The following is a 113805-nucleotide window of genomic DNA, read 5'->3' as shown; positions in this document are numbered from 1 at the left end:
TGAAAGGGACCGTGATCGTAGCGCCGTTGACCGTCACGCGAACCGACCACTCTTTCGTCCTCACGATTTCAACGGCATGTTGCTCATGGGGAGCCATGCATTCCTCCCAGAATGGTACGTTGGAGAAGGGGGAGGATAGTGTCGCAAAACTCGTTCGCATGCAAATAATCCGACACCGCAAGGTCGAAATGTCAAAATAGCGCACAGTTGCCGCCGCGGCTCGGGCGCGTTTTTCAGGCGGTTAAGCAGGCAGGCCGACCTACTTCGGTGTTTGCAAGTCGAACCGCCACGACAGACGACCCCAAACCGGATGCTCGAACTCAACGCCAGCTCGTTTAGGGGATCGGCGACAGCCAAGGCGCCTGCCATATCCCCGCTCGGTGCCCATCCGCGAACGACACTCGTGAACGACGGTTCGGAACGGTTGGCCCTGTCGGGGGTTACCTCAGTCCAACCGGAGAGGAGCCTCCAAAAATGGACCACACCAATCACGTACGGCTTTCGAGTTCTGAACTGCGCGCAGACGTTGTTGAGGGAGCCACCATCTACGGTCGCGACGATGAGGAAATCAGTTCAGTCGACCACATCCATGGAACGGGCGAGCATGCGCAGGTCGTCTTCGATGTTGGTGGGTTCCTCGGCATAGGCTCAAAGCGCGTGGCCTTATATGCAACTCAGCTCGATTTTATGCGGGACGAAGACGGCACCGTGCATGCTATCACACAAATGACGACCGAGCAGTTGAAGGCCCTGCCAGAGCATTTTGATTAAAGTCAGCTTCGGTGATCTCGACCGTCAGATATTGTCATGGGTGAAGGTCGATCCGAGTGCGAGCTCGCTTGCAGCGTCGGCGAAAACATCGACCTGATCGTCAAATTTTCCATTCGGAAACGAACAGACCTCATCGAGGGATGTTTCGTTCCAGCGGCCGCGCAAGAGCTTCACCTGGGCGGGTCAGGTTTGCCCGTGTCCTTGTCGCCTGAGACCGGAAGGACCTTCACGTCATGGCCGGCGCGTGTTTCACTTTCGTCTGCTTTGCCAGCCGAACCAGGGTCCTGCAGCATGGCGATCGTGACTTCGTGCGTCATGCGTCATGACGTTCTGGAAACGCGACCACGATTTCAAAGTCGCTGCTGTGGAACAGGCCGCCGGACATGACGCCAGCCGGTGCTGATACCGGCCGGAACGATGTGGTCAGATAGCCCCTCGAGGCGAGACCGGACAGCCCTACTCCGGCCCTCGGAAGCGGTCGTGAGTCAGAGTCGGGGCAGTGTCGTTGTTAGATGGCCGGTATTTCTGCAGCTGGCGGATGATTATTTGCGAGCGCAGGTCTGCACCTGCATCTATTGGCGCGCCTAAACGTTGCCGTCGAGGAAGATGTGACGGACTGCAGTGATGTCGAACAACAAAGCCGAAGATTTCAACGAAAACCAAATACAACTGGAGCGACGGGCTGGACAAGCAGACAAAGAGGGCCGCGGACGCAATGCCGAACGGCCATCGCAAATTTCCGGCCGCGGCTGGAGGGATGTACTGTGGCGGGTGTTCGCTGAGGTAATGGAGGACCGCGTCATGTTGATCGCGGCCGGAGCCACGTTCTACCTGCTTCTTGCTCTGTTTCCAGCGCTTGCCGCCTTCGTGTCCATTTACGGCTTCGTCGCCGATCCTCAGACGGTCGCCGAGCACATTTCATTCCTTGGCGGCATACTGCCTTCGGGCGGTTTGGATCTTATCAGATCGCAACTTAACTCATTGGCCGCTCAGAACACTAGCACGCTCAGCTTTGGGTTTATCTTCGGTCTCGCGGTCGCACTGTGGAGCGCCAACAGCGGCATCAAGACGCTGTTTGAAGCAATGAACATCGCTTACGAGGAGACTGAAAAGCGCGGCTTTATCCATCTGAATCTCCTGGCCTTGGGATTCACCCTTGGCGCCATCCTCATTGGCATCGGCCTTATCATCTCGGTCGGGATCGTACCCGCAATGCTTGCGCTGGTGAACCTCGGCGGCTGGACGGAAACCCTTGTGCGGATCTTGCGGTGGCCGGTTTTGCTGATCATGGTCGGAATCGGAATTACGCTGATCTACCGCTACGGCCCTAGCCGCGAAAAGGCAAAGTGGCGATGGGCCACATGGGGGGCATTCCTCTCGGCTGTGGTTTGGATCGCAGTCTCGGTGGGTTTCTCTTTTTATCTTGAGAACTTCGCTAACTACAACGCGACCTACGGAGCCCTGGGGGCGGTCATCGGCTTGATGATGTGGACCTGGATTTCCGTGATCATCCTGATTGTAGGTGCGGAGCTGAATGCTGAGATGGAGCATCAGACAGTCAAGGACACCACCACAGGTGCGCAGCAACCGATGGGGGCGCGAGGTGCCACGGTCGCGGACACGCTGGGCGGATCGGCCGATGCCGCCAACAAACAGTCACGTTTGGACGAGCGCAAAACCTAGCGCCTTACTGTGCATCTGCTGCAACTTCGCTTGGCGCCAATGACGGTCTTAGATGGCCGTCACCTTACAGGCCTATCGAGCATATATGAGGTTGTCTTGTATCTTCCCATCACGGGAAAGGCAAAGCAGGGTTCAGATGCTGCTCCCTCCTACTGAGGGCGCGCCCACGGAGCGACCGAGCGGCTTCGTCACCGCCGAGCTATACCACTCAGCGGGGCACGACCCGGACGCGACCGCCTTGTATCTAGGTCGTAGGTGCGTAGGTGTGACACGCTTTGCCATTGAACGTGAATCGACAACTCAGATGCTACGTGAGCGCCTGTCACCCGCCGGAACGTTGGGCTGAGTTCTTCAAGACTGTTGCCGCGCCTACCGTGCCCCTGTGCGATTGGGGAATCGGCGCTGGCCTTCCAAAGGCCGCTTCCAGACCTCGCGTCCGAAGTCAGTTACGGGGAGCTTTAAGCGCACGTGCGAGGAGCCGGGCATCATTTAGCTGGATTACGCACGTCTCGAACGCATTGGTCGGGCCGCGCCAGCGCAGCTCTTCGACATTCTCAAAAAGCCGAGCGTCCGTACGCAGCGTGGCGAGATTCTTGAACAAAAGTGCGAGCTCTCTACGCCGGCCGAGGGCTTCAGGCGGAAAGCTTTCAAGAGGGCCATAGCGGCCAAGCAGCCGGGCGGCCGACACCAGGCCGATGCCCTCGAGACCCGGGTAGCCATCCGCGGCATCACCGACGAGCGCTAGGAAATCTGGAATCAGGGCCGGCTCAACTCCGAACTTCTCGCGTACGCCGGTGGCATCGCGAATTTTCTGGGTCCTTCGGTCTACCTGGACCACATGGTCACCTCGCACGCACTGCGCGAGATCCTTGTCCGGCGTCCAGATGCATACCTTCTGCACGCGCTCATCGGCAGCCGCGCTCCGTGCCGCGGATGCCAGCGCGTCGTCGGCTTCTAGGTCGATCATCGGCCAGACCGCCACTCCCATGGCCGCCAGGGCTTTCTCAAGAGGATGGAACTGCGCGAGCAATGCCGGCTCGATGCCATCCCCGGTCTTGTAGCCGGGCCAGAGCTGATTTCTGAACGACTCGATTACATGATCTGTCGCTACCCCAATGTGTGTGGCGCCATTCTCGATCATCTCCAGCAGTGTGTTCAGCACGCCAACGACGGCGCCAAACGGCCTGTCTTGGCCGTTGTTGAACCGGCGTTGGCCATAGAAGTGGCGAAACAACTCGTATGTGCCGTCTACTAAATGAACGATCATCTCAATCCTTGAGGAAGCGCCAGGCCGTGCCCGTACGCCCGCCTCAAGCCATGTCTCTTATCGCAGCAGCTTACCTTCAAGTCACAGGTGCGCGCACTACTATATGGTAGCCCGCTGCGACAGCCCTTTGACAACAACAACGATCTGCGCGTGGCGCTGAACACGTCCTCGACCGAGAAGCGCTCGTCAAGACTGTCCTTGGAAGCTACGGCAAGGTCGGCAATGACACGCCGGCAAATGCAGCCCAATCCTTTGTTTGCGCCGACATTGAGCAGCGTGTCTAGGATCCGGACAAGGCCGCATTCCATTACCGGAATCAGCACATGGCGCATTCGCAACCGGCCTTTACGAGCAGCCCTCCCCTCGGCGGCGGCGAGTCGATGTAGGTGACGCGCTCTCGCAATTTGAACCCCTGACACGCTTCGCTGGCCGTCGTTATGCGGCGTCCGCATTCTTCGTCTTGAGCAGCCGGCAGCGCTCGACCGCAGTGCGCTTCCACATGGCGTGGTCAAAGCCGGGCGAGCAGCCCATGCCAAGGAAATGCTTCCGCTGCGTCGACAAAGGGATTGTTTCCCAGTGGATACCGTAGCCGTCGCTGATGATGGCCGCAGCGGCGCAGGCCAGCCCCTCGCGCTGCAAGGCGATCGGGTTAGCAGTTTGCTCGTCGCTGGGGGCGTAAGCGTCTGGCGGTCTTCCTGAATGAGACCACGTTTTGAATGAGACCACGTTGGCCATCGGCTGCTCGATCGACACAAAGTCGGGCCTGTTGCCCTTGATCATGGCGCGAAGCTGGCAACCGAGCGATCCCCTGCTCCTCGGCGTTCTCGCCGATGGCTTTGATCAGCCCAGTCTTGATCGAGAGCGATGAGCCGGGCTCATACCAAGCGCATGCGATGTCGAGGCCGAGGATTAACATTCTCACCCCTCGGCAATGCCGGCAGGAATGCCCCAAGGGCATGCAGTCGCAAGGAGCTTCTCACCGAATGTTCGCGCACCGGGTCAATCGTGACGCGAAATGTGGTGTTCGCCCGTAGGGTCGTAGGGACACCGCGAAAGGAAACCAGAACATGACCAGCGAACGAGACGTCGGCACGTTCGAAAAGCCCGTGACCCTGTTGCTGTCCTCGGGCAAAGTCAGTGTTTCGAGCACCCGCGAGGCCGCCGAAATGCTGCTGTATGATTGGCCCATTGGAGAGACGGGGCGCCGCATCCAGGCACGAATGGCCTGCATGAAGGTGCTCGGCGGTGGAAGCGCCCCGGAGGTAGCCCGCGCGGCATTTCTGACCGCCGCCAAGGAAGCGAAAATCGAGAACGCCTGACATCTGCTACTCTGCCGCCGCAGCAAATGCCGGCCGGTCATAGCCATTGTCGAGATGCTTGGCCGCAGTTTCGAACGCGTCCATCGCGAAGTCTGGAAAGCGGCGCTGATATTTGGCGATCAGCTTCGGATCGAAGGTTCCGGCACGGTGCGCGGGATAGTCAGCGTCATCTTCGATGTGCCCGTCAGCACCCATTTCCGCGAATGGCCATTGCGGCGATTGGCGTTGCCGTCGGCCTGCTCCTCATCGAGGTGCTCGTCCAGTTCGGCGTTCAGAATCCGCTCCGAAAGCGCCTTCTTCAGATCGTCGAGCAGCCCGTCTCTGGCGAAAACCTCATTCGGATCGCGACCCGCAAGCAGTTGGTCCAGAAGTTCCTTCTCAATAGCCATGTGATGATTCTCTCCTTTCCATTATCATGGCCTCGCGCACAGAATTCCTGACAGTCCCAGTGCCTCGCGGGCCTCTGGACTCGATTTCATCCGAGCTTGCAGCGACAGCAGAGAGCTGACCATCGCGAGGTTGTTCTTAGTGCGATGCGACAATTCTTGCAGGAGCAGATCCTTCGCGCGTTCCGCTTCCGCCGCTCTCTGATAGGCCGTACGTAGCCCTTCGCTAATGACGGCCAGCCCCAATGCCACCACGACGAAGATAACCATTGGCAGCACCAATCCCGCGGGCAGTAGAAAGGTACCAGCTGGTTTCACCTCAAAATATAGCAGAACCGTGCCCAGCACGGCGGAGTAAGCCCTGAACCTCGATCAAACAGTCCCGACGCCAGGAACATAGCGGGAAACATCACGAAGAAGCCCAGAACTCCGGCGCTTTCATGGATACCCTGCAGGGCGAGAAAACAGATCGCGGTAGCGCGCCAGGCATTTCTAAACGCTGCCGAGCTACGCGAAATAGAAGTTTCCCTGCCTGGTGGTCTCCAGGCATATGATACCGATGGCGCAGAACAACAAGCCGGGAAGGCCTAACCGATTGGCCGCAGGATGAACGTCTCCCTGGCAGCGGATAGCGGCTTCCACTGCATATTCGATCTTGCTGGAGAATAATTCGCCACTCCCGCCGAGCGACGGGGCCGGGTGAAGAGAACACTGCCCTCGCGACTTGGTGTCCACGATAGCTGCGCATCCGCTTGAAAGCTCTCAGTCGGTTCACGCCCAAATAATCACCGATTCGGCCGTCAGCTTTGAATGGCTCCATGACATGCATCTGGCCGCGCAAGCGCTTCGGCGCGGTGAGCCTTATCTAACGCGCCGAGCCTTTGAACCGATGCATAGAACCATCGATAGTCGCCCGAACACAAGTCGAACAAGCGGAGAAAGGCCGGCACCCGATCGTCGCGGGTTCGGGCGGATCGACGTTTGGGTGAGTTGCGCCGCAATACTCCTTCTCGCCCCCCAGGGCGTCTGGGGCGTGTTTGCAGCCACCTGCTCAAAGCCGCGACGTGAGCCAGCCTCCAGCCTGCTATGTTGGACGGCAATCGTTCAGCTTGCTGCCGCCGACCGCTTGAAAACGATGGTCACCTTCGTCCCTTTGTTGGCGCTGGACTCGACAGCTAACTGCGCCTTGGCGTTCTCGGCCAGCGATCGCGCGATCAGCGCTCCGAGCTTGCCTGGCTTGGGCCACATCTCGCCTTCCGGCAGGCCGATTCCGTCGTCCGCCACCGTAACCCGGCAGCCATCGCCATCGACGACACTGTGCAGCATTATCGTGCCGCCGTCGCGGCCCCGGAACGCATGCTTAAGCGAATTGGTCAGCAATTCGTTTACGACCAGTCCCGCCGGCATGGCGACGTTTATTGACACCGGATATGTATCCACCTTCATATCCAGCCGGATCCCCTCGACCGCATGCGAGCTCATGACCGCGGACGCGATCTGGCTGAGATACACACCAAGGTCGACCTCCTCCTTCGGCTCGTCGGCCGTTAGCGTCTGGTAGAGGATCGCCAATGCGTCGACGCGACCGGCGAGCCGCTCAAACCGTCTCCGGTCGGCCTCGGTCGCGTTGCGGCTTTCCAGCCGGATCAGTGCGGTGATCATCTGCAGGTTGTTCTTCACCCTGTGCTGCAGTTCGCGAAGCAGTGTGTCTTTCTCGCTGACACGCTCCTCGGCCGAGCGCTGATCTCCCGCCTCGCCGTGAGCCGATACGTCGACCAGAGCCACCAGTCGGAAACAGACCTTGCCGTTGTCGTCCTCTATCTCGTTGGAATAAACGTCGACGATCGCCGGCTTATCCTCGCTGCGCTCCAGCCTGAAGGTGCCGACCAGATCGGTTCCCTCGACCACGGCCTCGGCTAGCGGCCTGTCCTTTTGCTGATTGAGGCCTGTGCCTAGAAGGGCCGCCCAGTTTTCTCGGGTGAGCCTGGCGGCCGTCAGGCCTGACAGTTTCTCGAATTCCGGATTGGCGTAGACCACGCGCTCTTCACCGGCAAGGTCCGAAACGGCTATGGCGATCGGCACCTGGTCAAGGAATTTCTTGAACTGTTCGCTTTCGAGTGCTGTTGCAAGGTCAGGTGTATCAAGCAGCTGCTCGACCGCCTCAGCCTTCTCTGAATCCGATGTCATTTGCGCGCCTGTTCTGTGCGGATGATATCAACAATGCAGCGCGCCTGCCATCGCCAAAACTGGCGCTGCATCTCACGTTTCGCATCATGCACCTGACAACAAGTCTAGCCTTGTGCGCAGGGCCGAAAGAGAGCGGCAAGCGCCGGCTGCGTCTACGACGAGAACTGCAGCGCTACCGGGATCAATTGAAATGGGTTGAGGCTTCGCGTCGATGACAAGCGGCGCATTTTTATCCTCCCACCAGCATGAGGCGTTGCTCTTTGCGCCCCTGGGTTATCATGATCCACGACTACATCGCGTCGACAACAGGGGGAGCAACGGCCCTGCTTAGGCGGCCCAGGAAAAGCGCGCGACGGAAGAGCTTCGCTGCAGGTTTTTTTTTATTGAGAACTACCGGCGGCGTGCGACCAGAATGAGCCTTAAGTTCCAACCAAGGGAACTGTGACTGTCGTAGCGTAATTCATCGGATACCGGTCGAAATATGGGAACTCGATGACGAAAGCATACCTGGCCGTGAGATGTGCCATTCGAAAGCTGCCGCTGGGGGCGTCGATTGCTATTGTTACGTCTACGTCTTTCAATCCCAAAGTCAGCAATTTTGCCGTGGCTATGGCTTATATCTCGGCCTGCCTCAGCGAGTTCTTCATCTGCAGCGCACGCGCGGACGTTTCCAGCGTATACCGAACACTGGACATGGCATTCAAGGCCCAGCCGAATGCGAAGACGCCGATCAAGACCATTATCAGAACAGGGGCGATCAGCGCGAACTCCAACGCAGCTCCGCCTGATGCTCCCCGTATGAAGGCCCTCGCTTAAGGATTTCACTCCATTTGATATGCGCGCTCTTTGGCCCCGACGGGCACAAGTCCGGCGGCCGCGCTCGGCCAACTGCTCGGCATTGAGCGCGAGCTTGGCAAGCCCCGCATTCGCCTCTTAATTCGACCCCGAATGATCCGCGAGCTATGGAAACGGGTGCATGAGCATGCCGGGCCGTCGCCAAAGTGCACGAAGCGCCCAGCCACTCAATGGATCAAGCCGGGACTGATTGGCCGCGTAAGCACTGCGCGGCGACGAGGGTCTACGCAACGCCTCGCGGCTGGACTTTTGGGATCAGATTGGGGTGACAGCGCCGTGCCGCACATAACGTTGGGCGAAGCCGCTAGGCTTACCGCAAAGCAGAGTTGAGTTGTCGCAGCGCGCCTCGGGCGGCCGATAGCCTGTGCTTTTCGAAGATTGCTAGCTTCTGCTGATAAGTGATCCGCACCTTGGCGTTGCACCCGTGGCATCTGAAGTGCGCAATCGTTCTTAGTGCAGAGCCTTTCCTTACCGCCGGATGCGAGCAATTCGGACAATTGAATGTGAGCGCAACATTAGACAAGTCTTTGGCTAAACCGGCAATAGACGGCTTCTTGGCCACGCCTGCATCTCCAGCATTCGAACCCTCGAACGAGCAAGGGCTCCGGCCCGGAACATTTGCAGCAAACGTACACATTCAATTGACCCCGATTTTAATCCTCGTCATGAAGTCGGCGCCATCCGTTGCGCTCGTTCTAGCGGCCCAGCGGCTTGCGGTGAGGGTAGACCGCTGGGCCTGACCAGCGAGCCTTTGGGAGTGCTCGCTTGACTGTAAGTATATGAGCTAGATCTAATGTAATGATACATGCGAATGAAGTACGTGGCGGCAATTCCGCTGTGTAGAAGCTGTAAGGCGCCCCGGAATGGTCGATGCGTCTGGCACCGCACGCCAGCACCGGCCGGCTAGAGTTCATTGAGCCTTGATGCCGACCCTGATCGAGAAGCCGCCCCACGGCGATGCTTGGATTCAGGAGGTGGAGTTCGACGGCTACGGGGCCGGCGTCGACCAGAAGCTTGGAAACCGTGCTGATCGACACGTCGGCAACGCGGAACCTTTGCTAGATATTACCTGAGCATGTCCTAGAATGCCACATACCTGAGCAACATGATCGCCCATTGCTGTGCGTCTGTGTTCGGTGTTTTATACTTAAGGGTGAATTTCGGCAGATCTGGCATTTTATCGATGGCAAACACCGCCAATCCACTTGATCAGAGTTCCGACGAGCATCGGCGCGAGCGCCGCCCACGTGTGCTAAAGGGCGGGACGATCATCACCGGGATCCAGAATTCCGAGATCAGCTGCACCTTGCGCAATCAGCATGAGGGGGGCGCCGAGCTGAAGGTCGCGCCCGAAGCTCGGGTTCCCGATCGCTTCTTGCTCTACGTGTCGGTCGATGGAGTTGCCTATAGATCGGAAGTTCGTTGGCGTCGCAACGACCGCATCGGCGTCAAATTCACCGGCACCGAGCCCAAACCGAAACTTCACTACGGTTGACCCACGGCAAGACGAACCTTTTCTGACACTCGCCATGAATTTTCAGCACAAGTCGCCCGGCCATTCTCTCCGAGGATAACCCGGACAGGGACGTGAACTACACAGCGCCCTTGACTGCCAAGACGGTCACCCACCCCTGCCCTGGACACCCGTGTTGGAAACGATAGCGGGCGCTACTGTGACGAACAGGATATAAGGCTCTCTGGCAGCAAGCTGGTTGAGGAAAGTCCCACCGTCATGAAGCCTATGAACGAAGAGCACCTGGCCATCCTACGCAGGCACATGGTCGAGATGATTGCAATCCATACCGACCTTGCAAGCGAAGAACTCGGCAAGGCGGCGCTCGATGAACGGGTGATGGCAGCGATGCGGCGATTGCCGCGGCATCTCTTCGTGCCAGCTTCGGTTGCACCTTACGCCTACCAGGACATGCCGCTGCCGATCGGCTTCGATAAAACCGTCTCGCAACCGTTCATCGTCGCCCTCATGATCGATCTTCTTGCTCCCCAACAGCACGAGGCGGTGCTCGAGATCGGCACCGGCCTGGGCTACCAAACCGCAATCCTCGCGGGACTCGCCGGGCAAGTTTGGAGCGTAGAAATCATCGAGGAATTCGCAAGCCGTGCGGAGGCTCTCCTGCATGACCTCGGCTTGTCCAATGTCGGCATTCGTGTCGGAGACGGGTCTCGCGGCTGGCCCGAGCACGCCCCATTCGACAAAATCCTGGTCACGGCGGCGGCTGAGCAGACACCGCCGGCTTTTCTGACGCAACTCAAGCCGGGGGGACGGCTGGTACTGCCTTTGGGATCTAAAGAAGCACAGTTTCTGACTGTCATCGACAAGGATGCGGCAGGGCAGCTCGAGACCCGGAAACTCATTCCGGTTCGGTTCAGCCGGCTCGAGACCGCCTAGTGATGTGCGACAACCGGCGCGCCGCGCTTTTCCGACCCTCAATCAGATGCCAGCCTTCGCGTTTCTTTCGTCCTTGATGAACGGGAAAAACAACCCGTCGCAGATTTTCCAAACACAAGGCAGCTTGTCTTCTGGGCTCTGCGATCCTTCTTGGCCCTCACAACTTGAGCTGATCATCCTCCCCAGCCGCCTCCCCCGCCGCCGCTCCCGCCGCTCCCACCGCTCCCGCCGCTCCCGCCCGAAGGAGGAATGAACACAGGCGCAGGAACAGGCTCCTCCTCAACCGGTATGATCACTTTCTTGGCGGCCCTCCTGGGAGCAGGCTTGACGACCTTTGACGGAGCAACCCTGCGGACGACCTTTGGCGGGGGAACTCTGCGAAGAACCTTTGGCGCGGGCGTGGCGACCAGCGGCGTCGGTTCAACCCTAGGGACCAGGGAGGTGCAACCCATGAGGCCCACCATGATGCCGGATAACGCTGTTCCAAGTATTGCCTGTTTCAATACTCTGCCTGCCATTGCCTCCTCCTCAGTCAAAACAAGTCCCGACGCGGATTGGCTTCTTCCCAAGCCCGTCTGGCCGCGTTAACCAGTTGCGTGTCCAGTGAACCCGACCGGGGAAAATTCGATTTCAGTTCCTGGCGCAGCTGCTTCAAGGCCGCTGTTTTTGGCTTCGGACCGAACTTTGCCAGCGCTCTTTGGGCGTCCGGCAGTTCCTTGCGCACATCGAGCGCAGCCGCAAACGCAAGGAAACGCACGACATGACCCTGATCGGCCTTGTCGCCTTTTTGCATTTCGAGAGCCGCGCGATCGTAAGCTGCGAACGGGTCACCCCGTGCGATCCCGATTTCGAACAATCGCTGCGCTTCCGCGAGGCTCCGTTCCACACCGACACCGTCCCGATACATGCGTGCGAGGCTGCCGGGCGCATAGGGCTGGCCGAGATCGATTGCCTGCTGAAACAGCGCCAGCGCCGTCTTCGGATCCTTCTCAACGCCCTGCCCAGACAAGTAATTGCGGCCGAGCAGGTTCATAGAATACATATCCTGCCGCTGGACGCCGGCCTGCAGGAACGCAACGGCGCGGGCTTGGTCAGCGGTCACGCCGTTGCGGCCCTCGGTGAAGATCGCGGCCAGATCGTTCATTGCATAGGTATGGCCCATCGCCGCTGCCTTGAGCAGCAGGTCCAAGCCCTTGGCCGTGTCGGGCTTGACGCCATACCCATTGAACAAGGCGCGACCCCACGACGTCATGCCGTAGGGATCCCCCTTGTCGGACGCAGCGGCGTAAAGCGCGTTGGCCTGTGCGCGGTCGACGGCCATTCCGGTTCCGGTCGCATACATGTAGCCTAGCTCGAACACGGCACGTACGTGTCCCTTCTTGGCGGCTTGCTCGATGGCTGTCCTGCCCTCATCGACCTTGCCTGCCGCAAGGAGCGCGCGCCCAAGTTCATAGCGGAAGCGCGCAACGTCGGGATAAGCCTTCACGGCGGTCTCGCAAAGCTCTACCGCGCTGGCGCCAATTTCGTTCGGGAGCAGGCCGGGGACGACGCCTTGCAGGTCCAGAGGTTCGCCGGCAGCCGTATCGCAAGGATCGACTATTGGCGAGAGTTTCATCGTGGCTGGCTTTGATGAGCTGCTGTCCGCCCGAATCTCGAAGCCGACCTCGACCGTGGCTTCGGCGCCGATCTGTGGCTCGTAGCGCAGTCGATCGACCTCTGCGGCCATCAGGCTCGACTGGGGCGACAGGGTTCGATCGGGCAGCGAGAGCGTTCCCGTTGTCGGATATTTCGAAACTTTCAGCGTGACAGCGGGATCTTCGGTCGGGAAGTCAAGCTTCAGGAAGACCGGACCGACGCCCATGGGAACATCGATGTCGCGGTTTTCGATCGCTTCTGCCGCACCGGTGATATGAATGCCACGCTGCAATACCTTCTGCTTCTGCTCGGCCTCGAGCGAGGCCATGATCTGTTTACCCTGTGGGCCTTTGCCGCTCTTGACCCGAAACACCAGAATGCCCTGGGTTTGACCGCCCCAATTGTCATGCGTGGCATAGGCCAGCATATCCACCTCTTCCTGCGCAGCGACACCCTTGGGAACGTCCATCTGCAAGCGCGGGAGGTCCTTGCCCTGAATCGGCACGCCCACCCTGACGGGGTTGCCGTCCAGCATCAGGCGCCCCAGGGCAGGCGGTCTTTCAATGCTCAGGGTGATCGTGCCGCCGTCGATGTCTACCGGTTCGGGCAGACCCAAGCCGACGGGTCCAACACCCGACAGCACGACCTTCTCCAGCACCGGCGGCAGTGCGGGGCGACTGCTGCGGCGCATCAGCACGACTTCGTCAATCAGTGATGAGTTCTCCCAGGGAACTTGGAGGCCGTTTGTAGCTTCCACCACATCGCGGCGTACCGCCGCCATTACGGTGCGGATTTCCTGGTTAGGCGCTAGCGCGCGACGGGAAAACGCCGCCGAAAACGGGCTGAGTTCGCCGGCCCCGTCATACGCCGCCGCCCCGGGTTCGGTGGCAAATGCAATCAGCGTGTTCAGCGAGCTTTTGACCTGGGCGAGCCCGGCGTTACCGGTGGCAATGAGCTGGTCTCTCAGCCAGTAGTTCTTGCGCGGAAACGGATTGTTGCGGCAGGCATCGAGGATGATCACCTGGATCTTCGATTTCGAACGCAATTGTCCCAGCACATCGTTGAGCTTGATGGCCTGGACCTCGATGTCCGCCGCCTCCTTCAAGGAGGCATCGACCGGGATCAGGAAATTTTCGCCGCCGATCTGAAAACCGTGACCGGAATAGTAGACGACCGCAAGGTCGGCGCCGTCAACGGCGGCAAGATAATTGCGGAACTGTTCTTCGAATTGCAGCTTCGTCAGATCGCTTGCGACGAAGACCTCGAATCCTGCCAGTCGAAATGTTTTCGACACGTCCTCGGCATCCTTGACCGGGTTCTTGAGCGCGGGGAATTGTCGGTAGTCCGAATTGCCGATGACAAAAGCGACCCTTCGGTCGGCGCAAGCGTGAAAAGTCGTGAAGCTCGCAAGGAGGAAGGCTGCGACGATTGCGCAAAGTCGGAGCATGGCAACCCCATAAACGCTGTTACCTCGCGACCACAAGAACACCGCATGGGGTAGCCAGGTCCGTTAGAGAGCATGCAATCTGCCGGGACAAAAAAGGGAGAAAAGCCGTCGCGGCAGCGGGCATATTTCTCACTTGATCAAGTGCTAAATTACATCAGAGCCCGCATATCTGCAACGTCTGTCAGACGGCGCCGGCTATCCGATCACTGGTCCGCCTCGTCTGGTTCTGGGGATTTACCATTCTCGATTAGGCCTGATCTCGGTATCAGCCCCTCCTGTCGGGTAGATTGCAGGTCCAAAGTGGGCCGTTTCCACGGCCGGGTCCGGAGTTTCTACGCTGATGCACACGCCTGCTTCCATACCGCTGGGCGATGACAGCTTCGAAGATGTTCTGAGGGCAGAAACATGTCGAATCGTCAATCACCAGCGGCTGGAAACAGCGAGGTTCGGGGTAACACAATGCGGCTGCGCGGCCTGTTGGCTGCGGCCGGTGCTACGACTGCCATGGCGTTCGGATTTGGTAGCCTCGCGCTGACATCCGTTTTTATCAGGCCGCTTGAGGCGGAGTTTGGCTGGTCGCGAGCCGATATTAGCCTTGCCTACACGCTGTCAAGCGTCGGCATGGCCTTGGGCGGGCTGTTCTGGGGCCGGTTGTCCGATCGCCTGAATACCAGAAACCTGCTGTTCATCGGCTCGGCAGGTATGGTGATAGCGCTTGCCGCGATGTCCTTCGCAACTTCGCTCTGGCAGATCTATGCCGCCAATTTCGCGCTGGGCGGGCTCGGCTTTGCCTGTCTTTATGCGCCGGTACTTGCGGTAACCGGGCTCTGGTTCGACCGCCGCCGGGGCCTCGCCGTGGGGACCGTCACAGCAGGAGGAGCCCTAGGTCAAGGCATACTGCCGTACGCCGCGAATGCCTTGATTGATGGCGTCGGCTGGCGCTTCGCATATGCGGTGATGGCGGCGGCGACAATGGCTGCGCTGGCGATCCTTCTGCCTGCGGTTCAAAGGCCGCCCCTCGGCGACGTTCTTCCCGTCCCCGTGCGTTTTTCAACAGAGCCAGCTTTCCAAGGTGGCCGGATTTCTCCCGTGGCGCTCCTGTCTGCGGCAGCCTTTCTCTGCTGCGCTTGCATGGGGGTCCCGCTGATGCACCTCACGAGCTTCGTCACGGCCGTGTGCGGATCTTCGGATGTCGGATCGCTCAGCCTGTTGATCGCGATGCTGTTCGGCGCCGCCGGGCGGATCGCATTCGGGCTCCTCGCCGACCGGGCAGGCAACCTTGCTGCCTATGCACTGGCATCTTTCATTCAGACGGCATGCGTTGCGATTTTTCCCGCGCTAGACCAGCAGCTGAGCCTCTTGGTGCTGTCGGCAGTCTTCGGTTTTGGTTTTGCTGGAAACATGACCTGCCTGATCCTCTGCGTACGCCAGTTTGTGCCAGCCGAACGCTTTGGCCAGTCACTCGGCACTGTCATGCTGATCGCCTGGGTAGGCATGGGCATGGCCGGCTATTTCGGCGGCTTCGTCTATGACCACTTCGGCAGCTATAGGCCCGCTTTCCTAATTGCATCTGCCGCGGGCGCAGCCAATCTGGCCGTGCTGGCTGTATTGGCGTCGTTCGGTGCGAGAGCGCTGGCCCCATGCGGCGGCGGACTTCCAGATCCTGCAGTGGGCCACTGATTCAAGCGTTGGAATCGCTGAATTCCACGTTGGGTCAAACGCTGCAAACCTCGGCTTTCCTGCCAATTTCAGAGATCAAAGGGACGGAATGCCGCCGTCGCTAAACAAGGACCAACTGAGATGAGCCCAATCCACGACAGCATTCTCGACACGATCGGTGACACGCCGGTCGTGCGCCTTTCGCGCATAAACAACGGCGCCGCCTCGCTCTATGCCAAGATCGAAGCGTTCAATCCTGGCGGATCGGTCAAGGACCGTTTTGCCGCCGCCGTCATCCAACAAGCGGAGCGTTCTGGATTACTTCGACCTGGCCAGACCGTGATCGAGGCGACGAGTGGCAACACAGGCATTGGGCTCGCCATGGTTTGCGCCACGAAAGGCTATCCTCTTGTTATCGTCATGCCGGAAAACGCCAGCCTCGAACGCCGCAAGCTCATGCGTTTCTTCGGTGCCAAGGTCGTGTTGACACCTGCCGTCGAGCGTGGCAGCGGCATGCTGGCCAAGGCGATCGAGCTGGCCGAAACGCACGGCTGGTTCCTCTGCCGGCAATTCGAGACGCCCGTCAACGCCGATATTCATGCCCGCACGACAGCGCTCGAAATTCTCGCGGCTTTTCAGGACCGTCCACTCGATTACTGGGTCACCGGCACAGGGACCGGCGGAACTCTTGCCGGTGTGGCGCGAGTGCTCAAGCGCGAGCGGCCGCAAACGCGAATCATCGTGTGCGAGCCCGATAATTCGGCACTGCTGTCTAGCGGCATTCCCCAAAGCTTTGACGACCACGGACTGCCGACACGAGCGCACACCCGCTTCCGGCCACACCCGATGCAGGGGTGGAGCCCAGATTTCATTCCGCAAATTGTAGGCAATGCCATGGCCGACAACCTTGTGGACGAGATCCTGCCCGTTTCAGGTGCCAGCGCCCTAGAAGTCGCACGCCGGCTTGCGAAGGAAGAAGGAATATTGGCGGGCATCTCCGGCGGAGCAACCTTGAGCGGGGCACTGGAAATCGCTCGGCGCGCCGGCCCGGACCAGAGCGTGCTCTGCATGTTGCCTGACACAGGCGAGCGGTATCTCAGCACGATCCTGTTCGATCATATCAGCGACGAAATGTCGGAGGCCGAGGAGGCGATCTCTCACTCTACACCCGGCTACCGCTTCGACCGGCCGCCATCCTTCGCGCTGTCATCGGCGCCCGCGAACGACATCCAAATCGATCCGTCGGCGCATGAGCTTATTGATGAGGCGATCAATGATTTGGAGCACCCGGTAGTCATGTTCGCTCTGACATGGTGCGAATTCTGCTGGACGGTAAGAAAGCTCTTCGATCGTGCCGGAATCGCCTACAAGTCCATCGACATCGATACCCCGGAATTCCAGAAGATCGGCCTGGACGGAGAAATCCGAAAGGCCCTGAGAGCCCGGATTGGCTCGCCTACAATTCCGCAGGTCTTTGTCGGCGGCGAGCATCTCGGTGGCTGCCTAGATACACTGGCAGCATGGCGAGACGGCACGCTCGGCGCCCGGCTGGAGTCTATTGGCGCAAACTACACACCCGGCGCATGTGCAAATCCCGACAGCCTGCTGCCCCGATGGATGCCGGCGGCGGCGTGAGACGCATCGTCGCTACCAACCCAGAACGAGGCAACACGGACGCCATCCGCTTCCGGTTCGGCTTCATGTAGACTTTTCCGTGCCGACCTCCCCGAAGCGAGGAGCAAGTCAGATCGCTCGCGTTTCTGAAACGAACGGTTTCGGCAGCGGCACGAACTTGATACATTCTACCGCTAATTTAGCAGGCGCACTGGGATCGGCAAAGTGTCGCTCGAAATTCGCCTCCTCGGAGATCTGACCGTCCTTCGCCATGGCGAGGTCGTTTCCTTGCCGCGTTCGAAAAAGACGCGGGCGCTGCTGGCCTATCTTGCGCTTGTCGAGCGCCCGCAGCGGCGCGAGCGCCTTTGCGAAATGTTCTGGGAGGTACCGGACGATCCTCGCGGCGCTCTTCGCTGGAGTCTCTCCAAGATACGGCAGGTCGTCGCCCTCGGGCAGGGCGAGATCCTGCAAGCCGACCGCAACGCAGTTCGCCTGAACACCAGCCAAATGACGCTGGACATCGCGCCTCTCCGGGGTCTCGGCGCTCGCGACATAGAGGCCCTTGAACGGGAGCAACTGGAGGCCCTCGCCCGAGCGTTTCGCGGACGTTTCCTGGATGACCTTTCATTGCCGCGCTGTCCGGAATTCGAGGCCTGGCGCATTGCGACTGCCGACGAACTACACGTGACGCGTCTGCGCATCCTTCGCGTGCTCGTCGACCGGCTGGCGGATGATTGCCCTGCTCGGGCGCTTCCGTACGCGCATGACCTGCAGGCGCTGGAGCCCGAGGACGGCGCACTTCGAGCCGACATCCGCCGTCTAAGCGAGGCTGCACGGCAGTCCGCCATGGTCCAAAGCAGCGCCACGAGAACGGACACTCAGATCGCTCCCGCGGGTGAGACCGTCACTTCGACGCAGGTTCTGCCTACGCCGGAGATGCAGCTTGCTTCTCCGCCGGAAGTGGTGCTTGCGCAGGAGATCCGCCGGTGCACGACACCCGACGGCGCGCGCCTGGCCTACGCATTGAGTGGTCAAGGTCCCCCTTTGGTGAGGGCCGCCCACTGGATGTCCCATCTCGAGCTCGAATGGGACAGTCCGGTGTGGAAGCATTGGATCGAGGGCCTCTCCGCGCACTACCAGCTGATACGCTACGACCAGCGCGGCAACGGCCTATCAGACCGGTATCCCGCCGACCTTTCCTTTGATGCCATGGTCGCCGACTTGGAGAGCATCATCGATGCCGCTGGTCTGCGCCGCGTATCCCTGCTTGGCATTTCCCAAGGGTGTGCGGTCTCGATCGCGTATGCCGTAAGGCATCCTGAGCGCGTGGCGGGAATGGTGCTGTATGGCGGATTTACCAAGGGCTGGCGCAAACGAGGCAATCAGCGCGAAATAGCGCGTCGCGAAGCCATGGGAGCGCTAATACAGGAGGGCTGGGGCCAAGACGACCCGGTATTCCGCCAGATGTTCACCTCCCTCTTCATTCCGGAAGCAACGCCGGAACAGAAGAATTGGTACAATGAGCTGCAACGCAGTACCGTCTCGCCGGAGATTGCCCATCGAATCTTCGAGGAAGGCGCCGTCATCGATGTGGACGACCTGTTGCCCCGAGTTCGCGTTCCGACCCTGGTGATGCATGCCATTGGGGATGCCGTCATTCCGTTCGATCATGGTCAGGCAATGGCTGGGAAAATCCCCGGCGCGCGTTTCGTTGCGCTCGATAGCGCCAATCACGTGCTGCTTGGTCACGAACCAGCGTTCGCAACCTTTGTGGATGAAACGCGTCGTTTTCTTGCGGACCCCGAACAGACGCAGCAACTCGCGGGTCCTCCGGCGTCCTTGGGAATCAACCGCTCTCGGCAGTACATAACCGTGCTTGCCGCGGAAGTGGTCAGTCCCATGCATCTCCTCGAAACAGAAGATCCGGAGGTGGCGATCCGCGAATTCCAGCCCCTCGAGGATCGCTTGATACAGGTCGTGGAGAGCCATGGCGGTACCATCACATCGTCTGCTGACGGGACAATCACGGCAGCATTCGGCCTTGCTCGCGCCACAGAGGATCACGCGTATCTGGCGTGCCGCGCCGCGCTCGCGGCTAAGCTAGCCGTGGAGGAGCTCTCCCACGGCGGCACCCGGTTGAGGGCCGGAATAGACACCGGCGAGGTCATCGTGCGGCAACAATGGACGAGCGAAGGCAGCAAGGTTGAACTGGCCGGCGCCGCGCCGCGTGCAGCCAACCGGCTGATGCGTGCCTTGCACCGTGCGACGATCGCCGCAACGGCCCGGGCGCGCGCAGCCGCCGGAGGCTATGTGCAGATGCACCGCTTAGCGCATTCGGAGCATCCGCAACTTGGCCGTGACGAACGTATTTACGAATTGTTGGGCGAGAACCACGCTCTGTCGCGCTGGCACCTGAGGGCCAACCGCGGCCTTACCGGATTGGTGGCGCGCGAGCTTGAGCTCAAAATGCTTCTTGCAACTTGGCGCCGGGTCAGAGAGGGCCACGGCCAGATCATTGGCATCGTCGCCGATCCCGGCATGGGCAAGTCGAGACTTGCCCACGAATTTCTCTCCCTCGACGAGGTTGCTGGTTTTACTGTCCTTGAATGCGGCGGTCTGGAGTTTGATTCATCGGTCGCTCTAGGCACTGTAAAGAAGCTGTTGCTCTCGGCTTGTGGCATTCGCGGCGAGGACGGCTTGGCGGACGCCCAGCGCCTGTTTGCCCTTAAGCAGGCGGAACTGGACCTGGATCCACGTCATGCGGCGCCGCTTTCATTCCTCGCGGACCTGCCGGTCAACGATTCTGCGTGGCTGCATCTCGATGCGCGGGAGCGGACCTCACGGGTATCCGAGGCGATGAGCGCTTTTCTGGTTGCCTTGAGCCGAGCCTCGCCCGTCGCCATGCTTATAGAGGATCTGCACTGGATCGATGCTGAGAGCGAGGCCGTGGTCAACAGGCTGGTCGAAGTGATGGGCGCCAACCGCATCATGCTTCTCGCCACCTATAGGCCGCAGTACCGGCATGAATGGAACCGCCGCGGCTATTTTCAGCAGATGAGGCTGGAGCGGTTCGCGCGGGACGAGATGGACCAGTTCCTCACCGAATTACTGGGATCCGATCCCAGCCTGGGTGAACTGCGGAAAACACTTGCCGAGCGGGCCGAGGGCACACCGCTCTTTCTGGAAGAAATGGTGCGCGGACTGGTTGCGGACGGTGCACTTGTCGGCCATTCGGGCCGCTACGAGCTCAAGACGCCGGTGGACTCCATCACCATCCCCTCGACGGTTCAGTCGCTCATCGCCGCACGTATCCAGCAGCTGGGTGACTCGGAAAGGCAGGTACTCCAAGTCGCTTCGGTTATCGGTAAGAATGTTCCATATCCGCTGCTGAGCGCGCTCTCGCCGCTGCCGGATGCCGAACTGGAATCATGCCTGGCCAAACTGCAGAGTCTGGAATTCCTGTTCGAGGTCCAGAGCTATCCTAACGTGGAATATACGTTCAAGCACGCCTTGACGCTCAAGGTGGCCTACGAATCCCTGCTGGCGGAGGACCGAAAAAGGCTGCATCGGGGTGCACTGCTTGCGATGGACACGCTCTATGCCGGATCGCTGAACCATCACGTCGAGGAAATGGCGGAGCACGCGCTTCGTGCCGAGGCGTGGGAACCTGCCGCGGACTATCTGCTGCAAGCGGCGGGTCGGGCTGAGGAACGCTCGGCCTATTCCGCCGCCGTCCAGTTCCTAGAACGCGCCCGCAAGGCAGTCGCCGCGTTGCCGCGAAATCCGAAAACTCTCGCCCAAGCAATAGCCCTGCGGGTGCGGATGCGGCCTGCCTACGGCGCCCTGGGTGCCTATCGGAAGGCGCTGCCGCAGCTGTTGGAAGCGCGCGAACTGGCCATGGAACTGGGCGATCCGCAACTCATCTCCGAGGTGCTGCTCCATTTGAGCTATCTCAACAGCTCCCATGGCCGCTACGAGGAGGCGCTGGAACCGGCCGACACACTCAAGCGCGGCGCCACGGCAAATGGCGTGCAGCGCTGCATAAGCGAGTCGGATCTGGCCGCCTCACAGGCGCTTCTGATCCGCAGCGAGGCGCGGCAGGTGCTCGAGCGGCTTGTTCCGCATGAGGAGAGGTTCACCAAAGCTTGGCGTCTGGAGCGTTTCGGACAGCTCGGTGCGCGAGCGGTTTGGTACCTGGGGCATCGCGCGCAGGCCGAAGCGCGCCTTGGCCGTTTCGACGATGCGGAGCGTTCGCTTGCCGAACTCCAGAAGGTCGCGGCCGAAGTGGCGCGCCCGATCGACAGCTGCGCTGCCGCCTATTTCACCGGTGTGGTGGGTGTCCTGCGCGGGCCCGAGCCGGAGCTTGTCGAGGCGTTGCAGTTGTGGTCCTCCGAAGCTGCGACCAGCGCATCAATCCTTCTGCGGCCATGGCTGTTGACGATGCTTGGGCACGCGGAATTCCTGCTCGGCCGCAACTACGACGCGGGCGCCACCTTGGAAATGGCGGTGACCGAGGCTGAGCGGCTCGATCTTGCCCAGTTCGAATGTCACGCGCGCGCGGTGCTCGCATGCGTGCGTGCGCGCCTGTGTGAGCCGGAAGCTGCGGCCAATCTGGGCCATGCGCTCGAGCTTGCACGGGGACGTGGCGATCCGTGGAGCGAGATCATCGTACTGCGCGGTATTGCCGAGCTGAAACCTCCCAGATCAGCCATTAGCTGGCTCGAACAGGCCTGCAATCTTGCCAGGCGGGTTGAATTGCGGCCGGAGCTTGCCCGCTCCTTGTTGGCTCTCGGCCTCGCGAAGCGTCGCGGTAAAATCGCTAGCGCGGATGCCGCTCTCGCGGAAGCGGGCAGGCTCTACTCAGAAATGCAGATGCGCGAGGATTTTTCCGACACAGAGGTCCCGGCCGGAAAAATCGCGCGCGATCGCATAACCGCTACGGTGTGATCCCCCGCACCCAAGGATCTGCTTCGAAGGTTTGCGCTGCCCTTAGGGCAAGCAAGTCGCGGTCACGCGGCTCGCGATCGTGCGGTGTCGTGCAACAATATCCCACGGACCAAACGATCCGCCACCAGATTTGCGTGGGTCAGCGGCCCCATATGTCCGGCGCCAGGAACAATCGCCCCGATCGCAGTCGGAACACGGGAAACGAGTTCCCGGGCGATGAGCTGCGTTGGAACTGGCGCAAATTCGCCACGCAATACCAGGACCGGAAAGCCAAACCGGGCATATTCGCTTGCTGGCGTCGATTCATGGATCAATGCCTGGAAGTCCAGGCTGGCCTTCGGCAGAAACCGCACAAGCGCCACCTGCAGTTCCGGCTTCATCGCAGCGAATGCGCCGTCCCCACCCCAGTAGTCGATAAAACGAGCTGTCGCGGTCTGGTAACGGCCGTTGATCAGGCCGTCTTGAACGGCGCCTGCGATCCCCAAGATCTCACCCAATGCCTCGTGCCCCTCCGATTCCAGCTCGCGCAGCAGGTGAAAGGCAGAGGGCTCATAAAGCGAGAGGCTGGCTATTCGATGTGGACGCTTCGCAGCTATATGCAGCGCCAATCCACCGCCATAGGAATGGCCAACAAGATGCACAAGTCCCTCATGGCGATCGATCATTTCTATGATGGCAGCGGCTTCGTCAGCCAAACGGAAAGCGGCGGAACCAGTCCAGGTTCCGCCGCCCGGCGCGCCGATCAGATCGGGTGCGCTGAACCGGAACGTGTCGTCGAGCCGCTCCAACAATGCGCGCCATTGTCGTCCGCTGCCGCCCGAACAGTGCAGGGCGATTACAAGCGGTGCGTTGCACGCCTCATGCAAGACATTGAACGTCGATGCGGCGGTCACCGAGCCCCGCCCTCCTCCTCCTTCGAAGGACGCATCCGACGGCTGGTATCACGCCTGCCAAACGAGGTGATCGAGTTGATTTCTAAGCGGGTGACGCCGACGTCGCGCAAGATGTAGTCTGGCAACTCGTAAAGCTGCCGACGATCCCCGTGGATGCGAATGAAACGCCAGACTGCGGCCAACATTGTTCCGCCGGCCCCGCGCAAACCTCGCGTTGTGGTGAGGGACCCGGATGGATTTACCATTGCACTCATTGTTTTCTCCATTGGTTGCGGGCCGCTGACTGCGGCGCCAGTGGGGACCTTTGTCGGGGTCGGCCGTGTGCCTCATCGTTGAAGGCAGCGTGGATTTTTGCCGCGCCAGCGTTGTATTGGGCGGTCAGGCCGCGGCTCGGTGCGGAGCAGCGAGAAACATTGCCAGGTGCGCCGTCAGCGCCTCGGCATCGCGGCCGACACCGTCAAGGAAGCTGGAGCTTCGATGACGCATGAAATTGAGGCCGAGCACGTAAAGTCCCGGGTACGGACAGACGCCGCCATCGTTCAGGATTTCGCCCTGGGCGTCGAAAACATCCAGCTTCAGCCATGGGTATTCCCGGCGATAGCCGGTGGCCCACATGATGGTCCCGATACCCTGGTCGATGAGGTCGATTTCGGTCGCCTCGGCGCTCAGAATCAGGTTCGGAATGGGAAGCGGATCGATTGGGCAGCGGCCCTCGCTCGCGGCCGCGCGGTCTATCTTGGCCAGCACCCGCCTCAGCCTGCGTTCCGCCGCCGTGGTCGTGTCAGCGAGATCGCCGTCGAACCGAATGCGTGTATCGCCAGCGGCAGCCGCTCGACCGACAAGACGAACGCCTTGCCCCTCGAGACCGGCAAGGTCGAGCGTCCTGCGTTCGGGTGTGCCTATCAGCTGTAACGAGGGCTGCCGTCTTGCTGCATCAAGATCCCGAACTTCAGCGACGGGCTTGGCAAGCATTCCCAGCCGGTCGAGCCACCACATGATGTCGCGCCCGCGGTAAAGCCTCGGTAGGCGTGTATGACTGCCGACCGACAGGGTCACCGGGCGCCCGGAGCGATTGATCTCTTCCGCAAGTTGTATGCCGGTCGCCGAGGCCCCGGCCACGAGAACGCCCCCCTGAGGCAGTTGCTGAGGATTGCGATAGGCCCGCGGCACGATCTGCCTGATACGGGGGGAGATCTGCCTCGCTATTGACGGAATGCGTGGCCTATCGCTGTATCCGGTCGCGACCACGATCGCACGCACACTCCATGGCCGCGATTGGTCAGCAGCCGGAAGCCTCTGTCGATCCTTTCGGTCGAGAGCACCTCCACACCGCCCTCTATCGGTGAAGTTGTCGAGCGCGCGTAATTCTCCAGGAATGCGACGGTCTCGGCCGTTGTCATGAAGCCATCGGGGTCGGCACCGCGATAGCTGCCGCCGGGCAGGCGCGTCATCCAGTTGGGCGTGAGCAGGCGAAGGGAATCCCACCTTTCACTGCGCCAGCGCTCAGCGATCCGGCCGCGCTCCAGCACGACATGGTCGATGCCGCTTTCGCTCAGACAATGGCTCATGGCGAGACCCGCCTGTCCGGCGCCGATGACGGCCACGTCTGTGCGCTGCATGGAATCTGCACCTTATATAGCGGGGTACCAGATCGCCGGCGCCATCCTTTCCTGGACGAAGCCGGCGATGTTGCTTCGATCAGAGATCAGCCTTTCACGGCAACCGAGATCGGCACGCCGTTGGTCAGTACGTCGAACACCGCGGAACGGGCACGCGACTGCATTACGATCTCCTCGAGCTTCTCGGCAGGAGCATCGCCCTTGATTTTGAAGGAGACACGGATGCCCTGATAGCCGTTGCGGACTTCATTCGAGATGCCGAGGATGCCGCGAAGGTCGATGTCGCCTTCCACTGTCGCTTCCACCTGATGAAGCGTCACCCCACGCACGGCCGCAATGTTCGCAATACCGGCTGTAAGGCATGAAGCAAGCGCGTGGAGAAGATATTCGACCGGCGTCGGGCCGTTGTCGGCGCCGCACAGGACCGCTGGATGGTCGCTATCAGCCTGGTAGGCCATCGCGTGGGACTGCTCGGCGCCGGCTCCGAAGAAGTTGGTCATCGTGCTGCTGCTGTGGGTGCCCGCAATCCACCGACTTTTGGCACGGAACTGGAACTTGGCAAGCTCCGGCTGGCCCGCGACGGCGTTTATGGTGGCCAGAAGGGTGGGCGTGTCAACGCCGTTCCTCGGCTCCCGCGGCGCCTTCTTCATGGAAGCCTTTTCCATGACCATTGTATCGTCCTGCATGTCATTCACTCCTGAGTTCGGATGTTGCGCGACCGGGATCGCCCCGGACGGCTAAACCTCGGCCGTCAGCGTTTGATGTGCAGTGGGAACGACAGTGGGAAATCGAGAGGTTTTTTGCACAGCCAGTCGTGAACAGCGCCAGATCCGCAATCCAGCGAAACGACGGGCCTTCAAACGCTTGTTTCCCCGCAAAGCTGCGATCACCCGCAAGCGCCGAGAAGGCGTGCCAACCGAAACCGCAGGAGATCAGACCATGTCTCGTTCATTTGGGATAGAGGCCTGCCCGTCCTCAACTGACTGGGCAGTCATCGTTCGCACCAACCAAGGCTGAGGTGCTTGCCCACATTGCGAAGATCCACACGTATGCGGGCCACCTTAAATCGCCCCGATCCCGGGAAGAGAATACGAGACCTGTCGCGGCGGGAGTGCAGATCGGTCTCCTGTCGACGACAGCAAATGCGCGGCGGTCGTCGCGCGGCCTCAATCCGGAGATCGCGACGGTGGCGAAAGCATCCTCGGCCGGCTGGCGACGGGCATTGCGCTGATCGTCGACAGGGGCTCCGCTTGCCATCTTTGGCGTCACGACGACGAGTCCGGCTTTGATCCACCGCAAATGTCTTTCCAATGGATGATGAGCGCGCCGATGCCCCGCGGATATCTCTCGTCAGTTGCTGCCCGACGCGATCACACGAACACCGCCCTGTATTTGGGCAGAACGCAATTCAAGCGAGCGCACAATCACGGCGCACGTGCTGGAATTGCTCCCGCCGCGCACTGGTAAGTTGTTTTTGAACCTGATTGGAAAATTGTAGTCTTCGTGCTACATATTGACGTAATTTGTAGCGCGAAGGTATCAAAATGCCCACTTCCCACAACCCGCCAGCCGCCGTCAGACGCGCCCTGCGCAAGCTGGGAGCGGATATCCATGACGCGCGGCGGCGGCGGCGGCTTCCAATGGCGGTGGTGGCCGAGCGGGCCTTCACCTCGCGCTCGACATTGCAACGGGTCGAAGCTGGCGACACGAATGTCAGCATCGGCATATATGCCGGCGTTCTTCAGGCGCTCGGCCTGCTCGATGGCCTGAGCCAGATCGCTGATATCGCCAACGACACCGTCGGTCAGACGCTGGCGAGCGCCGATCTACCAAAGCACACGCACCTCAGGCGGCCGGCCAGGACGTCTCGCGATGGCTGACTTTGAGGTCCATATCGATCTTGGCGGCCACACCCGCCCTGTCGGCCTGGCGAGAAGCAATCGGGTCCGCGGTGCGGAAACGATCCTCTTCGAGTATGACGCTGCATGGCTCGACGACCCGGACCGGTTTTCCCTGGAGCCGGCTCTGGCTCTCACCCGAGGCGCCTTTGCTCCGCCTGCCGGGCTGGCTACGTTTGGCTCAATCGGCGACTCGGCGCCTGATACCTGGGGGCGACGCCTCATGCAGCGCGCCGAGCGGCGTCTCGCTGAACGTGAGAAACGTGCCGTTCGCTCTCTCACCGAGAGCGATTATCTTCTCGGCGTGGCGGATCAGACACGACTTGGCGCGCTCCGCTTCCGGTTGGTCGGCACCGAGCTATACCTGGCGCCGATCCGTGACGGGGTCCCTGCCCTCATCGAACTCGGCCGGCTGCTGCAAATCACCGAGCGAATTCTACGCGATGAGGAGAACGACGAAGATCTGCAAATGATCTTCGCACCAGGTTCTTCCCTAGGCGGAGCGCGGCCGAAGGCCTCGGTTATTGACCAACATGGCCACCTCGCGATCGCCAAGTTTCCAAAAGAGACGGACGACTACAGCATTGAGACCTGGGAGGAGATCGCGTTACGCCTGGCTGGCCAGGCAGGCATCGCCACGCCACGACACGAACTGATCGAAGTTGCCGGCAAGCCTGTGATGCTCTCGACGCGTTTCGACCGTAAAGCCGCGATCCGCGTTCCATTCCTGTCCGCCATGGCGATGATGGGTGCCCGGGACGGCGAGCGCGGCAGCTACCCTGAGATGGTCGATGTGCTCACCCAACATGGCGCGCAAGGAAAGACCGACGCGCATGCCCTCTATCGCCGTGTCGCCTTCAACGTGCTGATTTCCAACGTCGACGACCACCTGCGCAATCACGGCTTCCTTTGGCTGGGAAAGGCAGGATGGTCGCTATCGCCTGCCTACGATCTCAATCCGGTCCCGACGGATCTCAAGCCGCGGGTTCTGACGACCAACATCGATCTCGATGAAGGGACGTGTTCGCTTGATCTTCTGGAGACCGCCGCCGGGTTCTTCGCGCTGACGCTCCCGCAGGCGCGAACGATCATCAAGGAGGTCGCCGTGGTGACGTCGACCTGGCGCGATGTTGCCAAGGCCGTGGGGGCGCGACCGGCGGAGATCAACCGGATGGCGAGCGCTTTCGAGCATGACGATCTCAAAAGGGCTCTGGCGCTCTAGGCGCGCGGCGCGCGTCCCGGCCTTCGACTTGCTGCAGCCATGTTCCTGGCGAGCCCGACCAGGCGCAGGACAGCCCGCTTTGGATTCGATTCGAGCCAAACGCCCCTGATCGGGCTGACGCTGTTTTTCCCGCCAAGTGGTTTCCACAGGGCGGAATCGATGGAAGCGGTCCTGGCATAGCTCGCCTCGGCCAAAGTGACGCCTTGCCCCAGCTGCACCTGAAAGATGACGGTAGCCTGGTTGGCGCGGCATGTTTGAACGGCCGGGCCACCGTCGGCCGTGATGCGTTCGAGCAAGCGCAGATCCAACGGCGGCCCGTCCAACCCGACCGGAACGAGCAGGCACATATCGGCAAGGTCAGCCCAGGTGAGGAAGGGCTTCTCGGCAAGACCATGAGACGACGGCAGGAGCACGAAGAGACGTTCTTGCCAAAACACTTCGCTGCTGCAGAATCCAGCCGAGCCAATATCGTGCGTGAATACGATGTCGAAGTGCCTGCGGCGAATGGCTGCCAGACATTGCCCGGATGGGACATCTTCAATGGTCAGGCTGACGTCCGGGTACTTGTCTGCGAAACGATCGATGAGGCGCTTAAGGAACTTACCTCCTTTCACCCAGCACAATCCAATCCGGAGCGTCTTGGCATCGTTGTTTATCGCGGACCCGCTCAGCGAAGGCTTCCAGCAGCCCCTCGTAGTGAGCGCGCACAATTTCGATCCAGGTTCGGCCGGTCTCGGTCAAACGAACGCCGCGCACATTGCGTTCGAAGAGCTGCATTTCCAGAAGCTGTTCGAGCTTGACGACGTTGCGACTGACCGAGGATTCCTGGACCCTCAGGACTCTCGCCGCCTGACGCAGGCTGCCATGATCCATCGCCGCAAAGGCGTATGTCAGCAACTGGATGGCGTTCCCGTTCCGCGTCATGGCGCTTGAACTTCGTGGATATTTTCGCGGATGAGGCCTGCCTCACTACGAGGCGATCGGATCTGTTCACCGCAACAGGTCGCGCTCTGCAGATCAACAGCCTCGTCCGGCAGCGCAGCAACTCGAGCGCAGGGCGAAGCGACAGGCACCGGTGATTGCATCGAAGCCTTGCGGCAATGGGCATCGCGTTGCGTCGTCAGAGCGGGACCTCTTTCATCACGATCGTCGAAGCCGGGAATATGCCGGCCTCATAGGCGTATTCGTGCGGAATGGCGGGGCCTGGCATCTGTGACACGTACAGATCGAGATTTTCCTTGCTGTTGCTCGCTGCGAGACTACAGAAATTGCCGCTGTTCCACGTCATGACGCAATGCTTGAACTGCGCGCGTACGGCGCGAGCCATCTCCTCCAAAGTGGCCTCATTATTGAACATGGTCCCCAACACGGCGGTCTTCTTTCTGTCAATCTCCTCCTGGGGGAAGTACCGCGCTTTGAAACCGTAGTCCTTCTGGTACTCGCGACGTTGGTAGTCGCCTTCATCGACGGCCCGGAATTTCTCGACGAACACGAGGATGCCACCCTTCTTGAGGTGCTGGGTCACGAACTCGACCTGCTTCAGTCTGTTGGGCGAGTACATCTGAAAGGTCGTGTCCTCCAGGATAAGGTCGAAGCCTTGCGTGAACTTTGCCAGCCGCTGGTCGGATCCGAGAACGTCCTTGGTCAACCGGTGGAACGGCCCGATGAAGAACTCGGCATGGGGCGGTTCACCATAGGCCATGAAGGATTTGTAGTTCTCGGGATTCGGGCTGCACGACAGCGAGACAATCTGCCCGCCGGAGAATTCGGACAGCGTCCTGGCCATCGTTCCTTCCGCCGTTCCAAGGCTGTATAGCGACAGCGGCGCGCCACGGGACCGGGCATATTTCAGCACCGCGTAGGCCATCCGGCACTCCTCTTCCAATCTGTAAGGAATGCTGCCGTGATAGTGCTGGTCAAAGAAGCCTTGCCGATTGGCGTGCAAATCTACCAGATCGCGCAGGAGTTCATCGCCAGGGAGAAGCCGGGCGTCGGCCACCGGCTTGCGGACGGGCATCCCGCTTTTGCCCGCGGCCGTTGAAGCAAAAAAGCCAGCAAGCTCATTGATCCGCGGACCTTGATCGCATTCGGCCAGGAAATCGTCGAGACCGCGCATTGGAATATGCCTCCCGCACCATTGCTTTGGTGAGATGCCAAGAGCTCGATGCGGAAACGCCACTAGTTTAAGAGAGGCCTAATGTTTCAAGCTTGTTCGAATCTTGGCGAGGCACTGGTAGGCTGGGAAAATACGGGCGGCTTTCATGCGATTGCCGTTTTTTTACTAAAGTGACATCTTCGACCAATCCTGAGTTAGTTGTGATTTGTCCAGCAACCCATGGTTATGCACAACACGAGAGGGGCGGGCTGCTTTTGGTACGAAGGTTGCTCTCTGCGTGGATACTCTTTGCCTCGACCCAAAAAAGTTACGCCGCTCACAGTATCAAACGTTTGCACACCAACATGAGAGTTGGGGAAACGTGCGGGCGGACTTGATCAAGAGGACTGGTCTAGGGCGCCAGGAAACGGGCATCTCCTTCCCGGGTCATATGTTTCTGATGAACCTGAAGGGAGTGGCGAGCCGCGGGGAAGACTTCATCGACGGGCGTCGTATCTCCTTTTCGCCCCGGCGCGCCGGTTCAATCATCCACATGCCTGCAGGCAGTGATTGGACGGGGTGGGACGAGGGAGATCCGACAGCCGCCTACTTGCTGGTATCCATTGAGAAGGGGTTCGCTGACGAAGCGTTGGGGGGCATGGCGTGCCATCGTTCTGGCGATCTGCCCCCTTCGATCGGATTTCGCGACACCACCGTCGAGATGGCCTTGCAGCGGATCGTCATCGAACTTAAGCAGCCCGACCGGATCAGCGTGACAATGGTTGAGAGCCAGGCCATGCAACTGCTCGTTCAAATGGTCAGGCTGAACGGCAGCCATCATGAGCCGGCAAAAGGCGGCTTGTCGTCCTTCGATCTCAGACGTGCCATCGCGATGATCGAATCCTCGCCGGACGAAATACCGTCTCTGGCTGCCCTGGCAAAAGAGGTCGGAGTGAGCCGGTTCCATTTCAGCAGGGCCTTCAAGCAGTCGACGGGCATGACGCCGCATGCGTTCATCGCACAGCGTCGTCTGGACCGTTCAGCCGATATGCTGCGATCGACCAACATGTCCGCGACAGAGATCGCGCTGGAATGCGGGTTCGGCAGCTCAAGCCATTTCACGATCGCTTTCAAGCGGGCCTTCGGCCTCAGTCCGACCGATTTTCGTCGCCGGTGCAGGATTTAAACCAACACCGCCGCTCTTTTGAGCAACTATCTGAAAACCCGAGCATGATTGTTAAGCGGGATTCCCCGAAAAGACTATGACGAGCGGCCATTGGATGGACCGCCCGTGTCAGATGCAATTCGAATTGCCAGCGATAAAAGACCGGGCACCCAGAGACGGGTAATGCTTGGGTTTCTGGCCAGCACCTTCTCGGCTGCTGTCGGACGCAACGGCTATTACATCGCTTCCGCCTGGGCACTCGTCGAAGCCGGCCGGGGCAGCGCAGGCGTTGCGATACTGCTGGCGATCGTCAGTGTTGCGGAATTCGTCACGAGCCCTCTGGCGGGCCTGGCTTCGGATCGCTTCGACCGACGACAGCTGAACATTGCGGCGGACCTTGGCCGCTTTGCCATCGTGCTCGGCACAGCTTGCGCGCTTTCCTACCTGAACGTGTTTGTAACCCTTTGCCTGTCGGCCGTCGCCTTTGCATTTTGCGACCGGATCGCGCTGACTGCTTCGCAGGCCATGATCCCGCTCCTGGCGCGTGGCACCGATCTTGTGAACACAAATTCCGCCGTCTTTTTCATCATGCAGTTCGGCAGTCTCGGAGCCGCATTGCTTGCCGGACCCTTGCTGGACGGGCATCCCCCTGCCCCGGCTTTCGCCGTACTTGCCTTGTTCTTCCTGGTTTCGGCGGGTTCGCTCTCCACCGTGCCGCCAAGCTCGGCGCCGCAGCGCGCCACGGCGACCAGAGGTCTGGCGCCAAACGTCGATAACGACCTGTGTCGTCTCTTTGCCGCCTACGCGCTTCTGTATGGAGGCGCGGTGCTCGTCACGGCAATGGCATCGAGCTTCGTGTTCGAAGAGCAGAGGGGGACTGCGGCGGATTTTGGTCACCTAGAGGCGGCATGGTCGGCAGGTTCCCTGATCGGCGCAGTTCTTCTCATCAGGCTGACACGAGGGATAAGTGCTCCTATACTTCATCTCATGCTTTTGGGCTCAACCGCGCTCGCGCTGATGTCGTTGATAGCTCTGCGCGCGCCGTGGTCACTTATTTGCTTCACCATGCTCGGGTGTCTCTACAATCTGGGCCGCGTGAGCATTGAGGTCACATTGCAGTCGTCTGTCCCCAATAGTGTGTTGGGCAGGGCAAAAGGCGCCATGCACGGTCTCGCCGTCGCGCTTGGCTTGCTGATGTTCTGCATCATTACCGGTTTGGGCGGCAATGTCTCTCCTTCGACGATTTTCTTCAGTTTCGGAGTGGCGCTCCTTATCAGCATTCCCGCATTGAGCCTCGGCATCGCGCAGCGAAAGAGTGAATCGTGAGGTGGACGAGCTAGCAGCAGACGCAGACGCCAAGCAGGCCGTGCTCGGTGCGTTCGCCGCGCTCTACCCGTGGATGCGATCCCATTATTCCCGCCCGGTCCGGGACTATGCGTCTCGCGTGTTCAAGGCGCCAGCTCGGAAGTCTGAACCGGAAGTTCGCAGCCGCTCGCTTGCCAAACTGCTGGGCACGATCAGGAACGCTGGAGAGCGGAACGGACTGTCGATCGAAGCCGTCGCACAAATCTGCGGGGAGTTCGAAAAACGCCGCGTGTTGCAGACCGGTCCACATTTGTTTCTGCTCCTGGAGCCGGAAGCCTATTACACACATGTCTTCAGCCTGCTGGGCCTCTCGGCGCAGGCTTGCTCGACCTACGTTTCCTATGCCGTCTCAACGGTAAGCCTCGTTGAGAGGCCGCGCAAAGGGCCAGGCTGGTTCAACGTTGACGGAGTGCCGACGAACGTCTTCGGTCTCAGCCGAAGCCGGATGATTGGATACAGCCTTCTGACCGGGCCGGGATCCTACCGGTTTGAGCTGATGCCGACGGAGCCGAACGCCGAGGGAGACGCCCTTACTCAGCTTCGCGGCCTTCTGCCACGGACGCCGTTCGAGCGGCCGGCGCATGCCATCAAGGCAGCCAACCTGATGCTCTGGCCGAAACTGTTTGGAAGCAGCTTTGCCTTCCTGCAGCTCGACGACGAGGATGTTGCCGATTTGGTGGCGGACCATCTTTCAGACGCAGGCTCCTGGCTACGGACAAGGCTGCTGGAACACCCCAAATTCGCATCCAACATCCTTGCTGGTCTCGATGGGCTGGCCGCCGGTCCATGGAGCGGCTGGCTAGCACGCGGTACCGATTTTTTCTGGTTCTACGAAAACGGCAAACGCCTGCCGCTGCGGTTGGTTGGCGGAGACCTCGTCCAGCCCGCGACCGGAATGAAGGTGGCCCGCTTCACGGTGCCCGACATTGTCGAACGGCTGGCAGACCGCAGCCTCATCCCCAATCTTTTGCTGATGTTTCTCGTTCTGTCGATCCTGCCTGGCGTGCGAGCGCTGGGAGGCAGTTATCAGCCGCTTTACTACCCCTTGATGCGCTACGTCATCTGCATGGCGCTTGAGGACGCAGGCGTGGATGAGGATCTTCGGCGGGCTCTGGCAGCCGACGACGTACCGGGAGCCTGGGGTCATCGAGTCATCGAGTGCGATGATGACCCCTTCAAGCAGTTCCTGGATGGCGAAACCGCCGTGACAAGCGGCCTCCTCGACCGCTTCGGCGATACTCCCTTTGCTGAGGCATGTGGAAGCATGACCAGCTTCGTGACGGACCCGTCGTGGCAGGAACTTTACAGGCGGCTACGGCAAGGGCTGGTGGCGCCTACCGATGCGGAATGGGCCTTTGCCTGAATTGGCTCTTGCTTGTTCACACCACTTTACGACGTTCCCATTCTCATCACAAACTGGGTTCGCCCGCTGCTAAGCCGGGGTTAACGGCAGCTTTGCGCCCCATCTCGGTCATTCGTCAGCATCGTCGCCAATCCTGTAAGCTGCCATCCGCGCTTGGCTGAATGCCGAAATCACTCGGCAGGCGCCGAGTTACAAGACACAAGGTGAAAATTGCCGGGCACGATTGCCGCGAAGTGAGTAAAAATCGGCAACTGACGTGCTCACTGCCTCATTGTACCAAGTAGGTGAAGTGCTCGCTTGCGCCAACTGCGAACTCCTACGGGCGGAGCGGGAAGCACCCGCGCAGGGTCGCTACCAATGTCTGCACAGGTCGGGCATGAACCCCTCCTGTCCCGACGGTCGGTTTACCGGACCGACCGGGACTTGCAGCGCAAAGGTGGTTAGATTTTGCCAGCGTAGATATCGAACAACTTGCGGAAGAATCGATCATAGGGTGGCGCGCGGGGATCCCGCCGAACAAGTGCGCGCAAGCAGAGGTTCGGTCGGCCACGGTTGCGCTTGGGCCAAACTTCTCCCCAAACCTCCCCGACCACGGTAACGTTCTTGGCCTCACGAACAGCCGCAAGCTGAGCGTAACACCAAAGTTGCGCCCACACATTTGGCCATAGGTTCTTTGGTATTGGTTGCTTGGAGAACTTTATCTCAACTATGATAACATTTGCCCTATCAGCGCTCTCGTACACGAGATCTGGAGAGGCCCGAAGGGCTTCACCTTTCACCAGGAGATGAGGAATTGCAAAGTAGGGCGTGGCGTCCGTGTCCTGCAAGTGCAGACCGTTGTGCGTGAGGGACCATTTCCACCGAGAGCCACGCAAAAAGCTATTATCGTTGCAGGTAGCCGCGACGCCTCTCCCTTCCCATATTTCCTTTTCGGCTTTCTTCCCTTTGACGATATCTTCCTCGCTGCCTTCTGCCTGGCCATACAGTGAATAGACCCATTGAGAGAATGCTGAGGCAGCAGGTTTCGGAGCTCTCGGCCGCATTGCTAGCGCTTTGCGCAGGAACTCCGAAGGTACAAGTTCGAAAGAAGGGCGAAGCTCCCCTGACCCTGATAGTGGATGCGATAGCAGCGGATCCTCGACCAACTCTGCTCCAAATAAGGCAGCCGCTCGAACTTTAGCCTGTTCGTTCGACTCGGATGACGAAAGCCAGATGCGTTCCGTGGAAACTCGCCACCGAACTACGACCGACGGTGCCTCAGGGTCGCCCTTCGCGACAAGCGACTCTAGTTGCTCTTCCAGCTCGGTGCCGTCAGATCGTATTCTCTCGACATGATGAAATGTTCTGGATCGGCAGCCAGAAAGCCCATTCGTTGCACCGCCAATGAAAACGCTTCTTTGAGGTCACGCCTTGGCAATTTACAGAAATAAACTATTTTCTCGAGGGGCCCCAACTCGCCCAGTCCATCCTCAAGCCTCGACAGGCGCTTTGCATTTTGCGCGAGCCGCGTCAGAGACGACTTATAGGCTATCAAAGCCATGCAGGATTCCTGTCAATCTAGAACGGCAGCGTAGGGAGCAACCCCAAGCGACGCAAGGCTCCAGCGGGAATGTATGCAATACGCCTGCTGATAATCCTCCGCTGCTGGTTCGGCGGTTTCGCACAGAGTTAATAGCGTGCAAAGCGGCGCTGTTGAGCTAGGGTTCGGCTCTTCGGTTGCGGCTTAATGGCCTCCATCCGCCGTTAGTAGAGATGTCGCTGCAATGAAAATAACAGAGCTCGACTTGGAGCGACGGCAGGGCCGCCACTCAATCGATCTAAAGGCGAGCAGAATATGCGCCAAGCGGCGGCGTTCATCGATGAACTGCACCGCGACATCGGGCTGTTGGGCTCTCATTTGTTCCGAGGCCTGCACTGTCCGTTCTGCCGGCGCCATGTCGCGGCGATGGCGCAACTTAAGCCGGCCCTGCGTGAGAAAGGCGTCGAATGCCTGGCGGCGGTCAATACGCCAGTCGAGCGGGCGCGGCTCTATTTCCGTTACCACCCGGCACCCGATCTTCTCGCCGCGTCCGACCCGGAGCGGGCCTCGCACCGTGCTTTCGGCTTGGGCGAGATCGGGATGGACAAGGTCATGGGGATCCGTATCGATCTCCCGGGTGAGTTGCCCGAGCCTATGGACCCCATGGCAATGGACGAGTTTCTCAACAAGAAGGAGGGGTATGAGATTACGGAAGTCGATCAGCAGATGATGGCTTCCGCTAAGGAGCTGCTTGTCGGTCAGTTTCTCATCGACCGAGGGGGCATTGTACGCTGGAGCTTCAATGAAGTTCTGGAGGATGGCCTCACTACCTTCAAGGCGCCGAATCCGGAGGAATTGATGTCAGCGGCTTCGCAAGTTGCACATTAACGGGCCGCGGAAATAGGCGGCTGGCAACTCGCTCGACGACCGCGCCCTTCCGCTCTGGCGTGCCGTCCATCTCCCCCGCAAGGGGGGAGATCGGCAGCCTCGCCGGCGCAGCCCGATCGAGCGTTGAATGTCAATCGATGTTGTGGGGCGCAGAACGAATACTGGTGCCGGTCAAAGGTCCGGTTTCGACTCGAAGCGACCCGCAAGCCCCTTCGAGTGAAATGGTTTCAATCTCTTTCCAGGCTGCGAGCAACGGGCCTTTGCTTCCATAGACAGGATCCTTCCGCGGACGGCCAACCCTGGGGATCGTTACGACCGCCTTGGCATGGGCGGCGGCAGTCGTACATTCGTCATAGGTGCCGGATGGAGGATAGGCGCCGATGACTAGAAAATCGTCGGACGCGGAAAGACGCTGGTGCCCGGTGCCGGCCGGAAGCACCGCGACGTCGCCGGCTTTCAGGGACAGGATTCGTCCCTTGTTGCCGCCAAAGCGGACTTTGGCCGGCGCAACGCCCAGCACCTCGTGTATTCGCGAATGGTAGTGGTCGTAGTCCTAGATGCCGTCGCGCCAGCTATCGCTCCAGCCATTTGCCTCGAAAAGCGCCGCCATGACCGCCGCCGGATTGAATTCATCGGGCAGCTTCACGGCGCCGCGATAGACGACAAGCGGCCAGAACGGATGGTTGGGCACCACGCCATCATCCCTAAACCGAAACGCATTCGCTTTGCGCGGCCTCAGAAGATCGGCGACCTCGCGCCGGCCCGGTCTGGCGTTTACCACGTACTGCTGAGCACTATGTCCGAGCAGTCGATCCTATTCGGGCCACACCGACGGATTCCGGGCAACGCATAGATTGGCATCCTGCCGCCGTCGCAACCTACATCACTCCGCGGATTCTGACCTGCCACTGAAATTTCATCCGACTGCAGTTAGAGCCTCGGCGGGTTTTACGCCGTATGGCGCGGGTTGAGCAACGCGTGATCGGCGGAGCTGGTCGGGTTGCGCAGCCGATCGTCCGTTGCGGTGAGATTGGCGGCATAGGCCGCAGGCGTGATGTATTCGAGCGCCGAATGTGGGCGCGATCGGTTGTAGTCGTCTGCCCATTCGGCGATGGTTGTTCGGGCATGGTCGAGGCCGAAGAACAGGGTTTCGTTCAGCAACTCGTCCCGCATCCGCCTTGAAGCTTTCGCAGAAGCCGTTCTGCATCGGCTTGCCCGGCGCGATGAAGTGCCATTCCACCTGATGATCCTCGACCAGGCGAGGATGGCGTTCGAGGTGAACTCGGTGCCTCGGTCGGAGACGATCATGCCCGGCTTGCAGCGCCGGGCGATCAGTTCCGTCAGCTCACGCGCCACCCGGCGGCCGGAGATCGAGGTGCCCGGGATCGCAGCCAGGCATTCGCGCGTCACGTCGTCGACGATGTTGAGCACCCGGAACCGCCGGCCGCAGCCGAACGGGTCATGAACGAAATCCAGCGACCAGCGCGCGTTCGGCTTCGCCTGGACCAGGATCGGTGCCCGCGTTCCTACCGCTCGGCGCCTGGAGCGCCGCTTGCGCACGGCCAGTCCTTCTTCGCGGTATAGCCGGTAGATGCGGTTGATACCCGATGCCTCGCCTTCGCGCCTGAGCAGAATGAACAGCCGCCGATAGCCGAAGCGCCGGCGCTCGTTGGCCAGGTCGCGTAGCCGGCCGCGCAGTGCCGCCTGGGGTGGGCGACAAGGACGATACCGGATCATCTTGCGATCGGCGCCCACAAAGGAACAGGCCCGCCGCTCCGACAGGCCCATCGTGGCCTGCAGATGCGCGACGGCTTCGCGCTTGGCGGCGGACCATCCCATTAATGGTGACGCCCGCGGCCAAGCGGAAAGCTGTCGCTCGCCTGAAGGAAGGCTTCGGGATGAGCGAACGGCGGGCGTGTAAAGCCATCGGCTGTTGCCGCATGACGGTTCGCTACGAGACCAGCAGGCCGGACGACCGCGAGCTTCGCGAGCGGATGAAGGCATCGCGCAGGAGCGTCCCCCGGTGTAGAGTTGCCACCCTGGATCTCGCCTTGGCCGGCTGCATTCCTGGCTAGGTTACATTGTCGAGCAGGGTCGACTTATCCACGCCTTGTGTCGGCTCAGGCGGCCATTCACCATTCGGCGTCATCTCGTTGACTGTCTCGGGTAGATTCCGCGCAATCCTTCTGATTAGCTCCTCGCGCGAAAGACCCGTCTGCATCGAGATTGACGTGAGTGTACCTTCGTCCATTGCCGCTTCGACGTCCCTTGGCTCGATCGGTTGGTTTGGCCCGCTGCCAACCCACGAGTCGACCTTCGATCCTGCCCCCACCTCCCTGAACCGGTCGAGGATCTCACCAAGGTCAGCCCTCGACACGCCATTCGTTATCTGAGCCAGAATTCTGCGTTGCGGGTCGTTTGGGTTAAGATGCCCCGCTCCCGGAATCAATTCACAGAGCTTGTCGCGATTTTGGTATGCCAGAACGCCAAGCATCGCGATCGCCAATCTTCCCAGATTTGCCATTTGGTCTCCTCCACGGTTTTGGCCGAAGCCAAGTCTTGGCGGGTGGCGACGCGTGTGGGCTCGAACAACTTCTTGCCGGTCGGCTCGCAGGCGGAGAGGACGCGTCCTTCGGGGTACTCGTTGTCCATCTGACGTCTTCTCCTGACGCAGAACTTCGGGGCGCTTGGCCGCAGTCGCCCTGCGCCGATCGAACGCCCTAACCCGGCGCCTCCCGGGTTTGTTCCGCTTGTCAGAGTTTGTCGGCGACGATGGGGCGCGCGACCCGACGGGTAACTCTACCGGCTCGAGAGATAGAGTCGGCGTAACTTGACCATACTTCAGAACGACGGCGGCTCGTTAGCCTCAGCTACCTTGGACTGCCGCGGGCTCGCGCACGAATTTCAATTTCGGCGGGACGGCGAACACCCTGAACCGCTCAGCCAGGCTGTCAAGAGCTTGACGCATGCCCACCCCCGCAGCAGCCGCACCGTGTCCACTGATGACCATCTGCGGGTTCAGGGCAGCCAGGTGCTTCACGGATCTTTCCGCCGCATCCCAGTCCGGCGTGAAGTAGCGCGGCGGACCGTGCATCTCAAGATCCTGAACGGCGACCTCATAGACTGACTCCTGACCGGTGGTGATAAAAGCGTCCCCTACGATCAGCGAGCGGTCCTCCTCGCGCCAGAGCGAGATATGCCCAGGAGCGTGCCCGGGTGTGTGTAGCCATCGCCATCCGGGCATTCCGGGGATCGATCCGTCGGCAGGTAAGAGTTCCAAACGGTTGCCAAGATCAATTGGCCCCCGTGGAAAAAGCGGCGAAAGCAGCGCCATCAGTCCACCCCCGACCCAGGGATCCGGTGGCGGATAGGATGCGGTTCCGTCCAAATAGGGGCGCTCGAGTGGATGCGCGAAGACAGGCACGTCCCACTTATTCGCGAGGTCTAGAACCGTGCCCACATGGTCGAAATGGCCGTGGGTCAGGATGATCGCGGCCGGCCGTGCGTTCGTGCCAAACCGCTTTTCCGCGACCGCAAGAATGCTGCTGCGGGACGTCGGCAACCCAGTATCAATCAGCATCCAGTTCCGATCTCCGCTGCCCGGTGCGCCGAAGAACACGACATTGACGATTGCTAGCCGCAAATAGCCCAAGTCCGGTGCGATGCTCCAAGCGCCGTCGCCACGATCCTCGCGCCTGGCGTGATCGATCTCGGAAAGTCGAATCTGAACGGTCATGTGATCCCGTGCCTATCTTGTTGCTGAGCAGCCGCTCGAGTCGATCGGCGGCGGTGGTATCGCCCCGAACTTGGCACGGCCCTCCTTGTTCCTCATTCGCCACCCAGCTCCGGACAGTCCACCACAGGAACAAAAGGCTCGACCAATCGGTTCGGCATTACCGGGTCACGCAAGGACGAGCTGGACTGAGCAACGAAGATGGCGCGTGCCCGATTGAATGCGGTATTTCGCCAACGCGGTTCCCAGTCCTAGCAAGGTGGCCGAGCTCGAAGCCGACTGCTGAAAGGAGACTTCGAATGAGCGAAGTGGGGCGCAGGGACGAACACCAGGTGGAGGCTCTGGTTCCGCAAGCTTCGCGTTTCGTTTTTTCATGGCAGGCTTTGAGTGCTCCTCGCACCGGCGCAAGGCCGGGGTTCGCCTCGATCTTATTCGTGCGACCTCGCATAATTTGCATGCCCTGGGCGACTACGGCGACCTGGCCGAACTCGGCCTTCGCACCGTCCGCGACGGACTGCGGTAGCACCTGATCGAAACGGCTCCCGGGACCTATGACTGGTCAAGTTGGGCGCCAAGAGGCGGCCCGATCGGCAGGTGTCCAGGTTATCTGGGACATCTTCCCCGAGGTGGGGTTATTTTCGGCCATCCACGCGGATGGCAAACGCCGCCTCCGTCAGGCCGTCGCGGACGAACTGGTGCGTCAGCAAGATCTGTTCACGGCAAACTGGACGCGCTGATTGCGTTGCGACACACCGCAAGCGCGACCATCCGTTATGAACGCCCGCCCCGCGACGTTGGATTAGCTTTTTGCGGTTTCACCAGCTTCGCGCAACTTCGCTTACCGCAAGGTGACGTCCCTCAGGTTTCCTTCAGCCAGTTAGCCATGGCTTCTTCTTCGCTCAAATTTTGCTTGAGGACCCGTTCGGGATCCTGAAAGCCACCGGCCTCGGCGAGTACCAGCAGCGAATTGTAAGCAGCAATCTCGTAGTTCTCAATGCAAAAGCACGCGATGCGCGCATCGAGTTCGCAATTGCAACTTGACACCCCAGATAGTCGCTCATCGAGGTCCTCCAAGGATCCTCGATTTCGGGATCGGTAACCTCGTCGCAACGTATATCTTCTTTTCCATGCCAAACGAGAGCTCGCATGCTCATCTCCTGTGGATGCCCGTCTGCGGCGCCGCCACGGCAGACCTGGATATTCGAGGGAAGTTGCCCCAGAGATGGACACAGGGAGTTCAAATCGGGATCGGCGGATATGGATCTCAGGCGCTGCGTCCGGAGTGTCGGTGCACAAGCCGCGAACAGGACACGAGCTTTTTTGCACCTGAGCTGGAACAACAGCGCCGGGGCAAGGTTTTGATGCCTGCAGCGTTGTCCTCCAGCTGCGTGATCGGGTTGTCCGATCGGCCCGCGCCTATTCTCGGGGCGCGGGTCATCTCAACGACATACATACCCCGAAATCCTTTCTGGCGGCGAAAGACCGAGCCGTCCCGTTGAACCAGATCCGTGCGCGCCGAGATAATGCGGTTGCGCGCTGGAAACAGTGACAAGCCGCCTCAGCCGCCCACGCGCCGGCGTGCTGGAGCTTCATTGCGAAGCGTCGGCGCGGACACTGAAGGAAAGAGACGATCACCTGCGCGATGGGCAGCCGGTTGCAACCGTGGGCAGCAATCCCTGATCCATTGCGCCCCAAGCCGTGAGCAACCCCCGTGGGGTGACAGAGATCGGTGCAGACTGGAACTGCACAACGTCCGCCAACTCGAAGTGGCCACGGGAACGCGCGCCTTGCTAGCGGGTTGCCGGATTGAGGATAGAGGCGACGGAACTGGGCCTGAGCGAGGTCGACGGGGACCCGAGGCGATTGCGATCGCATTCCGCATAAGGCCTTTGCACTCACAATGGCGGAACGTCATAAAGGAGGCAGGTTCGAACGTCGGGGAGGCCGCTTAATCTGTAGACCATCCATCGAATCAGGCATGGCGCAGATCGAGGTTCTACGACCCGTATTCGGTTCCATTCGTGGTTCGGTACGCTCAAAAGTCGAACCAGGTTGCCGCTTCAAAGCACCCCATGGTCAAATTGTGTAGCCGCCCTGGGGCGAGGTCGCATCCGACATTAGCGGGTATGATCGAAGTCTACGGCGAGACCACAACTGACCGCATGGCCAGCGACCATGTTTTCGAACTAACGGTTTGAAATCGAGGGCGTCGGAACGATTTGCCTCAGCGCTCTGAAGGCGAGCTCTCTCGATATCAGGCGGTGGCGGCGACTGCCCGTCCCGACATATTGTTCGTAAAATCTTCACGCCGTCGCACGAGACACCTCCAAGCCACTTCATCCCACATTAATTGCGCAAGTTTCTCAGATGCGCATTCACATCGGTTAACCCGACCAAAATAGACGCGTCTCGACTCAAGATTGAGCAGTTCGTTCCAGCATTCGGAGGACAAGCGAGTTGCGGGCCATGGTGAAGGAACAACAAGGCACTGGCCTCGTTAGAGCCGTATATCTATCGATAGCTTTCAACAGGAGATGAGAATGGCGACGACGAGAAGATCACAGGGCAGTTCCAAGGGCTTGGGAGACCTTTTCTACGAAGGTCTGAAGGACATCTACTACGCCGAACGGAAGATTCTGACCGCCTTAAAGAAAATGGCAAAGGGCGCAGAGTCCGAAGAGCTGAAGGCCGCGTTCGAAAAGCATCGAGACGAGACAGAAGGTCAAATCGATCGCCTGCAGCAGGTTTTCGAAGTGTTTGGCAAGAGGGCCCAGGGCAAGACCTGCCCAGCGATCGATGGCATGATCGAGGAGGGGCAGGAGATTTTGGAGGAATTCGGAGACGCTCCAGCTTTGGACGCAGGGCTCGTGGCTGCAGCCCAGTCCGTCGAGCATTATGAAATCGCGCGCTACGGGACTCTTGTGACTTGGGCGGGCTTGCTCGGCCTAAGAGACGCAGTCCCACTTCTGGAACAGACTCTCGAAGAAGAAAAAGCGACCGATGAGGCGCTCACCCAACTCGGCGAAACTGGCGTCAACGAACGGGCAATGCAGCAGGCCGCGTGAGGTCGCGTATTGCTGGGGGTGGCCAATCCGAGATTTGCATCTTCTTGAGCAGCGCAATGAGCGAATTCGCATTGGCCAATTCTTCTGTCGCTTGCCTGTCGAGCACACGGTTTTGGCGCCAACCGCATTGTACTGTTGCGCGCATCCAATGTGGGCGCGCCGGTTACGCTCAGCGAAAACACCAACCCCGCCGCACGCGCCTATATCGACGCGGCAAGAAGACTCGAGGGCGAGGACCTGCCGGTCATTCTGCCTTTCGAACGGAGGGGCCTCCTCGACCGGCTGTTGGGAAGGAGGGCAGCATGAACCTGCTCGATATCTTCAAGCGCCGCGGCAGCGCGCCCGTGGCGCGCGAGCGCTTGCAACTGCTGTTGGCTTACGAGCGCCGCAACCGCAACCAGCCCGATCTCGTCTCGGTCTGCGCGAGGAGATCATGGCCGTGATCGCAAGGCAACGCCAACACGTTGACATGATGGCAGCCGAATCGAAATCAAAGAGGCGACCGAACCTGGCAATGGGCGATCGCCGAACGCAAGTGCTTGCGCCATTCCTGGCCGACAGGATGCCGGTATGAACGAGGAACCGGCTCGTCGGCCCACGGCAGATCCTTCTAGCATTGACAGCTTTTTCATGGCTGGTTTCGAGTGTTCCTCGCATCGTCGTGCCGACGGGGTGCGCCTTGATCTGATCCGTGCGACCTCACATGACACCCATGCATCCGGCGACTATCGCCGCTGTGCCGAGCTTGGGCTTCGCACGATCCGCGACGGCTTGCGCTGGCACTTGATCGAAACAGCGCCGGGAGTCTTTGATTGGTCGAGCTGGATGTCGGTGATCGAAGCAGCCCAAGCGGCCGGGGTGCAGGTCATCTGGGATATCTTCCACTATGGTTCGCCAGACCACGTCGACCAAGGTGGCCCCGGCTTTTTCGAGGCCTATGTCCGTTTCGCGGCGGAAGCTGTTCGGGTTCATCGCTTAGCCACCGGAGTGGCTCCCCTGGTATGTCCGATCAACGAAATTTCGTTCTTTGCGTGGGCGGTGGAGGTCGGCTATTTCCCGCGCGTCGGGCAGAACAAGCGCGGATGGTTCAAACGCCACCTTGTCAGGGCAGCGATCGCCGGGGTCAGAGCAATGCGGGAGGCCGAACCCAGTTGCAGGTTCATCTGGGCTGAACCGCTCATCCATATTGCTCCTCGTAACCGCAGTCGCGCCGAGCGGCGGCCCGCCGAAAATGCTCGTCAGGGCCAGTTCGAGGCTTACGACATGCTGGTCGGGCGCGCGGAGCCGGAGTTGGGTGGCAGCGAGGACCTTGTCGACGTCATAGGCCTCAACTTCTATCCCCACAACCAATGGTACTTAAATGGGCCAACGATACCGATGGGGCACCACGAATACCGGGCACTTTCGGAAATGCTGGTCGAGGTCGACGAGCGCTACAAGAAGCCGATGTTTATTGCTGAGACAGGCGCCGAGGGGTCAGGACGGCCGGCTTGGCTGCATTATGTTTGCGACGAAGTGCGCGATGCGATGAGCCTCGGCGCACCTATTCAGGGCATATGCTTGTACCCGGTGACGGCCTACCCCGGTTGGGACAATTCGCGCCACGCCGAAGTCGGATTGTTCTCCACCATTCATGCGGACGGCTCGCGCACGCTTCACAAGCCGCTCGCCGACGAGTTGGAGCGCCAGCGCGGATTGTTCGAGGCCTTCGAAAAAGAGCCAGCAGGCGCGATATAGCCCCGCCGCGTGCGCCGCGCTTTAACTGCATCGGCAACCCGGTAAGCCTGAATCCGTCCGCCGAGAAAGATCCTGGCGCCTTTGGCCGCAGCGATGAACGCCTGGCGTGCGACCCTTGGCGACTTTCGCAACGGCAAGGCACGCCTCGATTGTTGCGGGTCTCGACTTGCAAGCCGGCTCCGGCCAATCCTTCAGCAGAACCTCGGCCGCGTCCGTTACCGACACAACAACCCGGTCGCGATCGATCCGGCCGGGTTGAATGACTATCGGCTTTGTGAAACGTCTCATACGCACGACCCTCCAACGGCATATTAGGTTCGGCTGATCTTTGCGCCATCTCAAATGTCAATGGTCGCCGCCAACGCAGCTTAATCGCGGCACATCGTTCACTCCGCCGCTTCGCGCTGCGTCGGCATCCGCCCGATGGCGTTTGCCGACATGCTCTTTTGAATGCGCGCGAACGTCGCCAAAGCCTGCCCGACGACCTGATCCATATTGTAATAGCGATATGTCGCCAGACGTCCGACGAACCAGACCTGTGGGCACGCCGCTGCCAACGCTTCGTAGCTTTTGTACAACGCCTCGTTTTCGGGCCGCGGCACCGGGTAATAAGGGTCTCCGATGTCCGAGGGGTATTCGTAGGTCAGGCTGGTCTTCGGACTCTTCTGTCCGGTCAGATGCTTGTACTCGGTGATGCGGGTGTAGTTTTCCGTCTGCGGATAGTTGACGACGGCGACCGGCTGAAATTCCTCGCAATCAAGCGTCACATGCTCGAAGCGCAGCGAGCGGTAGGGCAACCGACCCAGCTTCCAATCGAAAAATTCGTCGATTGGCCCGGTGTAGATCATCCGCTTGAACGCAATCTTGTCGCGAATCTCACGATAGTCGGTCTGCAGCATGATCTTGATCTTGGGATTATTCAGCATGCGCTGGAACATACGCGTATACCCGCCTGCCGGCATTTTCTGGAAAGTGTCGCCAAAATAGCGATCATCGCGATCGGTCCGCGTTGGCACCCGCGCTGTGACTGATTTGCTCAACTGGGAAGGGTCAACACCCCACTGCTTCCTGGTGTAGCCGCGGAAGAATTTCTCGTAGAGCTCCCTACCCACGGTGCTCACGACGACATCTTCTGCTGTGCGGACTTCTTCGACCGTCTCTCGCCGGGAAGCGAAGAACTCCTGCAGCTGCTCGGATGTCAGCTTAAGGCCGTAAAGGCGGTTTATGGTGTCTAGATTGATCGGTATCGGCAGCAGCTTTCCGTCGACCTGCGACAGCACGCGGTGTTCGTAAGACCGCCATTCGGTGAACTGCGACAGGTAGTCGACGATCAATTGGGCGTTGGTGTGGAATATGTGCGGCCCATAGCGGTGGATCAGGATCCCCGCCTCGTCATAACAGTCATACGCGTTGCCGCCGACGTGATTTCGTCTGTCGATGATCAGGACGCTTTCTTGTCGTTGCGATGCGATGCGTTCCGCCAGCACGCTGCCGGCGAAGCCGGCGCCGACGATCAGCCAGTCGAACATCCTCACGCTCCCCTCAGCAACGGCACGACGCTCTTCATCGCGTAGGCGCGCTGGATGTGGGCCGCCATCGCATTCCAGGTCTTCTCCCAGGACATATCGGCGAGATAGGCGTCGGCTTTCTCCACCAGGAAATCGCGGGGACGCGCCAGGATGGATCGAAGCTTGGCTTCGAAATCCTCGGAGTCGACAATGTCGACCAGGCCTTCGGCGCCATAGGTGCGCACGACGTCGACGATCGCTGTGGAAACCACCGGCAGTCCTGCCGCCAGGAATTCAGGAGTCTTTGTCGGACTGATGTAGCGTGTCGCCTCATTGAGCTTGAAAGGCATCCAGCCGGCACTCCAATGTCGGAGATAGCGTGGCAGGTCGGCATAGGACTTGCTGCCCAGCCAATGCAGGTTGCTTGTGGTGGGCAGCCTCGCCGGATCGATCTTGACCACAGGGCCGAGCATGACGAAATGCACGTCCGGCATTGCCGCAGCCGCCTGGGCTACCAATTCGACGTCGAGCCGCTCGTCAATGACCCCGAAATACCCCACTCTCGGGTGAGGTATGTTGGCCTGGTCGAGTGGGTCCTCACCCGGCTCTCTCGCCTGATGGAAATGTGCAACGTCGATGCTGCTTGGAAAAGGAAAGATCGAACGATGCAGGCTTCGCTTGGCCTCGTAAAGGCTCTGCCCGCCGGTGAAGACGATATCGGCACGTTGGAACAGCGCCTTTTCCAGCTGTTTCAACTCTGCGGGTGCGTTCTTGAACGCGGAGAGTTCATCCATGCAGTCGTAGACGCAGACGTCGAAGGCGAGATGGTCGCTGAAACGTAGCGCCATAGGCGTGTAGTACCACGCGGTCAGCCGTTCATGCGGCGTCGAGGCGACGATCTCGTCGACGAATCTGCGCTGAAGCGCATCCGCCTCGGTGGCGGAGGTGCCGACTGGAATAACGGGCGTCACAATTCTGATCGTAGGTGAAACGTCGTTCACCCGCGTCGAAGCGTGGCGCCTTTCGTCGAAGATCGGCTCTTCGAAATAAATTAGCTGCTGCTGTTTTGAGGCGAGCGTCAGAATCTGTTGCGGTCTCTGAAATACAAAATTCCATCGGAGGTGGGAAAAGCAAAGTAAAATTGACCACTGTAAGGGGGTATTTGGTGTTAAAGGGGTGCCCACCGCCATTTCCATGTAAAAATCCTTCGTTGCAGTTAGAAAGGGCCTCGAATAACATACGTTAATCGAGGCAGCTTCGAATGAGATTTGCAGCCATTTATATAACTTTCATCTCCGTAAGTTGTTCCATAGCTCCAAACTGTCTCGGCGAGGCCAGCGGCCCGCTCCACTCCGGCGATGGCTCAACAGAGAAGCGCAAGCCGGACGACCCTGCATCCGGCTGACTTGATGGCCGCTCCAGAAGCTGAAGCCCCGCGCCGTGCGTGATCTCACCCAAAATGTGGCGCATTGCCACAGAACAGTTGAAATCGTTCAATCGTTCAACAACCGTTCATGGGCGGAGTTATAAATAAGGCCTGCGAATCGATTCGGCTGAGTCACGCAGACGGTCCAAATGAAAGGGGCCCGCGAAACTGTCGCGGGAATGCTTGGGAATGAAGATCGACTTTGAAACCAACGTCTTCCCGTTGTTTCACCCACAGGCAGTGGATGATCTGAAGGACCCTTGTCCGGTGTTCGACGGCACGCTCTGGCACGTCTTCGGCTCCAGCGGCACCGTCACAACCGAGAGCTGGAAAATCCTCCACGCCACAGCGCCGGATCTTTATGGACCTTGGACAGAGCACGAGGCCATCGTGTTGCCGGTAACCGGATCGGGCATTGCGGCGCCCGGCGTCATTCATGAGTGCGGCGTCTTCCACATGTTTATCCAGACCGAATTCATGAAGTCCGGCGGTCGTTGCGAGCACGCGGTCTCCAATGACGGCTTTCATTGGGTGGTGCTCAATCCGGCGATATTGTCGCTGCCCGACACCGATGAGGACGGCATCTACGATCCCCATCCCGCAATCATCGGAGGCAAGCGCTATATCGTCTATTCAGGCATGCCCAAATTCACCAGGGTCCCTCAGCCTGATGTCTATCTGGCGCGCAGCCAATCCGATTCTTGGTTCGGGCCATGGAAACGTCTCGGCAAGATACTGGATCATCTCGACGTGCCGCATCACAATGCGCGCGAGCACCCCGATTACGAGTGGGGGATAGAGGGGGCGCAACTGGTTGAATTGCCGGATGGTCGCGTGCTTCTCAACGCTACCTGCTTCCTCCCCGACGGCCCCCGCGGAAGCCGTCAACGCGTTTTCTTTGCTATCGCCGATAGGGTAGAGGGTCCTTATGTCTCGGTCGGCCCCGTCCTTGATCCTGGCGAGCCAGGAGAGAATGGCCATTCGACCGTAATGATCGAAGGCCGGCAATTGACTTTGTTCTACCAGAGCAGACGCGAGACGACAAACTACCGCTGGCGATATGGTCTGGCCAAGTGCGACTTGGATCGGCACATACTTTCCAGAGTTGCCTAGAGAACGTGATCCAGGATCGTAGCCGCTGGGCTACCCACCTCGTCCAAGTCGCATTGTCCGACGGACGCCGACCAAAACCGAAGAACGGAACAGATTAAGCTCGCTCATCACAATGGTGTTGCCTAGACTAGGCTGGTGACGTAGCCAGTCGGCGAAGCCTGCGACGAGGCAGGTTGGGAGTGGAAAATACATCAAGGTAACCTGGGTCGCCTCAGCTAATACATTTAAATTCTCTTCGAACTCCTTGGTGAGACCAGTCGTGCCAATGGGTTCTCAGCGTCGGTGACAAGATAGCCGCAAGTCTGACAATTGGATGCCGATTGGCTAAATGAAAGGAAGCAGCAGAAATTAGTGCACTATTTTTCAAACCGGGTTGATGATCTCAACCAGTTTTGATCCTGAGCAGGATGTCCTGATCGTAATTTCCAAAGCCCTTGCCGAAAATGTTGATCCCGCCGGGGCGCTTGGCGTCGTCCTTGACGCCGATACGGACGCGGATTGAATGATGGCTCTTCAGATCGAGTGCGGCGAGGCCGGTTTCGGAAATCCTGAGACCGTCGACATAGGTGCCGTCATTGGCAATTCGCCAGTTCTTCAGCTTGCCGTATTGCGAGCCCTTGAGCTTCCACCAGGAGGGCGTGAAGACGCCGCGCTTGTCGCCGAAATCCCCCGGCGACGTCCAGGTGCCGACATCGACACCATTGATCGTCAGCGTGATGTCCGAGGGCCAATCGGCGCTAGTGCCCGGCACTTCCGAAGACAGCTCTATCGCCACTTCGAGTCCGGTGATCTCGGCATTGGCGAGCTTGGCATTGTTGGGGAACTGATATTCGACATAACCGCGCGTGAACCACAGCAAACCGGCTTTCATGCGATCCGGATCAAGGAAAGTGTTCGGCACATCGAGCAAGCCGATGATGCCGTCCGGCGAACAAAGGCCGCAGGGCGCGGTAACCTCGAACCCGGTGTAAAGCCCGATCGGCATCGACACTTCGATCGCATCGTTCTTGACCGCACGGTATTCGCTCTTGAACACGACGAGCACTTCTTCGGCCATCGGATAACAGATTTTCTGATTGCCTTTCTTCGCCTTCCGGTTCTCGTTGCGGATCAGCCCCGCATCCTCCAGCACCTGGATATTGGTCGAGACGGTCGATTGGGGCAGCGACAGCACGGCGGCGATTTCGTTGATATTCATCGGCCCCTTTTCATGCAGCAGTTTCAGCATCGAGACACGCGCCGAGGAGGCAAGCCCCTTGAGCACGGCAATGCCTTCCTCAGGTTCGATCACCAGAAAATTACGACTCATGAATTTGCCAGTCTATCCTCGTGGAAGAAGCTATCGCCTCGCGAATTCGTGTTCTGTAAGCTTGCGTTGGTGGGCGGGACCGTTGCAACGGCGTTGAACGAAACGCCGAGCCGGCAATTTGGTTACATGAAAGGGGCTACACCTTCGGTACGCATTTAAACCCCACCGCAACAAGGATATTTGGCTCCAAAATTCCTTCGCCGCGCAGCGGCAAGGCACGCCTCGATTCCATCAAGCCGCGAGTCGCACCGGGGCTTCGTCCTTTTAGAAGATGAGGCGCTGATTACACTCGACATCGCAGACCAGCTTCAGAATGCAGGATTCGCGATGTAGAAACCTTCTCTACATGTGCTGCTGCGCTCGAATGGCTATCGGTCCGCACGCCAGATTTAGCAATCCTAGACATCCAACTGCGCGATGGTGACCGCGGAGAGGTCGAAGGTGCTCTAAAAGCGCAAAGTTCCGTTCGTGGTCCACTCCGGCATGTTGCCGGACGACGACAGTCATTCTTCGATATTCCTCCAGGGGAAGTGGGTCACCAAACCTAGCGCGCCGGAAGACCTGACCGAGGCTGTTTCAGCGTTGTTGGCTAGCCACAACGCTCCGAAAGCGCGTCGGCAGTGTAACGCCTAACGCCAGAATTTTGTGTCTTGCCGATCCTCCATTTCCGGTGGGTTTGTGCTCTGCGTTCGCGAATCGGGCGGTAGCGGGCCTGTCCGCGCCCGTGCAGCCCTTTAATTAATGGTACGGGAATTACCAAGCCACGGCACTCTGGAACGAATAAGCGGGATAGGTCTTGCTATCCGGAGTCCTCTCTGGGATCGCCGGCCACGCGAGCGTCCGACAAGCGGGCACAACTTTTGGCAGGACTGCGGCAGGAGCAAACAAATGTCTGCAGACGACATCGCAGCAAGACGATTGAAGATGCTGGTCGAACAGTACGCGGAGTCCAGGAAAAAACATCACGATGTGGTTTCGACATCGACGGCCGGCGCGGCGATCCGAAAGGTTCTGCCAAACTGTCCGGTGTCGGGGAGAGCCCTTGATGACATGATTGCCACCTGCGCAGTCGCCCACGGCCTTGGCGTTAGGTTCGACAGATTGGAGGGCAAGGAAAACCCGCCCTCATAGGTCCGCTGAAGAAAAGCTCAGCGCAAGCGTCGAGAGGCCGGTGTTCAGATCCCCGGTCGGTACGTTTCCGACGCTATACGCGAGCTGACATGCCTTTAGATATTCGCGTAGCCGGAGTGAGCATGAGATATTTCTTCCATATCCGAAACGAGGACGGGCACCTTTCCGAAGACCCCGAGGGTCAGGAGTTTGCGGATTTGTCTGAAGTTGAGGAAAACGCGATGGCCTCCGCCAAGGAGATACTGGCGGAAGGACTGCTCGGTGGAAAACCGGTACGATCGGGCGTGGCCTTTGAAATCTGTGATGAAAATGAGGTTTTGATGTTGCGGTTTCCCTTTTCGGAAGCGGCTGAAAAGCCCGGCGCGCAACCTTAATGCTTAAAGTGATTGGCCATTGCGGCTGTGAGACCCCATTTCTTGCCTGTCGCTCTGAAGTTTTCACGGGTGCGAACGGCTGGGAGATCACGAAGCTCTTGCCCTACACAGGGCCGAGTCATGGATAACCAGCCTAAAACTACCATCGAAATGCCTTACTGCAGCGACTTTCTCCCATGGACCTGGCGTTACTGGTGCCTCATCTGGAGCCCGTGGATCTGCCGCTGCGGACCTCCCTTGAGACCGCGAAATCCCTTATCGAATATGTGTATTTTATCGAAGCGGGCATCGCGTCTGTCGTCGCCAAAATACCCAAAGGCCGCGATACTGAGGTCGGCCTGATTGGGATGGAAGGCATGACTGGAGCCCTCGTTGTGCTCGGCGGTGATTGCGCCGCCCATGACACTTATATGTAGGTGGGAGGCAGCGGAATCCGGATGCCTGCCGGGGCGCTGTCGATGGCTTTGTCCGAAAGCAACACGCTGAAGGCGCTGCTGCTACTCTATGTCCAGATGCTGTTCATCCAGACCAGCTATACGGCTCTGGTGAATGCCCGATCAAAACTGGCGGAACGGTTGGCGCGCTGGCTCCTGATGTGCCAGGACCGGGTACGCGACCACCGATTTTCTATCACCCACGAGATCATGGCCGTTGTGCTCGGCGTGCGGCGGCCGGGCGTAACTGTCGCTATCCAGGAGCTTGAGGGGATGGGACTGATCAAGGCCGGACGAGGTGAGATAGTGATCCGCAATCGTTATGGTCTGTTCCAGATCGCCGACGGCACCTACAGTGGGCCGGAACAGGAGTATGAGCGGCTACTCGGTACAATCGCCTAGCTCCCGTGATCGGCGGCCTCGGCGAAGGTTACGATAGCGTCGACGGCGCCGTCGACTGCGATTGCAAACGACGCATTGCGTATCAGCGGCTTCCCACCGCGCAACCCTTCCGCCATCATGTCCTTGCAGCGGCAATCGCTTCGCGAACGGCGCTTTGATGGTCCGGGAATTCGCTCCCCTCCGGATCAGGGTGACGGCGCCCCCGCAAGCACGAGGTGCAGAAAAAAGCGGGGCAAACCATGTCTCCGGCGGCACGCGATCTCCGTCAAATAGCATCTAGGCCGCGCAACGATGTCTGCAAGCACGCCAACTCCTTTTTGGAGCTTTGCTAGATTGATATCCGCTCGACCTCGTCGTCGCAGGGTGTTTTGACGGCCTGGGAGGAAAGATCGCTGGCTTCTTGTTTGAACCGAACGAGAGTTTTCTGAAGGTCACCCGCCGCTTTTATGAACGCCCGTCGCGCCATGAGCGATTGAGCTTGCCCTTATGGAACTGCGAAGTCTCGTTGAACTTATAGGAGCAGCTCGTACCAGTTCGTTCAACGGTCGCTGGTTTTCGAAGTGTTGGACGACGCTCGACTTGGCATCTCCACCGCGACCGCAGATGATTTGACCCAAGCTCAGGCGGCTGCGACTCGTTTATTATCCCTAAACGTGCGAATATGCCCACAATGGAATGCCCTTTGGTTTCAATGACCGTGGAATCGGGACCCCGTATTTTCCCGTAAAAGGGACCCCGGTTTGGGGGTTGTGAGAGGCACGACGTGGAGCGCCCGATCAGGCGGAGCTGGTCGGGGTTGCACAGCCTGATCGGGCGCGGCTGATTGGCTTTCGGCTTTAGATCCCATGAGGAGTGAACGGCGGCCGGCGCTCTGTCAGGGTGAGGCTGCATCGAAGCACTCACTCAACAGGAGATCGCCGTGGAGAATGTGTCTGCCCAACCTGGAGTCCCAAACGCTGTCCGTGTCGACCTTGGAGCGATCTTTGTCTCCCTGGAACTGAGCCGCTCAACCTGGCTGGTTACGTCGTTGTCGCCGGGCAGCGGCGACAAGATGTCGAAACGTGCAGTGGATGGCGGCGATATTGCCGGACTGATCAGCCTGTTCGAAGACCTTCGGAAGAAGGCGTTGTCACGGACAGGGCGATTGTTCCCTCTCGTGACCATTCGGGAGGCTGGTCTGGACGGCTTTTGGATTCATCGAGTCCTGGAAGCCAATGGGTTCGAGAGTCACGTCGTCGACGCGGCTTCTATCGCAGCGTCCCGTCGTCGCCGGCGCGCGAAGACGGACAAGATCGACGGGGAGGCATTGGTTCGAGCACTTCTTGCCTTCAAGCGTGGCGAACCGCGCGTATGTGCGATGGTGAAGGCGCCAAGTCCGGACAACGAAGATCGGCGTCGCATTTGCAGGGAACGCAAGGTCCTAATTGCGGAAAGGGTGGAGCACGTCAATCGTATCAAGGGTCTGCTATTTGCCCAAGGCATCAGCGGTTACGAGCCGCTTCGGAAGGATCGGCGCAAACGACTCGACGGTCTGGTGACAGGCGATGGCCGTCAGTTGCCTCGGCACCTAAAGGCTCAAAATAGATCGTGAACTCGATCGCCTTGAACTGTTGCTTCAGCATATCGCCGCCGTGGAACAGGAGCGCGATGCAATGATGTCCGCCACAAAGGATGCTCCACATACAGCGCCTGGACCTGCGGCCGTGCTGGGTGCTCTCAAAGGGATTGGATCGGAGTTCGCCGCTATCCTCTGGGCCGAAGGGTTCTCTCGCCATTTTGACAACCGACGCCAAGTCGCCGCCTACGCAGGATTGGCACCGACGCCGTGGCAAAGCGGAACCATTGATCGTGAGCAAGGCGTATCGAAAGCGGGCAATCCGCGGCTGCGCACGACGATGATCCAGCTCGCGTGGTTGTGGCTGCGGAACCAGCCGCATTCGGCACTCAGCCGTTGGTTTGCTCAGCGGGTTCAATCGAATGGGGGTCGGCTGAAACGAAGCACGATCGTTGCCTTGGCGCGCAAGCTGCTGGTGGCGCTGTGGAAGTACGCGGCGTTCGGCATCCTGATCGAAGGGGCCGTCATGAAGAACGCGTGACGGCCGACCGGAACCCAGAACAGCAATCTCCCAGGGCTGATCAACCCTGGCGGATCCAGGTGAGCGAACCGCCTCAAAGTTTGGCTTCAAATGCCGCGCTTTAGAATGGACTCGTTCTCCTGAGCCTTTGCCGCAACGCAAGCGGGATAGTGGTGCAGCCGAACGAGACGGCGACCGTATGTGAGTTTGAAACGGCAACGGAAACGTGCCGCGTCGAGCGAAATGGCTCAGACCTTGGATACCGATGAAGCACCCCGAAAGGCTTCACCATGGACAAATGAAATTGCCTTGACGCATCACTCCTCATGTGAGCTTTGAGAGCGGCTTTTGAAGCGCCAGGACTCGTTCCCGGTTTCGACGATCTCGCAATGGTGCGTTAGACGATCAAGCAGCGCGGTGGTCATCTTGGCGTCGCCGAAGACGGTCGGCCATTCCCCGAAGGCCAGATTGGTGGTGATGATGACGCTGGTGCGTTCGTAAAGCTTTGAGACCAGAGGGCCTGGGCGAAGGGAAGATAGCCGAGTTCATCGACGACGACGAAGTCGACGGGTTAGGTGATCGGCAATGCGGCCCTGGCGGCCGGAGCGGGGAGAATTAGCGGATTTATCTTCAGGAACCGTCCGTCGTCCACCGCATTGTGAGAGACCCGTGAAGACGCAGATCTCTTTCTCTGAAGGAATGACAATGGCCAAGAGCGGTAGACAGTCGACAGGCAAGCCCGCGACCATCCATGACCAAAAGCTCGAGCGCGGAAATGGTGGCGAACTCCACCAGGTGGCAGACGGCGATGTTCCTGTCCTGACGACCGCCCAAGGCGGTCCGGTCTCGGACGATCAGAACACGCTGAAGATCGGAGCGCGCGGTCCGGCGCTCATCGAGGATTTCCACTTCCGTGAGAAGATTTTTCATTTCGATCACGAGCGCATTCCTGAGCGCGTCGTACATGCACGCGGCTATGGTGCGCATGGCTTCTTCGAGACCTATGAATCGCTGGCGGCTTACACCCGCGCGGATATTTTTCAGCGTGCCGGCGAGAAGACTCCGGTGTTTGTCCGGTTCTCCACAGTGGCCGGTTCGAAAGGCTCGTTCGACCTGGCGCGGGACGTGCGTGGCTTCGCCGTCAAATTCTACACGAAGGAGGGAAACTGGGATCTCGTCGGCAACAATATTCCAGTTTTCTTCATTCAGGACGCGATCAAATTCCCTGACATCATCCACGCAGTGAAGCCCGAGCCGGATCGTGCGTTTCCGCAGGCGCAGTCGGCGCACGACAATTTCTGGGACTTCATCAGCCTGACGCCGGAATCAATGCACATGATCATGTGGGTCATGTCCGATCGTGCGATCCCACGTTCTTTCCGGTTCATGCAGGGTTTTGGCGTTCACACGTTCCGGCTTGTGAATGCAAAAGACGAATCCACCTTCGTCAAATTTATCTGGAAGCCGAAGCTCGGCATGCAATCGGTCGTTTGGAACGAGGCAGTCAAGATCAATGGGGCCGATCCGGACTTTCATCGCCGCGACCTTTGGAATGCCATCCAGTCGGGCGATTTCCCGGAATGGGAGTTAAACCTTCAGCTTTTCGACCAGGAGTTTGCCAACGGCTTCGATTTCGACGTGCTTGACCCAACCAAGATCATTCCGGAAGAGATTCTTCCGCCGATCCCGGTTGGGCGCCTCGTCCTCGACCGCATGCCCGATAATTTCTTCGCCGAGACCGAGCAGGTTGCGTTCATGACCCAGAACGTACCGCCGGGTATCGACTTCTCTAACGATCCGCTCCTGCAAGGCCGCAACTTTTCCTATCTTGACACTCAGCTAAAGCGACTCGGCGGGCCGAATTTCCCCCACATTCCGATCAACGCGCCCAAATGCCCTTTCCGCCATTTCCAACAGGACGGTCATATGGCGATGCGCAATCCGGTGGGCCGGGTGAATTACCAGCCGAATTCTTTCGGCGAGGGTCCACGGGAATCGTCAGAACGCGGATTCCGGTCATTCGCCGATGCGGAGGAAGGCCAGAAAGTCCGATCGCGGGCGGAGAGCTTTGCCGACCATTACAGTCAGGCGCGACAGTTCTTCACCAGTCAGACCGCACCCGAGCAGAAACACATCGCCATGGCTCTAACCTTCGAGCTTTCGAAGGTCGAGACAACGGTCATCCGAGAGCGCATGGTGTCCCACCTCCTGAACATTGACGAAGGCTTGGCCGAAACAGTCGCCGACAAGCTCGGCATGAAGCAATTGCCCAAGCCCGCGAATGCTGCGGTGGCGCCGAGGGGTCTCGAGCCCTCGCCTGCCCTCAGCATCATCCGCAACGGCCCGGACAGCTTTGCGGGCCGCAAGCTGGGTGTTCTCGTTAGCCCGGGCGCGGATGCCGCTCTGCTCAAGAAGCTTCACGCGGCGATAGAGAAGGAGGGCGCGGTGATGGACGTTATCGCGCCAAAAGTCGGCGGCGTCGAGGCGGCGGACGGAACTTGGATAGAGGCAATGCACATGATCGATGGCGGGCCATCGGTCCTGTTCGACGCCGTGGCTCTGATCCTCTCGGAGGAAGGAGCCGAGCGCCTGACAGGCGAGGCCGCCGCGCGCGATTTCGTCGCCGACGCCTTCGCCCACTGCAAGTTTATTGGCTTCGCCTCGGGCAGCATCCCGCTGTTGCACAAGGCGGGCGTCGATCCGGAAGCCGACGAGGGCCTGATTGCGCTCGATGATCCGAAGGCGGTTGCCGAGTTCATCGAGTCCTGCCGTAAGCTGCGTCTCTGGAGCCGGGAGATGGCGGTTAAATTGTAATGATGCTCGAGTGACGGAGTGTCTCATGCAGATCACCCAGACAACCGCGCCGGCCGGACAGCCTATCCTGCGCGTGATCTTCTGCGGTGAAGGTGGGGACTGCGTTACCGTCGACATGGCCAGCGTTGAAGATGGAAACAACGCGGTCGCCATCGATCGAGCGCAGGCGATCCTGGTCCAGACCGCGACCTTCGATGTGGCGGCGAATGACTACGATGCTCGAAGCAACGGCAATTTCGATGAGGTCGCCGTTACTGCGGCGAACAACGCGAACGGCGCCGTCTACATCTTCGAGTATCGCCACGGCGACGGCGGCCGTCAGGTTGCTCAGTCCACATTGCAGAGTCTCGAAGCTGCGCGGGAGGAGGCGGTTCGCTGCGCAATCCATCTCCTGGTCGACCTTCAGCCGAGAACCGACGATTTGTCAGGTTGGCTTCTTCACGAGACCGGCGAGGTGCTCTATTCCGTCGAGGTGCAGGAGGCGCAAGCAGCCCGCCTGAAAAGACAATGACCCGGCAGCAGCTTGAGGTGTATTCTAGGAGATTCGAGGAGTCGGGATCGCCCGGGTCATGCCCACGCCGATATAGAGGCTATGCCTCGACCAGTTACGGTCGAGGCTGATCATGGCCGCCCTAGGCCTGGTACACGGTCCGCTTGGTGAGAACTCCCTGCATCTTTGCGTTGACATGCAGCGTCTGTTCGCACCGGGAGGGCCATGGACCGTACCGTGGTCCCAGAGGGTGCTGCCGGTCATCGAAGAACTGACCGCAAGACATCCGCAGCAAACGCTGTTCACACGTTTCATTCCGGCGGCTAGGCCTGGCGAAGGGCCGGGCATGTGGGCGCGGTATTATCGGCGTTGGGCCGAAGTCACCCTTGCCAACATCGATGCCGGCCTCGTGGATCTGATGCCTTCGCTAGCGCGGTTTGTGCCGCCGGCGAAGCTTCTCGACAAGCATGTCTATTCGCCGTGGACGGAAGGCCGGCTCGACGCGATGCTCAATGGATCAGGGATCGACACGCTGGTCATCACCGGCGGCGAAACCGATGTCTGCGTGCTCGCCACGGTCCTCGGCGCCATCGACCGTGGTTTTCGTGTCGTCCTTGTGACCGACGCTATCTGTAGTTCGGCCGACCAGACGCATGACGCGCTGATGGAAGTCTATCGATCCCGCTTCAGTGAGCAGGTCGAGGCCGTGATGATTGAAGAGGTTCTGGTGAACTGGCGTTAGCCGGAATTGCCGAGGGAGACGACCATGAAAAGCTTTTTTCGGGACAATGGACTGACGATCACCTTGGTCGCGATGTTCCTGTTCAGCGCGATTGGCATGATCTGGTCGGGTCATGCGGCCTACAATGAAGAGCTTGAGAACCACGGTTCGGCTTCGATTGGGCTGCTCTCCTGTCTGGCGAGCGGCGACTTCCTGTCGGCGTTGTTCGAGAACTGGGAAAGCGAATTCCTGCAGATGTCGGCCTATGTGATGCTGACGGCAATGCTGTTTCAACGGGGTTCCGCCGAGTCTCGTGATCCCGATGATCCCGACAGGTCCAAGGACGAACTACCGACTGCCACTCGCAGGCGCAACCCGATCCTGTCGTGGCTCTACTCCTACTCGCTTGGGTTATCGCTGGCGGTGCTGTTCATCATCTCATTTGCCTTGCACTGGTGGGCGAGCCTGGCAGGCGCGAACGAGGAGGCGCTTCGGCACGGCGGCGAGGTTCAATCCCTGGGAGACTATCTTCTCGACGCCCAGCTATGGTTCGAGTCCTTCCAGAACTGGCAGTCGGAATTCATGTCGACGGCCGTGCTGGTGCTTCTGTCGATTTTCCTGCGGCACAAGGGCTCTCCGGAGTCAAAGCCTGCCGGCGCGTCAAACTCGGAAACCGGGGCATGAGTATCCGCTAGCAGGCGACGACCGCTATGCTTCGGCAATCATGCGGTGCCGGAAACGGTCGCGAATGTGCTCGTTAAAGAAGCGGCCCTTTACGAAAGCGCATCGGAACGCCTCATAGGTCTCCGACGGAACAGCCTCGTAATCATAGCGCTTGCCGCTCGCGACGAACCACACCGACAGAATCCTTGTTTCAGGATCGTACTCCGTCTTCCGGATTGACGTTGAAGGCATGATCTCCACCCCCCTATATGAGGGCCATCGGGAGGTAGCGGATGATCACCGTATCCTGCAGGATACTACCGTTCTAGCTCGGCGCGCCGTTTGCGACAGTTCGGCAGGACGATATCCTTACCATCACTTCGAAGATGGCGATATCATCTTTATCATCTTTGCTGCACTGCTCGCCATCCTGCCACTGGCTTCCGCGGGCGCCTGCAGGTAGCTGTGACGCCTTCGAACGACGGGCGAGGTCTTCCTTCACACGATTGAAATCTTCCCCGGCCAAACGGCCGGCCGGCGTTGTCCGCGCGGAGAAAGTATCTGGACAAGGTGCATGACGACCGCTCACTGAAAAGCAGTCAACGATTGCAAAGACCAACGCGTTCCTTTTGTTTGGTCGGAGTCGCTTGGTCTTCGCGGGCCGCGTAGAGAGTGGGCGAACGATTTGCGCCCTTCGCCTAGCGCATCAGACCAGCTGACCGCAGCGCATCCTCAATGATCTTCTTCACGCCGGGCTGGCCCAATTCCGTGTGACGAGGGAACTGATGGATGGCAGTCGGCTGCGGGGGCTTCGCCTTCGCATTTTCTATACCTGGCGCCGGAGACTGGGGTAGTGGCCGGTGGCTGGTGGGCACTTGTGGCCTCGATTTCCGGGAGGCGCTTTCCTCCGTTGCCGCGATCCCCCAGAACTGCGCGATCTCGCGTGTGGAGGAGATACCGACATCAATCATATAAGGTCCCGGAGCGCCAAGACCGATGCCGAGCGGCGTGCCATGCCCCATCCCGGCGATCATGTTGATTTCGATCAGGGCCTCTCCCGCGCCGTTACGCCAGACCTGCTTTCCGTGCGATCCGGCAACTTCGCGATGCGTCGGCGCTTTCTCAAGCCGGTGGACTCCCCGCCATTGGCCTGCGATCGCTTCCGCGTTGGAAGGCGAAACCGTGTGGTCAGCTGCGCCGTGCCAAATCGAAATCCTCGGCCAGGGTCCCTGATGATTCGATGCGCCGCGGAGGGTCCGTTGCAGATCCTGTTCCGAAGGACCGCCGTGGCCGCGCATGCGATCGAAGGCCTCCGGGATTGTCGTTGCACTGCCGTATGGAAGGCCTGCGATGATCGCGCCACTGGCAAAGACCTCCGGATAAGTCGCCAGCATGGCCGCCGCCATCGCGCCTCCTGCCGAGAGACCCGTAATGAAGATGCGGCGCCGATCGAGGCCGTGGGTGACGACCATTGTCTCGATCATTTGCCGGATCGAAAGCGCCTCGCCCGAACCGCGCTTGGCGTCGCCAGGCTGAAACCAGTTGAAACAGAGGTTCGGATTGTTGCCGCGTTGCTGTTCGGGAAAGAGCAGCGCGAAGCCAGCCTCGTCAGCGAGTTGGGACCAGCCGGAATGATGGTTATAGCCAGCCGCATTCTGTGTGCAGCCATGCAGCACGACGACGAGCGAGGCGACCGTAGACACGTCGTTAGGAATATAAAATTTCGCTCCCAAGGCGCCGGGATCGTCACCGAAGTCGGTCAGAGTCTGGAGATCGTCAGACGCGCGCAAGTCGGCGGTAAGTGTGGCATGTCGCGCCCGCAGCGCTGCGAGCTTAGCGATGGTATCGGAGATCTTTCGCAATTGAGCTGTCCTGACGCCCGGGATTGGACGGTAGAGTGTGCAACGCAATCGCAGCAATATCGTTGCTGCACTGCATATAACAGGGAAGGACTTGGCGGGATACGACAGATGGGCCGGCCCCCGTGAGCCGGCCCATCTGCAACCTCAGCGGCGCTGGGTCAGGAAAAGCGTCTCCTCGTCGTCGTGCTGCCTGCACACTCGCGATGAAGGCCCCGATCATCAATGACAAGGCGCCCAACAGTGCAAGAGTGGCCCCGGCTTTTCTGGCCGTGTCGGCTGCTTCCTGTGCTTTGACCTTGGCCGCCTCCACCTGCGCAAGCACCGCATCGACCCGGGCGGTGGCGTCAGGCTCCGACAAGGCGGTTCGTGCTGCCACAAGTTGGCCAAGGTAGGTCTTGTCGTCGGCCGATACCTCGCCGGCATGCAAGCGCCCAAGCTAGGAACCCATGCGCGGTATCCGAAAGAGGGTCTCATCCGTATGGATGCCGATCCATTTGGTGGGCAAGCGGCCTGTAAGGTAGCCGCCGAGGCCCGAGGACAACCATTGCACAATGACCAGCCAGATTGCGGTGGATACTGCAAAGGTTTGCACGCATGCGCTCTCGTTGGACCATGGCGAGACCATGGTAAGTCCGAGCCCAGAGCCAAGGAGCATCAGCACGAAGGTCAGGATGGCAGCAGCGAAAACGCCGGAGATGATCGGCCCCCAACTGACTGCCGACGAGGAGGGTTTAACTGGAGCGGCGACTCCGTGGCCGAGAAGGTTGATGCCATGATTTCCTCCTACCGCATGAACAGGGCGAGGAGGATGATGATCGGAATTGGAACTCCAAGCAGCCAGAGCAGAATACCGCGACCCATGATTGTCTCCTGTCAAAATGAATACCGAAAGTAAAACAGCCGCCGCGGTGTTTTCCAGGTCGCTGTTGGATCAGGCAGCTTTCGCCATTTCATTGGCAGAGGCGTCGGCGAGGCCGGTCAAGGCCTCGTCGGTCATGGATTCCTCTGCGAGCGTCTGATCGAGCAGCTTGGTTGCGTCGCTCATGCCGAGAACTTCCGACCAGCGCTTGAGCGTGCCGTAGCGGGTGATCTCGTAATGCTCTACTGCTTGTGCAGCCGAGATCAGGCCCGCATCGAGAGCTAGCGTCCCTTTGAACTCCTCGATGATTTCCTCACCCTCTTCGATAATCCCATCGATCGCGGGGCAAGTCTTGCCCTGGGCACGCTTGCCCATCAGCTCGAACACCTGCTGAAGGCGCTCTACATGACCCTCGGTTTCGTTCTTGTGTTTCTCGAATGCCGCCTTCAGATCAGGTGAGGACGCTGCGCGGGCCATCTTGGGAAGTGCCTTCAGGATCTTCCTTTCCGCGTAATAGATGTCCTTCAACGTGTCGTGGAAGAGGTCTTCCAGTGTCTTATCTTTTGCCATGGGATTTTCCTTTGGTGCGCATCTATGGATTTGCTGTCGTTCACGGGTACGTGAAACGCACGATCAACAATCGCGCAGCACTGGAATGGTTCCGTTGCGGCCCATTTGCGCGCGGTTTTGGGGCAGCAGCGGCAGCTTCATAGACTTCGCGGGCACACCCGCTCGCTTGAAGTCGAGCCGTTCTTTGAGCGCCAACGCCCAGGTTCGCAGGGTGCTGGTATCCGTCGACCGTTCAGGATGACCGCGGCCGCCTCCTATAGCAGTCCGCGCAACTGATTGTCGCCACGGCGCGAGATATGTCCGTCACTATCGACCTCGCCGGACTGGTAGCGTCTCGGGGTCAGGCCTACCGATGCGCCCACGGCGCGCGAGTTTCTGAAGTTCGCCGGATCCTCCACGGTCGCGACAAACCCTTCCCCGTCTTGCCGTTTAGGGTTCTTCACGGCTTCGGTCGGATCAACCTTGACCAACTCAGCATCTAGAGCACGTCCTGTGATCGATGAATCGATTGTGATGTGACGGCTGCGTTTTGTGCTGATTCAACATCCACCTCGATGGAGGTGGACGATGGGAAGAGCATTGAGCGGTGATCTTCGGTCGCGAGTCTTGAAGGCTTCGGACGAGGGCATGTCGGCGCGGCAAGCGGCGGCGCGGTTCGGCGTGGGAGTGTCCAGCGCGATCCGCTGGATTGCGCGGGCGAAGATCGGCGAACTGGCGCCACGCCCGCAGGGCCGCCGCCGCGCCTCCAGCCTCGATGCGCATGAAGCCTTCATCGTCGGGCTGATCGAGGAGCGCAAGGACATCACGCTGAACGAGATGGTGAAGCGGCTCGTCACCGAGCAGTCAGTGCGGATCAGCCGCAGCGCCTTGAGCGCCTGGCTTCGCGGTCACGGCTGGACATTCAAAAAAAGTCCGCGCACGCACTGGAGCAGGGTCGCCTCGACATCCTGAAGCGGCGCCGGGACTGGTTCGACGGCCAGCTCGATCTTGATCCGGCGAAGCTCGTGTTCATCGATGAGACCGGCCTCTCCACAAAGATGGCCCGCCTGCGTGGAAGAGCGCCGCGCGGCGAGCGCTGCCGGCCGGCGTGCCGCATGGCCACTGGAAGACCACGACCTTCACCGGAGCGCTGCGGCTGACGGGCATGACTGCGCCCTTCGTCTACGATGGCGCCATGAACGGCAACGTGTTCCTGGCCTATGTCGAGCAGGTGCTGGTCCCTACATTGTCGGAGGGCGACGTAGTCGTCATGGACAACCTGCCCGCCCACAAGGCCGCCGGCGTGCGCGACGCGATTGAGGCCGCAGGCGCGAGCCTGCTCTACTTGCCGCCCTACAGTCCCGACTTCAATCCGATTGAGCACGCCTTCGCCAAACTCAAGGCGCTGCTGCGAGCAAAGGCCAAGAGAACCATCAAGGCTCTCTGGGACGCGGTCGGCGCGGTCGTCGACCTCTTCACCCCAGCCGAATGTGCCAACTACTTCAAAGCCGCAGGATATAAACCGGATTAAACAGGACGTGCTCTAGCGCTTAGCGAAACAGCCCTCGCATGGCGTCGAGACGCTCGTGCTTCCCGGCCATTGATAATCGCCTTGCGAGAGATCGATTTGTAGGGGTGATGGCCTGCTTTGGCGGAAACACCTTTCAGGATATTGTCCCGCTGCCGCCTGGTAGCGTCGGACAGGGCCGCATAGGCGCCGCTGTCCTTATAGCGAGTGATCAGCCACGCCAGGCTGCCGGCGCCCGCCACGGCGCGCTTCTGCGGCTCTGTAGCTGACAAAGCGGCAAGGTATTTCGCATCGAAGTCTGATGCGTTGAGATCGGGCAGCCTGGTTCGCTTGCCCTTGTTCTTGCGGAAGTAGAAAACAATTTTGCCGTGGCGCGAGCGCTCACAGGTAACGAACGGCGGCAGCTTCTTGGGCATGCCATCGGTCATCCATTCGGCCGATGCGGCGTGACATGGAAATCCTCACACTGGCGGACCCACGACTTCACCGTCGTTCGCCTGCTGGCTAGTCCGCCCCTCGGCCTGGCTGGCGGCTTTCTTTTGCGTCCGCCACGAACTAGCGCTAGAAATTGGAATGCGCGCACCTCTGCTTGATCCGGATGTCGCCGACGAGGCTCCCACTTCTTCCGTGCGTCCTGGCGACAGGAGACGTACTTACCGCTTCGATCTGACAAGATCCTACCCCGGGGAGATTGAGTCAACGGCTTGTAAAAGCGGTACAATTGCAGCTCGGCATCGCCCTCCCAAAGTTTGCGGCTCAAGGAAGGGCCGGCCGTTCCTGTCGTCATGCATGTCAGTGAAGATCACGTCGGCTCATCCCCGAGCGAAGTCTCAACGCCGGCCAGCGGTGCCTCCAAGGTCCAGGTGATCCCATGCGGGCCGTACTCGATATTTCCTTTTCCCCCGACTGATTCGGGCGCCACCCGCTTCAACACCACGGTCCCAAAGCCACCTTCGCCGATCGTCTGCACCTCAGGGCCGTCTGTCTCGGTCCAGCTCAGGTGAAAGAGCCTCGAGGCACCGGAACCCGTCGTTTTCCATGTGACCGAAATCTGGCCCTCATTACCCGAAAGCACGCCGTATTTCGCCGAATTGGTCGCGAGTTCGTGGAAGGCAATGCCGAGATATTGGACTGCATTCGGGCTAAGGATGATAGTCGGTCCGGACATTGAAATTCGCTCCTCATTGCCGAAGGGTTTCGCCTGGGACAACAGGAGTTCGAAGATAGTGACGCCTTTCCAGTCGCCCGTGACAAGCAGATCGTGCGAGCGCGATAGGGCCATGATCCGCTCGCGAACCTCTCGTTCGAAGTCGGCGGGGGTTTGGGCCCGCTTGTTAGTCTCGCGGATCATCGAAAGGATGACCGAATACTGGTTCTTGACGCGATGGTTGACCTCGCGCATCAGCATGCGGATACGATGCTCGTTTTCCCTCGCCGACGTGATGTCCCGGGCAATCTTGGAGGCGCCAATGATCTGCCCGATTGCGTTACGCACCGGCGATACCGTCAGCGAGACCGGAACCAGGCTGCCATCCTTACGCTGACGAATGGTTTCGTACGTTTCGACACGCTCGCCGCGGCGAATGCGCTCGAGGATGCGGGGCTCCTCGTCCTGGTGATCGGCTGGAATCAGCATGGTCACCGACCTGCCTATGGCTTCGTCAGCGGTGTAACCGAACAGACGTTCGGCGCCATGGTTCCAGCTCTTGATTATGGTGTTCAGATCCTTGCTGACGATGGCGTCGAACGAGGAGTCCACGATCGCTGACAGATGGAACCTGGCCTCTTCGGCACGGTGGCGATCGGTAAGGTCGAGCAGCATGTTGACGGCGCCGATCAGATTGCCGTCCTCATCCCGTATCGGTGTTGGAAAGGGCAGGAACGGGAAGAAGGACCCGTCTGGACGCTGCGCTACAGCCTCCTGATTGCGGACAGGCCGGTTTTCCTTGAGTGCTATCGCCATCGGGCACTCGTCGTGCGGCAATTCCTTGCCGTCGGGAGTGAACAGCTTGAACGTCACGCACCATTTGTCCTTGCCGACTTCTGGCTCCCTCCCGGCCAATTCGGCCGCGGCGCGATTGTAGTAGGTGATCGTCCCATGCTGATCGGTCGTGTATAAGGCAACTGGAAGGCCCTCGAGAATCTGGCGATGTGTGTTGTCCACGCGCATCAGCTCGGTGCGCGCCCGCTGCAGGTCGGAAACATCGACTGTGAAGCATCTGGTGTTGATCAACTCGCCATTGCGGAAATTGCCGCTCGACGTGATTTCCACATGCTTGATCGATCCGTCACGGGCTCTCAATCTCGCGGGATATCTCGCGATCTTCTCGCCCCGGGTAAGCCGACCCAGAATGTCCTCGATCACCTCCCGGTCGGGATAGAATTCACCAATGTGGCGGCCGATGTACTGCTCCGCAGGATAGCCGAGAAGGTCCAGCTCTGCCTTGTTGGCATGCAGGATGACGCCGTCCGCGCTCACCAGATGAAGAGCAAGAGCGCCGTTCTCGAAGAAGTCCTGGTAGTCGAAATCAGTGTCGGCCTTGACTGATTCAGTGTCAGCCTTGACTGATTTTGATTCCTTGAAGGCGACCACATTTGCGTGCGGCAATTCGTTCACGTCCGTCCCCGCTCAAGTTTGAACCCCCATCAACTCCACCATGTCGGATTTTGTTCCGCTCCGCCGGTCCAGGTCGATCTATACGGACAGGATTTGCAACCAAGAGGGCTGGTGAGCAAGAGGTAAGTCCTATTCGGAATCACCGGAACATTCAGGTCCCGCCCTCGTTGAGTTTCTGCTCAAAGGAGAAGAACGATGCACAAGGACGAAGTTAAGGGCTCTGCGAAGAAACTCCGCGGCGACGTGAAGGACAAGATCGGCAAGGCGACGGGCGACGACAAGCTTCGGGCTGACGGTGCCGCTGACAAGGTCGAAGGCAGCCTTCAGAAAGGCGTCGGCAAGGCAAAAGATAAAATTCGAGACGCCTTGAAGGATTGAAACACGCCCAAGCCTGCCTATTCCTGCTAGGCAAATCCATCGCAAGAAGTTGGTATTGACGGCGTTGGTTGCGTTTGTCGGCGGGTTGACTTGCACGCCCGATCATGAACGGAATGAGAACTTCCAATCGGGAGTTCTCATGCATCCCCCATCGACATTTCCGGCATGCCTGCCGGGGACGAGGTCCACAGCTCCTGGCGCCGACAGGCGCGCGCTCGGCCGCGGCCCTACGCGAGATCGAGGGCTACCTGAAGGGCTGCTTCCCGGAATATGACTTCCTAGCAAATGGCGAGGCACTGCCGTTCGAAGGCGATTACGAAGTCTTGCCCATTTGAAGACGGCGAGCCGCGCACGCTCCGCTATCCCGAGCCGTCGGTGATGATGGGTATTGCCGCGGCGCTGAAGGGTTTCAGGCCGGCCGGCCACCGGCGTTGAATTAGCGATTTACCGGCGGCTTTAGGCGGCTTTTCAGTGCGCGCGCCTCGCGAAGCAATGATGGGCGGTCAACGCCGATCATGTCGACAAGCTCGCGCGCTTGAGCTTCCGTTATGCCGGTCTCCTTGGCGATCCACTGAGCCTGCAAATCCTTCAATCGCTCAACTTCGACGTTGTCCTCGCCCATGGTGCGCTGTCTCTTCTGACAACTCCCAACGCCCGGTAAGTCAGTTTGTTTCGTCGGCATCGCGGAATCACGTTACGTTCACTCTGGCTAATATAACCTTTGTACCTAGTATTGACTGGGTGCGTAGAATTGTAAGTACGGGCGCCGGCCGCCTCGAGTTCATTCCGCCGATGGAACCCAAGCTGGTTGCAAAGCCACCCGAGGGCGAACACTGGATTCACGAGATCAAGCTCGACGGCTACCGCGCCCAGGTCGTCATCAACAGCCCCGAGGATATCCGCGTCTTTACCAAGTCCGGCGCCGATTGGACCAGCAAGTTCACTGGCATCGTCGAAGCGGCGCGTGAGCTCGACGTCGAGAACGCCATCTTCGAGGGTGAGGCGGTGGTCACCAACAAGGCTGGGCTGCCCGACTTCGACGCGCTGCAAAAAGCCGTGGACAGCGATCCCTACGGCATGATCCTCGGCGCCTTCGACATCGTGCACCTCGACGGTCACGATCTGCGCGACATCGGTTGCAAGGCGCGCCGCGAGATGCTGTTCGGCATCATCAAGCCGAACAGCAGGATCCAGTTCAGCGAATCCATCCCTGGCGACCCGAAGGCGATCTTCTACCTCGCTGACCAGGCGGGCCTCGAGGGGATCGTCTCGAAGCGCGCCGACAGTCCGTATCGCAGCGGCCCGACGACGAATTGGCTGAAGACGAAGAGCTTCACAGTCCAGGAATACGAACTGATGGGCGTAGATCGCGAGCCGGGCAAGGCGGCATTCGCCTTGCTGGCGAAGCCCGGTACCGGAAAGTATGTCGGTTCGGCCTTCATCAACTTGGGCGGCGACATGAAGGAACGGCTCTGGAGGCGGGTCCAGGAACATGCCGGCCCGCCGCCGGAGGGTGTCAAGAAGCGACCGGGAACGCAGTGGGTTGGGCCAGGCGTGAAGCTGCGGATCAAGCACCTTCGTGGCGAGCACAAGTATATACGCCACGCTTCGCTGCTGGGTTTTGGCGATGAGAGCTAGGCCTATCTTTTCCAGCCCACTGGCGGAAATCTGTCCGAAAGCGTAAAATGGTAAACCGTTAGCCACACAACATGGCCGCTGACGGTTAGGAGTGACTACCGCACTCTTGGCCCGACAAGAGGCATTTGCGCGATGGCAGAAGAACAGCGCTCTGCCCTGAAACCCGAAATCGTAAGAGATCTTGCGCGGGAGTCGGGGGCCACCGAACAACAAATACGCGAGATAGTGTCGCTGATCGGCTTCGATCGAAGCTCGATTATAAGGGAAGCTCGTCTCCTCAAAAAGAACAGATAACCGCGGGCGGCCACCTCGGAAGGGTTCCATCTAACTTCCGAATAGACTCTTCTGCCCGATCTCGTACAATGAACCGTCGCCTGCTTTCGAGCGGCATAGGGGCGATTGAAAGTGTCGATCGCTTTCGCCCTAAAGCAAAAGGGAGTTGGCACGATGCCATTCACGGGAATAGCGGACCCGGAACAGCTTAGCATTCTTCACCAAGCGCTGGACGAGTATTCGCGCATGGTATTTTGGATGAGCAAGGCCGTGACGATGTCGCCCGGTTAGTCATGTCAGCATTTGCAAATGGCGCGAATAGCCTGGAGGAGCTAAGGGCGTGGCTGGATATTCGCCGAGCGTCACCGAGCATAGGCGTCACGGATCTTCCCGTCGCGGCGCGCCAGCCTCTCAACCGTCTCCATAATAGCCTTAGCCAGCGCCTCGCCCTCATGCACCGGCAACGGTCCATAGAGCAGGTTGACCGCCTCCTCGCTTGGCAGCACGCCAGCCGGGCAGGTCATCTCGATCGCCATGCGAACGAGCTGCAGTCCGGTTCTTTCGCCATAAATGTAATTCTCATCCATCGTCAGGGTACTGGCGCTGGTCTGGCGATCGTCAAGGACCGGCAATGTCGACCGCATTGTTAAAGCTGCCCGGACTCTTTCGTGCCCGTCGCATCTCGATTGATGGCGATTTCGCCCCCAAAGCAAGCGCTCTGTGGATGGCAACACATCGAGCCGTTTTTCGCGGTGTGATCCTGCGGTGCGGGGATGACGGGCAGCCGTGCAGGCAGGAGTTGGCCAACCACGCTAGCCACTAAGCCGCTAATTGCTCAGCCGAGCGTTGGCTGATCTCCTGCCTCCACGATCTTGTCGAGGACTGCTTCGGGCGCCACATCGCGCTTCAGCTCCTTCAATTCCTCGTCTGCTTCCGTCTGGACGTCTAGCCGCTTGGCAATCTCCTCGACCATCTTGATCAGCTTGGTCGTCTCGTGTTCGTTCAGCAGGCTAACCTGGAGATCAAGATCAGCCCGCGCGTCATCCTCGGCAGCCATTCGGTTCTGGTTGATAAGAACAAAGGTGGAGAGAAAAATTGCCTCCACGGACGCGAACATGGCTAAGATCACTAAAGAAGGATCCCAAGCCTGAACGATCGGAGCGATACCAGTGTTAAAGGCGATCCAGCCGCCAAAGAAAACGAGATGGATGTAGACGAAGATCATGCTGCCGGCAAATCTGCTGATTGCGGCGGCGGCCCTTTCCTCAAGAGAAGCTGCTTTCGCCTCTCGCTTTCTACGCTCGACGAGAGCGTCAATGTTGCGGGCCAACGCTGGAGCTAGCCCTTCCGCGGCCGGCGTGGTTGGAGTGGCGCGTGCCGTATCGCTCGAGGGGACGCTGGGGTGCATAGGTCGCTCCTAATCTTTACACCTAACAATGCATTCTGAATTTTGCTCCATGACCCCAAGGCGACGGCTAAATCGCATGTATCGACAGGTAGCTTTTCGCGGTGAAGGTAGCGTCGAAACGCGTAAACGCGAGCGTGAGCTCATTGCCCGAAGCCTTTGTCGTTAGCGACCTGAAGAAGGCGCTGTCGGAGCGGATGTTGAACGCCGAGCACCTCGAGGACGAACGCGCCGAGGGCGGCGCCAATCGACGCAACGGCCATTCGAAGAAGACGGTGCTGACCGGCACATCGAAGATGACGCTGTCGATTCCGCGCGACCGGGCCCCACGCTGATCGCCAGGTATCAGCGCCACGTTCCCGATTTCGACGCCAAGATCGTGTCGATGTATGGACGTGGCATGAGCGTGCGCGAGATCCGCGGCCACCTGAAGAGCTCTATGGCATCGACGTCTCGCCTGACCTGATCTCGGCCGTCACCGACGCGGTCTTGGAGGAAGTTGCCGAATGGCAGAACAGGCCGCTGGATGCGGTCTATCCGCTCGTCTTCTTCGACGCGATCCGGGTCAAGATCAGGGACAAAGGCTTCGTTCGCAACAAAGCAATCTACATCGCGCTCGGCATCCTGCCCGACGGCGCGAAGGAGATACTCGGCAGCTGGATCGAGCAGACCGAGGGCCAAGTTCTGGCTGCGCGTCATGAACGAGCTGAAGAACCGCGGAGCAGCCGACATTCTGATCGCCGTCGTCGACGGCCAGTGGGGTACCCGGCAAGGAACCTGGTCATGAACGATCTCTACCTCCGATCCGCGCTTTCGGCAGCAAGCGGTATTGCAAGCCGACGACGCCGACCCGCTGACGCTCAAATTCGACTGCATGCCGTACGACTTTACCGCGAGTTTTCTGCAGTCTCCCGTCGGGCGCATCTTGAAGACCACCTCAAAGGCTTCCCCGAGGTGATCGGCGCGGTCTTTCCCCAGACGGTGGTCCAGACCTGCATCGTGCATCTCATCCGCCATTCGCTGGAGTTCGTGTCGTGGAAGGATCGCAAGCCAAAAGACAGGCCGACCGGTGCAGTTCGAACTACAAGTGACGTACGCGCAAGCTTGCTCGCTTGGCTCGAACGCCGCGGCGGCACGATCAACGACCATGCGTTCCCGAGCCGGGTTGATCAGGCACACCACATGAGCACAAGACAGTATGCTCGCCTTGTCGATGAATGGGTCAGCGCGATTGGACTGCGGCGCCAGGAATATGGAACGCATTCGCTGCGACGCACGAAGGCGTTGATGATTTACAAAGCCACCGGCAACCTGCGCGCTGTGCAGATCCTGCTTGGACACACCAAGATCGAGAACACTGTCCGTCATCTTGGCGTCGATATCGAGGACGCGCTTGCGCTTGCCGAGCGGACTGAGATGTGACGTTGGGGGCGGTCGTTCGGCAGCGTTGAATGACCACTTCCAGCCGGAGCAGTTCTCTACCCTCGATCCGACTTTGGTGGTTTCCGCTCGGTCAGCTATTGGGGGGCGAATCTGGGAAAGCAGCCATTCAGTTGGCCGGCGCATTTCGACGGCAACGCGCCGCAATCTCGGCCATTGAGCAACCTGCGACCGCATCCAGAAGCGGACATCCGCGAGCGCTAGGGGAGCAAGTTTGAGGTGAGCTTGTCTCCACGGCAAAGCAACGATTGTTGGCGGCCAGATCGGAGGTCGAGTTCCGGAATTCTGGATTTGCTCGTTTGCTTGAGCCAGGCTGCGGGAATGAGCGCGTGCCTTGATCAGTGAAATAGTAGCGATGCAGCGCATTGATCGAGTATTTGAAATTGGCGAACTGCGAGAACTATTCGCGGACGAAGGTCGACAAGGGCCGTAGCGTGCCTTGCGCGGACGACAAGGATTGGGCCAAGCGCGCTGGTACACCTTAGGATGCGGGTACCAACACCTGAGTGCGCCGCATCGAACGTATCAGCTCCGGCAGTCGCTCGGTGCGGGCTTGCCCGTCAAGCGGTCCGCCATCCAGTCCATCGCCTGAGAAGCGCTTCTGTGGGCTATGAAGGCGTGGCCAACTTCAGGGATCACCAGCATCTTGACTGCGGTGCCGTTCCTGCAAAGGGCGCTCATATATGCCTGCGTCACCGACGGCCGCACAACCTGGTCGGTCGTCCCTTGCGCCAGGAAGGCAGGGATGTCCTCTGGGAGAGGAGCCGCCGAATTTCTCTCGATGAGCGAGCGCCAGGGTTCGACTACGGTTATGTCTGGGACGGTCAGAAAAGTCTGCTGCAGCGGTCTCTCCGAGACTAGGTGCTCGAGGACGCCAAACACCGATCCGGTGCACTCTTCCGCGAGACGGTCGACGGTAGCCATGGCGCCGGGGACCACCACCCCTTCAATCGGCGCCGAGAATACACGGGCCCAGGACCAAAGAGCCATTGCAGTGATGCTCTTGCCGCCTCGCGTGGCGAAATCGTCTCGCAACAGAGTAACAAGATCAGTCGCTGGGGCGGCGGCGGCAACGCCCGCAAGCTTCAGTTCAGGCGCGTAGCTCCGCGCCAGAATGCCGGCATAAATGGCTGCCTGCCCGCCTTGAGAATGGCCCCAAACCACAAACCGGCGGCTTGGGTGCGCGCCTGTTAAGCCAGCGGCGGCGCGCACGGAGTCTAGAACGGCACGCCCTTCGCTTTCGCCGATGAGGTAGGGATGGACCGTTGAGGTTCCCAGACCAGGGTAGTCGGTCGCGGTTACGACATAGCCACGCTGCACCATGTCGGACAAGCCAGGGATCGCCTCGAACGGTCCGGCTCTCAACGACGGGGCGCAGTTTGACGCCACGCCCGTAGTGGGATGCGCCCAAGCGACTATCGGACGGTCCGCTTGCGACCCGCCGCTGGCAGGAATGACGACGAATCCTGAAACTGCTATCGGTTCTCCGTTCAGACCAATCGAGCGATAGAGTATCCGATATGCGAGCGTGCCCGACGGCGGATTGGCAAGAGGCTCATGCCGGATCAATGTCCCAGGACGCCCGGTGCTTTGTTCGGCCGTCGCCTTGTAGAACGCCTCCTGTGCCGTAGCGGGCTGCAGCAGCAAGCCCAACGTGAAGAGCAGCCCTGACATCGGCACCAGCCATCGCCTTCTATGGAATGCTGCCCGGAAGATATAAGGTCTCGCTACTTGCCTTGCGGACATTCGAGTCCTCCTCGTCGAGCTTGTGTACACCGGCTGACCAGGTTGGAGCCGGCACCTTTTGGTTCGCCAGCGCTCTTAGCGGTTGGTTCGGTTCAGCTCTCAGTTTGATGGATTTTCGGGAACATCGAAACGCAATTGATGCATCGATGCGAGCAATGAAAACCGGCAGCGATGAGGAGCAGGCCGAATGCGATCAGCAGCAGGGGAATAAACATTCCGGCAAGCGCACCGCCGATCACCGCACTCAGCGATTCCGCCCCCTACCTGTAGCGCCTGGTTGTTGCCCATGACGCGGCCTTGGCGTTCGGCCGAGACCGCGTTGGCGAGCAGCGTGGGGCAGGAGGCAAGCGCAAGCGTTCCCATGAAGGTCGCCAGCCCGCCGGTAATCCAGATCGACGAGAGCTCGGTGGGCAAGGGAACCGACATTCTAGCCACTCCCGCTACTATCGCCGCGCCGACAGCCAGCCGATGAAGGCCCAGATATTTTGCCATAGGGCGGCCGGCGAGGTGCTTTATCGCGAGGCGACGGCCATTCTGCGGCAAATCGACAAGCTGCCGAGCAGCTGGCTAGGCGATATGAATGATCGTCGCGGTACGTGAGAAACTGCCGGCATCAACCACAGTCACGAAATAGCGCAGGTGACGAAGCTTCATCATCACGCGTAGATTTGTCCAAATGGCTGTTGGCGGCAATGACCTTCGCCGGCAGCGACATATTTCCCAGTGCGCCGCGCGTTCGCTTCCGCAGTGCGGCGAGCGGAAGCTGTCAGTCCGCTACCGGCCACGACCAGGCCAGTATTGGAACGCCAGAAGTGGCAACTTTCGGGAAGCACCAAGGAACGTGCAACACCCGAGATGGGGTCGCTTGCCGAACGGCAGCTATCTTCCGAGCACGCCCAGAACCGGACAGTCTCCTCCCGGCCCCAAATCAGCCGCAAGTCGATTGCTGCAACGGCTCATTCAACGCGTTCGTGACGAGCTCGCTAACTGGACATTCAAGCGTGAGGATCGATGAGCCGCACACCCTCGCCCCTCTGACCAGCAGATAAGAATTCGACGCCCGCTTTTGTCAGCGCCGCCTCGATGGCCTGCAAAGTACTGATCCGGGAATCGACCTTGCCATTTTCCAATCGGGTGAGCGCATTCAGCGACACAATTGCCTTGTCAGCGAGCTCCTGCTGCGACCAACCAAGCAAAGCTCGTGCGGCTCGAATCTGTCGTGGACTGTCCATGAGTCCACAATCGGCAGGCCGATTTTCTTTGCCACATATAGGGTTATTTTGAACCTTATAAGGTATATTAGATAGCGACTAGGCGTTCAGGTGGCATCGACAGCAGCTCCAGCCGCGCGATGCGACAAGTCCTTATAGGGGTTAGCAGAGGAGCATCGGGAGGCATCGTTGAAACTGCAACGCTCCATCCTCGTTCAGACTGGATCGAGACCAAAGAAGGCGAGTAGTCCTCATCACGCCGATCAGCATGTCGGCAAACAGATCGCGACGGTCCGCGTTCAGTCGGACGTCTCGCAGGGCCAACTTGCCCGGGCGATAGGCATCAGCTTTCAACAGCTCCAGAAATACGAGAACGCCAGCAACCGCGTCAGCGCATCGATGCTCTACGAGATCGCCAGCACATTGGGCGTCCCCGTAAGTCGCTTCTTCGAGGGCCTGCCGGGTAACGGCCAGAAAAGCGAGGAAGCGAAGCCCCTGCCCGTGGATGAACGGCTGAACTTCATCGCCAGCGCGGAAGGCCGGCGCCTGATTGAAGGGCTGGTGAAACTTCCTCCCAGAGTGCGTGGCCGCATCTCAGCCCTCATCGCCGCATTAGGGGACGAGTTGGCATTGGACGACGCGAAAAACGAAACGGCCGACGACTACGCGCCGGCCCAGCGCAAGACGGCCTGACAGCCATCGGACTTGTCAGCCGTACTTTCGTGCAGCGGGCATTATGATGCGGCCGGTGCACCCTGATACGGCGATATCGGTACCGAAAACCCGCGAACGGGTTGCAAATCCCTCAAGAATATCTCGCGCTGCGTTCCCGGTTGCGGCCGTGGGAACCAGTCTGCCCGTTGGCGACCCGATAGACTGAGCGTCCGCGCCAATGGCAACAGGGAGAAGCTCTACACCTTGAAGGCCTCCGCTCACGTCATAGCGGCATGCGGCGACGATGCTTTGCCAGACTTCCGGCGGATCCCATTCGTCTTCGTCGGGGTGCACGTGGAAAAAGAAGTTGCCAAGGCCATAGAAGATCGGCGAGCCATCGTAGATCTCCAGCGCTTGAAGCACGGGAGCGCCGTGGCTGACGAAGAGGTCGGCGCCGGCGTCGATGCAGGACCGGGCAAAGGTCCGCACCCAACGCGGCACGTCCTGCCAACCTGGTTCCCAATGGTGATGGTGCAGATAGGCGACAACGAAATCGCCTTGTGCCGCCGCCTGCCGGATAGCGGACAAATGGACGGCCGCGCTCTGAGAGTCGACCTCGACGATGCGACCGAAGCTTGCAGCTTGCGCAAACACCGTGCCGTAGAAATTGATCTCCTTGCCGCTCACCACGTCCGGCGGATCGTCCGGTTGCGCATGATTGGCGAGTTCGAGGGGGGAGCTTTGCAGATGCTCTCCAAGCCTTGCCAGTCTGCGAAAATGCCCGTCCGGCACCCCAAATTTTCGAGTGGTTACAAGCCGGTTGACGCCAGCTCGCGCCGGACGAAAAGCCGTAGCGTTCCCCGCATACATGTTGGTCGGGCCTGGGCCTGCATCAAGGGCAAGAAGCGCGACCTCGCGCGCCCCAAGCCGGCGGCGGCCCGGTCTGGCCGCGTCCGCCTCGTCCGTCCCAATCCCTGCATGCAGGAACCCGCGCGCTTCGACTTCCTCCAGGGTATTCAACACCCCATTTGGGCCGAGATCGAAAGCGTGGTTGTTTGCCAGCGCAAGCGCGTTGAAGCCGATTGCCTGCAACGCATCCAGCACCTCGGCCCCGGAATAGCCGAAATACTTGCCCTTGGTCGGCCAACCACCATGCTTTCCGAGGATCGTCGACTCGAAGTTCGTGAAGACGAGGTCGCCCTGCCCCAGGAAGCGGACAATTTCGGCGAACCGTTCGTCCTGGATATTGCGGATGTCGTGCGTGATCAGGGACTGGCCGGTCACAACCGCGCAAAAATGGTGTTTCATGGAGCTCGCCTTTTGGATTTGGGAGGTCGGCGCCGGCACGCGGCCAGCGCCACACGATGTCGAAGCCGGTGGCGCAGCTATTTCGCAACGGCCGGTGCGATGTCGGTCTTGAACCATTTGATACTCAGCGCCGTGAGCGTCCCATCCTTGGTGGCCGCGTCGATGGCCGCGTTGAACTTGGTGAGCAACTCGGTATCGTCTTTGCGCATGCCCGCGCCTACGCCCGGACCCCAGAGGCCGCCCTTCAGTTCCGGGCCGAAGAACTCCGCTATTGACCCAGCCGGGGTCTCCAGGAAATCCCGCCATGTGAAAAAGTCGGCAAGCCCGCCGTCAATACGTCCGGCGGCTAGGTCAAGCTTCAGATTGTCCAGGCTGTCGTAGCTGCGGATGGTCACGACATCGCCGAAGAGATCCTTCAGGACAGCCTCCGAGTTCGACGAACGCAGGACCCCGATGGCCTTGCCGCTCAGTGTCGTTCTAACGTGCTCGATGGCCGCTTTTTCCTTTTCCCCGACTGTCGAGAGGTTGACCCTCTGCTTGGTGTCGCCGGCGTCGAGCCCCAGTTCCTTGCGCACGACGAACTGGTTGAAGCCGCCCGCGTAGGGGACTGAAAATGCGATCGACTGCTTGCGCTTCTCGGTGATCGCCATGCCCGACATGATGACGTCGAACTTGCCGACGACCAGGGCCGGAATTATGCCGTCCCAGTCCTGCGCAACAAAGCTGCATTTGATGTTGATGCGGCGACACAGCTCGCGTCCGACATCGACGTCGTAGCCATAGAGCTCGCCATTGGCATCGGTTCCGTCCCATGGCGGCGAAGCGCCTTCGGTGGCGATCGATAGCGCGCGCTCGCCCTCGGCCCGGACAGGGAAGACTGACATAAATGACGCGAGCAAAACAGCCATGGCAAAGGGTATGCGCATAAGGCACCTCTTTCGTTTTGGTTGGTGGGAATGCAGCGAAAGCTGCACGGTCACGGCGTGGGTGTCGTGATCTCGGGTTCGCACAGCGCTGCCTTTGGTCGCAGCCTGCGTCGTGCCCCAGGCGGACCGTCAGTCGAAAGCCACTGTTCCAGCAATTGAGTTGCTTTCACGGCAACCGAGGTGAGCGACAGGTAGATCGCGCCGGCGACGATGAAGATTTCGAAGGGGGCAAAGGTTGCCGAAACCATCTGTCTCGCCATGCCGGTGATCTCGAGAAGCGTCACGGTGCTTGCGAGAGACGACCCCTTGATCATCCCCACGACTTCGTTCCCGTAAGCGGGAAGCGAAATCCTGAACGCGATCGGAAAGGTGACAAGGCGGGCAGTTTGCAGCCGTTTCAGGCCGAGAGCCGCGGCGGCCTCGGTAAGACCCTTGGGCACGGACTGCAGACCTCGGCACAGGATCTCAGTCGTATGCGCCGCGCTGTTCAGCGAGAATGTAAACAGGGCGCACCAGAAAGGATCCCGCAGGACCACCCAAAAGACGCTTGCCCGTACCGCCTCGATCTGGCTGAGGCCATAGTAGAGCAGGAAGAGTTGAACGAGCATGGGGGTGCCGCGAAAGACATAGGTGTAGGCCAAGACCGCGAGCGACAGGCTGGGACGCGCGAAAGCACGGATGAACGCCAGCGGCACCGACAGTAGAAATCCCGCAATCAGCGACAGCGCGGTCAGCGTCAAGGTGAGCGCCACGCCTGAGGAGAGCACCACCACCGCCTCGAGCATCAACTGGAGGTTCACAGCACTTCCCCTAGCGACCGAAAGCGGGGTAGCGCCGTTCCGCGAACCGGATCGACACCAGCGTCACTGTTGTGAGGCTGAGATAAAGCGCTGAGGCCGCGAGATAGAAGGTCAACGGCGCACGCAGGGACCCGGCACCGACAAAGGCAACGCGCATGATGTCGGTCAGGCCGACAATGGACACCAGAGCGGTATCCTTGAAAAGCGAGATCCACAGATTGCCATATGCCGGCAGCGCCAGCCGCGCCATTTGCGGACCGATGATGAAGGCCCAACGCTGCCAGGCATTCAGCCCAAGCGCCTTCGCCGCCTCTGTCTGGCCCGCGGGCACGGCGGCAATCGCACCCCGGAACACTTCCGTCGCATAACCGCTGAACACGACAGAGAGCGCGATCACCCCTGCGGTGAACGCATTCACCTCCACATAGCGGCCGACGACCATGCTGGCGAGCGTGGTGCCTCCAAAGTAGATGAGCAGGATAATGACAAGTTCTGGCACGCCACGAACCACCGTCGTGTAAGCCGTCACAACCCTTCCTCGCCGTGGCGAGGCCGCGCCTTTCGAAATGGCCAACAACAGCCCGAATACTGTACCGACAGACCCGCTGATAAGCGCAAGACTCAGCGTCACCGTGAATGCGAAAAGAAACTGAGCAGTAAAACCGTTCATGACGCACCTTTTTCTGCTCACAATTCAAGCAGATCGTCGCTTGTCCAGCGCTGCTATCTAAAATATTTACCTACGGTTGCGCGTTACTCGAGCGGTAATTTCAAGTTAATTGCGATTCTGGCATATCATAAACTCCAACATATCCAGATCAATCTATCATTTTTATAATTTACTCTATAACTAATTCTTATAGGATCGCGTTAGGTTCAAGCTGATGCCTAGCCTGGAGCTAGCCGGTTTGATCCCTACGGCCGGCAATCACCCACGCTTTGGCTCGAGCACGCGGTCGGAAAAGGAATGCAAAGGATGGAGTTGCTGCAAGGCGGCCTGAAGCTCCGGCAGTTGCAGGTCTTCCGCGAGGTGCTGCGGACCGGTTCGACAAGACGGGCGGCGATGGCCCTCGGGATAAGCCAGCCTGCGGTCAGCCAGCATGTGAAGCAGCTCGAGACAACACTTGGCATCACACTCTTCAAAAGGTCCCCGAACCGCATCGTTCCGTTGCAGGAAGCCTGGGAACTGCTGCGGAACGTCGAGCTCGCTATAACGTCCCTGGATCGACTGGAATCGTCGATCTTCGCGATGAAGAACGATGAAAAGCAGCGGATTGCCATTGCCGCGCCCTCCGTCTTCGGTTTCGTGACCCTGCCCAAGGTTGTGGCGATCATTCACTCGCAGACTGCGTCCAATGTCCGATCGATTTCGGGAAGCTACGATCAGATCGGGGAGCACATACTTGCCGGGCGGGCGGATCTCGGGATCTCAAGGCTGCCCCTTGATCCGCGCCTGTTTGAATGGGCGCCGCTGGGCTCGGCACGCAACGTATGCATCTTTCATCCCGATCATCGTTTCGCAAGGCAGGCGCGCATCGAGGCCCAGGACCTCGCAGGCGAAACGATCGTCGATATCGATCCGCAATTCGCCGCCCATCAAATGAACTTCAATGCCTTGCGCTTCGCCGGCGTCGAACCAGACATACTGGTGGAATTCGACTGCAACGGTCACGAAGCGGGGTATGTTTCGGCGGGCCTTGGTATCTCCATCACCAACGAGGTCATCGCGCGCGAGTATGCGGCGTTTCGCCTTGGCGTAAAACCGGTCGAGCCGTCCGCTCTCTATCACTACGTTGCGATCTGGCAGAAGGGCAGGACCTTCACCAACGCATTGAATGTTTCGCTTGAAGCGATCATCTCAGTCTTTGCCGCGATGTCTCCCGCAGCAGCGTCGCGTTCAAAAACAACTTCAGCCTCTGTTCCGGAAATAGTGGCCCCGCTGATGTAGGCGATCCCCTGCTTTGCGTCTTAGCCGGATTCAGGTCTTGCGCTCCTGCTTCGCCCTGGCAAAGCCTCGATCCGTCGCAATGAAACGCTCAAGCATTGGCACGATCAGGCGCAGAGGGTCGGCCAATGCCTGACCCGATTCATGCCCGAGTATCTCGGCATATCTGGACAGGTCGCGATGCAGTTGCGCCGGCAATTCGAGCGTGACCTTAACCGGCTTGTCATCGGCGATCGGCCCGAGTTTCAGCTTGGCCATCTCAACCTCCATAGGGTTCGAGAACGAGATCGCGGGTGACGACCACGCGCACGGTAAAGCCCGGCCTTATTGTCAGCGTCGGTGCGACATTGAGCTGGCGCTGAACGATTTGTTGGCCGACCTGGCTGAGGCTGTCGGAGGCACCGCTGCGAAGAGCCCGCACGATGTCGCTCTCCTGGCCTGAGGACCCTGTCTCGGCGCCGACACTCAGAATAGTTGTGAGTGCAGCCGCCTTGAACAATTCAGCCCAATGGTAGTCGACGCCGTCCTCAAGGCCGGCATAGCCTTGGGCATCAGCACCAGGCTGTCGCTCAAGAACGATGGAGCGGCCGTTTGGAAAGATCAGTCTACTCCAGACCAGCAGAACACGGCGCTGGCCGAAGCCGATCCCATTGTCGTACTGGCCAATGACCCGCGTGCCTTGTGGGATCAAAAGCGTCCTTCCGGTCGGACTGTCATAGATGCTCTCCGTCACCTGCGCGGTGATCTGACCGGGCAGATCGGAGCGGATGCCGGTTATGAGTGCGGCGGGGATGACGGCTCCGGCCTGAAGCACAAAGGGCGACGCGGGAGGCATGATGTGATCCGGCGCTACGGTGCGCCGATCGGCGGCCGCATTGAGGAAGGCTAGCTGACGATCCTGCGCAGCCGACTGGCCGGCCTGATCGGCAATGTCAGTGCCAGCCATGTTTTGGGAACCTGCTCCTCCAAGCGTTTCGGCCACCGCCGAGGCCGCCCGCTCTGTCTGGAAGAAAACACGGGACGTTCGGGCAGCCTCGTCCTCTGCCCGCCGACGTTGCTCAGCCTCGTCGACCGTGGCGGGTGCGACGGTCGGCGGCACCACCGGCTGCCCCTTGTTCTGGGCATCGAGCATCGGCCGACCAAGATCACCAGGCAAAGGCGGCCCAAGAACGGGGCCGGTGTAGTCGCGCGGCAGGTTGGCCAGTCCGTCGGCGGGCTGCCTGTTGGAAGTCGAGTAGAGCTCGTCGCCATGCGGGCCTGTTTCACTCGTCTGAAGCGCGTAGATCAGCGCGCCGCCGACGCCAAGCGATCCGACCAGGCTGATGCCAGCGAGCACCTTGCGCGACAGGCGGGTTACGCGCGGCGGCTCAGCGCGAAGCTGCATCGGTGCAGCACCGGGTTCGTTCTCGTTCATGACTCCTCTCCTCCCCTTTGCCGGAGTGTGCTTGTGTCGCTCGGCGTTGGACTGACGCTTGACGTCCTAGTTACCCTCCTGGTCCCGTCGGTGCGGACGAGCCTGACGGTCTGCTGCCGCTTGCCGCTGCCAAGCCGCAATTCGGCCGCGCCGAAGAGACGGTCGACGATCAGCGTGTTCTGGTAGACGCGGCTGTTGGCGATCTCAGCCTCACCGTCCGGGCCGATGACGAAGATGGGCGGCATCTCGCCTTGCACGATCCCGCGTGGAAACTCGACATAGACGCGCCTGCCGTCGTCATAGACGCTGACCGGCCTCCAAGGCGGCGTGTCGCCTGTAAGGCCGTAGCGGTAATTGCGTGCGCTAACGTCGGGAATAACCGGCGTCGCGGGGATCGGCCGCGATTGTCCGGCCGGCGGCGCGGGATAGGCCCAGGCCACGGCGGGCATATACGGCTTCTCGCCCGATCGCAGCTCGATCATGTAGCTACGTCGGTCGGTGGTGATGACGAGATTGGTGCTGATGTCTGCGCGCGAAGGCTTGACCAGCACATGAACGCGCCGGGTGACCCCCGCTCCGCTTTCAGTGTCGCCGATGATCCAGCGCGCGGTGTCGCCAGCCGCGATCGGACCTTCACCAGTCAGGCTTTCGCCAGGCTCGAGCCCAATGTCCGTTACCTGTCCGGGGGCGGCATAGACCTGATAAAGTGCTCCGTCACTCCAGGGGTATACCTGAATGGCGTTGTAATAGCCTTCTCGCCTTGGCTGGACCCGCGCGGCCGCGTTGGCGTTCTCGATGCGTGCCGCCGGGGTCCCACCGGCCGCGCCACCATGTGCCGGGACCCAGCCCGGTGGAACGTGTAACGGTTTGGGCTTCTCATCGGGAGTGGCAACCGGAGCAGCTGGCAAAGGCGGCACGGAGGCGTCGTAGCGGATCTGCGGCGGTTTCTGAGGTGTGGCGCAGCCGCCGAGCACGGAACCAGAAAGCAACACCGCAACAAGGGCGGACCACCCAGACGGACATGTTGCGACACCATGCGAAGGCCCATTCATTGGTTCATCTCCCGCGACCAGTTGATGGCGTTGACGTAGATGCCAAGCGGATTTGCCCGAAGCCGGTCGACGTCGCGAGGCGGCTGGATCACGGTTGTCAGGATGGCGGTCCATCGTTCGGTGGTGGAGAGCTGGCCGTTTTCATAGTGGCGCTCCGCCCAGGCGACGCGAAAGGAATCCGCAGAGGCGCGAATGACCGACGAGACGTCGACCGAGACTTGCTGCTTGCCGACCCTCGAGAAGGGGTCATTGATGCGGGCATACTCGTTGAGCGCCGCGGCGCCCGCGTCAGTGGTCCACTCATAAGCGCGCAGCCAGTTTTGGCGCACGACGATTGGATCGGCCGGGATTGAGCGGACCTGTTCGATGAAGCGAGCGAGATGCCAGGCCACTTGCGGGTCGGTCGGCTTATAGTCCGAATTGGCGGGCGCGAGTGCCTGCGCCTGTCCGAGCGTGTCGACCTGCACCACCCAAGGGACTACGGTCCCTCGCAAAAACTGCGACACAAGCGCGGTGGCCATGCCGGCCGATAGGATCAGCGATCCGAAGGCCATATAGCGCCAGTTTCTGGCCTGCACGCGAGCCGCGCCGATGCGTTCGTCCCAGACCTGCGCGGCCTTCTGGTACGGGGTCTCGGGTTGAGGTGTCTTGCCGTAATGGACGGCCGGCCGTCGAAAAATGTTCATGGGGTCAATTGCCTTCGGAGAGAGAAACGGAACTGCCGCTGCCGTGGGCATCGCCAGCGCGGACGGCGTGGGCCGCGGTCTGGACGCCGTGCGACAGGCGCTGGGACCGCTGCATGCGTTTGGCCCAGTCAGGGGTATTGTGTGCCGGCTCGCCCAGCCCGGCGGCGCGGGAGACGGAATGGCCGCTTGCGCGTTCGGCATTGCCCGCGACTGTCTCCGTTGTCACCATTTCACCGATCCCCACGGTGGCGGACCGTGGACCAGCGGCGGAGGTCGATTGCACAGATTCACTGGCACGTGCGGCGGCGCGCCTGAGCGGCGATTCATTTTGCGAAACACCTGCGCTTGCCACGCCGCCCAAGCCGGAAGCGGCAGCCGTGGCACCACCTTGGCCAGACAGACCTGCCTGCGAGCCACCACGCGCGATCGAGGTCCCTGGAGACAAAGCTGCGGACCCGCCCCGTGCTGCCAGGCCCGCGGCGCCGCCAGTGGCAAGCACCATGCCGCCTGCGGCCAGGCCTGTGCCGACGGCGGCACCCGCACCGAGCTGCGGCCCGCCGGAGACGATGCCGTTGGCAATGCCCGGGCCGAAGATGCCGAGACCGAGAAGCGACAATGCAGCCAGCACGATCGCCATGGCCTGATCGATGGTGGGGTTTTCGCCACCAAAGCCTTGTGTGAACTCGCCGAACAGCGTCGAACCGATCCCGATCACCACAGCCAGCACCAGCACCTTGATGCCCGACGAGATGACGTTGCCGAGTACCCGCTCGGCCATGAAGGCTGTCTTGCCGAAGAGGCCGAAGGGGATCAGCACAAATCCGGCGAGCGTCGACAGCTTGAATTCGATCAGCGTGACGAAGAGCTGCACCGCGAGGATGAAGAAGGCGAGCAGGACCAGCGCCCAGGCAAACAGCAGACAGACGATCTGGATGAAATTTTCGAAGAAGGAGACCCAGCCCATCAGACCGGAGATGGATTCAAGCAACGGTCGTCCTGCGTCGAGCCCGGTTTGTGCCACTTTGCCGGGTCGCAGCAAATCCTGAGCCGAAAACCCTGTGCCACTCGCCTTCAGGCCAAGACCGGAGAAGCTCTCGAAGACGATGCGGGCAAGGCTGTTCCAGTTGGAAATCAGGTAGGCGAAGACGCCAACGAACAGCGTCTTCTTGACGAGGCGCGCCAGGATGTCGTCATCGGCCCCCCAGCTCCAGAAGAGAGCGGCGAGAGTCACGTCGATTACGATCAAGGTCGTGGCGATGAAGGCGACCTCGCCGCCAAGCAGGCCGAAACCGCTGTCGATATAGCGGGTGAAAGTACCAAGGAATTGGTCGATGATGCCGGTGCTGCCCATGCCTATCGCGCCTCCGGCTTAGTCGTCTCTGGCGACTGCGGCGTGAGCGACTCGGAGGTCAAGCTCCCAGATCGTGCCTTGAACCCGAGGAAGCGATCGCGCTGCTCTGCCCACAAGCGCATGCAATCGTTGTCACGCAAGGCAGCCTCCCCGAGCCCCTGGCAGTGGCGAAGACTTTCACTCAGTGGATCCGGCGCCTTCAGTGCCGGCACGGCAGCTGCCGTGCCGACCGGACTTTCCTGCTTCCGGGTCATCTCCAGCGCGGTCGCCGTTACGGCGATCGTGACGAAGATGACGGCGACGATGCGCGCCACAATCTTGCCGTCCATGGTCCCAAGCCTCAGCGGTTGAACATCTGGGCATTGCCGGCCTGGTAGCCGGAGCCTGGGGTCAGGAAGCGGCGGCGCTGTTCGCGACCCTGTTCGGCGGCCGCGGCACGTTCCGCATCGGTCAATGCCTGAGCGCGGCCGTTGGCGGCGACAACGGCCGTGAGGTCGGCGAGCTGCTGGGCCTGCAGCGCGAGGAGTTGGTTACCTGCTTGCGCCGCCTGCAGCGCTCCTGTCGCGGATTGGCTTGAACTGACCAGGGCCGCCATTTGCGTGCGATTGGTCGCGATGTTTCCGACGACCCCTGCCTGGACGCGCATCGCATCCTGAAGACCGCCAACCGTGTTGCGCCAGCGCGAGCGCGCATCGGCAACGAGCGCCTCATCCGAGGCCGAGAGCGAGACGCTGCCGTATTTCTGCTGGAACATCTGGTCGACCTTCTGGACGTCGAAGGCGATGTTCTGCGCCTGGTTGAGCAGCTGCTGAGTGCGCTGCACCGACTGCTGCAATTGCTGAAGCGATGAGAACGGCAAGCTTGCGAGGTTGCGGCCCTGGTTTATCAGCATCTGCGCCTGGTTTTGCAACGAAGTGATCTGGTTGGTGATCTGCTGGAGCGATCTAGCTGCCGTCAGCACATTCTGCGTGTAGTTCGATGGATCAAACACGATCAAGGCATGCGCTGGAGTCGCCACCAACGGCGCGACCATCAGCGGCGACGCAACCATGACGGCGGCAAGCAGAAGGGCGCGCGAGCGATAAAGAGAGGTGTTCATGATCGAGGTTCCTTTTCGGCTCCGGGGATCAAGTTTGGAATGAGATCGGCGGCCCAGCCAACGTTTCGCGCACGCAACCAAGCGGCGAGAAAGTCGTCGCGACGGTATTCGGCATCGATGCTGGCGATGAGGGCCTGGTCCGTCTTGGACGACGCGGCGCAGAGCGCGAGGCCGATCTCGGACAGGCCAAGTTCGAAGAGGCGGTTGCCGCGCCGGGACTGGCAGTAATAGTCGCGCTTGGGGGTCGCGCGTGCCAGGATTTCTATCTGGCGGTCGTTGAGGCCGAAGCGGCGATAGATGGCCGTGATCTGCGGCTCGATCGCGCGCTCGTTCGGCAACAGCAGCCGGGTTGGGCAGCTCTCGATGATCGCAGGTGCGATTGCCGAATTGTCGATATCGGACAAGGACTGGGTCGCAAAGACAACGCTGGCATTCTTCTTGCGCAGCGTCTTCAGCCACTCGCGCAGCTGGCCCGCGAAGCCCTCATCATCGAGCGCCAGCCAACCTTCGTCGATGATGAGCAGCGTCGGCCGTCCGTCGAGGCGGTCACCGATGCGATGGAACAGATAGGACAGCACGGCTGGCGCGGCTCCCGTGCCGATCAGGCCCTCGATTTCGAACGCCTGGACGGATGCCGCGCCAAGATGTTCGGTTTCCGCGTCGAGCAGTCGGCCATAGGGGCCACCAATGCAGTATGAGCGCAGAGCCTGCTTTAAGGCCCTCGCCTGCAACAGCACGCTCAGGCCGGTGATGGTACGCTCGGCGATCGGCGCCGAGGCAAGCGATGTCAGCGCGGTCCAGATATGCTCCTTGGCATCGGGGGTAATGGGAACGGCTTCGCGCGCCAGGATCGCAACAATCCAGTCAGCCGCCCAGGCGCGCTCATAGGTATCGTGGATGCGGGCGAGCGGCTGCAGGGAGACGGAGGCCTGCGCGCCTTCGGTGAGCCCCCCACCGAGATCGTGCCAGTCACCGCCCATGGCCAGTGTCGCGGCGCGGATCGAGCCGCCAAAGTCGAAGGTGAAGACCTGGCTTTGCGGGTAGCGGCGGAACTGCAAGGCCATCAGCGCGAGCAGCACGGACTTGCCGGCGCCGGTGGGGCCGACCACCAAAGTGTGGCCGACGTCGCCGACGTGCAGAGACAACCGGAACGGGGTCGAGCCTTCGGTCTTGCCATAGAGCAAGGGCGGGCCACCGAAATGCTCGTCCCGTTCCGGCCCCGCCCACATGGCAGAGAGGGGAATCATGTGGGCGAGATTGAGCGTCGACAGGGGCGGCTGGCGGACGTTGGCATAGGCATGTCCAGGCAATGAGCCCAACCAGGCGTCGACGGCGTTGACAGTTTCGACCACGGCCGTGAAGTCGCGACCCTGGATGACCTTTTCGGCAAGCCGCAGTTTCTCGTCGGCTGCTCGCGGATCGGCATCCCAGGCCACGATGGTGGCGGTCACATAGGCCATGCCCGACATATCGGCGCCGAGTTCCTGCAAGGCCATGTCGGCGTCGGCAGCCTTGTTGGAGGCGTCCGTGTCCATAAGCACGGACGCCTCGTTGGTCATCACCTCCTTCAGGATCGCCGCGATGCTCTTGCGCTTGGCGAACCATTGCCGCCGGATCTTGGTCAGCAGCTTCGCGGCGTCGACCTTGTCGAGAAGGATGGCGCGTGTGGTCCACCGATAGGGAAAAGCCAGTCGGTTGAGATCGTCGAGCAGGCCTGGCGTCGTCGCAGTCGGAAAGCCGACAATGGTCAGCACCCGAAGATGCTGGTCACCTAGGCGTGGTTCGAGCCCACCTGTCAGGGGCGTGTCTGCGAGCACTGCATCGAGATAGACCGGAGTCTCGGGGATGCGCACGCGATGACGCTTCGTTGAAACGGTCGAATGCAGATATGTCAGCGTCTGGCTGTCGTCGAGCCAATGGCATTCCGGCATGAAGCCATCGAGCAGCTGGAGCACGCGTTCGCTGCGGTCGACAAAGGCGCGCAGGACTTCCTGCGGATCCACGCCGGACTGTTCGCGCCCCTCGTAAAGCCACCCTTCCGTGCGCGCTGCTTCCTCGGCAGGCGGCAGATAGAGGAGGGTGAGGAAGTAGCTCGATACGAAATGGATGCCGCCCTCCTCGAAGTCGGCCTTGCGCTCAGCATCGACCAGACCTGACGCCGGATCCGGAAACTGGCTTTCGGGATAGGTTGCCGCCTCGTGCCGTTGAGCCTCGACGAAGATGCACCAGCCCGAGCCAAGGCGACGGAAGGCGTTGTTGATGCGCGAGGCGACCGCGACCAGTTCGGCCGCGACGGCGGAGTCGAGATCAGGCCCGCGAAACTTCGCAGTCCGCTGCAAGCTGCCATCCTTGTTGAGCACGACGCCCGGTGCGACAAGGGCAGCCCAGGGTAGATAGTCGGCGAGGCGGCTGGCGCTGCGGCGAAATTCGGCAAGATTCATCATCGCGGCGTCCTCAAACCGACAGGTGACCGGGCATGCGCAGATGCCGGCGGCCAACTTCGAAAAAGAGTGGATCGCGTCTGGCGGCCCATACCGCAGTGGCGTGGCCAAGCGCCCAGATGACGAGACCGACCAGCCAGAGGCGCAGGCCGAGGCCGACCGCGCCGGCGAGGGTGCCGTTCAGGATCGCAATGGAGCGCGGTGCGCCCCCGAGCAGAATGTGCTCGGTTAGCGCCTTGTGCACGGGCACGGCCCATCCCGGAATTGCGTCGAGCTGTTCGAAAGCGGTTGCCATCAGATCAATGCTCCGCCGCCGAACGAGAAGAACGACAGGAAGAAGCTGGACGCCGCGAAGGCGATCGACAAACCAAAGACAATCTGGATCAACCGCCGAAAACCGCCCGAAGTATCGCCGAAGGCAAGCGTGAGGCCCGTCACGATGATGATGATGACGGCTATGATCTTGGAGACAGGACCCTCGATTGATTGCAGGATCTTTTCGAGTGGCTGTTCCCACGGCATCGATGAGCCAGACGCATGAGCGGCCGGAGCGACGATGACACTGATGGCCAGGGTTGTGGCGGTGGCAACGGCATTGCGGTAGGCGCGTGAAATGACGGCGGTCATGAATTGTCTCCTGTGACGGTAGGTTCGGCTTGAATGATGCGATAATCGCCGTCGGGGCCGAGACCCTCGACGCGTGCGAGTTCGGCAAGCCGCCGGGCTGAGCCGCGTCCGGCGAGCACCGCGATGAGGTCGATGGTTTCGGCAATCAGCGCGCGGGGTACGGTGATGACGGCTTCCTGGATGAGTTGCTCGAGACGGCGCAGCGCACCAAGGGCGGAACCGGCATGGATGGTGCCGATGCCGCCGGGGTGGCCTGTGCCCCAAGCCTTGAGCAGGTCGAGAGCCTCCGGGCCGCGGACTTCGCCGATCGGGATGCGATCGGGCCGCAGGCGCAGCGAGGAGCGGACCAGATCCGAGAGCGTGGCGACGCCGTCCTTGGTCCGCATGGCGACGAGGTTGGGTGCCGCGCATTGCAGTTCGCGCGTGTCCTCGATGATGACGACGCGATCAGATCCTTTCGCGACCTCGGCGAGCAAGGCGTTGGTCAGCGTCGTCTTGCCCGTGGATGTCCCGCCGGCGACGAGGATGTTGGCACGGCTGGCGACGGCGGCGCGCAAGGTCGCTGCCTGTTCCGTCGTCATGATTCCTGCCGCCACGTAGTTCGCGAGCGTGAAGACGGCGACGGCAGGTTTCCGGATTGCGAAGGCTGGCGCGGCGACGACGGGCGGCAGCAGCCCTTCGAACCGCTCTCCAGTTTCTGGTAACTCCGCCGACACGCGTGGCGAGCGGCCGTGCACTTCCGCGCCGACATGATGGGCGACCAGTCGCACAATGCGCTCGCCGTCGGCGACTGAGATCATCTCGTCAGTCTGGGCCAGGCCTTCCGCGAACCGATCGACCCAGATCCGGCCGTCCGGATTCAACATCACTTCGACGATTTTGGGATCGTCCAGGAATTGGCCGATGGCAGGCCCTAGCGCCGTTCGCAGCATACGCGAGCTGCGCGCTCGTCCTTCGGTCTCGTTGTGCGAAGCAGCCATTTTGTCCCCGTTTCGGTCGGGAACAATTCAGACGGTCCCCGGTCGGGGATGATTAAGAGAGTGGTATTTTGCGCCGCTGCAACAAGTATATCGGCGCGTCGTAGTATGGCGTGTAAATACAGGAGAACGGCGGGCTGCCCTTGCCTCATTCGGCAACGACCCGGTGATCGTCCTAGGGAATCGCAGGTGCCGATGTGCGATGGGCGAAAGCAGCATGGCCGAGGTCTGGAAGCAGTTGGGCAAAGTCGGATCAACCGCGATCGCTTCAACCATAATGGCTGTAAGGCCGCTGTGAGGTCATCCATCCTGACATGAATGCGCGAACCGTTGTGTTACGGTGCCATGGTGCTTAGGAGACCTGATCTAGCCTGCCCGGATGGAAGAGGAGGGTTCGCCACGACCACGATCAACCGCCGCGTCCTGCTCACCCGTTCGGGCAGCGCCGTCTTGGCCTCGGCTGTTGGGACAAAGGCCCTCGCCGCAGACCCGCCACGTGGGACAGAGAGCCGTCCAACCAGCTGGGAGCGCTGATTGAGGCGCACAAGAAAGCATACACAGCCTTCGGCAAGGCCGTCCGCGAAACGGGCGGCAACAGCCAGGATCGTGACAGAGCTAGCCGAACTGAGGAAACGGCGCTGCTGGCTATCTGTGCCTATGCTGCAGTCAGGGAAAGCGATCGCTTGTCCAAAGCCGGATATCTTCTAGAGATCGAGGCGCGTGGTGAGCTTGACCTGCCTGAGCATGTGCAGGCTCTTCTCCGCTCGACGATGTGGAACGGATAGGGAAGCCTGGGGCGACTAGATCACTCGAAGAGCGCCGGCTGACGTCGTTCCGGAGCGTTTGTCCTGGACGAGTTCGCAGCTGACCTTCTGGCCTCATTGAGGTCCCGCAAGCCGGCGCGGTCGACGGCTGACGACCCCTCTCTCGCATTTGACTACCTGCACCAGCCCTGGCGAGAGGCGGCAAGGCGAATGCCAAACGCTAAGGCTGCGTTGCAACGTCGTCACCGGGATTCATGTCTTCGGAAATCTCGTGCACCAGTTTCGGTCCCTTCGCCAGGCGCCTGCCCAGGGCCGTGACGAAGGAATCGTACCGTTCGGCGGCCTTGGCGCGCGCAGCCTGCGCGGCGGGCTCCGGCAAGGCCGGCGTTGTCGCCAGCCAGAAGCGGACGAACACGGCCAGGGTCTCGACTGCGATGCCGATATCGCGTTCCTGCCGTGCCAGGCGCCGATCGACCTGGTCGAGGCGTTTGGCAATTGCCGCCTCGCGACGCTCATCAGCATCCGGCGAGAGGAACGAGGCGATCGCGGCCTCTGCGATCATGGATTGGGGCTGATCGCGCCGCGCCGCATAGTCGCCAAGCATCGCCATGATCCTCTGGTCGAGATAGACGGAGATCTGCACTTTCCTTTTGCGAGCCGTCATGCGCTTACAGCTCCATTCCATCATCGGGGTCGAGTGAGACCTGCCGCGCCATGCCCTGCATGAGCCGGGCCAGGCGTCGATTGCGGGTGGCATCGTCGTCCCCGTCGTCGGCGGGCTCGATCTCGAACTCATTGTCGATTGAGACTGCTTTTTCCACGGCCCCTGCCCGCTCGAGCTCGGGTTGCAGGCGTCGGTCTGATTCCGATGGATCGCCATCGCTGTTTCCGCTCACAGCGGAAGCATCGGCGAGCTCAGGCCGGGTCGGTGGCGGCAGCTGGCTCCAGTCGCCACGATCGGTTGCTGCAGCCCTATCCAACTCTGGCGTCGGCAGGATGCGCGCGCGAAAGCGCGCATCTTCGTAGTAGCGCACCTTCTTCGCCCTGATTGGCGGCGCCCCCGCCACCATCACGATCTCATCGGCTGGCGGAAGCTGCATGATCTCGCCGGGGGTGAGGAGCTGGCGTGCGGTCTCCTGGCGCGACACCATGAGATGTCCGAGCCAGGGCGAGAGCCGATGGCCGGCATAGTTCTTCATTGCACGCATTTCGGTTGCCGTGCCGAGCGCGTCCGAGACCCGCTTGGCGGTCCTTTCATCGTTGGTGGCGAAGCTGACGCGCACGTGACAGTTGTCGAGGATGGAGTTGTTTGGACCGTAAGCCTTCTCGATCTGATTGAGCGACTGCGCGATGAGAAAGCCCTTCAGTCCATACCCGGCCATGAAGGCAAGCGCGCTCTCGAAGAAGTCGAGGCGGCCAAGGGCGGGAAACTCGTCCAGCATCAACAGCAGCCGGTGGCGGTTTGACTTTGTGTGGAGATCCTCAGTGAGACGACGGCCGATCTGATTGAGGATAAGGCGAATGAGCGGTTTGGTGCGACTGATGTCCGAAGGCGGAACGACGAGATACAGCGTTGCCGGTCGCTTCCCGCCGACGATGTCGGCGATGCGCCAGTCGCAATGGCGGGTCGCCTCGGCGACGACCGGATCGCGATAGAGACCGAGGAAGGACATCGCTGTGGAAAGGACGCCTGAGCGTTCGTTGTCGGATTTGTTGAGCAGTTCGCGCGCCGCACTGGCGATGACCGGATGCGGACCAGCCCCGCCGAGATGCGCGGTCTTCATCATGGCCGCAAGCGTCGATTCGATCGGGCGCTTTGGATCGGAGAGGAAGGCGGCGACGCCGGCGAGCGTCTTGTCCTGCTCTGCATAGAGAACATGGAGGATCGCTCCGACCAGCAGCGCGTGACTTGTCTTCTCCCAATGATTGCGCTTCTCCAGGCTGCCTTCCGGGTCGACCAGAATGTCGGCGATGTTCTGGGCGTCTCGGACCTCCCATTCGCCGCGGCGGACTTCCAGAAGCGGGTTGTAGGCCGACGATTGCGAGTTGGTCGGATCGAAGAGCAGCACGCGGCCGTGCAGAGCGCGGAAGCCGGCGGTGAGTTGCCAGTTTTCTCCCTTGATGTCGTGAACGATTGCCGAGCCCGGCCAGGCAAGCAGGGAGGGCACCACCAGGCCGACGCCTTTCCCCGATCGGGTTGGGGCGAAGCACAGCACATGCTCAGGACCATCGTGGCGCAGATAGTGGCGGTCATAGCGACCCAGCACCACCCCATCGCTGCCGAGGAGACCCGCAGCCTCCACCTCCCGCCGGTCGGCCCAGCGCGCCGAGCCATAGGTCTGCACGTTCTTGACTTCGCGCGCCCGCCACACCGACATGCCGATCGCGACGATGATCGAAAGGAACCCGCCGGACACGGCAATCAAGCCGCCCTCCAGGAAGATATCCGGAGCGTAGGCGTCATAAAAATACCACCACCACAACAGCGCCGGTGGATAATAGACCGGCAGCCCGCCGACATCGAACCAGGGCGGGCCAAGCTGCGCCTGGAACCCAAGCTTCCATGCGGTCCATTGCGTCGCAGCCCATACTGTTAGCAGGACGATCAGGAAGACAGTGAGGATCTGACCCCAGAGTATTTTGGTGGCCGACATCGCTTGATCCTTTCTTTAACTATCACAGGCCGAGAGCCCGCTTGCGGCCAAAGCTCCACTCGACCCCTCCACCATCGCGGGCAACGCCGGAGACATGTTGGCCGAGATGCTTTTCGAGAGAGGGTGTCCAGGGAACCAGCTGGAAACCGAGACCATCATCGATCATGGCGAAGCGGCCGGAGGCGAGCGTGAAACGTTGGCGATAGGTGCCGGCCACATAGCCACCGCCTGTGACTGGGTTGAAGGGCTTCCCTGTGTCGATCGCGAGCTTGTCGCCGATCGTCTCCAGTTCCTTGCGGCGGAGCGTGTCGAGCAGGTTGCTCGTGAAGACGACCCGCCTTCCCTGCCGCTCTGCCAGCCCCTGACTGACAAGGTGTTCGGCGCGCCGGGTCAAGGCATCGCGGACCTCGGCACCGAAACCGGTCTCGGCTAGGGCCACAGGCTCGCGAGCGATGGCCTGGCGGTCGAGCCAGGTCGCACCTGACGCAACGATTTGTTCATCGACGGCAAGATCGGAGCGCACGGCGAGCGCTGCCCGACGCAGGCCGCACGCATCATCGAAATGGCGCAGCTCGACGATGGATCCCGGCGCGCTGTCTCCAGCAGATTCCAGGTCGGACAGTTTGATGTGATGGGTGCGTCCGTCGACGCCGTCAACCACGGCATAGGCTGTGCCGATCAGCTCGTCGTCGAGCCCACGGTCGACCAGCCGGCCGACAACGGGCGTGTCGAGGCGTTCTGCTGCCAGGACGTAACTGGCCGGACCGCGCTCGATGTGTTGCGCGCTGAGCGCGCGGTGCATGCGCTTGATGATGTCGCCGCGCTCTCCGAGTTCGCGCAATGTCGTCTCGGCCTTGTCGTCGATCAGCCATTGGCCGGGGCCAAGCTGATCGGCGAGACCGAGTGTTTCAAGCTTGCGCAGGCGGCCGACCTTCATCGCATGGAAAGCGTCCGGTTGTCTGTCGGCCTGTGGGGCAAGATCGATGAAGCCGGTGTGGCGGGCATCGCGAGCGAGTTGGCGGTCAAGTTGCGTCCACCGCTCGGACTCGACCTGACGTTCGAGCGCGCGGCGGATCTCGAGATCAGTGCGCAGCCCCAATTCCTGGGTGATGAGGTCGCGCGCCCGGTCGCGCATCCCTTGCCTAATGTAATCCCGCGAGATGACCAGATCCTGGCCATCGTCACGAACCCCACGCACGATCAGGTGGACATGCGGATGCGCGGTGTTCCAGTGATCGACCCCAACCCATTCGAGCCGCGTGGCAAGATCCTTCTCCATCTGCCCGACAAGATCGCGGGCAAAGGACTTGAGGTCCGTCATGTCGAGAGCGTCGTCGGGCGAAACGATGAAGCGGAAATGGTGCCGATCCTCCGCGGTGCGCGCGGCGAAGGCCGCAGCATCTGCATCTTCCGTCCTCGGCCCAAACAGCCGACCCTTCTCCCCGTCCCGGGTTACCCCCTCGCGTCGCAGGTAGCTGAGGTGTGCGCCAAGCACGCGAGCGCGCACGGAATGGCGGACAACGCGGGCTTTGACCACCGCGCCGCACGACCGCGATGTGATGAAGCGATTGGCCTGGATGCTCGCACGCTGACCGTGACCAAAACGGGAGCGGTTGCTGGACACAATCCTGCCCGAGCGCGAGATGCCGCCGCCGGCCTTTTTCGCCGCGGCCAGCGCCTGGGCGATGAACGGCCTGGCCTGCTGGGCGCGCGTCGAGCGCATCCGGCCAGGGCGGATGCGGAACTCGCGCTCATTGTCCATGGCGATATTCCGCAACGTTGAAAAGAGCAGGCAAATACAATGATTTGATGTTGCCGCACACATTGCCCGGAATGTGGACAATGTGCACACGGCGCCAGAAAATCGAGCAGAAACAACCACCCAACCGAGGCGCAATGTGCGCGCTTTTATCTTGCCATCGCTCGGTTGTGTGCGCGGTCTCCAGCCCTGGCGCCCGCCATGGCGCGCTAGAGTCCGCGTCAGCACCAAAGATGGTGTGCCGGTTCATGGCTCAGCCCTCTCGCCCGCTTGCGTCACGAACAGGCCGGCCGACCGAGGTGCGGCATTGGATGATTGGCGCACACTCAGCGCCCTCGGCACGTCATTGGCCGAGTCTTCGACCGTCCGCGCATCCGCTGCAGGCTTTCCTGCCGGCAGCAGGGCGAAAAGCGGTGCTGTCCTCCATCCCGATGACTTAGGGCCCGCCGGCCCGGTCGCTGTCGTAGCAGTGTCGCTGCCAATGGCGGACGCGACGGCTGTCACATAGGCGTGCGTTTCCCGCGGCAGAGGCCGACCCTGCAATGATGCCTCATAGCGCCCGGGGCCTGCATTGTAGGCAGCAATCCACCCGGGCGATCCATAGCGATCCAGGAGTTCGCGGATGTAAGCGGATCCCGCGACGATGTTGTCGCGCGCATCGTATGGATTGCTGCCGAGCCGATATCGAACCCGCAGTTCGGCCCAGGTTGTAGGTACGATCTGCATCAGGCCCATGGCGCCTTTTGGCGAGGTGGCGCGTTGTTCGCCAGCACTTTCCGCGCAAAGGACCGCACGGATCCAGGCGGGCGGAAGCCTAAAACGCCTCGCCGCGTTCGCGATATGGGCCTCGTAGTTGCGCGCCGCCGGCGTGCCGGCTGTGGCACTCTTCGCCACTGCAATCGCAGTACCGGAGGATAGCACGCAGAGCCCGGCAAGCAGGACGAGCGCGTTGGGCCAACCGACGCGAAGCAATGCGGAAGGGTCTAGATGGTTCGTCGACCGACGGCGCGCGGACATCACTCAATCCTTCTCTGCGCGGTCACGCGGACGCGACCACATTAATGCCCAGGAGGTTTTGTCCTCGCCGTCCTGAAACAGGTTGGCGCGAATGGGCTGCGCGAAGGTCGGGTCGTCAATTTGCAGCGACACGAACTCACCGGCCTTTTCGCCGGAGCGTTTCCAACCGGCGCCGATCGCAGGGCCGTCTTCGCCGCCGGCATGCACGCGATAGTCGGGCGCGTTTTCGACGTCGCTCGCTTCGGCCTCGACGATTGCGATGTCGAGGTCGAGTCTGAGCGTACGGATGCGCCCGCAGTAGCCAGTCTGATTGCGCGTGAATTGTCCGATCTGTGGCATGTACTTTGTCCTTTCGAGGATGTTCGGCGGTGATGTCGGGGACGACCTGAAAGGGCCGTCGGTGGCGCGCTCACCGCGCTCGCGCGCGCCATTAAAAGCGGCCGTCGCCTTGCTCGTAGGTCCACAGCGGGACCGCGCGGCCGATGATCTGGTCGGTGGAAACGAGGCCGAAGTAGCGGCCGTCGAGGCTGTCGCGGACCTGCCGGTTCATCAGGAACACAGACGCAGCCGGAACAGAGTGACAGCCCTGCCAGCTTGGCAGATCACGGCCGGCGCGATCTCGCTCAAGCGCGGCGCCAACGTCACGGCCGTCGACGGAGATAGCGAGCTTGATCCGGCATACTGTCTGGCCGGAAACCGCAAGGATGCGTTTGAGCAGCAGCACGCCTTTCGGCAGATAGCCCGCTTGGCAAGGAACTCTGCCAGCGGTTCAGGCGGCCGTACGGCGACAAGGTCGCCAGCCGAAAACTTGCCGCCCCCGTCGATCCGGTAGAAGCCGATCGGCACGCTGGGTGACGCGTTCCAGATAAACCTGGGCGCTGGTGCCGTGAGACCTGGGAGGAACACGCCGGCGCTGGCCAGCGCCATTGCCAGGATGATTGTCGACCGCCTCATGGCCGCACCCTTTTCCGAAGGAGGTAGCCGCAATGCAGATCAAGCGTGTAGGCGCGCGGCTCTTGCCCGGCCGTCATCCGGTGGTGGACGTGCCGCCAGTGATCGGGCGAGACCGTTTCCGGATCGATCCCGAGACGCTCGACGGCATCAATCATCTGCAGCACCTGTTCGACGCTCGGCCAACCTTGCATCGTCAGCAGGATGTCGCCGCCGGGTCGCACGAAAGGCAGCGTCTGGCAGGCTTGGCCGGGTGCAACGGCATGCACGATATCGAGACGGGAGATGATCGCGCCGAAGTCGTTCGATGCCCATCGCACGAAGGCAAAAATGGCGCCGGGGCGAAACCAAAGGACACGCCGGCGCCGGTCGAGGATCTGCTCTCGATCGACGGACCCGAAGCGGATCCAGAACTCGATTTTCTTCGCGATCCATGTCAGTTCGACACGGGTGAGACTGCCGTTCTGCAACGCGTCGCCGGCAGACCCGGTCGAATCCAGGGCCGTGGTATCGGTCATTGTGTGGTCCTGCTCTTTTTGGGAATCAGCCTGATGACGACAAGCAATTGTCCATTGCGCCATCGGCCGCACTGTCTGCGCGGTCCCGCAAATCACCGTCCGGGCCGGCCGGTGAGGATCGCAGGCATCGGCAAATGGCGCTTAGCGGGAAGGACTGAGCCGCGTGGGTCCGAAGTCGAGATCACGGCCCCGCGCTCGGCCCACGCCTGCAGGTCGTCAAGGGCATAGACGACGCGGCCACCGAGTTTGCGATAGGCGGGACCGGTGCCATAGGTGCGATGCTTCTCGAGCGTACGCGATGACAGGCTGAGGAATTCGGCTGCTTCCTTGGTGCGAAGAAAGCGCGGCGGCAAAACGGCTAGATCTGATCGCATGGATGGGCCTCCGTGGGGCTAATGGGAACCGCTGGCGTTCAGCGGCGGATGACGATCACGGTGGCGGAAAGCGGGCTTCGCAGGGGATGGGGAAGATTGGGGGGCGTAATATTTCCACCCCGGGCTAGTGTCGTGTGCGGTGGCGCAGGAGTTGCAGATAGCCTCCGCCGATCATGGCGGCACTGCCTTTGACGAGACCAATGACGGCGTCACGCAGGGATGACGTCTTCCACGGATTGGCGCCTACACGCTCAATTCCGTAACAGGCGTTCGCAATTTCGCGATAGCTGGCGCCGTTCGTGCGGCCATCGGCCGCCTGCATCATCAAGCGCAGGCGACGACGCTGCTGAACGGTTACGCGCGTGTCTGGCGGCACAGGTCGCCGGTGATAGGCCCGCCAGAAACGGACGAGAGCCTCGACGCGTCCCAGCGTTTGAGAATCCAGCGGGATCACCGCCGCCAGCGAATGGTCGCCCTCGCTGCCGGGAAGGAGCAGAATCTGGGTGGCTATCCCGTTGTCATGAATAGCGTGAAATCCCTGCGGGCTCTCACGATGCCTTTCGACTCCGCTGAGCGTCGCGGGGCCGATCGGCAGGCAGTCGGGTGATGACATGAGAGCCAACACCGCGGGATCCACCAGAGGCGACCACAAGACGTCTTGCGCCAGGGCCGAAAGGTCGGGCCGTGCCGGGAAATCGCAACCCCCAGCGTTTCTGGGCCTCAGCGGGAAATGGCTCCCTTTCCGTTTTGGAATGAACAAGGCCCAGGTAGGCGCGATGATAGGCATCTGAGCGGCGTAGACATTCCCAAGCGAGCCCTTCGATTGGCAACCTGTCGAAGAAGTCGTAGCTGTTGTTGTCCCGCCAACGCGACGTGTTCGGCTTCATCGTGCATCTCCTCGCGAAAGGCCAAGTCGTGCTCGAATCGATTCCGGACTCTGGTGGTTGGCGAAACGTCACGGGGAGGCATCGGGTGATGCCTTTTCAGCATCACCGGCCGGCAATGCTCGCTAATCGTCACTCTGACGCAGAAGGTATCGGTAGCCCGTACGCGTCATCCATCGTGCTCGAGCGAGATGGCTGTCATAGACGCTCCGGGCACGTTGCGAGTCCTTGGTCGGATCAATCCCGAAGAGCACCTTGACCACCTCGCGCCAATCGGCGCCGTCAGCGTCAGCGTCGAACAGACGCATGTAGAGCTTCACATGGCTGCGATCGTAGTCGCTGAGTTCATCGCCAGTCGGCGCGGTCTCCTCAAATGGCTCAATCATGGCTGCCCTCCCCCGGCAAACGGCCGAGATTTAAGTCCGAATCCTATAGGTCTGGTTTCGCCGGCACAGGAGGCTCGTAGTGCATCACGCGATGCTGTCTCGGCATCGCCCCCGATGAGCCAGCCAAGGCTGCTTCAAAATGGGAGCCCGCCCGATCGGGTCGGGCGGGCTTCTCGGGCGCCCTATTCGGCGTTGCGGCGGCTCGGACGGGACCAGATCAGGCTGTGGCCCTCGCCCTCCTCGTCATCGAAGAGGTTGGCGAAGATCGGGGCGTTGAAACTCGGATCGTCGAGCTTGAGGCCGAGATAATTGCGACCTTCGTTGGACTGCTTGGCCCAGGCGGCGCCGATCTCGGCTCGGCCGACGAAGACCCGGTGGCTGGGGGCGTTGTCGCCGTTGGCGCGGGTTTCGGGAACGATGCGAACGCCGCGGGCCTGGACGCTGAGGGTGACGATGTCGCCCGTAAACTCGTTGTTGCCGGACTTCTTGAAGGTGCCGATGGTAGCCATGATAGTTCTCCTTGATCCTGTTTGTTTCGAGCCACACCATTGTGGTCTCGATGGTGATCGAAAGGTCGGAGGCGATCGCCGGCGCACCCAGGGGCCGAAGCGAAGCGGAGGACGGTGCGGGAGAGACTTTGTTGTACCGCGAGGAATGACGGCGAAGCCGGCAGGGGAAGAAAGTCGCGACGTGCCGTTGCGTCACAGGCGATCGAGGCAAAGCCGTCTTTCGACCAGAAACACCAATCGAAGAGACCGCTATCGGTGTGATTGTGACAACAGGCGGATAAGGAGATATGGCTGCCGGGATCGGACTTCTTGGAGAGAACGACGTGACGCTCGATCAGTGCCAAAGGCCTATGCTGCCAGCACTGCTGATCGCATTTCCCTGTGACAAGCCGTGCTCCTAGCCCTCGATGCCATCCTGTCGTCGGATGGGATCGAGGTGGCGGACATGGGTCGGGCCGGCGCGGGCAAGTTGTTGACCGACTGAACGCTGCGATGAGGCAGCGCACCCCGATTAAGCTGGAGCAACTCCAACCGGGCGAAACGGCTGGAGCTTGCCTACAGGACACTGCTTCCAGGAGTTTGCCTCACGCCGCGGGTTGCATGGCCGCCCTCAGCAGCATGCCGAACAGCTCGCGTGGCTCGTCGGGATCGGCTAAGAGGTCGCGCACGCCCGGTTCGACGGAGCGGCGGGCGAGGCCCGACACGGTCCCGGCCGAGATCGAATGATCCCCGCCGAGGAAATCGGCATGGCGTCCGCACTCGCCGCGCAGGCGGCCTCGGCAATAGCGAATGTCCAGGCGGATATCTCGAGCAGCGCCTTCAGCGCCAGGTTTTCATGGACGATGCGCCTTACCGGAATTGCCTGGACGTGCCCATATCCTCAACAGCGTGGCCAAGACCTGACAGCGTCTCAGCAAGCCCCGCGGTTCTCAGGGCGCTCGCGGCAGCGTGTCTGATCTCGCCGATCTCGGCCTCTCGCACGCCACGGTCAGGGCGCGTATGGAGCGGCTGGAACGGTCCGGCGCATCATCGGCTACGGTGGTGCTGCGCGCCGACGCAGGTCGATCAGCGCATGCGCGGTATCATGCTCATTGAGATTGAGGGCCATGCCGCCGCCCGCGTGGTCTTGGCACTGGGCGGCTTCCGGAAGTCTCGACCATCCATACCACCAATCGATGAGATCTGGTGGTTGAACTCGGCACGGCCTCGCTGACCGATTTCGATGCCGTGCTGCGCCGCATCCGGCTGCCAGCCGGCATAACGGGCAGCGAAACGCGCCTGCTCCTGGCCACGCCGCGCACGACGCGGGCACGACTGACCTAGCTGTTGCGGGAAGGCGCTGATTTTGGCACGTTCTTCATAGGCGGCGGGGTTGTTCATCTTGCCGGTCGCTCGACCTGTAGCAGCCCCGCCAGATTTGGCCGGTGACATGGAGGTGCGGAGCACTTCGTCGAGGCGCGTCTGAGTTCGACGTCGCCTCGCTTGTCGGTGCGTCCCGGGCGGGTTCATTCAGCATAGGGGTCGATTTCGCCGACGATCTCCGAGATGTCTCCGTCGTAGTCGTCGATTGGCGCTACGGAGAGTGTGCCGTCCCCCGCGCGGAAGATGACGATGCTGACCATCAGGGTGGTGGCGAGGCTGAAGGCCAAGGCGTTTGCTACTGCGAGGGACATCTTTTCGGCTCCTGTTTGGAAGCGGGGATCGATCCCCGTGTGACAGGCGCCCGATGTGTCCGGCCGAGGGCCGCAATCACCGGAGAGGCGAAGCCGAAGCGGCGGCACGCTTTGCGTAGTCCGACCCTTTACGGGTTGATGGAACCAGGCCCTCGGACCGGACCAAGGAATTGCGCTGATGAACGCGAGGATCGGTTCGTGCTTTCAATTTCAGAAGCCGGTAAGACCTGAAGTTCGAGCCGTGCTGGCCCGCAGTCGTCGCGATCGTGCCGGCAGCGCCATGGCCCGACCGCCGTCCGGAACGAACACACCAGTAGACGAGTATGGCGCTGGCGTTGGCCTCGGCCGTCCCTTTCATGCGGCGCCGAATTTCAGGACCGGGATGCCGAGCTTGCGTGCCTTGTCGGCGAGGTTGTCCTGAATGCCCGTGCCAGGGAAATGAATGACGCCGATCGGCAAAGTGTCGAGCATTGCATCGTTGCGCTTGAACGGAGCGGCCTTGGCATGCCTGGTCCAGTCAGGCTTGAAGGCGATCTGTGGCACCTTGCGATTGTGAGCCCATCTGGCCGCGATCAACTCGGCCCCCTTGGGCGATCCGCCGTGGAGCAGGACCATATCCGGATGCTTGGCATGGACCTGGTCAAGCTTGGCCCAGATCAGGCGATGGTCATTGAAGTCGAGCCCGCCGGTGACGGCGACCTTCGGCCCGGGAGGCAGAAGCGCATGGGTATTGGCATGCCTCTTGGCGGCAAGGAAATCGCGACTGTCGATCATGGCCGCTGTGAGATTGCGGTGGTTGACGACGGAGCCCGAACGCGGTCGCCAGGTGGAATGCGTGTGACGCTCGAAATGTTCGGAGGCCTGGTCGCGCATCAGTTCGAACGCGTTGCGTCGTTCTATAAGCGTCTGGCCCAGCGCGATGAGGCGCTCGAGCTCTGTGGACTTGACCTCTGAACCGTCCTGTTCGCGCTGCAGCGTTTGCTGGGCGAGCTCGTTGGCGTCGAGGTCGCGTTCGATCCGGGCAACGGCGCGATGGAAGAGATTGACCGTCCCCCAGAGCAGTTCCTCGAGGTCCGGTTCGAGGCGCGTATCGGACAGCGCCACCACGAGGGCGTCGAAAATGTCGGCCATGCTGGCTGCGATGACACAGCCTTCGGGAAGCGGACGCGGATCGGGTTCGTCCTCGAACGGCCGGTAGCCGTAGAGCTGGAGTTCCTGCAGGACGTGATCGGTTGGAGAGAATGGGAGTTGCGGTTCAAAGTCGGTATCGTGCTGGCTGCCCATGGCGGTTTCCTCCGGTGGACCGGCCGCGCCTATCGCGGCCTTCATGGCGACGAAGGCGGCGGGCGGTCCGGACTTGCACCCGCAGCGCCAGCGCAGGGCCGTAACGGAGTGGAGGATGGCGAGCCCGGCTATTTTGTTTCGCGCTGGAAAGGCCTGATACCGGGTCCCCGCGGGGTGCCGGGGTGCAAAGGCCGCCGGAAAATAGCCGGACGCAGCCATTGCCGGTCCGGGCCGGCTGGTGCCCGATCGCCCTTTGGGAGGCCGCAGGCTCGTCCTCTCTAGCTCGGTCCCGCATAGGCATGTTAAGAGTCCGCAACAACGCTGAGCCCCGTTCTCTTTCTCAGTCAGGCTGTGGGCGACATGAAACGTGCCACATCCTGGGGTGGCATCTGAACCCGCAAAGTCGCCCTCAGAGCATCAAGACCGAGCAGGCGCAGATCCTCGTTGAAGTCGCCGAGTTGCGGTGTCAGCACCCTGGCCTCAATCCCGGCCGCGTTGGCGCGTTCGACGAGCGCCGCCATTGCTCCATCCCCGGCCGGATCATTGTCGCGAACGATATAGAGCCGCCGCAGCGTGGCAGGAAAGACGATGGCCGCCAGATGCGCTGCCGACAGGGCTGAGATCGCCGGCAAGGAGGGCAGCGCTGAACGTTGCGACAATATGGTCTCGATGCCTTCACCGGCCGCCATCACGTCACTTTCGACACCAAAGCGGACCGCGTGCCCAAGCAGTTCGCCCATGGCTCGCCGCGGCGTGTCGATCGGAGCCCGGCCTAGGCGGGCCTCGCTAAAACCGCCGGGATCGAGCCATGTGCGGTGTGCGCCGGTGAGCTTGCCATTGAGGTCGGTCACCGTCGCGATCATCGCGGGCCAAAGCTCGGTTGGCCCCTCATCGTCGGGGCGATAGTAACAGCGCGGATGAAAGCGGAGACTTTCAGTTTCGTGCAAGGCCGTTATTCCGCGTGCACGCAAATATGTCTCCACAAGCGTGCGTGCAATCGGCTGTGACATTGAGACCAGCCGCCGCGCCGCTTCCGTGGAGCCTGCCGAAGCGGACGCCGCTCGGACTGGTTCTTTTGCATTGTGCGTTGGCTTGGGCATCGACAAGAAGCGACGCGCCTCATCGGCAACCTCCTTGAAGCCCGCCACGCCAAGGGATTCGGAAATGACGTCGAGGAGGTCGCCATGTTCGCCGGTGGCGGCGTCGGTCCATTTGCCAGCCGCGCCTCTGCCGGATTCGCTACCTTGCAAACGCACGAACATGGAGCGACCGGGCGCGTTGCGCACATCGCCGACAAGCCAGTAACGACCCGCGCGGTGACCGTTCGAAAGATAGTGGCGGCATACGGCCTCGGCCTGTGCGGCCAGCCGTCGCGCAAGATCAGCGGCATGGTGCATTGCGGACTCCCAAACGAAAAACGGGCCCGCCGTTGCGGACGGGCCCTCGGGTCTACGTGTTGCTCCTTTGGCTATTCGGCCGCGACCGCTTGCGTATCGATCTCGGCGGCTTCATCTTCGATCTGTAGCTCGGTTTCCGCCATAGCCTTTTCGCCGCCGCACTCCGCCATTTCCTCCACATCCTGGTCGATCGAACTGCCGATCACGGTCGACGAGGGTTCAGTGAGAGCCACGACTGGGCGACCGGGCGTGCGCAGTTGCTCCGGCAACCATCCTGAAGCCGCGAGCAATTCCTGCGCCTTCTCGGCCATGTCGCCCTTCTTCAGGTGCTCGATTCGATCGCCCGCACGCGTGCCCCTCGCTTCGCGAACAGACGCGAGAATACGAGCCTTGGTGACGCGGCCGAGATAGGTGTCGACGGTTGGAACCCACCCGGCCGCAACCATATCGAGATCGACGGCCTGCGCGAGCTGGTCGGCATGCGCCAACGCACGCGGGCGACGATTGTAAGCCTCGTACATCGCGTTGACCGACAGCGACACACAATGTGCAAACAAGGTCTGACGGCTGTCGCTGTCGAACGCCAGCAAAGCATCCCACAATTCGCCAGGCTCTCTTGGAAGCACCGCAACCCAGCACTGGTGGCGGGCGTCGACTGCCGACGCCATGCTAGTATCGTTCAAGCCCGGCGCTTGCGTGCCGAAACTGACGATCTTCAGATCCAGTTCCAGGCATGTATCGGAGCCGTAGCGATAGAACGCGCGTAGCGTGAGGGCATGGAGCGCGGCGACGAATGCGACATCAGGCTGCTCGCCGAGCGCGTGGCGCAGGGCAAGCGTGCGATGGGCAGTTAGCTCGGTCATCAAGCGATCCGGGATTGGCTTCAAGCCGTCGTCCTCCTCTTGCTCCATCACGGTCTCGATAGCGGCGCTCGAACGATCGACTTCGCGCTCTGGTCGCGCTGCGACGGCGTCAGTTTCGCCATCGGCTTCCGTTTCGACCGGACGTTCGTCTTTGGGGCGAACATACCCGCGCTCGACCTTGAGGTTGCCCGATGCATCGATGCTGACGAAGGCACCGGCGCGCCCGATTTCCTCTGGATCGAAAACCTCAGGCCTTTCGTCAAGCGCACCGATTGTGGTTTCGATCTCGCCGAACCGTTCGTCGACCTCTTCGGGCAGATCGTCGGCGTCGGCGTAAGTCTGCTCCAGCGCGTCCAACTCGGCTTGAAGTGCGTCGCGGGTCGCCTGCTCGGGCTCGGTGAGAGCGGGCTGCTCGCCACGGAGGCGGCGCAGACCGTAGGTGTGGCCATAGGGAAAGTCAGGAGCGACATCGATCCACTTCCAGCCCTCAGCCGAAATTGCCTCAGCCTGCAGCCGGAGCTTCTCGGCAACCAGCGCTTCCAAGAGCCCGACATCCTGCAGCCAACCGCCCTCGTCGCCTTGGAAGAGGTCACGCATGACGACGCCCCCGGCTTCGGTATAGGCGTCGAGCCCGACATATTGCGCACGCTTGTCAGCAGCACGCACTGCGGCTTCTGTCAGCATGCGGCGGATGACGTGCGGTTCCTTGTTGTAACTCTGGGTAAGACGTTCGAAGACCTGCTCCTGCCGTTCGTGATCGCCATTAACGGTGAACGCCATGAGCTGGTCGAGGGTCATGCCGTCGTCGGCATAGACCTCAAGGAGTTTGGGCGAGACTGATGCAAGGCGAAGCCGCTGTTTCACAACCGACACCGAAACGAACTGGTTGGCGGCGATTTCCTCTTCCGACATGCCCTTCTCGCGAAACGCTAGGAAGGCGCGGAACTGATCCAGCGGATGCAGTGGAGCGCGCTGGATATTTTCGGCGAGCGAGTCTTCCTCGGCCAAGCCCCCTTCGCGAACAACGCAGGGCACCGGCGCATTCTTGGCAAGGCGCCTCTGCTTGACAAGGAGTTCGAGAGCGCGATAGCGGCGCCCGCCGGCCGGGATTTCGAACATGCCGGTCTCGTTGCCGTCCGCATCGCGCACAGGCCTGACGGTGATGCTCTGTAGGAGCGTTCGCCGGGCGATGTCCTCCGCCAGGTCTTCGATTGATACGCCGGCCTTGATCCGCCGAACGTTCGCCTGGGAGATGACGAGTTGATTGAAGGGGATGTCGCGCGCCGACGACAGGGTGATTTTCTTCGCAGCCGTAGCCATTGAGAAGCACTCCGCGACGGGCGGCCGAAAGCCTCTCTCTCGGCCTCCAACCCGTCAGTGCGCCAAGCACAGCCCTCTAACTCTTTGACCAGAAAGGAGAAACGCCGAGTTGGAGGACTAGCCACCAACATCTCCGGAGGGCGAAAAACCCTCCCCGCCACACGGTGCAGCGTGGGGCGCGAAGCGAACGGGTGAGGCCGACCGGGTGCTTCCGGGGAGCCGTAAATCAGCAGAACCCGTTAAAGCCGGGCGTGAGGGAACTTCCGATCCCGAGAACGGCCCGGCCAGCGAGTCCGCCATGGAGAGGGAAACCGAACCGATGGCCGAAGCCCCGTCAGGAGGTTCCTCACCGACTCGGAAGTGGGTGAGGCAGTCGAAAGACTTGTGGAGTGCCGACGCGCGATTGATGGGTGCGCGTCAGGGATGTCGGGGAAACCCGCCATCAGCGTCCGGGAAAGCCTGCAAGGCCCGGAAGCCGGATTCCACACGGGGTAGAGTCGGCTCCTACAGCGGACGAGGAGCAGCTGGTGGAACTTGGGAACCCGCCCGCGTTGCCGACCCTCACGGGATCGGCTGGCCGAAGCGACCGGCGAACGCGCGAAGCGGGGCGGAGCCTGCGTAGTAGTCCGAGGACGGGAAAGCCGTCCGCATGGCGAAGGCGGGCAGTGGATACACTTTGTAAGCAGGAGAGGGACAACCATGTCCGACACGGTGAATACCGGGTTCATTCTCGACATGCAGCGCAAGCTGTATCGGTGGAGTGCCGCGGACCCCGACAAGAGGTTTGCGGATCTGTTCAATATCGTATGCGATCGCGGAACGCTGCTTCATGCCTGGCAACGGCTGGCCCGTAACAAGGGTAGCAACACGCCCGGTACGGACGGCGTGACGCGCAAGGCGGTCGAAGGGCGGCCCGATGGTGTCGCAGGCTTTCTGGAAGATATCCGGCAAGACCTGCGGCAGGGAACTTACCGGCCTGAACCTGTCCGGCAGAGGTTAATACCGAAGCCCGGCAAACCGGGAAAGTTCCGACCCTTGGGCATACCCACGCTCAGAGACCGACTGGTCCAGATGGCGCTCAAGCTGGTGCTGGAGCCGATCTTCGAGGCGGACTTCTATCCGACCTCGTATGGCTTCCGTCCCGGCCGGAGCACCCATGACGCACTCGCGAGGGTGCGCCATAAGTTGAACCCGACATCAGCCGGTCCTTCGCGGACCCGGTATGTGATCGAGGGGGATATCAAAGGGTGCTTCGATGCCATCGATCATCACGTGCTGATGGAACGCGTGCGACGCCGCGTCCGGGACCGCAAGGTCCTGGGGCTGGTGCTCGCCTTCCTGAAGGCCGACATCATGATCGAAGGCAGCCTTCGGCACCCGGTGACCGGCACCCCGCAGGGGGGAATCGTCTCGCCGCTCTTGGCCAACGTCTATCTGACGGCCATCGACGAGAGATACCGGCGTTGGGTTCCCAATCCACGCGACAAGACCCGCGAGCGGGCGCAACAGCGCCTGCAGTCCGACTATTACCGTGGTCGGCCGGGCTTCTATGTGGTGCGGTACGCGGATGATTTGGTCGTCCTCGTACAGGGAACACAGCAGGAGGCCGAAGAAGAGCGTCTGGCGCTGGCGCAGTTCCTGAAAGAGGAATTGCGCATGGAGTTGTCGATGGAAAAGACCAAGATCACCGATGTCCGGGAAGGCTTCGACTTTCTCGGCTATCGGGTCGCGCAGGTCAGGATGCCGTCATCTGACCGGCGTCTCGGCCTGCTTTTCATTCCGAAGGGCAAGTCGCAGTTCCTGCGCGACAAGATCAAGGTCAAGGTGAGGGAAAAGCCAACAGGCCAGACCCTCGCTGAACTCATCGACGACCTCAACCCGGTCATCATCGGCTGGCGCAACTACTACCGCTATGCCACACGGGCATGGAGGGAGTTCAGCAAGCACGATTGGTGGCTGTACCGGCGCATAAAGTACTGGCTCGGGAAGAAACACGGCAAGGCGTCTGGAAGGACACTGCGCCGTATATACACCGAGTCGGGAGCCGGGAAAGGCGGCAGTTGGCGAGTGGGCAGGAAGAAACTCGCCCGGTTCGCCGACACTAAACGCCCGCGATACCCGGACCGAGGCCTTCGCATACCGAACGGATGGAACGACCCGGATGAGCACTTCCGAAAAGGGGATGCCACCTTCTGGGAGTCGACCAACGCCCTCGCCACACTGTGAGGGCCACCCGTGGCCGAAGGCCACGCATGGAGAGCCGGATGCTTGGAAACTTGCACGTCCGGTTCGGAGCGGGGGATGAAGAGACCTGCCTCGGAGACGAGGTAAGGCGCTTCATCCCTACTCTACCGGCCAAGACCGCAGCCCTCTCACCCTAACTGGGCGCTGCCTACAAACAATATTTCGCTTGGGCCGAATACTGCCGGATGATGCAATCGCTGGCCTCGACATTCCCAACCATCAAACCGAACTGGATTTGCAGCACGCGGAGGACATTCGCATCATGACCCCGCTTGCCTGAACCCGTGCCAACCGCACCGATGGCGGAACCCAGTAAAAGACTATCGCTGCACCCGCGATATTCACGCCGACGACGGTCGGCGCCGAGGGAAAACGGCGTATAAACCGCAGTCCTGCGCGCGTCTGCAACAAGGACGAGTGTCGCGCGTAGGATGGAGGAAATTCGCCCCCGCCGCTGACGGTTAACGGGACAGCCGTAGGAGCGTCAGCATAGCGCCGGCCGCAGGGACGGGACGCGGGACCGAATGTCCCCGCCGGCGGTGGTCCGCATGTTGCGCCCAGGATGGGAGCCGAACGGCGGTCGCTCTGGGTTCCAAGTGTCGATAGCTAGCCGCCGATCGGCGACAATGATCTGTTTCCTGCGGGCAAGGCATTGCGCACCACAATTCCAGTCTGGCATTCATCCGATTTGCACTCCACAGCTTCCTTTTGCCGTACGACCTGTTGAGAGGGCTTCCGCCCAACGCAATGTTCCTTAGTGTGGCAACACACGCTCGCCGTTCAGGGACATCTGCATGAAGTTAGTTTGTTCGGGCAGCATCACGGTGCCATTTCAAAGGACTTCCACCTATCGCAACCGTCCGACGCGTGCCCGGACAGTCCCGGGGCAAGGCCCGTGAAGAGTGATGCAATCTCGTATCCCCCGCGAGGTCTCTCTCGTGATGAAGCGGCACGTTATGTTGGCGTTGGGTCGACGCTCTTCGAGGAGATGGTTGCTGACGGGCGCATGCCGAGACCTAAGCATATCAATAGCCGCACCATCTGGGACCGTGTAGCCCTCGATATCGCTTTCACCTCGTTGCCGGAGAAGGACAGCGGTCTCCAAGAGCTGTTGGAACGAAGCAAACGGGATGGAGGAAAAAGATGATAGCTACGCCAGTTGCGTATACGCTGTAGACGTAGTATGGCTGTGACTTGTGCGGAAGGCATGATGTGGACGAGAACGAGAAACTTGCGCAAGAACTGAAAGCCTGGCGGGTCAAAGGCGGGATTACTGCGGAAGCCGCCGCCAAGGTTCTTGGAATACCGAAGCGCACGTTTGAAGGCATAGAGCAAGGCAGAGGATTCCCTTACCCTGTGCTCCTGCGCGTTGCCATGGAAAGCAAAACCCTTTCGCTACAGGCGATGCTGGAGGACTCTCCGCGCGTCGAGCGCCGGCGGCAGAAACCCGAAAGGAGCGTTTGATGGCTAGGCCTTTCAAGGACGCCCGCTACCCTGGGGTCTCTTCGCGCCTCAAAAGAGGGAAGTTGGTTTATCGCTACCGGGCAAAGGGCATGCCCGAAATTCGCCTCCCCGGTCAACCCGGCGAACCGGAATTCGAAGCCGCCTATGAAAGGGCGACACAAGGACAGGGCCTGAAGGCAATTATTATAGACCTGCCTGGTCGGGCGTTGCCAAAGACATTCGGTCATGCTGCGCGGCGACTTGAAGCGACGATGGAGTGGCTGGACTTTGACGAAGCGACGCAGCAGAAGAATGCTCGGCTTATTGAACGCTTTCTAAAGATGCAGGTCGATCCTGCCTATCCGCTGACTTGGCGCGATACGCCAGTAGAGCATCTTGATGCCGACCATCTGCGTGCGATTGTCGAAGCCGTTTTTGCCGCCAACCGGACGGTTGCCAAGCATCTGCTGGTCGCAATCAAGAAGCTCCTGTGGGTGGCGATCGAGATTGAGAAATGGATCAAACCGCAGGACGATCCCTCGCTGTCGATCCGCGTCCGCATTCCTAAGTCGACCGCCAATCCCGCGTGGCCGGTGCCCATTCGTGAAAAGTTCGAAGCGCGCCATCCGATCGGCTCCGCGCCGCGCACTTGTTACGCGCTCGCCTTCTGGCTCGGCAACCGACGCGGCGACATCGCTTCTTTGGAATGGGACGACTTGGTCTCAGAAGAGATCGAATTGTTCGATGGCTCTCTAGAGGTGATCGAGGCGTTCGATTTCCGGCAGAAGAAGAATCGCAACCGTCACGGCGGACGCGAGATGTTCATTCCCATCGTTGACAAGCTGGCTCAAGCATTGGCGCCACTCGATCGTTCGAAAGGCGGAACGGTACTAAAGAATGCCTATGGACGTGCGTTCGCGGAAAAGAGCCTCACCGGCATGATGGCACATTGGAACAAACAGGCCGGCATTCCGCAGGGTTACACCCTGCACGGGCTACGCCGCACCTTCGGCACCTATCTCGCCGAATGCAACATCCAAGCGCGCGCCATCATGGAGGCGATGGGGCATTCTTCAATGACGGTGACGGATGGATATGTCCGAGAGGCCAACAAGAAGCGAATGGCTGTCGACATGGTCCGAGCCATCAACGAGCGTGAGGCCAAACGCGATGCGATGAAGCAGCGAGCGGCTCTGCGCGTCGTCAAGTAAGTGAGACCAACCGACCATGCGCGGGGCGGCATATCAGCCGCCCTTTCTCTGGGCCCATAATGGGCCCAAAACGTTTTGGGCCGAAGCATATTTTTGCCAATAAAATCAATGTTTATGGTGGGCCCGGAGGGTATTCAGAAAGCCATAAAAATCAATTGGTAAGAGATCAGTGGGACTTCAGAGCATTCAAATCTTTTCCAATGTTTTTCAATGTTGTTGTCCCACTCAGAAGTGCCTCAGTCCACCAGCCGACGCACTGAAGGCCTCACTCGGAAGGGAGGTTTGCGCAAGGCGAAAGGAAGATCGCGTCGGTGTGCAGCCTTCCTGAGAAGGGTCGCGGTAGCGCCAACTGCTGACGCTCAGCGCGAAGACATCAATGTCCTGTTATGGGGCCGTCAGAGGACCGGCCGCTTCTCGCGCCCAGAAAGCGATAGCAGACATGCAACTAGGTGGTACAAAGTCTCTAGCGTGACCCTTTCGAGACATTTGCGTGCGGCGTTTGCGTCTCGAAAGCGGTTCTTTAGTGCTACCAGCACCAACGACCGTCTGCGGTCGTTCAGAACACGGGTTACCGTCTCTAAACCGGATATTGGACCGGGCAGCCGCCGGAAATTGCGAATGGAGGTGATCGCCTGTCAGGAGGCGTTCAAAAACGACCTACGACCGCGATCTTCATCCGGCCGTTTTCATGGTGTCATTCCCGGCTATGCTGACAAGTTCTTTATGGTCGGCAGCTTGCGGATCGTCTTGCCCGTCGCCGCCCGTAGCGCGTTGGCGACGGCCGGGCCGATCGGCGGCACACCCGGCTCGCCAACGCCCGTGGGCGGCTCGTCGGACGGCACAATGTGCACCTCGACGCGCGGCATCTGCTCGATCCTGAGCGGCATATAGGTGTCGTAGTTCTCTTGGTCTACGACACCGCTCGTCAGGGTCAGCTCCTCCTGGAGGATCGCGCCTAGCCCGAAGCCGATACCGCCCTCCATCTGAGCGCGGATCTGGTCAGGATTTATCGCGGTGCCGCAATCTACCGCGCAGACGACGCGGTCGACTTTGAAATCATTTCCATCGTTGAAGGTGATCTCCACCACCTCGGCGACATAGGTCGAGAGGCTTTCATGCAGGGCCACGCCGCGGAAATGGCCTTCCGGCAGAGGCTTGTCCCAGCCTGCCTTCTCAGCAGCCAATTTCAGCACGCCGGCATGCCGTGAATGGTGACCGAGCATCGACAAGCGGAAGTCGACCGGATCACGGTTCGCAGCGGCGGCGAGCTCATCAATCAGGGTTTCCATTGCGTAAGCGGTGTGGGTGGAGCCTACCGAACGCCACCACAGCACTGGGATGTTCACGTCCGTGGTGGTCAGCTCGACCTTCAGGTTCGGGATCGCATAGGGCAGGTTGGTGGCGCCCTCCACGGAGGTCGGATCGATGCCGTTCTCGATCATCGCCGCAAAGGGCGAACCGCCCGCGATCGATTGGCCCACGATGTGGTCATGGAGAGCGACGACATTGCCTTCCTTGTCGAGCCCCGCCTTGACTGCGTGCACATAGGCCGGCCGGTACCGCCCACCCCGCATGTCGTTCTCGCGGGTCCACTGCACCTTCACTGGCTTGCCGGGTCCCAGTGCACGCGCTGTGGAAACAGCTTCGATAATGAGATCTGCGTCCGAGACCGCTCGGCGGCCGAAGCTGCCGCCGGTCTTCATCACGTGCAGCCTCACCTTGTCCGGCGTGGTGCCGCCTACTTGAGCGGCAGCCGCCTGATAAAGGTCGGGCATCTGGTGTCCGCCCCAGACGTCGATGGTGCCGTCTTCGTTGATTCGGGCGGCCGCGTTGAGTGGCTCGATCGAAGCATGGACAAGATAGGGGAATTCGTAGTGCCCTTGGATGACTTTCTCAGCACTGGCCAACGCTGTGGGAGTGTTACCGTCGTCGCGCGCGGTGGCCGCGCCCGGATCGTCTGCTGCCTTAGTGTATTCGGCCATGATCTCGGCCGTGCCGCGCCTTTCGGCCTTCTCTTCGTTCCAGGTCACCTCCACGAGATCGCGGCCCTTGAGCGCCGTCCACATGTCCCTGCCGACCACGGCAATGCCGCGCGGCGTCTGGACGACATCGACAATGCCGTCGAGTGCCTTGGCCTTGGAGGCGTCGAAGCTCTCGATCTCAGCGCCGAACTTCGGCGGATGGATCATAACGGCCGTATTGAGTCCATCCATCTTGAGGTCGATCGTGTAGGTCTGCGCGCCATTGGTCTTGCCGGCGGAATCGTAGCGCTTGAGGCTGTCCGATCCGATCTGGGCCCACTTGTCGCGCGGCTTTAGCGGCACGTCGTCGGGAACCGGCATTCCCGCTGCGGCTTCAGCCAGGTCACCGAAGCGCGCCTGCATCCCTGAGGCGTGCGACACGACCCCGGAAGCCACTGTGATCTCGCCGGCTGGCACGTCCCACCGCTGCGCCGCGGCCGCCACCAGCATGGCCCGTGCGGCAGCACCCGCCTTGCGGTAGCGCTCCCACGACGAGCTCATCGACGTGGAGCCACCGGTTCCCTGCGCGGCCCCGCCCCAGGCGAGAT

Annotated in this window: 102 protein-coding genes and 16 pseudogenes (2 of these 118 cut by a window edge); 44 read left to right on the top strand and 74 right to left on the bottom strand. The window is 60.6% G+C overall.

Annotated elements, in window-relative coordinates; all coding sequences use genetic code 11:
• Positions 1-97, bottom strand: the 5' portion of a protein-coding gene (locus NKJ72_RS20940) for a hypothetical protein (RefSeq protein ID WP_352479194.1). The gene continues 83 nt to the left of window position 1, outside the view; 97 of the gene's 180 nt are visible here — the first part of the coding sequence; its start codon is at positions 95-97; its stop codon lies beyond the left edge, outside the window.
• A 377-nt stretch (positions 98-474) separates the two neighbouring features.
• Here NKJ72_RS20940 and NKJ72_RS20935 point away from each other — a divergent pair, with 377 nt between their 5' ends.
• Together NKJ72_RS20935 and NKJ72_RS20930 are read left to right on the top strand one after the other, a co-directional pair.
• A complete protein-coding gene (locus NKJ72_RS20935) occupies positions 475-771 on the top strand; it encodes a PRC-barrel domain containing protein (RefSeq protein ID WP_352479193.1) in 297 nt (98 codons plus the stop codon).
• Positions 772-1395: 624 nt separating this feature from the next.
• Positions 1396-2454 carry a YihY/virulence factor BrkB family protein gene (locus NKJ72_RS20930; RefSeq protein WP_352479192.1) on the top strand — a complete coding sequence of 353 codons (1059 nt, stop codon included), beginning with the start codon at positions 1396-1398 and terminating at the stop codon, positions 2452-2454.
• Positions 2455-2896: 442 nt separating this feature from the next.
• On the opposite strand, the gene NKJ72_RS20925 is transcribed toward NKJ72_RS20930, so the two are convergent.
• Positions 2897-3721 carry a 5'-3' exonuclease gene (locus NKJ72_RS20925; RefSeq protein ID WP_352479191.1) on the bottom strand — a complete coding sequence of 275 codons (825 nt, stop codon included), beginning with the start codon at positions 3719-3721 and terminating at the stop codon, positions 2897-2899.
• Positions 3722-4156: 435 nt separating this feature from the next.
• Positions 4157-4501 (bottom strand): hypothetical protein, encoded by a 345-nt coding sequence (locus NKJ72_RS20920; protein WP_352479190.1) that lies wholly within the window; start codon positions 4499-4501, stop codon positions 4157-4159.
• 287 nt (positions 4502-4788) lie between these two features.
• On the opposite strand from NKJ72_RS20920, the gene NKJ72_RS20915 reads away from it, so the two are divergent.
• Positions 4789-5040, top strand: a complete 252-nt coding sequence (locus NKJ72_RS20915) for a DUF982 domain-containing protein (RefSeq protein WP_352479189.1) — start codon at positions 4789-4791, stop codon at positions 5038-5040.
• 87 nt (positions 5041-5127) lie between these two features.
• Here NKJ72_RS20915 and NKJ72_RS20910 read toward each other — a convergent pair.
• From NKJ72_RS20910 to NKJ72_RS20900, 3 genes and pseudogenes are all read right to left on the bottom strand, one after another.
• A pseudogene (locus NKJ72_RS20910) lies at positions 5128-5429 on the bottom strand (transposase); the annotation flags it as partial.
• A gap of 24 nt (positions 5430-5453) precedes the next feature.
• Complete coding sequence (locus NKJ72_RS20905) at positions 5454-5696, bottom strand: histidine kinase dimerization/phosphoacceptor domain -containing protein (protein ID WP_352479188.1); 243 nt, start codon at positions 5694-5696, stop codon at positions 5454-5456.
• A gap of 834 nt (positions 5697-6530) precedes the next feature.
• Complete coding sequence (locus tag NKJ72_RS20900) at positions 6531-7613, bottom strand: sensor histidine kinase (RefSeq protein ID WP_352479187.1); 1083 nt, start codon at positions 7611-7613, stop codon at positions 6531-6533.
• 492 nt (positions 7614-8105) lie between these two features.
• Between NKJ72_RS20900 and NKJ72_RS31015 the strand changes: the two genes are divergently transcribed.
• From NKJ72_RS31015 to NKJ72_RS20880, 4 genes are all read left to right on the top strand, one after another.
• Positions 8106-8429, top strand: coding sequence for a hypothetical protein (locus NKJ72_RS31015; RefSeq protein ID WP_502901880.1), 324 nt, complete (start codon positions 8106-8108; stop codon positions 8427-8429).
• A 962-nt stretch (positions 8430-9391) separates the two neighbouring features.
• Positions 9392-9541, top strand: a complete 150-nt coding sequence (locus NKJ72_RS20890) for a hypothetical protein (RefSeq protein WP_352479186.1) — start codon at positions 9392-9394, stop codon at positions 9539-9541.
• Between the two features lie 110 nt (positions 9542-9651).
• Positions 9652-9963: a PilZ domain-containing protein gene (locus NKJ72_RS20885; protein WP_352479185.1), complete on the top strand. Its 312-nt coding sequence runs from the start codon at positions 9652-9654 to the stop codon at positions 9961-9963.
• Positions 9964-10200: 237 nt separating this feature from the next.
• Positions 10201-10875, top strand: coding sequence for a protein-L-isoaspartate(D-aspartate) O-methyltransferase (locus NKJ72_RS20880; protein WP_352479184.1), 675 nt, complete (start codon positions 10201-10203; stop codon positions 10873-10875).
• A 532-nt stretch (positions 10876-11407) separates the two neighbouring features.
• On the opposite strand, the gene NKJ72_RS20875 is transcribed toward NKJ72_RS20880, so the two are convergent.
• Complete coding sequence (locus NKJ72_RS20875) at positions 11408-13957, bottom strand: caspase family protein (protein ID WP_352479183.1); 2550 nt, start codon at positions 13955-13957, stop codon at positions 11408-11410.
• Between the two features lie 405 nt (positions 13958-14362).
• On the opposite strand from NKJ72_RS20875, the gene NKJ72_RS20870 reads away from it, so the two are divergent.
• The 3 genes from NKJ72_RS20870 to NKJ72_RS20860 all read left to right on the top strand — a co-directional run bounded on the left by NKJ72_RS20870 (position 14363) and on the right by NKJ72_RS20860 (position 22177).
• The gene (locus tag NKJ72_RS20870; protein WP_352479182.1) at positions 14363-15637 is read left to right on the top strand and encodes an MFS transporter; all 1275 of its coding nucleotides are present in this window, start codon (positions 14363-14365) and stop codon (positions 15635-15637) included.
• 120 nt (positions 15638-15757) lie between these two features.
• Positions 15758-17251 carry a cysteine synthase A gene (gene cysK / locus NKJ72_RS20865; RefSeq protein WP_352479181.1) on the top strand — a complete coding sequence of 498 codons (1494 nt, stop codon included), beginning with the start codon at positions 15758-15760 and terminating at the stop codon, positions 17249-17251.
• A gap of 204 nt (positions 17252-17455) precedes the next feature.
• Positions 17456-22177 (top strand): alpha/beta fold hydrolase, encoded by a 4722-nt coding sequence (locus NKJ72_RS20860; protein ID WP_352479180.1) that lies wholly within the window; start codon positions 17456-17458, stop codon positions 22175-22177.
• Between the two features lie 62 nt (positions 22178-22239).
• Here the strand turns inward: NKJ72_RS20860 and NKJ72_RS20855 are convergent, their stop codons facing one another.
• The 4 genes from NKJ72_RS20855 to NKJ72_RS20835 form a co-directional block, all read right to left on the bottom strand.
• Complete coding sequence (locus NKJ72_RS20855) at positions 22240-23070, bottom strand: alpha/beta fold hydrolase (RefSeq protein ID WP_352479179.1); 831 nt, start codon at positions 23068-23070, stop codon at positions 22240-22242.
• A 378-nt stretch (positions 23071-23448) separates the two neighbouring features.
• On the bottom strand, positions 23449-24330 hold the full coding sequence (locus NKJ72_RS20845; RefSeq protein WP_352479177.1) for an NAD(P)/FAD-dependent oxidoreductase: 882 nt from the start codon (positions 24328-24330) through the stop codon (positions 23449-23451).
• Entirely contained in the window at positions 24273-24689 is a 417-nt protein-coding gene (locus NKJ72_RS20840; RefSeq protein WP_352479176.1) for an NAD(P)-binding domain-containing protein, read from the bottom strand. Before NKJ72_RS20840 ends, NKJ72_RS20845 begins: the two co-directional genes overlap by 58 nt.
• A gap of 86 nt (positions 24690-24775) precedes the next feature.
• Positions 24776-25375 carry an OsmC family protein gene (locus NKJ72_RS20835; RefSeq protein WP_352479175.1) on the bottom strand — a complete coding sequence of 200 codons (600 nt, stop codon included), beginning with the start codon at positions 25373-25375 and terminating at the stop codon, positions 24776-24778.
• Between the two features lie 858 nt (positions 25376-26233).
• Between NKJ72_RS20835 and NKJ72_RS20830 the strand changes: the two genes are divergently transcribed.
• Both NKJ72_RS20830 and NKJ72_RS20825 read left to right on the top strand, forming a co-directional pair.
• Positions 26234-26569: a helix-turn-helix domain-containing protein gene (locus NKJ72_RS20830; protein WP_352479174.1), complete on the top strand. Its 336-nt coding sequence runs from the start codon at positions 26234-26236 to the stop codon at positions 26567-26569.
• Positions 26562-27809, top strand: coding sequence for a type II toxin-antitoxin system HipA family toxin (locus NKJ72_RS20825; protein WP_352479173.1), 1248 nt, complete (start codon positions 26562-26564; stop codon positions 27807-27809). The genes NKJ72_RS20830 and NKJ72_RS20825 overlap by 8 nt, the downstream gene beginning before the upstream one ends.
• On the opposite strand, the gene NKJ72_RS20820 is transcribed toward NKJ72_RS20825, so the two are convergent.
• The 3 genes from NKJ72_RS20820 to NKJ72_RS20810 form a co-directional block, all read right to left on the bottom strand.
• A complete protein-coding gene (locus NKJ72_RS20820; protein ID WP_352479202.1) occupies positions 27806-28423 on the bottom strand; it encodes a LysR family substrate-binding domain-containing protein in 618 nt (205 codons plus the stop codon). The genes NKJ72_RS20825 and NKJ72_RS20820 overlap by 4 nt on opposite strands.
• Positions 28410-28706: a helix-turn-helix domain-containing protein gene (locus NKJ72_RS20815; RefSeq protein ID WP_352479172.1), complete on the bottom strand. Its 297-nt coding sequence runs from the start codon at positions 28704-28706 to the stop codon at positions 28410-28412. The genes NKJ72_RS20820 and NKJ72_RS20815 overlap by 14 nt, the downstream gene beginning before the upstream one ends.
• 223 nt (positions 28707-28929) lie before the next feature.
• Positions 28930-29925, bottom strand: coding sequence for a class I SAM-dependent methyltransferase (locus NKJ72_RS20810; RefSeq protein ID WP_352479171.1), 996 nt, complete (start codon positions 29923-29925; stop codon positions 28930-28932).
• A gap of 439 nt (positions 29926-30364) precedes the next feature.
• Here NKJ72_RS20810 and NKJ72_RS20805 point away from each other — a divergent pair, with 439 nt between their 5' ends.
• The 3 genes from NKJ72_RS20805 to NKJ72_RS20795 all read left to right on the top strand — a co-directional run bounded on the left by NKJ72_RS20805 (position 30365) and on the right by NKJ72_RS20795 (position 33797).
• Positions 30365-31090 (top strand): helix-turn-helix domain-containing protein, encoded by a 726-nt coding sequence (locus NKJ72_RS20805; RefSeq protein ID WP_352479170.1) that lies wholly within the window; start codon positions 30365-30367, stop codon positions 31088-31090.
• A gap of 162 nt (positions 31091-31252) precedes the next feature.
• Positions 31253-32395 (top strand): MFS transporter, encoded by a 1143-nt coding sequence (locus NKJ72_RS20800; protein WP_352479169.1) that lies wholly within the window; start codon positions 31253-31255, stop codon positions 32393-32395.
• Entirely contained in the window at positions 32385-33797 is a 1413-nt protein-coding gene (locus NKJ72_RS20795) for a hypothetical protein (protein WP_352479168.1), read from the top strand. Before NKJ72_RS20800 ends, NKJ72_RS20795 begins: the two co-directional genes overlap by 11 nt.
• A 1285-nt stretch (positions 33798-35082) precedes the next feature.
• Here the strand turns inward: NKJ72_RS20795 and NKJ72_RS20790 are convergent.
• Positions 35083-35337, bottom strand: coding sequence for a hypothetical protein (locus NKJ72_RS20790; protein WP_352479167.1), 255 nt, complete (start codon positions 35335-35337; stop codon positions 35083-35085).
• 294 nt (positions 35338-35631) lie between these two features.
• Here NKJ72_RS20790 and NKJ72_RS20785 point away from each other — a divergent pair, with 294 nt between their 5' ends.
• Complete coding sequence (locus tag NKJ72_RS20785) at positions 35632-36204, top strand: thioredoxin domain-containing protein (protein ID WP_502901879.1); 573 nt, start codon at positions 35632-35634, stop codon at positions 36202-36204.
• 130 nt (positions 36205-36334) lie between these two features.
• Here the strand turns inward: NKJ72_RS20785 and NKJ72_RS20780 are convergent, their stop codons facing one another.
• The 3 genes and pseudogenes from NKJ72_RS20780 to NKJ72_RS20770 all read right to left on the bottom strand — a co-directional run.
• Positions 36335-36724, bottom strand: a complete 390-nt coding sequence (locus NKJ72_RS20780) for a hypothetical protein (protein ID WP_352479166.1) — start codon at positions 36722-36724, stop codon at positions 36335-36337.
• 33 nt (positions 36725-36757) lie between these two features.
• Complete coding sequence (locus NKJ72_RS20775; RefSeq protein WP_352479165.1) at positions 36758-36898, bottom strand: hypothetical protein; 141 nt, start codon at positions 36896-36898, stop codon at positions 36758-36760.
• Positions 36899-37120: 222 nt separating this feature from the next.
• Positions 37121-38031: pseudogene (locus NKJ72_RS20770) on the bottom strand (IS3 family transposase); the annotation flags it as partial.
• A gap of 14 nt (positions 38032-38045) precedes the next feature.
• On the opposite strand from NKJ72_RS20770, the pseudogene NKJ72_RS20765 reads away from it, so the two are divergent.
• Positions 38046-38207: pseudogene (locus tag NKJ72_RS20765) on the top strand (IS3 family transposase); the annotation flags it as partial.
• A gap of 68 nt (positions 38208-38275) precedes the next feature.
• Here the strand turns inward: NKJ72_RS20765 and NKJ72_RS20760 are convergent.
• The 4 genes and pseudogenes from NKJ72_RS20760 to NKJ72_RS20745 all read right to left on the bottom strand — a co-directional run.
• The gene (locus NKJ72_RS20760) at positions 38276-38728 is read right to left on the bottom strand and encodes a YidB family protein (RefSeq protein ID WP_352479164.1); all 453 of its coding nucleotides are present in this window, start codon (positions 38726-38728) and stop codon (positions 38276-38278) included.
• 342 nt (positions 38729-39070) lie between these two features.
• Positions 39071-39940 carry an MBL fold metallo-hydrolase gene (locus NKJ72_RS20755; protein ID WP_352479163.1) on the bottom strand — a complete coding sequence of 290 codons (870 nt, stop codon included), beginning with the start codon at positions 39938-39940 and terminating at the stop codon, positions 39071-39073.
• A gap of 855 nt (positions 39941-40795) precedes the next feature.
• Complete coding sequence (locus tag NKJ72_RS20750) at positions 40796-41011, bottom strand: DUF892 family protein (RefSeq protein ID WP_352479201.1); 216 nt, start codon at positions 41009-41011, stop codon at positions 40796-40798.
• 2 nt (positions 41012-41013) lie between these two features.
• A pseudogene (locus tag NKJ72_RS20745) lies at positions 41014-41085 on the bottom strand (alcohol dehydrogenase catalytic domain-containing protein); the annotation flags it as partial.
• 1392 nt (positions 41086-42477) lie between these two features.
• Between NKJ72_RS20745 and NKJ72_RS20740 the strand changes: the two are divergent.
• The 4 genes and pseudogenes from NKJ72_RS20740 to NKJ72_RS20725 all read left to right on the top strand — a co-directional run bounded on the left by NKJ72_RS20740 (position 42478) and on the right by NKJ72_RS20725 (position 44739).
• On the top strand, positions 42478-43002 hold the full coding sequence (locus NKJ72_RS20740) for a YciE/YciF ferroxidase family protein (protein ID WP_352479162.1): 525 nt from the start codon (positions 42478-42480) through the stop codon (positions 43000-43002).
• Between the two features lie 132 nt (positions 43003-43134).
• Positions 43135-43308: pseudogene (locus tag NKJ72_RS20735) on the top strand (septum site-determining protein MinD); the annotation flags it as partial.
• Positions 43305-43462, top strand: a pseudogene (gene minE / locus NKJ72_RS20730) (cell division topological specificity factor MinE); the annotation flags it as partial. The pseudogenes NKJ72_RS20735 and minE, both read left to right, overlap by 4 nt.
• A 110-nt stretch (positions 43463-43572) precedes the next feature.
• Positions 43573-44739: a glycoside hydrolase family 1 protein gene (locus NKJ72_RS20725; protein ID WP_352479161.1), complete on the top strand. Its 1167-nt coding sequence runs from the start codon at positions 43573-43575 to the stop codon at positions 44737-44739.
• 21 nt (positions 44740-44760) lie between these two features.
• Here the strand turns inward: NKJ72_RS20725 and NKJ72_RS20720 are convergent, their stop codons facing one another.
• From NKJ72_RS20720 to NKJ72_RS20710, 3 genes are all read right to left on the bottom strand, one after another.
• Entirely contained in the window at positions 44761-45027 is a 267-nt protein-coding gene (locus NKJ72_RS20720; protein WP_352479160.1) for a DUF982 domain-containing protein, read from the bottom strand.
• Positions 45028-45125: 98 nt separating this feature from the next.
• A complete protein-coding gene (gene glf / locus NKJ72_RS20715; RefSeq protein WP_352479159.1) occupies positions 45126-46268 on the bottom strand; it encodes a UDP-galactopyranose mutase in 1143 nt (380 codons plus the stop codon).
• Positions 46269-46270: 2 nt separating this feature from the next.
• The gene (locus NKJ72_RS20710; protein ID WP_352479158.1) at positions 46271-47443 is read right to left on the bottom strand and encodes a glycosyltransferase; all 1173 of its coding nucleotides are present in this window, start codon (positions 47441-47443) and stop codon (positions 46271-46273) included.
• A 419-nt stretch (positions 47444-47862) separates the two neighbouring features.
• On the opposite strand from NKJ72_RS20710, the gene NKJ72_RS20705 reads away from it, so the two are divergent.
• Complete coding sequence (locus NKJ72_RS20705) at positions 47863-48786, top strand: glycoside hydrolase family protein (RefSeq protein WP_352479157.1); 924 nt, start codon at positions 47863-47865, stop codon at positions 48784-48786.
• Between the two features lie 382 nt (positions 48787-49168).
• On the opposite strand, the gene NKJ72_RS20700 is transcribed toward NKJ72_RS20705, so the two are convergent.
• Complete coding sequence (locus NKJ72_RS20700) at positions 49169-50095, bottom strand: ArsR/SmtB family transcription factor (protein ID WP_352479156.1); 927 nt, start codon at positions 50093-50095, stop codon at positions 49169-49171.
• Positions 50096-50983: 888 nt separating this feature from the next.
• Here NKJ72_RS20700 and NKJ72_RS20695 point away from each other — a divergent pair.
• The 4 genes from NKJ72_RS20695 to NKJ72_RS20680 all read left to right on the top strand — a co-directional run bounded on the left by NKJ72_RS20695 (position 50984) and on the right by NKJ72_RS20680 (position 52436).
• Positions 50984-51226 (top strand): hypothetical protein, encoded by a 243-nt coding sequence (locus NKJ72_RS20695; protein WP_352479155.1) that lies wholly within the window; start codon positions 50984-50986, stop codon positions 51224-51226.
• A gap of 122 nt (positions 51227-51348) precedes the next feature.
• Positions 51349-51600 carry a DUF6894 family protein gene (locus NKJ72_RS20690; protein ID WP_352479154.1) on the top strand — a complete coding sequence of 84 codons (252 nt, stop codon included), beginning with the start codon at positions 51349-51351 and terminating at the stop codon, positions 51598-51600.
• A gap of 176 nt (positions 51601-51776) precedes the next feature.
• Complete coding sequence (locus NKJ72_RS20685; protein WP_352479153.1) at positions 51777-52016, top strand: cyclic nucleotide-binding domain-containing protein; 240 nt, start codon at positions 51777-51779, stop codon at positions 52014-52016.
• A 21-nt stretch (positions 52017-52037) separates the two neighbouring features.
• Positions 52038-52436 carry a Crp/Fnr family transcriptional regulator gene (locus NKJ72_RS20680; RefSeq protein ID WP_352479152.1) on the top strand — a complete coding sequence of 133 codons (399 nt, stop codon included), beginning with the start codon at positions 52038-52040 and terminating at the stop codon, positions 52434-52436.
• A gap of 115 nt (positions 52437-52551) precedes the next feature.
• Here the strand turns inward: NKJ72_RS20680 and NKJ72_RS31010 are convergent, their stop codons facing one another.
• On the bottom strand, positions 52552-52677 hold the full coding sequence (locus tag NKJ72_RS31010; RefSeq protein ID WP_502901878.1) for a DUF6894 family protein: 126 nt from the start codon (positions 52675-52677) through the stop codon (positions 52552-52554).
• 687 nt (positions 52678-53364) lie between these two features.
• On the opposite strand from NKJ72_RS31010, the pseudogene NKJ72_RS20675 reads away from it, so the two are divergent.
• Positions 53365-54532, top strand: a pseudogene (locus NKJ72_RS20675) (IS110 family RNA-guided transposase).
• Between the two features lie 296 nt (positions 54533-54828).
• On the opposite strand, the pseudogene NKJ72_RS20670 reads toward NKJ72_RS20675, so the two are convergent.
• Positions 54829-55119: pseudogene (locus NKJ72_RS20670) on the bottom strand (ATP-binding protein); the annotation flags it as partial.
• A 97-nt stretch (positions 55120-55216) separates the two neighbouring features.
• On the opposite strand from NKJ72_RS20670, the gene katE reads away from it, so the two are divergent.
• The 4 genes from katE to NKJ72_RS20650 all read left to right on the top strand — a co-directional run bounded on the left by katE (position 55217) and on the right by NKJ72_RS20650 (position 59220).
• Complete coding sequence (gene katE / locus NKJ72_RS20665; protein ID WP_352479200.1) at positions 55217-57325, top strand: catalase; 2109 nt, start codon at positions 55217-55219, stop codon at positions 57323-57325.
• Between the two features lie 25 nt (positions 57326-57350).
• Positions 57351-57836, top strand: coding sequence for a hypothetical protein (locus NKJ72_RS20660; protein WP_352479151.1), 486 nt, complete (start codon positions 57351-57353; stop codon positions 57834-57836).
• Between the two features lie 112 nt (positions 57837-57948).
• A complete protein-coding gene (locus tag NKJ72_RS20655) occupies positions 57949-58557 on the top strand; it encodes a cysteine hydrolase family protein (protein ID WP_352479150.1) in 609 nt (202 codons plus the stop codon).
• A gap of 24 nt (positions 58558-58581) precedes the next feature.
• Positions 58582-59220: a DUF6766 family protein gene (locus tag NKJ72_RS20650; protein WP_352479149.1), complete on the top strand. Its 639-nt coding sequence runs from the start codon at positions 58582-58584 to the stop codon at positions 59218-59220.
• 24 nt (positions 59221-59244) lie between these two features.
• On the opposite strand, the gene NKJ72_RS20645 is transcribed toward NKJ72_RS20650, so the two are convergent.
• The 5 genes and pseudogenes from NKJ72_RS20645 to NKJ72_RS20625 form a co-directional block, all read right to left on the bottom strand.
• On the bottom strand, positions 59245-59451 hold the full coding sequence (locus tag NKJ72_RS20645; protein WP_352479148.1) for a KTSC domain-containing protein: 207 nt from the start codon (positions 59449-59451) through the stop codon (positions 59245-59247).
• A gap of 446 nt (positions 59452-59897) precedes the next feature.
• Positions 59898-61061, bottom strand: a complete 1164-nt coding sequence (locus NKJ72_RS20640) for an extracellular catalytic domain type 1 short-chain-length polyhydroxyalkanoate depolymerase (RefSeq protein ID WP_352479147.1) — start codon at positions 61059-61061, stop codon at positions 59898-59900.
• Positions 61062-61205: 144 nt separating this feature from the next.
• Positions 61206-61830: pseudogene (locus NKJ72_RS20635) on the bottom strand (hypothetical protein).
• A 162-nt stretch (positions 61831-61992) separates the two neighbouring features.
• On the bottom strand, positions 61993-62490 hold the full coding sequence (locus NKJ72_RS20630; protein ID WP_352479146.1) for a YciE/YciF ferroxidase family protein: 498 nt from the start codon (positions 62488-62490) through the stop codon (positions 61993-61995).
• Between the two features lie 63 nt (positions 62491-62553).
• A pseudogene (locus NKJ72_RS20625) lies at positions 62554-62900 on the bottom strand (transposase); the annotation flags it as partial.
• Positions 62901-63057: 157 nt separating this feature from the next.
• Here NKJ72_RS20625 and NKJ72_RS20620 point away from each other — a divergent pair.
• Positions 63058-64000, top strand: a pseudogene (locus NKJ72_RS20620) (IS630 family transposase).
• Here NKJ72_RS20620 and NKJ72_RS20615 read toward each other — a convergent pair.
• Entirely contained in the window at positions 63997-64413 is a 417-nt protein-coding gene (locus tag NKJ72_RS20615) for a hypothetical protein (protein WP_352479145.1), read from the bottom strand. The pseudogene NKJ72_RS20620 and the gene NKJ72_RS20615 overlap by 4 nt on opposite strands.
• Positions 64414-64799: 386 nt before the next feature.
• A complete protein-coding gene (locus tag NKJ72_RS20610) occupies positions 64800-66614 on the bottom strand; it encodes a PAS domain S-box protein (RefSeq protein WP_352479144.1) in 1815 nt (604 codons plus the stop codon).
• A gap of 195 nt (positions 66615-66809) precedes the next feature.
• On the opposite strand from NKJ72_RS20610, the gene NKJ72_RS20605 reads away from it, so the two are divergent.
• The gene (locus NKJ72_RS20605) at positions 66810-66992 is read left to right on the top strand and encodes a CsbD family protein (RefSeq protein ID WP_254820728.1); all 183 of its coding nucleotides are present in this window, start codon (positions 66810-66812) and stop codon (positions 66990-66992) included.
• A 436-nt stretch (positions 66993-67428) separates the two neighbouring features.
• Here NKJ72_RS20605 and NKJ72_RS20600 read toward each other — a convergent pair whose 3' ends face one another.
• Entirely contained in the window at positions 67429-67614 is a 186-nt protein-coding gene (locus tag NKJ72_RS20600) for a hypothetical protein (RefSeq protein ID WP_352479143.1), read from the bottom strand.
• Positions 67615-67784: 170 nt separating this feature from the next.
• Between NKJ72_RS20600 and NKJ72_RS20595 the strand changes: the two genes are divergently transcribed.
• Positions 67785-68630, top strand: coding sequence for an ATP-dependent DNA ligase (locus tag NKJ72_RS20595; RefSeq protein ID WP_352479142.1), 846 nt, complete (start codon positions 67785-67787; stop codon positions 68628-68630).
• Positions 68631-69265: 635 nt separating this feature from the next.
• Here the strand turns inward: NKJ72_RS20595 and NKJ72_RS20590 are convergent.
• Both NKJ72_RS20590 and NKJ72_RS20585 read right to left on the bottom strand, forming a co-directional pair.
• Positions 69266-69547: a hypothetical protein gene (locus tag NKJ72_RS20590; protein WP_352479141.1), complete on the bottom strand. Its 282-nt coding sequence runs from the start codon at positions 69545-69547 to the stop codon at positions 69266-69268.
• Positions 69548-69738: 191 nt separating this feature from the next.
• Entirely contained in the window at positions 69739-70311 is a 573-nt protein-coding gene (locus NKJ72_RS20585) for a DUF1003 domain-containing protein (RefSeq protein WP_352479140.1), read from the bottom strand.
• A 134-nt stretch (positions 70312-70445) separates the two neighbouring features.
• Here NKJ72_RS20585 and NKJ72_RS20580 point away from each other — a divergent pair.
• The 3 pseudogenes from NKJ72_RS20580 to NKJ72_RS20570 all read left to right on the top strand — a co-directional run.
• Positions 70446-71062 (top strand): annotated as a pseudogene (locus tag NKJ72_RS20580) (IS256 family transposase); the annotation flags it as partial.
• Between the two features lie 182 nt (positions 71063-71244).
• Positions 71245-71358: pseudogene (locus NKJ72_RS20575) on the top strand (transposase); the annotation flags it as partial.
• Positions 71357-71730 (top strand): annotated as a pseudogene (locus NKJ72_RS20570) (tyrosine-type recombinase/integrase); the annotation flags it as partial. The pseudogenes NKJ72_RS20575 and NKJ72_RS20570, both read left to right, overlap by 2 nt.
• Positions 71731-72273: 543 nt before the next feature.
• Here NKJ72_RS20570 and NKJ72_RS20565 read toward each other — a convergent pair.
• The 3 genes from NKJ72_RS20565 to NKJ72_RS20555 all read right to left on the bottom strand — a co-directional run bounded on the left by NKJ72_RS20565 (position 72274) and on the right by NKJ72_RS20555 (position 74726).
• Positions 72274-73494: an alpha/beta fold hydrolase gene (locus NKJ72_RS20565; RefSeq protein WP_352479139.1), complete on the bottom strand. Its 1221-nt coding sequence runs from the start codon at positions 73492-73494 to the stop codon at positions 72274-72276.
• Positions 73495-73593: 99 nt separating this feature from the next.
• Entirely contained in the window at positions 73594-73920 is a 327-nt protein-coding gene (locus tag NKJ72_RS20560) for a hypothetical protein (RefSeq protein ID WP_352479138.1), read from the bottom strand.
• Between the two features lie 569 nt (positions 73921-74489).
• Entirely contained in the window at positions 74490-74726 is a 237-nt protein-coding gene (locus NKJ72_RS20555; RefSeq protein WP_352479137.1) for a helix-turn-helix domain-containing protein, read from the bottom strand.
• A 168-nt stretch (positions 74727-74894) separates the two neighbouring features.
• Between NKJ72_RS20555 and NKJ72_RS20550 the strand changes: the two genes are divergently transcribed.
• Complete coding sequence (locus tag NKJ72_RS20550) at positions 74895-75398, top strand: helix-turn-helix domain-containing protein (RefSeq protein ID WP_352479136.1); 504 nt, start codon at positions 74895-74897, stop codon at positions 75396-75398.
• A 15-nt stretch (positions 75399-75413) separates the two neighbouring features.
• Here the strand turns inward: NKJ72_RS20550 and NKJ72_RS20545 are convergent, their stop codons facing one another.
• From NKJ72_RS20545 to NKJ72_RS20530, 4 genes are all read right to left on the bottom strand, one after another.
• Entirely contained in the window at positions 75414-76667 is a 1254-nt protein-coding gene (locus NKJ72_RS20545; RefSeq protein WP_352479135.1) for a CapA family protein, read from the bottom strand.
• Between the two features lie 77 nt (positions 76668-76744).
• On the bottom strand, positions 76745-77551 hold the full coding sequence (locus NKJ72_RS20540; RefSeq protein ID WP_352479134.1) for a transporter substrate-binding domain-containing protein: 807 nt from the start codon (positions 77549-77551) through the stop codon (positions 76745-76747).
• A 92-nt stretch (positions 77552-77643) separates the two neighbouring features.
• Positions 77644-78393 carry an ABC transporter permease gene (locus tag NKJ72_RS20535; protein ID WP_352479133.1) on the bottom strand — a complete coding sequence of 250 codons (750 nt, stop codon included), beginning with the start codon at positions 78391-78393 and terminating at the stop codon, positions 77644-77646.
• 10 nt (positions 78394-78403) lie between these two features.
• Positions 78404-79063: an ABC transporter permease gene (locus tag NKJ72_RS20530; RefSeq protein WP_352479132.1), complete on the bottom strand. Its 660-nt coding sequence runs from the start codon at positions 79061-79063 to the stop codon at positions 78404-78406.
• 306 nt (positions 79064-79369) lie between these two features.
• Between NKJ72_RS20530 and NKJ72_RS20525 the strand changes: the two genes are divergently transcribed.
• Complete coding sequence (locus tag NKJ72_RS20525) at positions 79370-80341, top strand: LysR family transcriptional regulator (RefSeq protein WP_352479131.1); 972 nt, start codon at positions 79370-79372, stop codon at positions 80339-80341.
• Between the two features lie 30 nt (positions 80342-80371).
• Here the strand turns inward: NKJ72_RS20525 and NKJ72_RS20520 are convergent, their stop codons facing one another.
• The 24 genes and pseudogenes from NKJ72_RS20520 to NKJ72_RS20405 all read right to left on the bottom strand — a co-directional run.
• Entirely contained in the window at positions 80372-80596 is a 225-nt protein-coding gene (locus NKJ72_RS20520; protein WP_352479130.1) for a DUF2274 domain-containing protein, read from the bottom strand.
• Position 80597: 1 nt separating this feature from the next.
• Positions 80598-81752, bottom strand: a complete 1155-nt coding sequence (locus NKJ72_RS20515) for a TraB/TrbI/VirB10 family type IV secretion system protein (RefSeq protein ID WP_352479129.1) — start codon at positions 81750-81752, stop codon at positions 80598-80600.
• Complete coding sequence (gene trbG, locus NKJ72_RS20510; protein ID WP_352479128.1) at positions 81749-82804, bottom strand: P-type conjugative transfer protein TrbG; 1056 nt, start codon at positions 82802-82804, stop codon at positions 81749-81751. Before trbG ends, NKJ72_RS20515 begins: the two co-directional genes overlap by 4 nt.
• Positions 82801-83490, bottom strand: a complete 690-nt coding sequence (trbF, locus tag NKJ72_RS20505; RefSeq protein ID WP_352479127.1) for a conjugal transfer protein TrbF — start codon at positions 83488-83490, stop codon at positions 82801-82803. The genes trbG and trbF overlap by 4 nt, the downstream gene beginning before the upstream one ends.
• Before the next feature lie 4 nt (positions 83491-83494).
• Positions 83495-84841: a P-type conjugative transfer protein TrbL gene (gene trbL / locus NKJ72_RS20500; protein WP_352479126.1), complete on the bottom strand. Its 1347-nt coding sequence runs from the start codon at positions 84839-84841 to the stop codon at positions 83495-83497.
• 2 nt (positions 84842-84843) lie between these two features.
• Positions 84844-85170 carry a putative entry exclusion protein TrbK-alt gene (trbK-alt, locus tag NKJ72_RS20495; RefSeq protein WP_352479125.1) on the bottom strand — a complete coding sequence of 109 codons (327 nt, stop codon included), beginning with the start codon at positions 85168-85170 and terminating at the stop codon, positions 84844-84846.
• A gap of 11 nt (positions 85171-85181) precedes the next feature.
• Positions 85182-85940: a P-type conjugative transfer protein TrbJ gene (gene trbJ, locus NKJ72_RS20490; protein WP_352479124.1), complete on the bottom strand. Its 759-nt coding sequence runs from the start codon at positions 85938-85940 to the stop codon at positions 85182-85184.
• Positions 85937-88384 (bottom strand): conjugal transfer protein TrbE, encoded by a 2448-nt coding sequence (gene trbE / locus NKJ72_RS20485; protein ID WP_352479123.1) that lies wholly within the window; start codon positions 88382-88384, stop codon positions 85937-85939. The genes trbJ and trbE overlap by 4 nt, the downstream gene beginning before the upstream one ends.
• Positions 88385-88394: 10 nt before the next feature.
• Complete coding sequence (locus NKJ72_RS20480) at positions 88395-88676, bottom strand: VirB3 family type IV secretion system protein (protein ID WP_352479122.1); 282 nt, start codon at positions 88674-88676, stop codon at positions 88395-88397.
• Positions 88676-89008: a TrbC/VirB2 family type IV secretion system protein gene (locus tag NKJ72_RS20475; protein WP_352479121.1), complete on the bottom strand. Its 333-nt coding sequence runs from the start codon at positions 89006-89008 to the stop codon at positions 88676-88678. The genes NKJ72_RS20480 and NKJ72_RS20475 overlap by 1 nt, the downstream gene beginning before the upstream one ends.
• Positions 89005-89988, bottom strand: a complete 984-nt coding sequence (gene trbB / locus NKJ72_RS20470; RefSeq protein ID WP_352479120.1) for a P-type conjugative transfer ATPase TrbB — start codon at positions 89986-89988, stop codon at positions 89005-89007. The genes NKJ72_RS20475 and trbB overlap by 4 nt, the downstream gene beginning before the upstream one ends.
• Positions 89989-90969: 981 nt before the next feature.
• A complete protein-coding gene (locus NKJ72_RS20465) occupies positions 90970-91413 on the bottom strand; it encodes a CopG family transcriptional regulator (protein WP_352479119.1) in 444 nt (147 codons plus the stop codon).
• A 4-nt stretch (positions 91414-91417) separates the two neighbouring features.
• Positions 91418-93403, bottom strand: a complete 1986-nt coding sequence (locus NKJ72_RS20460; protein WP_352479118.1) for a conjugal transfer protein TraG — start codon at positions 93401-93403, stop codon at positions 91418-91420.
• 22 nt (positions 93404-93425) lie between these two features.
• Positions 93426-95165: a relaxase/mobilization nuclease domain-containing protein gene (locus tag NKJ72_RS20455; RefSeq protein WP_352479117.1), complete on the bottom strand. Its 1740-nt coding sequence runs from the start codon at positions 95163-95165 to the stop codon at positions 93426-93428.
• 243 nt (positions 95166-95408) lie between these two features.
• Positions 95409-96179 carry a lytic transglycosylase domain-containing protein gene (locus tag NKJ72_RS20450; protein WP_352479116.1) on the bottom strand — a complete coding sequence of 257 codons (771 nt, stop codon included), beginning with the start codon at positions 96177-96179 and terminating at the stop codon, positions 95409-95411.
• 3 nt (positions 96180-96182) lie between these two features.
• Complete coding sequence (locus NKJ72_RS20445; protein ID WP_352479115.1) at positions 96183-96518, bottom strand: DUF736 domain-containing protein; 336 nt, start codon at positions 96516-96518, stop codon at positions 96183-96185.
• A 91-nt stretch (positions 96519-96609) separates the two neighbouring features.
• Positions 96610-96903: a S26 family signal peptidase gene (locus NKJ72_RS31005; protein WP_502901877.1), complete on the bottom strand. Its 294-nt coding sequence runs from the start codon at positions 96901-96903 to the stop codon at positions 96610-96612.
• Positions 96904-97129: 226 nt separating this feature from the next.
• On the bottom strand, positions 97130-97648 hold the full coding sequence (locus NKJ72_RS20435; protein WP_352479199.1) for a DUF2840 domain-containing protein: 519 nt from the start codon (positions 97646-97648) through the stop codon (positions 97130-97132).
• 92 nt (positions 97649-97740) lie between these two features.
• Positions 97741-98022 (bottom strand): helix-turn-helix transcriptional regulator, encoded by a 282-nt coding sequence (locus tag NKJ72_RS20430; RefSeq protein ID WP_352479114.1) that lies wholly within the window; start codon positions 98020-98022, stop codon positions 97741-97743.
• A gap of 124 nt (positions 98023-98146) precedes the next feature.
• Entirely contained in the window at positions 98147-98635 is a 489-nt protein-coding gene (locus NKJ72_RS20425; protein ID WP_352479113.1) for a DUF2285 domain-containing protein, read from the bottom strand.
• Positions 98571-98909 (bottom strand): transcriptional regulator domain-containing protein, encoded by a 339-nt coding sequence (locus tag NKJ72_RS20420; RefSeq protein WP_352479112.1) that lies wholly within the window; start codon positions 98907-98909, stop codon positions 98571-98573. Before NKJ72_RS20420 ends, NKJ72_RS20425 begins: the two co-directional genes overlap by 65 nt.
• 122 nt (positions 98910-99031) lie before the next feature.
• The gene (locus NKJ72_RS20415) at positions 99032-99292 is read right to left on the bottom strand and encodes a DNA -binding domain-containing protein (protein WP_352479111.1); all 261 of its coding nucleotides are present in this window, start codon (positions 99290-99292) and stop codon (positions 99032-99034) included.
• A gap of 182 nt (positions 99293-99474) precedes the next feature.
• Entirely contained in the window at positions 99475-99801 is a 327-nt protein-coding gene (locus NKJ72_RS20410) for a DUF736 domain-containing protein (protein WP_352479110.1), read from the bottom strand.
• Between the two features lie 668 nt (positions 99802-100469).
• A pseudogene (locus NKJ72_RS20405) lies at positions 100470-100782 on the bottom strand (arginase family protein); the annotation flags it as partial.
• Here NKJ72_RS20405 and NKJ72_RS20400 point away from each other — a divergent pair.
• Positions 100750-101124 (top strand): annotated as a pseudogene (locus NKJ72_RS20400) (Lrp/AsnC family transcriptional regulator). The pseudogenes NKJ72_RS20405 and NKJ72_RS20400 overlap by 33 nt on opposite strands.
• Before the next feature lie 182 nt (positions 101125-101306).
• On the opposite strand, the gene NKJ72_RS20395 reads toward NKJ72_RS20400, so the two are convergent.
• The 4 genes from NKJ72_RS20395 to NKJ72_RS20380 form a co-directional block, all read right to left on the bottom strand.
• Positions 101307-101474, bottom strand: coding sequence for a hypothetical protein (locus NKJ72_RS20395; RefSeq protein ID WP_352479109.1), 168 nt, complete (start codon positions 101472-101474; stop codon positions 101307-101309).
• A gap of 354 nt (positions 101475-101828) precedes the next feature.
• A complete protein-coding gene (locus NKJ72_RS20390) occupies positions 101829-102758 on the bottom strand; it encodes a DUF2493 domain-containing protein (RefSeq protein ID WP_352479108.1) in 930 nt (309 codons plus the stop codon).
• Between the two features lie 344 nt (positions 102759-103102).
• A complete protein-coding gene (locus NKJ72_RS20385; protein ID WP_352479107.1) occupies positions 103103-104155 on the bottom strand; it encodes a DUF7146 domain-containing protein in 1053 nt (350 codons plus the stop codon).
• Between the two features lie 71 nt (positions 104156-104226).
• Positions 104227-106338: a ParB/RepB/Spo0J family partition protein gene (locus tag NKJ72_RS20380; RefSeq protein ID WP_352479106.1), complete on the bottom strand. Its 2112-nt coding sequence runs from the start codon at positions 106336-106338 to the stop codon at positions 104227-104229.
• Positions 106339-107037: 699 nt separating this feature from the next.
• On the opposite strand from NKJ72_RS20380, the gene ltrA reads away from it, so the two are divergent.
• The 4 genes from ltrA (at position 107038) to NKJ72_RS20360 (ending at position 111236) form a co-directional block, all read left to right on the top strand.
• Complete coding sequence (gene ltrA, locus NKJ72_RS20375) at positions 107038-108564, top strand: group II intron reverse transcriptase/maturase (RefSeq protein WP_352479105.1); 1527 nt, start codon at positions 107038-107040, stop codon at positions 108562-108564.
• A gap of 913 nt (positions 108565-109477) precedes the next feature.
• On the top strand, positions 109478-109729 hold the full coding sequence (locus NKJ72_RS20370; protein ID WP_352479104.1) for a hypothetical protein: 252 nt from the start codon (positions 109478-109480) through the stop codon (positions 109727-109729).
• Positions 109730-109794: 65 nt separating this feature from the next.
• Complete coding sequence (locus tag NKJ72_RS20365) at positions 109795-110046, top strand: helix-turn-helix domain-containing protein (RefSeq protein WP_352479103.1); 252 nt, start codon at positions 109795-109797, stop codon at positions 110044-110046.
• Complete coding sequence (locus tag NKJ72_RS20360; RefSeq protein WP_352479102.1) at positions 110046-111236, top strand: tyrosine-type recombinase/integrase; 1191 nt, start codon at positions 110046-110048, stop codon at positions 111234-111236. The genes NKJ72_RS20365 and NKJ72_RS20360 overlap by 1 nt, the downstream gene beginning before the upstream one ends.
• A 704-nt stretch (positions 111237-111940) precedes the next feature.
• On the opposite strand, the gene NKJ72_RS20355 is transcribed toward NKJ72_RS20360, so the two are convergent.
• Positions 111941-113805 carry the 3' portion of a xanthine dehydrogenase family protein molybdopterin-binding subunit gene (locus tag NKJ72_RS20355; RefSeq protein WP_352479101.1) on the bottom strand. It continues 337 nt past the right edge of the window, so only the last 1865 of its 2202 coding nucleotides appear in the window; the start codon falls outside the window, past its right edge; its stop codon occupies positions 111941-111943.

The sequence above is a fragment of the Mesorhizobium sp. M0045 genome, from assembly GCF_040323385.1.
Classification (GTDB): Bacteria; Pseudomonadota; Alphaproteobacteria; order Rhizobiales; family Rhizobiaceae; genus Mesorhizobium.
Note: the sequence above shows the minus strand (reverse complement) of the source record. Positions and strands in the feature narration are given on the sequence as shown.

Coding starts and splice junctions, on each gene's coding strand:
- NKJ72_RS20655 (WP_352479150.1), top strand. CDS start 57,949: ATGGCCGCCCTAGGCCTGGTACACGGTCCGCTTGGTGAGAACTCCCTG.
- NKJ72_RS20650 (WP_352479149.1), top strand. CDS start 58,582: ATGAAAAGCTTTTTTCGGGACAATGGACTGACGATCACCTTGGTCGCG.
- NKJ72_RS20435 (WP_352479199.1), bottom strand. CDS start 97,648: ATGACCGATACCACGGCCCTGGATTCGACCGGGTCTGCCGGCGACGCG.
- NKJ72_RS20630 (WP_352479146.1), bottom strand. CDS start 62,490: ATGGCAAAAGATAAGACACTGGAAGACCTCTTCCACGACACGTTGAAG.
- NKJ72_RS20915 (WP_352479189.1), top strand. CDS start 4,789: ATGACCAGCGAACGAGACGTCGGCACGTTCGAAAAGCCCGTGACCCTG.
- NKJ72_RS20835 (WP_352479175.1), bottom strand. CDS start 25,375: ATGCAGGACGATACAATGGTCATGGAAAAGGCTTCCATGAAGAAGGCG.
- NKJ72_RS20460 (WP_352479118.1), bottom strand. CDS start 93,403: ATGTCGGCCACCAAAATACTCTGGGGTCAGATCCTCACTGTCTTCCTG.
- NKJ72_RS20690 (WP_352479154.1), top strand. CDS start 51,349: ATGAGATATTTCTTCCATATCCGAAACGAGGACGGGCACCTTTCCGAA.
- NKJ72_RS20870 (WP_352479182.1), top strand. CDS start 14,363: ATGTCGAATCGTCAATCACCAGCGGCTGGAAACAGCGAGGTTCGGGGT.
- NKJ72_RS20590 (WP_352479141.1), bottom strand. CDS start 69,547: ATGCGGTCGACATTGCCGGTCCTTGACGATCGCCAGACCAGCGCCAGT.
- NKJ72_RS20925 (WP_352479191.1), bottom strand. CDS start 3,721: ATGATCGTTCATTTAGTAGACGGCACATACGAGTTGTTTCGCCACTTC.
- ltrA (WP_352479105.1), top strand. CDS start 107,038: ATGTCCGACACGGTGAATACCGGGTTCATTCTCGACATGCAGCGCAAG.
- NKJ72_RS20585 (WP_352479140.1), bottom strand. CDS start 70,311: ATGCACCCCAGCGTCCCCTCGAGCGATACGGCACGCGCCACTCCAACC.
- NKJ72_RS20360 (WP_352479102.1), top strand. CDS start 110,046: ATGGCTAGGCCTTTCAAGGACGCCCGCTACCCTGGGGTCTCTTCGCGC.
- NKJ72_RS20455 (WP_352479117.1), bottom strand. CDS start 95,165: ATGGACAATGAGCGCGAGTTCCGCATCCGCCCTGGCCGGATGCGCTCG.
- NKJ72_RS20415 (WP_352479111.1), bottom strand. CDS start 99,292: ATGATTGAGCCATTTGAGGAGACCGCGCCGACTGGCGATGAACTCAGC.
- NKJ72_RS20540 (WP_352479134.1), bottom strand. CDS start 77,551: ATGTCAGTCTTCCCTGTCCGGGCCGAGGGCGAGCGCGCGCTATCGATC.
- NKJ72_RS31010 (WP_502901878.1), bottom strand. CDS start 52,677: ATGGTTTGCCCCGCTTTTTTCTGCACCTCGTGCTTGCGGGGGCGCCGT.
- NKJ72_RS20565 (WP_352479139.1), bottom strand. CDS start 73,494: ATGTCCGCAAGGCAAGTAGCGAGACCTTATATCTTCCGGGCAGCATTC.
- NKJ72_RS20905 (WP_352479188.1), bottom strand. CDS start 5,696: ATGGTTATCTTCGTCGTGGTGGCATTGGGGCTGGCCGTCATTAGCGAA.
- NKJ72_RS20425 (WP_352479113.1), bottom strand. CDS start 98,635: ATGTCATCACCCGACTGCCTGCCGATCGGCCCCGCGACGCTCAGCGGA.
- glf (WP_352479159.1), bottom strand. CDS start 46,268: ATGTTCGACTGGCTGATCGTCGGCGCCGGCTTCGCCGGCAGCGTGCTG.
- NKJ72_RS20930 (WP_352479192.1), top strand. CDS start 1,396: ATGTCGAACAACAAAGCCGAAGATTTCAACGAAAACCAAATACAACTG.
- NKJ72_RS20890 (WP_352479186.1), top strand. CDS start 9,392: ATGCCGACCCTGATCGAGAAGCCGCCCCACGGCGATGCTTGGATTCAG.
- trbL (WP_352479126.1), bottom strand. CDS start 84,841: ATGGGCAGCACCGGCATCATCGACCAATTCCTTGGTACTTTCACCCGC.
- trbK-alt (WP_352479125.1), bottom strand. CDS start 85,170: ATGGACGGCAAGATTGTGGCGCGCATCGTCGCCGTCATCTTCGTCACG.
- NKJ72_RS20410 (WP_352479110.1), bottom strand. CDS start 99,801: ATGGCTACCATCGGCACCTTCAAGAAGTCCGGCAACAACGAGTTTACG.
- NKJ72_RS20385 (WP_352479107.1), bottom strand. CDS start 104,155: ATGCACCATGCCGCTGATCTTGCGCGACGGCTGGCCGCACAGGCCGAG.
- NKJ72_RS20805 (WP_352479170.1), top strand. CDS start 30,365: ATGAACCTGAAGGGAGTGGCGAGCCGCGGGGAAGACTTCATCGACGGG.
- NKJ72_RS20680 (WP_352479152.1), top strand. CDS start 52,038: ATGCCTGCCGGGGCGCTGTCGATGGCTTTGTCCGAAAGCAACACGCTG.
- NKJ72_RS20380 (WP_352479106.1), bottom strand. CDS start 106,338: ATGGCTACGGCTGCGAAGAAAATCACCCTGTCGTCGGCGCGCGACATC.
- NKJ72_RS20720 (WP_352479160.1), bottom strand. CDS start 45,027: ATGAGACGTTTCACAAAGCCGATAGTCATTCAACCCGGCCGGATCGAT.
- NKJ72_RS20395 (WP_352479109.1), bottom strand. CDS start 101,474: ATGTCCCTCGCAGTAGCAAACGCCTTGGCCTTCAGCCTCGCCACCACC.
- NKJ72_RS20530 (WP_352479132.1), bottom strand. CDS start 79,063: ATGAACGGTTTTACTGCTCAGTTTCTTTTCGCATTCACGGTGACGCTG.
- NKJ72_RS20480 (WP_352479122.1), bottom strand. CDS start 88,676: ATGGCAACCGCTTTCGAACAGCTCGACGCAATTCCGGGATGGGCCGTG.
- NKJ72_RS20545 (WP_352479135.1), bottom strand. CDS start 76,667: ATGAAACACCATTTTTGCGCGGTTGTGACCGGCCAGTCCCTGATCACG.
- NKJ72_RS20725 (WP_352479161.1), top strand. CDS start 43,573: ATGAACGAGGAACCGGCTCGTCGGCCCACGGCAGATCCTTCTAGCATT.
- NKJ72_RS20465 (WP_352479119.1), bottom strand. CDS start 91,413: ATGACGGCTCGCAAAAGGAAAGTGCAGATCTCCGTCTATCTCGACCAG.
- NKJ72_RS20600 (WP_352479143.1), bottom strand. CDS start 67,614: ATGGGCGAGGACAACGTCGAAGTTGAGCGATTGAAGGATTTGCAGGCT.
- cysK (WP_352479181.1), top strand. CDS start 15,758: ATGAGCCCAATCCACGACAGCATTCTCGACACGATCGGTGACACGCCG.
- NKJ72_RS20645 (WP_352479148.1), bottom strand. CDS start 59,451: ATGCCTTCAACGTCAATCCGGAAGACGGAGTACGATCCTGAAACAAGG.
- NKJ72_RS20515 (WP_352479129.1), bottom strand. CDS start 81,752: ATGAACGAGAACGAACCCGGTGCTGCACCGATGCAGCTTCGCGCTGAG.
- NKJ72_RS20880 (WP_352479184.1), top strand. CDS start 10,201: ATGAAGCCTATGAACGAAGAGCACCTGGCCATCCTACGCAGGCACATG.
- NKJ72_RS20920 (WP_352479190.1), bottom strand. CDS start 4,501: ATGATCAAGGGCAACAGGCCCGACTTTGTGTCGATCGAGCAGCCGATG.
- NKJ72_RS20790 (WP_352479167.1), bottom strand. CDS start 35,337: ATGGCTTTGATAGCCTATAAGTCGTCTCTGACGCGGCTCGCGCAAAAT.
- NKJ72_RS20445 (WP_352479115.1), bottom strand. CDS start 96,518: ATGCCACAGATCGGACAATTCACGCGCAATCAGACTGGCTACTGCGGG.
- NKJ72_RS20475 (WP_352479121.1), bottom strand. CDS start 89,008: ATGACCGCCGTCATTTCACGCGCCTACCGCAATGCCGTTGCCACCGCC.
- katE (WP_352479200.1), top strand. CDS start 55,217: ATGGCCAAGAGCGGTAGACAGTCGACAGGCAAGCCCGCGACCATCCAT.
- NKJ72_RS20840 (WP_352479176.1), bottom strand. CDS start 24,689: ATGCAGCGCACAGACGTGGCCGTCATCGGCGCCGGACAGGCGGGTCTC.
- NKJ72_RS20430 (WP_352479114.1), bottom strand. CDS start 98,022: ATGCGATCAGATCTAGCCGTTTTGCCGCCGCGCTTTCTTCGCACCAAG.
- trbG (WP_352479128.1), bottom strand. CDS start 82,804: ATGAATGGGCCTTCGCATGGTGTCGCAACATGTCCGTCTGGGTGGTCC.
- NKJ72_RS20525 (WP_352479131.1), top strand. CDS start 79,370: ATGGAGTTGCTGCAAGGCGGCCTGAAGCTCCGGCAGTTGCAGGTCTTC.
- trbE (WP_352479123.1), bottom strand. CDS start 88,384: ATGATGAATCTTGCCGAATTTCGCCGCAGCGCCAGCCGCCTCGCCGAC.
- NKJ72_RS20935 (WP_352479193.1), top strand. CDS start 475: ATGGACCACACCAATCACGTACGGCTTTCGAGTTCTGAACTGCGCGCA.
- NKJ72_RS20830 (WP_352479174.1), top strand. CDS start 26,234: ATGCCCACTTCCCACAACCCGCCAGCCGCCGTCAGACGCGCCCTGCGC.
- NKJ72_RS20825 (WP_352479173.1), top strand. CDS start 26,562: ATGGCTGACTTTGAGGTCCATATCGATCTTGGCGGCCACACCCGCCCT.
- NKJ72_RS20810 (WP_352479171.1), bottom strand. CDS start 29,925: ATGCGCGGTCTCGACGATTTCCTGGCCGAATGCGATCAAGGTCCGCGG.
- trbF (WP_352479127.1), bottom strand. CDS start 83,490: ATGAACATTTTTCGACGGCCGGCCGTCCATTACGGCAAGACACCTCAA.
- NKJ72_RS20700 (WP_352479156.1), bottom strand. CDS start 50,095: ATGAGTCGTAATTTTCTGGTGATCGAACCTGAGGAAGGCATTGCCGTG.
- NKJ72_RS20660 (WP_352479151.1), top strand. CDS start 57,351: ATGCAGATCACCCAGACAACCGCGCCGGCCGGACAGCCTATCCTGCGC.
- NKJ72_RS20685 (WP_352479153.1), top strand. CDS start 51,777: ATGGACCTGGCGTTACTGGTGCCTCATCTGGAGCCCGTGGATCTGCCG.
- NKJ72_RS20695 (WP_352479155.1), top strand. CDS start 50,984: ATGTCTGCAGACGACATCGCAGCAAGACGATTGAAGATGCTGGTCGAA.
- NKJ72_RS20450 (WP_352479116.1), bottom strand. CDS start 96,179: ATGTCCGCGCGCCGTCGGTCGACGAACCATCTAGACCCTTCCGCATTG.
- NKJ72_RS31015 (WP_502901880.1), top strand. CDS start 8,106: ATGACGAAAGCATACCTGGCCGTGAGATGTGCCATTCGAAAGCTGCCG.
- NKJ72_RS20710 (WP_352479158.1), bottom strand. CDS start 47,443: ATGGAAATGGCGGTGGGCACCCCTTTAACACCAAATACCCCCTTACAG.
- NKJ72_RS20560 (WP_352479138.1), bottom strand. CDS start 73,920: ATGTCGGTTCCCTTGCCCACCGAGCTCTCGTCGATCTGGATTACCGGC.
- NKJ72_RS20390 (WP_352479108.1), bottom strand. CDS start 102,758: ATGGGCAGCCAGCACGATACCGACTTTGAACCGCAACTCCCATTCTCT.
- NKJ72_RS20885 (WP_352479185.1), top strand. CDS start 9,652: ATGGCAAACACCGCCAATCCACTTGATCAGAGTTCCGACGAGCATCGG.
- NKJ72_RS20520 (WP_352479130.1), bottom strand. CDS start 80,596: ATGGCCAAGCTGAAACTCGGGCCGATCGCCGATGACAAGCCGGTTAAG.
- NKJ72_RS20555 (WP_352479137.1), bottom strand. CDS start 74,726: ATGGACAGTCCACGACAGATTCGAGCCGCACGAGCTTTGCTTGGTTGG.
- NKJ72_RS20705 (WP_352479157.1), top strand. CDS start 47,863: ATGAAGATCGACTTTGAAACCAACGTCTTCCCGTTGTTTCACCCACAG.
- NKJ72_RS20900 (WP_352479187.1), bottom strand. CDS start 7,613: ATGACATCGGATTCAGAGAAGGCTGAGGCGGTCGAGCAGCTGCTTGAT.
- NKJ72_RS20875 (WP_352479183.1), bottom strand. CDS start 13,957: ATGCTCCGACTTTGCGCAATCGTCGCAGCCTTCCTCCTTGCGAGCTTC.
- trbJ (WP_352479124.1), bottom strand. CDS start 85,940: ATGAACACCTCTCTTTATCGCTCGCGCGCCCTTCTGCTTGCCGCCGTC.
- NKJ72_RS20785 (WP_502901879.1), top strand. CDS start 35,632: ATGCGCCAAGCGGCGGCGTTCATCGATGAACTGCACCGCGACATCGGG.
- NKJ72_RS20800 (WP_352479169.1), top strand. CDS start 31,253: ATGCTTGGGTTTCTGGCCAGCACCTTCTCGGCTGCTGTCGGACGCAAC.
- NKJ72_RS20420 (WP_352479112.1), bottom strand. CDS start 98,909: ATGAAGCCGAACACGTCGCGTTGGCGGGACAACAACAGCTACGACTTC.
- NKJ72_RS20740 (WP_352479162.1), top strand. CDS start 42,478: ATGGCGACGACGAGAAGATCACAGGGCAGTTCCAAGGGCTTGGGAGAC.
- NKJ72_RS20605 (WP_254820728.1), top strand. CDS start 66,810: ATGCACAAGGACGAAGTTAAGGGCTCTGCGAAGAAACTCCGCGGCGAC.
- NKJ72_RS20755 (WP_352479163.1), bottom strand. CDS start 39,940: ATGACCGTTCAGATTCGACTTTCCGAGATCGATCACGCCAGGCGCGAG.
- NKJ72_RS20615 (WP_352479145.1), bottom strand. CDS start 64,413: ATGCCCAAGAAGCTGCCGCCGTTCGTTACCTGTGAGCGCTCGCGCCAC.
- trbB (WP_352479120.1), bottom strand. CDS start 89,988: ATGGCTGCTTCGCACAACGAGACCGAAGGACGAGCGCGCAGCTCGCGT.
- NKJ72_RS20595 (WP_352479142.1), top strand. CDS start 67,785: ATGGAACCCAAGCTGGTTGCAAAGCCACCCGAGGGCGAACACTGGATT.
- NKJ72_RS20760 (WP_352479164.1), bottom strand. CDS start 38,728: ATGGCAAATCTGGGAAGATTGGCGATCGCGATGCTTGGCGTTCTGGCA.